This is a genomic window from Arthrobacter sp. NPDC058192, from assembly GCF_042883665.1.
Lineage (GTDB): Bacteria > Actinomycetota > Actinomycetes > Actinomycetales > Micrococcaceae > Arthrobacter.
In genome coordinates this window covers 1-114561 of sequence record NZ_JBHVVJ010000009.1, presented here as the reverse complement: position 1 = coordinate 114561, position 114561 = coordinate 1, and the positions used below count along the sequence as shown (strand labels likewise).

General features: G+C 67.3%; 99 protein-coding genes, 1 tRNA gene and 2 riboswitches (1 of these 102 only partly in view). Of the genes, 71 read left to right on the top strand and 29 right to left on the bottom strand.

Annotated features, from left to right (window positions below):
• Nucleotides 1-695, bottom strand: partial view of a helicase-associated domain-containing protein gene (locus ACFVVK_RS10970; protein ID WP_390266448.1) — the start only. It extends 1804 nt beyond the left edge of the window; only the first 695 of its 2499 coding nucleotides appear in the window; it begins with the start codon at nucleotides 693-695; its stop codon lies off the left edge, out of view.
• Nucleotides 696-705: 10 nt separating this feature from the next.
• Nucleotides 706-939, bottom strand: a complete 234-nt coding sequence (locus tag ACFVVK_RS10965; protein WP_390266447.1) for a hypothetical protein — start codon at nucleotides 937-939, stop codon at nucleotides 706-708.
• A gap of 179 nt (nucleotides 940-1118) precedes the next feature.
• Between ACFVVK_RS10965 and ACFVVK_RS10960 the strand changes: the two genes are divergently transcribed.
• From ACFVVK_RS10960 to ACFVVK_RS10950, 3 genes are read left to right on the top strand one after another with little or no spacing between them, the layout of a single operon-like run.
• A complete protein-coding gene (locus tag ACFVVK_RS10960; protein WP_390266446.1) occupies nucleotides 1119-1502 on the top strand; it encodes a cold-shock protein in 384 nt (127 codons plus the stop codon).
• A gap of 8 nt (nucleotides 1503-1510) precedes the next feature.
• Nucleotides 1511-2131 carry a DUF3027 domain-containing protein gene (locus ACFVVK_RS10955; protein ID WP_390266445.1) on the top strand — a complete coding sequence of 207 codons (621 nt, stop codon included), beginning with the start codon at nucleotides 1511-1513 and terminating at the stop codon, nucleotides 2129-2131.
• Nucleotides 2132-2175: 44 nt separating this feature from the next.
• On the top strand, nucleotides 2176-3513 hold the full coding sequence (locus ACFVVK_RS10950; RefSeq protein WP_390266444.1) for an MFS transporter: 1338 nt from the start codon (nucleotides 2176-2178) through the stop codon (nucleotides 3511-3513).
• A 2-nt stretch (nucleotides 3514-3515) separates the two neighbouring features.
• Here the strand turns inward: ACFVVK_RS10950 and serC are convergent, their stop codons facing one another.
• Nucleotides 3516-4643, bottom strand: a complete 1128-nt coding sequence (gene serC / locus ACFVVK_RS10945; protein WP_390266443.1) for a phosphoserine transaminase — start codon at nucleotides 4641-4643, stop codon at nucleotides 3516-3518.
• Nucleotides 4644-4973: 330 nt separating this feature from the next.
• On the opposite strand from serC, the gene ACFVVK_RS10940 reads away from it, so the two are divergent.
• From ACFVVK_RS10940 to ACFVVK_RS10905, 8 genes are all read left to right on the top strand, one after another.
• On the top strand, nucleotides 4974-5669 hold the full coding sequence (locus ACFVVK_RS10940) for a metal-dependent transcriptional regulator (protein WP_390266442.1): 696 nt from the start codon (nucleotides 4974-4976) through the stop codon (nucleotides 5667-5669).
• 121 nt (nucleotides 5670-5790) lie between these two features.
• A riboswitch (cyclic di-AMP (ydaO/yuaA leader) is annotated at nucleotides 5791-6036 on the top strand.
• A gap of 4 nt (nucleotides 6037-6040) precedes the next feature.
• Nucleotides 6041-6859: a M23 family metallopeptidase gene (locus tag ACFVVK_RS10935; protein WP_390266441.1), complete on the top strand. Its 819-nt coding sequence runs from the start codon at nucleotides 6041-6043 to the stop codon at nucleotides 6857-6859.
• A 120-nt stretch (nucleotides 6860-6979) separates the two neighbouring features.
• A riboswitch (cyclic di-AMP (ydaO/yuaA leader) is annotated at nucleotides 6980-7163 on the top strand.
• A 294-nt stretch (nucleotides 7164-7457) separates the two neighbouring features.
• The gene (locus ACFVVK_RS10930; protein WP_390266440.1) at nucleotides 7458-8231 is read left to right on the top strand and encodes an NlpC/P60 family protein; all 774 of its coding nucleotides are present in this window, start codon (nucleotides 7458-7460) and stop codon (nucleotides 8229-8231) included.
• A gap of 221 nt (nucleotides 8232-8452) precedes the next feature.
• Nucleotides 8453-8953 carry an HNH endonuclease gene (locus ACFVVK_RS10925; protein ID WP_390266439.1) on the top strand — a complete coding sequence of 167 codons (501 nt, stop codon included), beginning with the start codon at nucleotides 8453-8455 and terminating at the stop codon, nucleotides 8951-8953.
• Between the two features lie 26 nt (nucleotides 8954-8979).
• Nucleotides 8980-9984, top strand: coding sequence for an NTP transferase domain-containing protein (locus ACFVVK_RS10920; protein ID WP_390266438.1), 1005 nt, complete (start codon nucleotides 8980-8982; stop codon nucleotides 9982-9984).
• A complete protein-coding gene (locus ACFVVK_RS10915; protein WP_390266437.1) occupies nucleotides 9981-11459 on the top strand; it encodes a molybdopterin molybdotransferase MoeA in 1479 nt (492 codons plus the stop codon). Before ACFVVK_RS10920 ends, ACFVVK_RS10915 begins: the two co-directional genes overlap by 4 nt.
• Before the next feature lie 31 nt (nucleotides 11460-11490).
• Nucleotides 11491-12369, top strand: a complete 879-nt coding sequence (gene fdhD, locus ACFVVK_RS10910; RefSeq protein ID WP_390266436.1) for a formate dehydrogenase accessory sulfurtransferase FdhD — start codon at nucleotides 11491-11493, stop codon at nucleotides 12367-12369.
• Nucleotides 12370-12476: 107 nt separating this feature from the next.
• A complete protein-coding gene (locus tag ACFVVK_RS10905) occupies nucleotides 12477-15536 on the top strand; it encodes an alpha-mannosidase (RefSeq protein ID WP_390266435.1) in 3060 nt (1019 codons plus the stop codon).
• A 251-nt stretch (nucleotides 15537-15787) separates the two neighbouring features.
• Here the strand turns inward: ACFVVK_RS10905 and ACFVVK_RS10900 are convergent, their stop codons facing one another.
• The 3 genes from ACFVVK_RS10900 to ACFVVK_RS10890 are packed head-to-tail and all read right to left on the bottom strand — an operon-like array spanning nucleotide 15788 to nucleotide 18016.
• Complete coding sequence (locus ACFVVK_RS10900) at nucleotides 15788-16498, bottom strand: hypothetical protein (protein WP_390266434.1); 711 nt, start codon at nucleotides 16496-16498, stop codon at nucleotides 15788-15790.
• A 37-nt stretch (nucleotides 16499-16535) separates the two neighbouring features.
• Entirely contained in the window at nucleotides 16536-17273 is a 738-nt protein-coding gene (locus tag ACFVVK_RS10895) for a hypothetical protein (RefSeq protein ID WP_390266433.1), read from the bottom strand.
• Nucleotides 17270-18016, bottom strand: coding sequence for a hypothetical protein (locus ACFVVK_RS10890; RefSeq protein WP_390266432.1), 747 nt, complete (start codon nucleotides 18014-18016; stop codon nucleotides 17270-17272). The genes ACFVVK_RS10895 and ACFVVK_RS10890 overlap by 4 nt, the downstream gene beginning before the upstream one ends.
• Nucleotides 18017-18284: 268 nt before the next feature.
• Between ACFVVK_RS10890 and ACFVVK_RS10885 the strand changes: the two genes are divergently transcribed.
• The gene (locus ACFVVK_RS10885; RefSeq protein WP_390266431.1) at nucleotides 18285-19952 is read left to right on the top strand and encodes an ABC-F family ATP-binding cassette domain-containing protein; all 1668 of its coding nucleotides are present in this window, start codon (nucleotides 18285-18287) and stop codon (nucleotides 19950-19952) included.
• A complete protein-coding gene (locus tag ACFVVK_RS10880) occupies nucleotides 19949-21862 on the top strand; it encodes an ABC transporter ATP-binding protein (RefSeq protein WP_390266430.1) in 1914 nt (637 codons plus the stop codon). Before ACFVVK_RS10885 ends, ACFVVK_RS10880 begins: the two co-directional genes overlap by 4 nt.
• A gap of 38 nt (nucleotides 21863-21900) precedes the next feature.
• On the opposite strand, the gene ACFVVK_RS10875 is transcribed toward ACFVVK_RS10880, so the two are convergent.
• From ACFVVK_RS10875 to ACFVVK_RS10865, 3 genes are all read right to left on the bottom strand, one after another.
• On the bottom strand, nucleotides 21901-22317 hold the full coding sequence (locus ACFVVK_RS10875) for an NUDIX domain-containing protein (RefSeq protein ID WP_390266429.1): 417 nt from the start codon (nucleotides 22315-22317) through the stop codon (nucleotides 21901-21903).
• Nucleotides 22314-22868: a DUF6314 family protein gene (locus ACFVVK_RS10870; RefSeq protein WP_390266428.1), complete on the bottom strand. Its 555-nt coding sequence runs from the start codon at nucleotides 22866-22868 to the stop codon at nucleotides 22314-22316. Before ACFVVK_RS10870 ends, ACFVVK_RS10875 begins: the two co-directional genes overlap by 4 nt.
• 1 nt (nucleotide 22869) lies before the next feature.
• Nucleotides 22870-22942 (bottom strand) — tRNA-Arg (locus tag ACFVVK_RS10865).
• Nucleotides 22943-23025: 83 nt separating this feature from the next.
• Between ACFVVK_RS10865 and ACFVVK_RS10860 the strand changes: the two genes are divergently transcribed.
• Nucleotides 23026-23826: a hypothetical protein gene (locus ACFVVK_RS10860; RefSeq protein WP_390266427.1), complete on the top strand. Its 801-nt coding sequence runs from the start codon at nucleotides 23026-23028 to the stop codon at nucleotides 23824-23826.
• On the opposite strand, the gene ACFVVK_RS10855 is transcribed toward ACFVVK_RS10860, so the two are convergent.
• A complete protein-coding gene (locus tag ACFVVK_RS10855) occupies nucleotides 23823-25412 on the bottom strand; it encodes a chitinase (protein ID WP_390266426.1) in 1590 nt (529 codons plus the stop codon). The genes ACFVVK_RS10860 and ACFVVK_RS10855 overlap by 4 nt on opposite strands.
• Nucleotides 25413-25931: 519 nt before the next feature.
• Between ACFVVK_RS10855 and ACFVVK_RS10850 the strand changes: the two genes are divergently transcribed.
• From ACFVVK_RS10850 to ACFVVK_RS10840, 3 genes are read left to right on the top strand one after another with little or no spacing between them, the layout of a single operon-like run.
• Nucleotides 25932-27965 carry a glycosyltransferase family 2 protein gene (locus ACFVVK_RS10850; RefSeq protein WP_390266521.1) on the top strand — a complete coding sequence of 678 codons (2034 nt, stop codon included), beginning with the start codon at nucleotides 25932-25934 and terminating at the stop codon, nucleotides 27963-27965.
• Nucleotides 27962-28447, top strand: a complete 486-nt coding sequence (locus tag ACFVVK_RS10845; RefSeq protein WP_390266425.1) for a hypothetical protein — start codon at nucleotides 27962-27964, stop codon at nucleotides 28445-28447. The genes ACFVVK_RS10850 and ACFVVK_RS10845 overlap by 4 nt, the downstream gene beginning before the upstream one ends.
• Nucleotides 28437-29972 carry a putative bifunctional diguanylate cyclase/phosphodiesterase gene (locus ACFVVK_RS10840; protein ID WP_390266424.1) on the top strand — a complete coding sequence of 512 codons (1536 nt, stop codon included), beginning with the start codon at nucleotides 28437-28439 and terminating at the stop codon, nucleotides 29970-29972. The genes ACFVVK_RS10845 and ACFVVK_RS10840 overlap by 11 nt, the downstream gene beginning before the upstream one ends.
• 99 nt (nucleotides 29973-30071) lie before the next feature.
• Here ACFVVK_RS10840 and ACFVVK_RS10835 read toward each other — a convergent pair whose 3' ends face one another.
• Nucleotides 30072-30224 (bottom strand): hypothetical protein, encoded by a 153-nt coding sequence (locus ACFVVK_RS10835; protein WP_390266423.1) that lies wholly within the window; start codon nucleotides 30222-30224, stop codon nucleotides 30072-30074.
• Between the two features lie 212 nt (nucleotides 30225-30436).
• Between ACFVVK_RS10835 and ACFVVK_RS10830 the strand changes: the two genes are divergently transcribed.
• The gene (locus ACFVVK_RS10830) at nucleotides 30437-31483 is read left to right on the top strand and encodes a hypothetical protein (protein ID WP_390266422.1); all 1047 of its coding nucleotides are present in this window, start codon (nucleotides 30437-30439) and stop codon (nucleotides 31481-31483) included.
• Between the two features lie 340 nt (nucleotides 31484-31823).
• Here ACFVVK_RS10830 and ACFVVK_RS10825 read toward each other — a convergent pair whose 3' ends face one another.
• Nucleotides 31824-32474 (bottom strand): hypothetical protein, encoded by a 651-nt coding sequence (locus ACFVVK_RS10825; protein WP_390266421.1) that lies wholly within the window; start codon nucleotides 32472-32474, stop codon nucleotides 31824-31826.
• A gap of 77 nt (nucleotides 32475-32551) precedes the next feature.
• On the opposite strand from ACFVVK_RS10825, the gene ACFVVK_RS10820 reads away from it, so the two are divergent.
• The 4 genes from ACFVVK_RS10820 to sucD all read left to right on the top strand — a co-directional run bounded on the left by ACFVVK_RS10820 (nucleotide 32552) and on the right by sucD (nucleotide 38795).
• The gene (locus ACFVVK_RS10820) at nucleotides 32552-33409 is read left to right on the top strand and encodes an inositol monophosphatase family protein (protein WP_390266420.1); all 858 of its coding nucleotides are present in this window, start codon (nucleotides 32552-32554) and stop codon (nucleotides 33407-33409) included.
• A gap of 352 nt (nucleotides 33410-33761) precedes the next feature.
• Complete coding sequence (gene pcrA, locus ACFVVK_RS10815; protein ID WP_390266520.1) at nucleotides 33762-36365, top strand: DNA helicase PcrA; 2604 nt, start codon at nucleotides 33762-33764, stop codon at nucleotides 36363-36365.
• 345 nt (nucleotides 36366-36710) lie between these two features.
• Nucleotides 36711-37880: an ADP-forming succinate--CoA ligase subunit beta gene (gene sucC, locus ACFVVK_RS10810; protein ID WP_390266419.1), complete on the top strand. Its 1170-nt coding sequence runs from the start codon at nucleotides 36711-36713 to the stop codon at nucleotides 37878-37880.
• Nucleotides 37881-37892: 12 nt separating this feature from the next.
• Entirely contained in the window at nucleotides 37893-38795 is a 903-nt protein-coding gene (gene sucD, locus ACFVVK_RS10805; protein WP_390266418.1) for a succinate--CoA ligase subunit alpha, read from the top strand.
• Nucleotides 38796-38946: 151 nt separating this feature from the next.
• Here the strand turns inward: sucD and ACFVVK_RS10800 are convergent, their stop codons facing one another.
• Both ACFVVK_RS10800 and ACFVVK_RS10795 read right to left on the bottom strand, forming a co-directional pair.
• Complete coding sequence (locus ACFVVK_RS10800; RefSeq protein ID WP_390266417.1) at nucleotides 38947-39429, bottom strand: SRPBCC family protein; 483 nt, start codon at nucleotides 39427-39429, stop codon at nucleotides 38947-38949.
• On the bottom strand, nucleotides 39426-39788 hold the full coding sequence (locus tag ACFVVK_RS10795) for an ArsR/SmtB family transcription factor (protein ID WP_390266519.1): 363 nt from the start codon (nucleotides 39786-39788) through the stop codon (nucleotides 39426-39428). The genes ACFVVK_RS10800 and ACFVVK_RS10795 overlap by 4 nt, the downstream gene beginning before the upstream one ends.
• A 533-nt stretch (nucleotides 39789-40321) precedes the next feature.
• Here ACFVVK_RS10795 and iolC point away from each other — a divergent pair.
• The 7 genes from iolC to ACFVVK_RS10760 all read left to right on the top strand — a co-directional run bounded on the left by iolC (nucleotide 40322) and on the right by ACFVVK_RS10760 (nucleotide 48731).
• Nucleotides 40322-41323, top strand: a complete 1002-nt coding sequence (gene iolC / locus ACFVVK_RS10790; protein WP_390266416.1) for a 5-dehydro-2-deoxygluconokinase — start codon at nucleotides 40322-40324, stop codon at nucleotides 41321-41323.
• Nucleotides 41320-42279, top strand: coding sequence for a deoxyribose-phosphate aldolase (locus ACFVVK_RS10785; RefSeq protein WP_390266415.1), 960 nt, complete (start codon nucleotides 41320-41322; stop codon nucleotides 42277-42279). Before iolC ends, ACFVVK_RS10785 begins: the two co-directional genes overlap by 4 nt.
• Before the next feature lie 39 nt (nucleotides 42280-42318).
• Nucleotides 42319-44247, top strand: coding sequence for a 3D-(3,5/4)-trihydroxycyclohexane-1,2-dione acylhydrolase (decyclizing) (gene iolD / locus ACFVVK_RS10780; protein ID WP_390266414.1), 1929 nt, complete (start codon nucleotides 42319-42321; stop codon nucleotides 44245-44247).
• 36 nt (nucleotides 44248-44283) lie between these two features.
• Nucleotides 44284-45795, top strand: coding sequence for a CoA-acylating methylmalonate-semialdehyde dehydrogenase (locus tag ACFVVK_RS10775; RefSeq protein WP_390266413.1), 1512 nt, complete (start codon nucleotides 44284-44286; stop codon nucleotides 45793-45795).
• A 33-nt stretch (nucleotides 45796-45828) separates the two neighbouring features.
• Nucleotides 45829-46740 carry a sugar phosphate isomerase/epimerase family protein gene (locus ACFVVK_RS10770; protein ID WP_390266412.1) on the top strand — a complete coding sequence of 304 codons (912 nt, stop codon included), beginning with the start codon at nucleotides 45829-45831 and terminating at the stop codon, nucleotides 46738-46740.
• An 18-nt stretch (nucleotides 46741-46758) separates the two neighbouring features.
• Nucleotides 46759-47772 carry a Gfo/Idh/MocA family protein gene (locus ACFVVK_RS10765; protein WP_390266411.1) on the top strand — a complete coding sequence of 338 codons (1014 nt, stop codon included), beginning with the start codon at nucleotides 46759-46761 and terminating at the stop codon, nucleotides 47770-47772.
• Between the two features lie 83 nt (nucleotides 47773-47855).
• Nucleotides 47856-48731, top strand: a complete 876-nt coding sequence (locus tag ACFVVK_RS10760) for a sugar phosphate isomerase/epimerase family protein (RefSeq protein WP_390266410.1) — start codon at nucleotides 47856-47858, stop codon at nucleotides 48729-48731.
• A 48-nt stretch (nucleotides 48732-48779) separates the two neighbouring features.
• On the opposite strand, the gene ACFVVK_RS10755 is transcribed toward ACFVVK_RS10760, so the two are convergent.
• Entirely contained in the window at nucleotides 48780-49229 is a 450-nt protein-coding gene (locus ACFVVK_RS10755) for a MarR family winged helix-turn-helix transcriptional regulator (protein WP_390266409.1), read from the bottom strand.
• Between the two features lie 222 nt (nucleotides 49230-49451).
• On the opposite strand from ACFVVK_RS10755, the gene ACFVVK_RS10750 reads away from it, so the two are divergent.
• Nucleotides 49452-50726 carry an MFS transporter gene (locus ACFVVK_RS10750; RefSeq protein WP_390266408.1) on the top strand — a complete coding sequence of 425 codons (1275 nt, stop codon included), beginning with the start codon at nucleotides 49452-49454 and terminating at the stop codon, nucleotides 50724-50726.
• Here ACFVVK_RS10750 and iolB read toward each other — a convergent pair.
• Together iolB and ACFVVK_RS10740 are read right to left on the bottom strand one after the other, a co-directional pair.
• On the bottom strand, nucleotides 50723-51619 hold the full coding sequence (iolB, locus tag ACFVVK_RS10745) for a 5-deoxy-glucuronate isomerase (RefSeq protein WP_390266407.1): 897 nt from the start codon (nucleotides 51617-51619) through the stop codon (nucleotides 50723-50725). The genes ACFVVK_RS10750 and iolB overlap by 4 nt on opposite strands.
• A 116-nt stretch (nucleotides 51620-51735) precedes the next feature.
• A complete protein-coding gene (locus ACFVVK_RS10740) occupies nucleotides 51736-52476 on the bottom strand; it encodes a GntR family transcriptional regulator (RefSeq protein WP_390266406.1) in 741 nt (246 codons plus the stop codon).
• 349 nt (nucleotides 52477-52825) lie between these two features.
• Between ACFVVK_RS10740 and ACFVVK_RS10735 the strand changes: the two genes are divergently transcribed.
• The 6 genes from ACFVVK_RS10735 to ACFVVK_RS10710 are packed head-to-tail and all read left to right on the top strand — an operon-like array spanning nucleotide 52826 to nucleotide 58832.
• A complete protein-coding gene (locus ACFVVK_RS10735; RefSeq protein WP_390266405.1) occupies nucleotides 52826-53821 on the top strand; it encodes a substrate-binding domain-containing protein in 996 nt (331 codons plus the stop codon).
• A 52-nt stretch (nucleotides 53822-53873) separates the two neighbouring features.
• Complete coding sequence (locus tag ACFVVK_RS10730) at nucleotides 53874-54923, top strand: ABC transporter permease (RefSeq protein WP_390266404.1); 1050 nt, start codon at nucleotides 53874-53876, stop codon at nucleotides 54921-54923.
• A gap of 15 nt (nucleotides 54924-54938) precedes the next feature.
• Nucleotides 54939-55856, top strand: coding sequence for an ATP-binding cassette domain-containing protein (locus ACFVVK_RS10725; RefSeq protein ID WP_390266403.1), 918 nt, complete (start codon nucleotides 54939-54941; stop codon nucleotides 55854-55856).
• Between the two features lie 44 nt (nucleotides 55857-55900).
• Complete coding sequence (locus ACFVVK_RS10720) at nucleotides 55901-57001, top strand: Gfo/Idh/MocA family oxidoreductase (protein ID WP_390266402.1); 1101 nt, start codon at nucleotides 55901-55903, stop codon at nucleotides 56999-57001.
• Nucleotides 57001-57801 (top strand): TIM barrel protein, encoded by an 801-nt coding sequence (locus tag ACFVVK_RS10715; RefSeq protein WP_390266401.1) that lies wholly within the window; start codon nucleotides 57001-57003, stop codon nucleotides 57799-57801. The genes ACFVVK_RS10720 and ACFVVK_RS10715 overlap by 1 nt, the downstream gene beginning before the upstream one ends.
• Nucleotides 57798-58832 (top strand): Gfo/Idh/MocA family oxidoreductase, encoded by a 1035-nt coding sequence (locus ACFVVK_RS10710; protein ID WP_390266400.1) that lies wholly within the window; start codon nucleotides 57798-57800, stop codon nucleotides 58830-58832. The genes ACFVVK_RS10715 and ACFVVK_RS10710 overlap by 4 nt, the downstream gene beginning before the upstream one ends.
• Nucleotides 58833-58889: 57 nt before the next feature.
• On the opposite strand, the gene ACFVVK_RS10705 is transcribed toward ACFVVK_RS10710, so the two are convergent.
• A complete protein-coding gene (locus tag ACFVVK_RS10705) occupies nucleotides 58890-59681 on the bottom strand; it encodes a gamma-glutamyl-gamma-aminobutyrate hydrolase family protein (protein ID WP_390266399.1) in 792 nt (263 codons plus the stop codon).
• A gap of 178 nt (nucleotides 59682-59859) precedes the next feature.
• Between ACFVVK_RS10705 and ACFVVK_RS10700 the strand changes: the two genes are divergently transcribed.
• The 3 genes from ACFVVK_RS10700 to ACFVVK_RS10690 all read left to right on the top strand — a co-directional run bounded on the left by ACFVVK_RS10700 (nucleotide 59860) and on the right by ACFVVK_RS10690 (nucleotide 62931).
• The gene (locus ACFVVK_RS10700) at nucleotides 59860-60567 is read left to right on the top strand and encodes a FadR/GntR family transcriptional regulator (protein ID WP_390266398.1); all 708 of its coding nucleotides are present in this window, start codon (nucleotides 59860-59862) and stop codon (nucleotides 60565-60567) included.
• A gap of 187 nt (nucleotides 60568-60754) precedes the next feature.
• Complete coding sequence (locus tag ACFVVK_RS10695; RefSeq protein ID WP_390266397.1) at nucleotides 60755-62140, top strand: MFS transporter; 1386 nt, start codon at nucleotides 60755-60757, stop codon at nucleotides 62138-62140.
• A gap of 14 nt (nucleotides 62141-62154) precedes the next feature.
• Complete coding sequence (locus ACFVVK_RS10690; protein ID WP_390266396.1) at nucleotides 62155-62931, top strand: SDR family NAD(P)-dependent oxidoreductase; 777 nt, start codon at nucleotides 62155-62157, stop codon at nucleotides 62929-62931.
• An 89-nt stretch (nucleotides 62932-63020) separates the two neighbouring features.
• On the opposite strand, the gene ACFVVK_RS10685 is transcribed toward ACFVVK_RS10690, so the two are convergent.
• The gene (locus ACFVVK_RS10685; protein WP_390266395.1) at nucleotides 63021-63971 is read right to left on the bottom strand and encodes a matrixin family metalloprotease; all 951 of its coding nucleotides are present in this window, start codon (nucleotides 63969-63971) and stop codon (nucleotides 63021-63023) included.
• Nucleotides 63971-65116, bottom strand: coding sequence for a VIT1/CCC1 transporter family protein (locus tag ACFVVK_RS10680; protein ID WP_390266394.1), 1146 nt, complete (start codon nucleotides 65114-65116; stop codon nucleotides 63971-63973). Before ACFVVK_RS10680 ends, ACFVVK_RS10685 begins: the two co-directional genes overlap by 1 nt.
• Nucleotides 65117-65376: 260 nt before the next feature.
• Between ACFVVK_RS10680 and ACFVVK_RS10675 the strand changes: the two genes are divergently transcribed.
• Complete coding sequence (locus ACFVVK_RS10675) at nucleotides 65377-65610, top strand: hypothetical protein (protein WP_390266393.1); 234 nt, start codon at nucleotides 65377-65379, stop codon at nucleotides 65608-65610.
• Between the two features lie 130 nt (nucleotides 65611-65740).
• Here the strand turns inward: ACFVVK_RS10675 and ACFVVK_RS10670 are convergent, their stop codons facing one another.
• On the bottom strand, nucleotides 65741-67264 hold the full coding sequence (locus ACFVVK_RS10670) for a sodium:solute symporter (RefSeq protein ID WP_390266392.1): 1524 nt from the start codon (nucleotides 67262-67264) through the stop codon (nucleotides 65741-65743).
• A 282-nt stretch (nucleotides 67265-67546) separates the two neighbouring features.
• Between ACFVVK_RS10670 and ACFVVK_RS10665 the strand changes: the two genes are divergently transcribed.
• Nucleotides 67547-68122 (top strand): helix-turn-helix domain-containing protein, encoded by a 576-nt coding sequence (locus ACFVVK_RS10665; RefSeq protein WP_018775913.1) that lies wholly within the window; start codon nucleotides 67547-67549, stop codon nucleotides 68120-68122.
• A 133-nt stretch (nucleotides 68123-68255) separates the two neighbouring features.
• Here the strand turns inward: ACFVVK_RS10665 and ACFVVK_RS10660 are convergent, their stop codons facing one another.
• A complete protein-coding gene (locus tag ACFVVK_RS10660; RefSeq protein WP_390266391.1) occupies nucleotides 68256-69083 on the bottom strand; it encodes a DUF559 domain-containing protein in 828 nt (275 codons plus the stop codon).
• Nucleotides 69084-69532: 449 nt separating this feature from the next.
• On the opposite strand from ACFVVK_RS10660, the gene ACFVVK_RS10655 reads away from it, so the two are divergent.
• The 6 genes from ACFVVK_RS10655 (at nucleotide 69533) to ACFVVK_RS10630 (ending at nucleotide 77108) form a co-directional block, all read left to right on the top strand.
• Entirely contained in the window at nucleotides 69533-70996 is a 1464-nt protein-coding gene (locus ACFVVK_RS10655) for an ammonium transporter (RefSeq protein WP_390266390.1), read from the top strand.
• Between the two features lie 38 nt (nucleotides 70997-71034).
• On the top strand, nucleotides 71035-71376 hold the full coding sequence (locus tag ACFVVK_RS10650) for a P-II family nitrogen regulator (RefSeq protein WP_390266389.1): 342 nt from the start codon (nucleotides 71035-71037) through the stop codon (nucleotides 71374-71376).
• An 87-nt stretch (nucleotides 71377-71463) separates the two neighbouring features.
• A complete protein-coding gene (speB, locus tag ACFVVK_RS10645; RefSeq protein WP_390266518.1) occupies nucleotides 71464-72543 on the top strand; it encodes an agmatinase in 1080 nt (359 codons plus the stop codon).
• Complete coding sequence (locus tag ACFVVK_RS10640; RefSeq protein ID WP_390266388.1) at nucleotides 72540-74216, top strand: thiamine pyrophosphate-binding protein; 1677 nt, start codon at nucleotides 72540-72542, stop codon at nucleotides 74214-74216. The genes speB and ACFVVK_RS10640 overlap by 4 nt, the downstream gene beginning before the upstream one ends.
• Before the next feature lie 236 nt (nucleotides 74217-74452).
• Nucleotides 74453-74938: a MarR family winged helix-turn-helix transcriptional regulator gene (locus ACFVVK_RS10635; RefSeq protein ID WP_390266387.1), complete on the top strand. Its 486-nt coding sequence runs from the start codon at nucleotides 74453-74455 to the stop codon at nucleotides 74936-74938.
• 4 nt (nucleotides 74939-74942) lie between these two features.
• Nucleotides 74943-77108, top strand: a complete 2166-nt coding sequence (locus ACFVVK_RS10630) for an MDR family MFS transporter (RefSeq protein WP_390266386.1) — start codon at nucleotides 74943-74945, stop codon at nucleotides 77106-77108.
• On the opposite strand, the gene ACFVVK_RS10625 is transcribed toward ACFVVK_RS10630, so the two are convergent.
• Nucleotides 77072-77362 (bottom strand): hypothetical protein, encoded by a 291-nt coding sequence (locus ACFVVK_RS10625; protein WP_390266385.1) that lies wholly within the window; start codon nucleotides 77360-77362, stop codon nucleotides 77072-77074. The genes ACFVVK_RS10630 and ACFVVK_RS10625 overlap by 37 nt on opposite strands.
• Nucleotides 77363-77515: 153 nt before the next feature.
• On the opposite strand from ACFVVK_RS10625, the gene ACFVVK_RS10620 reads away from it, so the two are divergent.
• The 6 genes from ACFVVK_RS10620 to ACFVVK_RS10595 all read left to right on the top strand — a co-directional run bounded on the left by ACFVVK_RS10620 (nucleotide 77516) and on the right by ACFVVK_RS10595 (nucleotide 85839).
• Nucleotides 77516-79249: an ABC transporter ATP-binding protein gene (locus ACFVVK_RS10620; protein ID WP_390266384.1), complete on the top strand. Its 1734-nt coding sequence runs from the start codon at nucleotides 77516-77518 to the stop codon at nucleotides 79247-79249.
• Nucleotides 79246-81333 carry an ABC transporter ATP-binding protein gene (locus ACFVVK_RS10615; protein WP_390266383.1) on the top strand — a complete coding sequence of 696 codons (2088 nt, stop codon included), beginning with the start codon at nucleotides 79246-79248 and terminating at the stop codon, nucleotides 81331-81333. Before ACFVVK_RS10620 ends, ACFVVK_RS10615 begins: the two co-directional genes overlap by 4 nt.
• A gap of 83 nt (nucleotides 81334-81416) precedes the next feature.
• Complete coding sequence (locus tag ACFVVK_RS10610; RefSeq protein ID WP_390266517.1) at nucleotides 81417-81851, top strand: acyl-CoA thioesterase; 435 nt, start codon at nucleotides 81417-81419, stop codon at nucleotides 81849-81851.
• Nucleotides 81852-82033: 182 nt separating this feature from the next.
• Nucleotides 82034-82231 (top strand): hypothetical protein, encoded by a 198-nt coding sequence (locus ACFVVK_RS10605; protein WP_390266382.1) that lies wholly within the window; start codon nucleotides 82034-82036, stop codon nucleotides 82229-82231.
• 97 nt (nucleotides 82232-82328) lie between these two features.
• Nucleotides 82329-84554, top strand: a complete 2226-nt coding sequence (locus ACFVVK_RS10600; protein ID WP_390266381.1) for an McrB family protein — start codon at nucleotides 82329-82331, stop codon at nucleotides 84552-84554.
• A gap of 28 nt (nucleotides 84555-84582) precedes the next feature.
• The gene (locus ACFVVK_RS10595) at nucleotides 84583-85839 is read left to right on the top strand and encodes a restriction endonuclease (RefSeq protein WP_390266516.1); all 1257 of its coding nucleotides are present in this window, start codon (nucleotides 84583-84585) and stop codon (nucleotides 85837-85839) included.
• Between the two features lie 45 nt (nucleotides 85840-85884).
• On the opposite strand, the gene ACFVVK_RS10590 is transcribed toward ACFVVK_RS10595, so the two are convergent.
• From ACFVVK_RS10590 to ACFVVK_RS10580, 3 genes are all read right to left on the bottom strand, one after another.
• Nucleotides 85885-86220: a hypothetical protein gene (locus tag ACFVVK_RS10590; protein ID WP_390266380.1), complete on the bottom strand. Its 336-nt coding sequence runs from the start codon at nucleotides 86218-86220 to the stop codon at nucleotides 85885-85887.
• A 162-nt stretch (nucleotides 86221-86382) separates the two neighbouring features.
• On the bottom strand, nucleotides 86383-86817 hold the full coding sequence (locus ACFVVK_RS10585; RefSeq protein ID WP_390266379.1) for a very short patch repair endonuclease: 435 nt from the start codon (nucleotides 86815-86817) through the stop codon (nucleotides 86383-86385).
• Between the two features lie 108 nt (nucleotides 86818-86925).
• Complete coding sequence (locus ACFVVK_RS10580; RefSeq protein WP_390266378.1) at nucleotides 86926-87360, bottom strand: pyridoxamine 5'-phosphate oxidase family protein; 435 nt, start codon at nucleotides 87358-87360, stop codon at nucleotides 86926-86928.
• 301 nt (nucleotides 87361-87661) lie between these two features.
• On the opposite strand from ACFVVK_RS10580, the gene ACFVVK_RS10575 reads away from it, so the two are divergent.
• The 14 genes from ACFVVK_RS10575 (at nucleotide 87662) to ACFVVK_RS10510 (ending at nucleotide 102081) form a co-directional block, all read left to right on the top strand.
• Nucleotides 87662-88330 carry a DUF6318 family protein gene (locus ACFVVK_RS10575; RefSeq protein WP_390266377.1) on the top strand — a complete coding sequence of 223 codons (669 nt, stop codon included), beginning with the start codon at nucleotides 87662-87664 and terminating at the stop codon, nucleotides 88328-88330.
• A gap of 398 nt (nucleotides 88331-88728) precedes the next feature.
• Nucleotides 88729-89256, top strand: a complete 528-nt coding sequence (locus tag ACFVVK_RS10570; RefSeq protein WP_390266376.1) for a PKD domain-containing protein — start codon at nucleotides 88729-88731, stop codon at nucleotides 89254-89256.
• 241 nt (nucleotides 89257-89497) lie between these two features.
• A complete protein-coding gene (locus tag ACFVVK_RS10565; RefSeq protein ID WP_390266375.1) occupies nucleotides 89498-90568 on the top strand; it encodes an alkene reductase in 1071 nt (356 codons plus the stop codon).
• A gap of 480 nt (nucleotides 90569-91048) precedes the next feature.
• Nucleotides 91049-91759 (top strand): GntR family transcriptional regulator, encoded by a 711-nt coding sequence (locus tag ACFVVK_RS10560; protein WP_390266374.1) that lies wholly within the window; start codon nucleotides 91049-91051, stop codon nucleotides 91757-91759.
• Between the two features lie 153 nt (nucleotides 91760-91912).
• Nucleotides 91913-93259 carry an MFS transporter gene (locus ACFVVK_RS10555; protein ID WP_390266373.1) on the top strand — a complete coding sequence of 449 codons (1347 nt, stop codon included), beginning with the start codon at nucleotides 91913-91915 and terminating at the stop codon, nucleotides 93257-93259.
• Nucleotides 93256-94374, top strand: a complete 1119-nt coding sequence (locus ACFVVK_RS10550) for a 2-hydroxyacid dehydrogenase (RefSeq protein WP_390266372.1) — start codon at nucleotides 93256-93258, stop codon at nucleotides 94372-94374. Before ACFVVK_RS10555 ends, ACFVVK_RS10550 begins: the two co-directional genes overlap by 4 nt.
• 65 nt (nucleotides 94375-94439) lie before the next feature.
• On the top strand, nucleotides 94440-95444 hold the full coding sequence (locus ACFVVK_RS10545) for a sugar phosphate isomerase/epimerase family protein (RefSeq protein WP_390266371.1): 1005 nt from the start codon (nucleotides 94440-94442) through the stop codon (nucleotides 95442-95444).
• 112 nt (nucleotides 95445-95556) lie between these two features.
• Nucleotides 95557-97332, top strand: coding sequence for a dihydroxyacetone kinase subunit DhaL (dhaL, locus tag ACFVVK_RS10540; RefSeq protein ID WP_390266370.1), 1776 nt, complete (start codon nucleotides 95557-95559; stop codon nucleotides 97330-97332).
• Entirely contained in the window at nucleotides 97325-97807 is a 483-nt protein-coding gene (locus ACFVVK_RS10535; protein ID WP_390266369.1) for a ribose-5-phosphate isomerase, read from the top strand. The genes dhaL and ACFVVK_RS10535 overlap by 8 nt, the downstream gene beginning before the upstream one ends.
• Before the next feature lie 2 nt (nucleotides 97808-97809).
• Entirely contained in the window at nucleotides 97810-98796 is a 987-nt protein-coding gene (locus tag ACFVVK_RS10530) for a 3-hydroxyacyl-CoA dehydrogenase family protein (protein ID WP_390266368.1), read from the top strand.
• A gap of 35 nt (nucleotides 98797-98831) precedes the next feature.
• Nucleotides 98832-99599, top strand: a complete 768-nt coding sequence (locus ACFVVK_RS10525; RefSeq protein ID WP_390266367.1) for an SDR family NAD(P)-dependent oxidoreductase — start codon at nucleotides 98832-98834, stop codon at nucleotides 99597-99599.
• Nucleotides 99600-99611: 12 nt separating this feature from the next.
• Entirely contained in the window at nucleotides 99612-99755 is a 144-nt protein-coding gene (locus ACFVVK_RS10520) for a hypothetical protein (RefSeq protein WP_390266366.1), read from the top strand.
• Nucleotides 99756-99892: 137 nt separating this feature from the next.
• The gene (locus ACFVVK_RS10515) at nucleotides 99893-101242 is read left to right on the top strand and encodes an MFS transporter (protein ID WP_390266365.1); all 1350 of its coding nucleotides are present in this window, start codon (nucleotides 99893-99895) and stop codon (nucleotides 101240-101242) included.
• 44 nt (nucleotides 101243-101286) lie between these two features.
• The gene (locus tag ACFVVK_RS10510; protein ID WP_390266364.1) at nucleotides 101287-102081 is read left to right on the top strand and encodes a triose-phosphate isomerase family protein; all 795 of its coding nucleotides are present in this window, start codon (nucleotides 101287-101289) and stop codon (nucleotides 102079-102081) included.
• 294 nt (nucleotides 102082-102375) lie between these two features.
• Here the strand turns inward: ACFVVK_RS10510 and ACFVVK_RS10505 are convergent, their stop codons facing one another.
• Nucleotides 102376-106017, bottom strand: a complete 3642-nt coding sequence (locus tag ACFVVK_RS10505) for a TM0106 family RecB-like putative nuclease (protein WP_390266363.1) — start codon at nucleotides 106015-106017, stop codon at nucleotides 102376-102378.
• A 212-nt stretch (nucleotides 106018-106229) separates the two neighbouring features.
• Here ACFVVK_RS10505 and ACFVVK_RS10500 point away from each other — a divergent pair, with 212 nt between their 5' ends.
• From ACFVVK_RS10500 to ACFVVK_RS10485, 4 genes are all read left to right on the top strand, one after another.
• Nucleotides 106230-108689: a Tex-like N-terminal domain-containing protein gene (locus ACFVVK_RS10500; protein WP_390266362.1), complete on the top strand. Its 2460-nt coding sequence runs from the start codon at nucleotides 106230-106232 to the stop codon at nucleotides 108687-108689.
• Nucleotides 108690-108866: 177 nt separating this feature from the next.
• Complete coding sequence (locus ACFVVK_RS10495; RefSeq protein WP_390266361.1) at nucleotides 108867-110261, top strand: OFA family MFS transporter; 1395 nt, start codon at nucleotides 108867-108869, stop codon at nucleotides 110259-110261.
• Between the two features lies 1 nt (nucleotide 110262).
• Nucleotides 110263-110391, top strand: a complete 129-nt coding sequence (locus tag ACFVVK_RS10490; protein ID WP_390266360.1) for a hypothetical protein — start codon at nucleotides 110263-110265, stop codon at nucleotides 110389-110391.
• 100 nt (nucleotides 110392-110491) lie between these two features.
• A complete protein-coding gene (locus tag ACFVVK_RS10485; RefSeq protein WP_390266359.1) occupies nucleotides 110492-112255 on the top strand; it encodes a gamma-glutamyltransferase family protein in 1764 nt (587 codons plus the stop codon).
• A 387-nt stretch (nucleotides 112256-112642) separates the two neighbouring features.
• Here ACFVVK_RS10485 and ACFVVK_RS10480 read toward each other — a convergent pair whose 3' ends face one another.
• Together ACFVVK_RS10480 and ACFVVK_RS10475 are read right to left on the bottom strand one after the other, a co-directional pair.
• Nucleotides 112643-113041: a VOC family protein gene (locus ACFVVK_RS10480; RefSeq protein WP_390266358.1), complete on the bottom strand. Its 399-nt coding sequence runs from the start codon at nucleotides 113039-113041 to the stop codon at nucleotides 112643-112645.
• Nucleotides 113042-113261: 220 nt separating this feature from the next.
• Nucleotides 113262-114561 (bottom strand): HNH endonuclease signature motif containing protein (locus ACFVVK_RS10475; protein ID WP_390266357.1); only part of this gene is annotated, 1300 nt, incomplete at its 5' end.

Here is a 114561-nt window from a genome sequence, read left to right as displayed (position 1 = left end):
CGCTGTGCCTGGGGAACGGCGCCCATGGCCCAGTTGCCGAACCTTGCCAGCAGTGTGGTGGTCCGTTCCGGCGCGGTGGCCAGGATGTGCTGGAGGGCCTGCGGTGTTGCCGTCCAGTGCTGCAGCGCCAGGGCCGCTTCCATGGGGGTGGTAGCAGCCGGGATGGGCGCCCCGCTCCGGTGCAGTTCGCCCACCAGCTGCACCACCCGCTGCGCGAAGGCAGGCTGGAGCCGCACTAGCTCGGTGTAGCTGCGCCCCAGCCCGGCAGGGTAGATGCCAATCACATCCTTGAGGCTGCCGGCCGGAAGGTAATGCCGCTGCTTGCCGCTGCCGGCAGCAGCGCCGTGCGGCGGGTCGGTGCGGTGGATGAGCGCCAGTTCCTGCAGGGAATGCAGCAGCCGGTCGATGGCGGCAACCGAGGCGCCGTTGATCAGCTTCTTCAGCATCGCCGCCGACGCGCTGTGTCCCGTATCGGTGTTGGTGCACAGGTGCAGTGTCTCGAGCACCTGCATCTGCGGACGGTTGAGCCGCTCGAGCGCCCGCTGCACGCTGACCCGTCCGCTGGCGCGCGCGGCCAGGGCAGCGAAGTCCGGGACCCCCGGAGAAATCAGATCCGGCCGCGCACAGAACAAGGCCCGCAACGAATCGTCGCTTCGTGCCTGAAGTTCCTTGCTGAGCGCGCGGATGAGGGACATTGGGCCGACGTTACCGTTCGCTTGGCCCGCGCATGCGCCGCCGGGCGACGACGGCGTCCAGCACCAGGGCGAGCATGAGCAGGAAGGCTACGGGGAGCCCGTAGAGGGCCGTCGAGGTGATCCATGCGGGCGCCACGACATGGTTGAAGGCCATTGCCATAACGGTGCCGACGGCAACAAGGGACAGTACGGCGATGGCGGCCGCAATGACCAGAAAGGGCCGCCGGTAACGCGTCAGTGTCATGTGGCCAACGCTAACAGTCCCGGCCTCGCCCGCGCCTCAAACCGCTAAAGTGAACAAGGCAGGATAACCTTGAAAGATACAGACCAGCACGGTCCAGGCAGTCATACCCTGAACCCGCGTATCCATGCGGATGCGGTGACCGCCGGCCGTGTCCCCGCAGAACGAAGAAGGTTGATTACGTGCCTACCGGCAAGGTCAAGTGGTATGACAAGGACAAGGGCTTCGGATTCCTCGCGGGCGAGGACGGCCAGGAAGTCTTCCTGCCCAAGTCGGCCCTGCCCGAGGGCGTCTCGGAGCTGAAGGCCGGAACGCGCGTGGAGTTTGGTGTGGCCGATGGCCGCAAAGGTGCCCAGGCGCTCGGCCTCCGAGTGCTGGACAAGACGCCGTCCATCGCCAAGGCCAAGCGGCCCAGCGCCAGGGACCTGGCCCCGCTGGTGCAGGACCTGGTGAGCGTCCTGGACAACTTGTCCGGAACCCTGTCCGCGGGCAAGTACCCGGACGGCAACAAGGGCAAGGCGATCGCGGCCGCCCTTCGCAAGGTTGCCGACGAGCTGGACGTATAAGGCTCTTGATGACTCAGGAACCTGATCAGTTGCCGGCGCCTGCCGGATCCACAATGCCTGCCGGGTCCAAGGGAACCGGTTCAAAGCAGGGACCCCGTCCGCGGGCCGGCGTACCTGTCTGGCGGATCGGCAAGCCCGACGCCTACCTGGCCGCCGCCGTCGACGTCGCCCGTGCCGCGGTGGAAGGCATCGCCCCCGCCGAGCAGATCGGCCCGCACATCGGGGCCCGCAGCGAAGGCGACCGCCTGGTGACGCACCTGTTCGAATCCAGGCTGCCCGGATACCTGGGCTGGCAGTGGTACGCCGTGCTGACCCGCAATTCCCGGTCCAAGGTGGTGACGGTCGACGAACTCGGCCTGCTGCCCTCGGAGGAGTCCATCCTGGCCCCGGCCTGGGTGCCGTGGGCTGAACGCATCCGCCCGGAAGATGAACAGCCTGAGGACGCCGCCGAGGAGGCGCCTGCCGACGAAGCGCCGGCGCCAGGACCCGAAGACGCCCAGCAGGATGCTGGCGACGGCGACGATACCGACGACGGCGACGATACCGACGACGGCGACGACGGTCACAGCACTGACGCCGGCGACAGCACCGGCGACGCGGACGAACGCCCCGTCAACGAGGCCAACTAGCGGGTGGAAGCGTCCGGGAGCGTGCAGAAGGAGGGCTGGACCTGATGTCCACGTTCAAATCCCTGCACATCCTGAACTACCGGATCTGGTTCGTCGGCGCGCTCATCTCCAACATCGGCACCTGGATGCAGCGCACCGCCCAGGACTGGCTGGTCTTTGCCCACCTGACCTCGCAGGACGCCGGGGCGGTGGGGATCACAATGGCCCTGCAGCTGGGCCCGCAGCTCTTCCTCGCGCCGGTGGCGGGACTCCTCGCGGACCGCTTCAACCGCAAGCGGCTCCTGGTGCTGACCCAGTCTTCGATGGCGCTGTTGAGCGCCGGGCTGGGCATCCTGGTGATCACGGGCGTGGCTCAGCTCTGGCAGGTGTACGCCTTCGCCCTGATGCTCGGCGTCGTCTCCGCGCTGGACGCCCCCGTGCGGCAGACGTTCGTCTCCGAACTGGTCCAGGACGACTACCTTCCCAATGCCGTTGCCCTCAACAGTGCCTCCTTCAACGTCGCCCGGATGATCGGCCCGGCGGTGGCCGGCGTGCTGACGGCCGTCGTCGGGCCCGGCTGGGTCTTCCTCCTCAACACGCTCACGTTCGTCGCCTTGTTGCTGAGCCTGGCGAAAATCCCGGCGGCCTCGCTGCGGCGACTCCCGCGGGCGGCGGCCGGCAAGGGCCGGATCCGGGAGGGGCTGCGCTATGTACGGTACCGCCCGGACATCATCGTGGTGCTAGTGGCCATCTTCATCGTCGGAACCCTGGGACTGAATTTCGCCCTCTTCATCGCGGCCATGGTGGGCACGGAATTTGGTCTCGACGCGGGAGCCTTCGGCCTCATGAATTCGATCATGGCCATCGGATCCGTCACCGGGGCACTGCTGTCCGCCGGCCGCGGCAAACCGCGGCTGCGGGTCATTTTCGGAGCGGCCGGGGCCTTCGGGGTGACCTCGGGCATCGCCGCGCTGGCCCCTAGCTACTTCTGGTACGGCGTAGCGCTGGTGCCGGTGGGGCTTTTCGCGATCACCATGATGACGAGCGCCAACGGGTACGTCCAAACCACCACCGACCCCGTGATGCGGGGCCGGGTGATGGCCCTTTACATGGCGATCTTCATGGGCGGAACGCCGATCGGCGCGCCGTTCGTCGGCTGGGTGGCGAACACCGCCGGTCCCCGCTGGTCCATGGGCGTCGCGGCCGTCGCAGGCCTGCTCGCGGCCCTGATCGGGCTGCTGTGGATCATCCGGGCCAAGCATCTGCGGCTCCGCTTCAACCGCAGGGCGCGCGGGCTGCGGTTCTTCCGCGTGGTGGGCACGACCGGCGCAGCCGGCACCCGCCTGGAAAGCACAGACGGCGCCGCACCGGCACCTGGCCGGGACGACGCCGTCGGGCGCTAAGGCTATTTCCTGAGTTCTGCCACGACGAAATCGATGCACTCAAGCAGTGCCGAGACATCATCCGGTTCGATCGCCACGAACGTGGCGATGCGCAGCTGGTTCCGGCCGAGCTTGCGGTACGGTTCGGTGTCGACGACGCCGTTGGCACGGAGCACCCTGGCGATGGCCGCGGCGTCGATGGACTCGTCGAAGTCGATGGTGGCGATCACGTTGGAGCGGTCCTCGGCCTTGGCCACGAACGGCGTCGCGTAGCCGGACGCCTCTGCCCAGCGGTAGATCCGGCCGGCAGAATCGGCGGTCCGGCCGGAGGCGAAGTCCAGGCCGCCGTTGGCGTTGAGCCACTGCACCTGGGCATCCAGGGTGACCAGGGTGGCCAGGGCGGGGGTGTTGTAGGTCTGGTTCAGCCGGGAGTTGTCGATTGCCGTCTGGAGGTCCAGGAAATCGGGGATCCAACGGTTGCTGGCCTTGATCCGGGCCGCCCGCTCCAGCGCCGCCGGAGAGAACAGGCCGAGCCACAGGCCGCCATCGGACGCGAAGTTCTTCTGCGGCGCAAAGTAGTAGACGTCGGACTCGGCCACGTCCACGTCGAGGCCGCCGGCCGCCGAGGTGGCGTCCACCAGCACCAGCGATCCTTCATCCGCGCCCGACACGCGCCGGACGGGGGCCGCGACACCGGTGGACGTCTCGTTCTGCGGCCAGGCGTACACGTCGACGCCGGCTTCCGCCCGGGGGGAAGGCCGCGTGCCGGGCTCGGCCTTGATGATGGACGATTCGGCAAGGAACGGCGCCTTGTTGGTGGCCGAGGCAAACTTGGACCCGAACTCGCCGAAGGAGAGGTGCTGTGCCTTGTTTTCCACGAGTCCGAAGCTGGCAACGTCCCAGAACGCGGTCGAGCCGCCCACCCCGAGGACCACTTCGTAGCCTTCCGGGGCGCGGAAGAACTCGCTGAGGCCGCTGCGGACCGAGCCGACCAGGTTCTTTACGGGTGCCTGCCGGTGGGAGGTTCCCAGCAACTTCGCCGATGCTGCGAGTGCCTCCACCTGCTCCGGGCGGACCTTGGACGGGCCGGCGCCGAACCGTCCGTCCTTGGGCAGGAGGTTGGCGGGGATCGTGATGCTGGTGTCGCTCACAGTGGCTCCAATATTCGGCTGGTTCGTAGAGTGGCTGGGAGGGGGCCGGGCAGGAACAGCTGCAACGGGCACCCATCTTCATTCTGCCTGACGGCCCCCCGCGATATGGAAAAAAGCCTGTCACAGTCCGGTCATTGAGACGGGCCGGGCGGGCCGGCAGGCGGGCAGCGGGAAGAGGCCGGAGCCCGCACCAAAATTATCCGGAGTAATTCAAAATAGGCTAGGCTGTGCTGCGAACGTACGGCGGATCTCGCCAGGGCACGTCCTGCACGCAGCCCGCACGCGGTACGGTGGGAATGACGCAAGACTGCGCTCAAGGAGCTGAGTTGAATGACGGATCTGATCGATACCACGGAGATGTATCTTCGGACCATCCTGGAACTTGAAGAAGAGAACATCGTCGCCCTCCGCGCCCGCATCGCCGAGCGGCTCCGGCACTCCGGCCCCACCGTTTCCCAGACCATCGGACGCATGGAACGGGACGGCCTGGTGGTTGTGTCAGGCGACCGGCACCTTGAGCTGACCGAAACCGGACGGAAACGTGCCATTGGCGTCATGCGCAAGCACCGCCTGGCGGAGCGGCTACTCGCTGACGTCATCGGGCTCGACTGGGCCTATGTGCATGAGGAAGCGTGCCGGTGGGAGCACGTCATGAGCGAACGCGTCGAGCGGAGGATCTTCGAGATGCTCGACCATCCCACCGTTTCTCCCTACGGAAACCCGATTCCCGGGCTTGCGGAACTGGGCGGACTGCCCTCCGGGACATACGCGGACGGGGTTGTGAACCTGCTGGAGGCCATGGCCGGCTACGGTGCGGGTTCGCGGATCACGGTCAACCGGCTGGCGGAACCGATCCAGGTGGAACCCGAACTGCTCGCCCAGCTCGACGAGGGCGGGATCCGGCCCGGGGCGAAGGTCTCGCTGGAGCGGGTGGGGGAGTACATCTCGGTCCGTGTTCCGGATATCGAAGGCGCCCTTGAGTTGCCGCCCGAGGTCGCTGCGCACGTGTTTGTAACCGTCGCCTGACCTGCGGCAACGGGGCCGGACATGGGACAACCCATGAGTTGTGCACCACAGGTATCACGGATTTATTACCGGGCCGCTTAATCGCCTATAGTTAGTGGCCTGTACCGATACCAAAGCGTTATCTGATCCGAAGCCGAGCCCTGCCAGCGGATCAGTAGCAGAACCACCTCCTGGCAGGGGCGGGGGAACCACTTTCGGCTGCTACTCCGGCAGCCTTGGGGTGAAGTCCGTCAGCGGCAAGCATCTTCCATCGAGGGATCCTACGGGGCTACCTCTGTGTCCGGATGCTTGCAAAAGGCGGACCGGGTCTTTGAACTCTCTGACCCGAATCCGACAGCTAACTTCGCAGGCTATCCAGAGAGGAACCGTTCTTGACCACCCAGACCGCCAGGGGCCGTCGCCGCGCGACCGGTCCCGCTCCGGAGCCGCGTCCCGTCGTCGAGCATATGGCCGAGCGCCCGCGCGACGCGCACCGCGACGAACGCCGCCGCCGCCGCGCTCCGTTCCGTCAGGTTACGGATTTCGCCGCAGCCAGCGGCGTGGGGCAGAAGGCCGGCATCGCGCTGGCCGCCACGGGCCTGGTCCTCACGGTGACGGTACCCGTGACCAGCCCCGTGATGGCCACCTCCGCGGGAACCGGCGCGGTTTCTGCTGCCGTTCAGCCGGATGTCACCGCTGCGGCCGCCGCGAAGGTCGACTTCAGCCGCACGGCTGTTGCCACCAAGGGCGACCCCGACGGCAAGCTCAAGCAGCTGCTTAGTGCGCAGTCTGTGGGCAGCATCACGCGTGCCGCCTCCGCCGGAACACTCGGCGCCCCGCTGGACCAGATGGTCACTGCCTCGCCGTTCGGTTACCGTGTGAACCCCATCACCGGCGGTCCGGGGGAGTTCCACCGGGGCCAGGATTACGCCGCGAAGTGCGGCACTGGTGTCCATGCCGCCGCCAGCGGCACCGTGACCTTCAATGGCTGGCATCCTTACGGTGGCGGAAACCGCGTGGTCATTGACCACGGCAACGGCCTGGAGACCACGTATAACCACCTGTCCTCCTCCTCGGTCAAGGTCGGCCAGAAGGTCTCGCGCGGCGACATCATCGCCATGAGCGGGACCACCGGCGCCTCGACGGGCTGCCACCTCCACTTTGAAGTCATGGTCAATGGCGACGTCGTTGACCCCCTCGGCTGGCTCTAAAGATGATGGGCCACTCTCGCATCCTTGTGACACGCCGTGATCTGAATGTGACTTTGAGGTCCGACTGCTGTAGGGTTTGAAGCACGCCAACTTTTCCGAAGTTGGCGCTCTTGAGTGGATTGCCTAGCTCTGCCACCGCTCAAGGTCCGTTCGCATTACATCGTCTGGCAGGGGCGGGGGAACCAATTTTGGCCTTCGAAAGAAGGCCTAGGGGTTAAGTCGCAAAGCTTCCCAGGAAGCGGCGCGGCCGGGTGACTCCCATCCGAATCCGACAGCTCACCTCGTAGGCATTGGGAGAGGCTACCTTCGTGTCTTCACGCCACAACGCCGCGCGCATGCGCACGGGCGGGGCTCCTATGAGCCCGCTCAAATCCACATCACGTGCCGCCCTTGCCGGCGCCCGGATTGGATCACTTTCCGCTGGCTCATTCTCTATCGAGTCCGGACAGCATGCAGTCGCCGCTTTTGGCGCGTCTTCGCAGTACACCCTTCGCTAAGTAACCCATTTCGGGGCGATCCGGCGTACCCCCAAGATGCCGGAGCGTCCTAAGCCCGCGCCCGAAAGCGCGCGGCCCAGGAACACGAAAGAGAGAACTTAATGACTACTCGTGCAACCGTTGCACGGCACCGCGCCGAGGTCACCAAGACCAACTCGCTGGCTGTTATTGCCAAGGCAGTCGGCGACAACGCCGGCGGCATGGGCCGTCAGGCCGCGGTCATCGCCGCAGCTTCCGGCTTGGTTCTGACCAGCGGAATCGCAGCCAACGCTGCTGAGACCAACGTTCAGCGCGAATCCACCTCCGCTTCCGCCCTGGAAGTCCAGTCGGCTGCTCCGGCAACGATCTCGGCTGCCTCCACCATCGCGATCTCCTACGAGAAGCCCGCCGTCACCACGTCGCCGGCTCCCGTCGTCGAGGCTGCCAAGCCCGTCGTCAAGGTCCAGGAATCGACGGCCACCCAGGCCGGCGGCGCCCAGGCCGCCGGCACCAAGCTTGGCGTCAGCGGCGCAGCTGCCCAGGCCCCCGCCGCTGCAGTCGCAAGCGGCGCCGGCGCAACCATCGCCGCCGCTGCCTACGCGCAGATCGGCGTGGCGCAGGACTGCACCGCCCTCGCCACCAACGCGCTGGCCGCAGCCGGCATCCACTACCACGGCTGGCCGGCAGGCTACCTGTCCCTCGGCCGCACCGTGAGCGCCGCCGAAGCCCGTCCGGGCGACCTGGCCTACTACCAGAACGGCGGCGTCGGCATGGCTCACATCGCTGTTTACGTCGGTAACGGCATGGCAGTCCACGGCGGCTGGAACGGCGGAACCACCGCACTGTACAGCGTGAACGTCGGCTCCGGCCCCGTCTTCATCCGCGTTGGCGGCTAGGCAAAAGCCTCCGCACCTCTAAAGACCCCCGCCTGTTGAGGCGGGGGTCTTTTGCGTTACCGGGCCATGAACGTCCCGCGCCGCCCACCGCCACGCGGAAGAAATATTCGGTGATCCGGCAGTTGAGTGTTTACTCTTGTCTTGTCGATCCATAGCCCGACCATGCAGAGGGCAGCCGGCCCTCGTGCCCCTGGCGGGTGCGGCCGTGAAGAGGTATGCGCATGCGCACTCTCGTTCTGAATGCTGGATATGAACCGCTGGCGGTGGTCACCTTCCGCCGGGCGCTCGTGCTTGTCCTGACCGGAAAGGCCAGCGTGGTGGCCGAAGGGGACGAACCCGTTGTCGGTCCCCAGGACATACTGGGCCGCCCGTCCGTGATCCTCCTGAACCGCTACGTCCGGCCGCGGTACAACACCATCACAACGGTCAGCCGCCGCGGCGTGCTCCGCCGCGACGCCCACCGCTGCGCCTACTGCGGGAAGGCCGCCCACACGATCGACCACGTCCAGCCCAAGTCCCGGGGCGGCGCGGACTCCTGGGAAAACCTCGTCGCGGCCTGCTTGCGCTGCAACAACGCCAAGGGCGACCACACGCCGGGGGAGATGGGCTGGAAACTCGGCTTTGCCCCCGGACCTCCAAAGGGCACCATGTGGCAGATCAAGGAACTCGAAAAGCCGACTCCCGCCTGGGATCCCTTCCTGCTGCCAGAATCGGCCGCCTGAACCAGACACCGCGCTAGGCTGGGCGGGTGGAGTTCGATGCCATTATTCTCGCCGGGGGCAGGTCTTCGCGCCTTGGCGGTGTCCCGAAGGCCAAGCTGACGTACGACGGCGCCACGCTGCTGGAGCGGTCGCTGGGTGCCGCGGACGCGGCCGGCCGCATCGTCGTCGTCGGTCCCGACCCGGGTGACCTTCCCGACGGGATCCTGAACTGCCGGGAAGAGCCGCCCTTCGCCGGGCCGTCCGCCGCCATCGCCGCCGGACTGAGCGCGCTGGCTGCGGACCACGCCGGAAAACCCGGCGCCGGGCGGGCTTCCGCGGCCTTGGGGTCCGCCGGTGTTCCGGCGCCCTTCACCCTGGTCCTTGCCTGTGACATGCCGCGGTCCGCGGCAGCGGTCAGCGCCCTTGCCGCGGCGCTGGCCGCCCGGCCAGACGGAGAGGAGGGCGACGGCGTCATGGCAGTCTCCGCCGACGGCCGGAAGCAGCCGCTGGCCGGTTTTTATGGCACGGCCGCGCTACAACGATCTGCGGCCGACGCCGTACGAGGGGGAGGCCTCGAAAACGCGTCGGTCTTCGCCCTTCTTGCTAGGCTGGAGGTGCGGGAAGTTCGTGTTCCCCCCGGGTCCACGGATGACGTCGACACCTGGGACGACGCGACCGCACTAGGTGTATCCGGCGCGATCTCGGACTTCGGTCCCGGCTCCGTGCCGGGCCCCGCAGCTGACCGGCGACCATGGAGGCAAACGGTGAAAAGCCAGGACGAAACGCTCGAAGACTGGTGCCGTGCACTGCTCCAGGCCCTGGAACTGGAGGACGTCGAGATAGACGTGTCCGAGGTCCTCGCACTGGCAGGCGTGGCCGCCCACGCCGTGGTGCGCCCGGCAGCGCCGCTGACCACATTCATCGCCGGCTTTGCGGCCGGCCTGGCCTCCGGCTCGGGGCAAACTACGGACGAGGTGTCCATGCAGGCCGCCATGGCTGTAGCGCGCCAGCTCGCCAAGGATCACGCAGCCGCCGAAGCTTCCGGGGCATGACACCTGCGCCTCCAGGGGGCAGCGGACCTTTCGCCCCAGGCAACGAATCAGACAACGAAACAGGCGACGAAACAGCCGGCGGCAGCGCCGACGGCAGCCCCGAGATCGGACTGACCGGCCCGGAGGCTCCAGCGGAACAGGAACCGGAGGGCGGCCCCCACCGGCACCTGGCCCACACCTGGGATGAGGCCCGGCAGCTCGCCTTTGACTGTGCCACCCCCATCCCGGCCGCCCCCGTCCCGCTCCGGCAGGCATTGGGCCGCACGCTGGCAGCCGACGTGGTGGCTGAGGGCGACATGCCCCACTACGCCTCCTCTGCCATGGACGGCTGGGCCGTCAACGGCAGCGGCCCCTGGATCCTGGCTGAACCGGGCCAGCGGCTCGCCCCGCATCAGGCGAGTCCGATCGCCACCGGCGGCCTCGTCCCGGCCGGGGCCAAGGCGGTGCTGCGCAGCGAAAGCGGTGTCATCGGCACGGACGAGGACGGGCTGCCCGTCCTCAAGCTGGGCGGCAGCGCCAAGCCCGGGGACCCGAGGAACGGCGACCATATCCGGAAAGCCGGGGAAGAAGCTGCCGACGGGGACATCCTGATCAAACGCGGCACGGTCCTGAATCCTGCCCACCTGGCTCTCGCCGCCCTGGCCGGAAACGACACCCTTCCCGTGCTCGGCAAGGCCTTGGTCCGCCTCGTGTTCACCGGCTCCGAAGTGGTGACATCCGGGACGCCGGCGCCCGGCCAGGTCCGCGACACTTTCGGGCCCCAGCTGGCAGCCGTGGTGGAGATGCTCGGCGGAATCTGCGCCGAGGAAGTGAAAATCGGAGACACCTACGCCGAATGGCTCACTGCCCTCGAAGACAGCGAGCCCGTCCCCGCCAGCACCATCCTGCCTGCCGACGTCGTCATCACCACCGGCGGCACCGGACGCTCCGGGACGGACCACCTCCGGCGTTCGGTTGCCGAGCTGGGCGGTCGGCTGCTGATTGACGGGATCGCGATGCGGCCGGGCCACCCGGCTGTACTGGCCGAACTGCCGGACGGCAGGTACATCCTCGGCCTGCCGGGAAACCCGCTCGCGGCCATGATGGCGCTGTCCACCATCGGGACACCGCTCCTTGCGGCACTGGGCCACGCACCCAACCCCCCGCTCGGCGAGGTGCCGTGCGGCTCGACCATTGACGCCGATCCCGGGCGGACCCGGCTCATGCCCTTCCGGCTGCTCTACGGCATGGCATCCCCGGCGCAGCACACCGGCCCGGGGATGATGCGCGGGCTGGCCGCCGCCGACGGCGTGCTGGTGGTCCCGCCCCACGGTGTCCAGCTGGGGGAACCGGTCCCGGCGTTCGCGCTGCCCTGGAGTGCGCCGCTCCCGGACCTGGCGGCAGCGCCCGCGGCGCCCAAGCCCGCTGCAAAGCGCGCCGCCCGGAAAACCGGGGCCAGCGACGGCCCGGTGGACTGGAGCGCCCTCCTACAATGATGGAAAGAGTCAAAACGCATAGGAGTACCGCATGGGCCGCGTGACGCAGCGCCGCAAAGTGCACAAGATTGTCCTCGACGGTTCCCCGCAGGCCCTCGAATTCCCGGTCCGTCACCGGGAAGACGTCCTCGCCGTGGAGGAACCGTTGGAAATCCGGATCGGAACCATGTCGTTTTCCGTCACCATGCGGACGCCGGGCCACGACTTCGACCTCGTCGCAGGGTTCCTGGTTTCCGAGGGCGTGATCTGGGCTCCCGAGCAGCTCGTGTCGCTCAGGTTCTGCGCCGGCGAGAACGCCGACGGTGTCCAGACGTTCAACGTCGTGGAAGCCCAGCTCAGGCCCGACGTCGTCCTGCCGGAGACCGGGCGTAACGTCTACACCTCCAGTTCCTGCGGCATCTGCGGGACGGACTCGATCGAGGCCGTGCACAAATCCTCGCACTACAGCCCGGCCGAGGACCCGCTGACTGTTCCGGTGGAAACGCTGGCGGCCCTGCCGGAGGCCCTCCGGGCCGCCCAAGACGTCTTTGACGTTACCGGCGGGGTGCACGCCGCCGGGCTCTTTGGGATTTCTGACGACGGCTCGGCAGAGCTTCTGTGCCTGCGCGAAGACGTTGGACGGCACAATGCCGTGGACAAGGTGGTGGGCTGGGCCCTGCGCGAAGGCCTTTTGCCGCTCCGGGGGACCGTGCTGCAGGTGTCCGGCAGGGCCTCGTTCGAGCTTGTGCAGAAGGCCTCCCTCGCCGGAATCCCGGTCCTCGCCGCCGTCAGCGCTCCGTCGAGCCTGGCCGTTGAGCTGGCTGAGGCGAGCGGGCTGACCCTGGCCGGGTTCAGCCGCCGGACCAGCCTCAATGTGTACTCCGGCCTCCACCGTGTCGCTGTGCCCGCCCCGGCGGCCGGCTCGCGCTAGAACTTGGTTAACTCGCGCTAGAACTTGGCTAATAGGTTGCCGGCGGCGTAAGTTTTTTCCATCGATTGGAGAACCAGTCGGGTCCGTCAGCGCTGAAGAGGATCACCTTGCACGACGACCGCCGTCTCACGGAAGTCCGGCTGGACCGCTTTCTGCGGGACCGCATCGCGCCCGCCGTCTACCCGCGCAGCCTGCCGCTGACGCTGAGCAGCTGGGATACGCCGGACGAACCCGTGCCGGCCTTGGAGGCCCTGAGGCACGAGTTCACGCCCCAGGAGCACGGCGCTGCCTGGGGCCGGCCGTGGAGCACCAAGTGGCTGCGGCTGCAGGGCGAAGTGCCGCAATCCTGGGGAACGGCGCCCGGCACTTCGGTGGAAATCCTGGTGGACCTCGGCTTCAGCGGGGAGCTCCCGGGCTTCCAGTGCGAAGGCATCGCCTGGCGGTCCGACGGGACCATCATCAAGGCGATCTCGCCACGAAACCAGCACGTCCCGCTCAAGCTTCTGGGCGGCGGCATGGCCGTTGACTTCTACGTCGAAGCCGCGGCCAACCCCGACCTGTCCCAGCACTGGACGTTCGCCGCCACGCCCTACGGCGACAAAGCGACGTCCGGCAACGAACCGATCTACCGCCTCGGCCGGATCGCCATTGCCGAGCTCAACCAGACCGTCTGGGAACTGCAGCAGGACGTCCTCGCACTCGGCGGGCTCATGCACGAGCTCCCCATGGACCAGCCCCGCCGCCATGAGATCCTGCGGGCGCTGGAGCGCATGCTGGACGTCATGGACCCCGACGACGTTGCCGGTACCGCCGGAGCCGGACGTGCCGCGCTCGCCGGCGTGCTGTCCCGGCCGGCTTACGCTTCGGCCCATCAGCTCGTTGCCACTGGGCATGCCCACATCGACTCGGCCTGGTTATGGCCGGTCCGGGAAACCATCCGCAAATGCGCCCGGACGTTTTCCAACGTCATCGCCCTGATGGACGAAGACCCCGGCTTCGTCTTCTCCTGCTCCTCGGCCCAGCAGTTCGCGTGGATGAAGGAGTACTATCCTGAGCTCTTCGGGCGCATCCTGGACAAGGTCCGCGCCGGGCAGTTCGTTCCTGTGGGCGGGATGTGGGTCGAATCAGACTCCAACATGCCGGGCGGGGAGGCCATGGCGCGGCAATTTCTCGAGGGCAAGAGCTTTTTCCTGGCCGAGCTCGGGGTGGACTGCCAGGAGGCCTGGCTGCCGGATACCTTCGGGTACTCCGCGGCGTTGCCGCAGATCATCAAGGCCGCAGGCATCCGCTGGTTCCTGACGCAGAAAATCTCCTGGAACCAGGTCAACCGGATGCCGCACCACACATTCAACTGGGAGGGGATCGACGGCACGCGGGTGTTCACGCATTTCCCGCCGGTGGACAAATACAACTCCGACCTCAGTGCCAGGGACCTGGCCCACGCGGAACGCAACTACCGTGACCATGGACGCGGAACCACCTCCTTGGTGCCGTTCGGCTACGGCGACGGCGGCGGCGGACCAACCCGCGAGATGCTGGCCGCGGCGCAGCGCACCGCGGACCTGGAAGGATCTCCGAACGTGCGGATCGGCTCGGCCGCCAGCTTTTTCCGGCAGGCCGAAGCCGAGTACGAGACCCTGCCCGTCTGGGTGGGGGAGATGTACCTGGAACTGCACCGCGGCACCTACACCAGCCAGGCCAGGACCAAGCTGGGGAACCGGCGCAGCGAGCATCTTCTCCGGGAAGCCGAGCTCTGGAGCGCCACCGCGGCCGTGCGCGCCGGACACCCCTACCCCGCCGCCGAGCTCAAGGGCCTGTGGCGGCTGGTCCTGCTGCAGCAGTTCCACGACATCCTGCCCGGGAGTTCCATCGCGTGGGTCCACCAGGATGCCGAACGGAACTACGCCGCCGTCGAACGGGGCCTGGAGGCGATCATCACGGCGGCCGCCGCCGCGGCCATGGGAGCGGGCGACAGGGAATTCCTGCTCAACGCCGCCCCGCATGAGCGCCAGGGCGTGCCTGCCCTGGCCGCAGCCGAGCCGGTCAGCTCGGCGCAGCCGGTAACCGTCTCCGCGGCCGACGGCGGCTACGTCCTGGACAACGGCGTCATCCGCGCGGTGGTGGATGCCAACGGTCTGCTCGCCTCGCTGATGGACCACGCCACCGGGCGCGAGGCGATCGCTCCCGGGCAGTCTGGCAACGTCCTGGAACTGCACCGGGACACGCCGAACGAATGGGATGCGTGGGACATCGACGCCTTTTACCGCCGGAACGTCGTCCGGCTCCTCGAGGCGCATTCCGTGACGCTCGAGCGCGGCGCGGCCGAAAGCCCCGGCGGGGAAGGAGCAGCCGCCGTCGTGGTGGTGCAGCGGACGGCCGGTTCCTCAGCCGTAACCCAGCGGATTGCGCTGGCGGCCGGGGCCGACTCCCTCGCCATCTCCACACTGGTGGACTGGCAGGAAAGCGAAAAACTTCTCAAGCTCGGCTTCGCCCTGGACGTCAAGGCGGACCGCTCGGCGGCGGAGACGCAGTTCGGCCACGTCTTCCGCCCGACCCACCTCAACACGTCCTGGGAGAGCGCGAAGTTCGAGATCTGCGCCCACCGGTGGATCCACGTGGCCGAACCCGGCTACGGCGTGGCCATCTCGAATGCGTCCAGCTACGGCCACGACGTCACCCGCGACGTGAGGGAGGACGACGGCGGGACCACCACCACCGTTCGGGTCTCGATCCTGCGGGCGCCGAAGTTTCCGGACCCCGCCGCGGACCAGGGCACGCACGAACTGCGCGTCACGATCCGCCCGGGCGCTTCCATCGCGGACGCCGTCGAGGAGGGCTACCGCACCAACCTGGCGCCGCGGCTTGGGAAGGGGGCCCACGCGGTCGAGCCGCTGTTCACCGTCTTGGGCCGGGCCCTGGTCATTGAGGCAGTCAAGCTTGCGGAAGACGGTTCCGGCGACGTGATTGTCCGCTTGTACGAGTCACTGGGCGAGCGGTCCACGGGAAGCGTGACGGCGAATTTTCCGGTCAGCGCAGTGCGCGCCGTGGACCTCCTGGAACGGCGCGTTGAGGCGCCGGGAGGGGCCCCGGGGGTGGCGGCGGGACGGAATTCGGCCGAACTGGGGCTGCGGCCATTCCAGCTGGTCACACTGAGGTTTGTTCGCTGACGGAGGGCGGAGATACGCTCGCAGCCCGGCCTGCGGGGAGGCGGAAGGACGCGTTAAACGGCTGAGTGGTAGCGGTCCACATGGACCGCTACCACTCATCCCCCCAATGGCGTTTGGGCGGCTGCTTCTGCTTCGCACGGCTGACTTCCGTACACAAAGCGATTGCCGCTTTCACACATTCATGATTCTCTCACGCTCTAATGATTTTGTGAATGGCCGGCCCGGTGTTCTTACGGAATGTTGCGTGAGTGTTACCGGCCGCTTTTGTTCGCCAGCCCGGACAACCAGAACAGGCACAGACCCAGGACGTAGCCCACCACCGCCAAATAGTTGACCGATTGCTGCGCGAGGAGCCAGTCGGGCGGGGCAAAGGAAGCCGGGACGCTGATGGCGGTGGCGACAGCCCCCAGGGATGTCAGGAGGGCCGCGGCCCGGATCAGCCGCGGCAAACGGCTGGTGGCGGTGCCCACCAGTGCCGGCAGGAGGACCACTGAAACAAAGCCGGGATAGCTGCGGCCGGCTGCGGCATAGAACGGCGCCACCACGGCATTGTGCCCGCCGTCGTTAGCTATTTCCAACAGGCCGGCCGACGATCCGCGGGTGTCCATGAGGGAGAACGTGGCCACTACCGCGACAGCACTCGCCGCCAGTGCCCAGCGTCCTGGCGGCCCGGCGATGAGGCGGTGGCCGCGTGCGTCCGCTAGCCCGTTGGCCACCCGCAGGCCCACCAGCAGGACCGCCGCAAAGACCAGGAACCGCAGGATCAGGTGGGTGACGTTCCAGCCCCCCAGCGCCACGTCGATCGCCTCGTAGGGCCCGGGCACTGAGAGCAGGCTGCACAGCGTCGCGATGAACAGTATGCCGAAAACCATCCTGTTCCGCCCCCGGACGGCATCCGGTACGCGCAGGAGGAGCACCACTGAACAAATGATCAGCGTGCCCCACTGGAGGATTGCCATCATTCCTGCTTCTTCCGCACCGCTCGGTAACTCAGTGCCCCTACCATCGGGTGGGGACAGCTTGCTTCTTCTGGGTCCGCTGCGCAAGCACCTTTGCCAGCCAGATCAGCGCCAGCCCGAGGACCAGGCACAGCACGGCCGTGTAGTTGATGACGTACCGCAAAATTCCCAGCGGCGGCGGGATGACCGGGGACAGCAGGCTCAAGGAAGTGGCCACCGTGCCCAGCGCCATCAATGCCGCGCTGGACCGTACGAGGCGCGGGAGCTTGCTGCGCAGCGCCCGCAGCATGGCCGGGAGCAGGGCCACGGTGACGTACGCCGGGTAGAGGCGTCCGGCGGCACCGTAGTACTCCACCAAGGCGGCATTGCGGGGGCCCTTGGCGAACACTGCGTTCATCCCCGCGGAGGAGCCCGCGGTGTCCATCATCAGGAAAACCACCACCACGGCGGCAGAGGCCGCCGCCGCCACCCCGATGCCAACGGGGCCGGTGATGAGCCCCAGGGCGTCGTTCGCGCTGAAGCCCCGGGCCATTCGGAGTCCAAGGAAGAAGATGGCCGCGAAAATGACAAAGCGGAGCACCAGGTTGGCGATATTCAGGCCTCCCAGGGCACGGTCCACCGCCAGGTAGGGGCCATCGATGCTGAGCAGGGTCGCCAGGGTTGCCAGCGCAAAGAGGGAGAACAAGGAGCGGTTCTCGCCCCGGAGGGCGCTCGGAAGACGGGCCAGCGTGACGACGGTACATACCGCCAGGGTGGTCCACTGCAGGATCCCGATCATCCGAGGTGCTCCCAAATCTTCTCTGTCTGTGCTTGTTCCTGCTCCTGGCGCCGCAGCGATTTTCCGAGCGCCTGGAGCCGTTCCCCGGCAAGCGCGGTGAGTTCCCCGTTGGAGAGTGCGTCCAACGCTGACTGCTTCGCCCCTGATGGCCAGCCGGCCTCATCCTCAGTGATCAAGCCGGTGGCGACGAGTCCTCCCGTGAGTCCGACGCCCGCGGCGCGGGCCGTTGCGAACGCCAGTACGGGGGGCAGCCTGTTCGCTGTGAGCTGGGCCGAATAATTCTGGGGTGCGACGCCGGTGGCGGACGAAACCCGGTGGCGCAACTCGCCGTCGTCAACTGCGTCCACCCAGTTCCGGACCGAGGTGGCGTGCGGGGCGGGACTCAGCCCGGGCACCAAAGAGCTCCCTTCCGCACCGTCGCCGCCTTGGGCAGGCGAGGACCGGGCAATGACCGTGCGCAACAAGTCCATCGTGGCAACCTGGCTGACGAGCTCGGCGGCGGTCGGCGGTTGCTGCGGGGCGGCCAGCTCCGCGTAGTGCTCGAACGTGGCCAGAGCCGCGATCGGACTCAAACCCAGTGCGCGGCTGATGCTGACAACCGTGGTTTCGGTCACTTTTCCGCGGACCAATTGCTGGGCCAGGGTGGTGCGTTTGATGCCGGAGATCCTGCAGATATCGGCTGTACTCGCTGACGGCGCCACCTGATGAAGCCAGACTTGGAACGCCTTTGCGGATATGGGCATCTAGTGCTTTCTGCGGAGTCGATTGGCAGTGTGGTCTTCGGTCTGCGGCGGGGCTGCGGTGCCGCAGGTCCGTGTCACGGCTCTGGGGTCTGGGATTTTGCGTAGGGTCCTGATTGAACTATGCTAAATGGTCGAACCCGCTGGTCCGTACACCCCCCAAGTCCGGACCAGCGGGTTCTTCTATGCCCGGCCGGATTCTGCCGGGTTTCGTCCCCTGGGAACACCCCTCGTTGAAGCCTGTTCCCGGCCCGGGTGAGAGAATGAACTAATGACTGCAACCCTTGTTGCCAAGGACCTTTCCGGTGGTCACGACCACCGCACGCTCTTCACCAAGCTCTCCCTGACCGTAGCCCCCGGCGACGTCGTCGGCGTCGTGGGCGCCAACGGTGCCGGCAAATCCACCCTCCTGCGGCTCCTGGCCGGCGTCGATGAACCGCAGGAAGGCACGGTGAGCCTTGCTCCCTCCGACGCCTTTGTCGGCTGGCTGCCGCAGGAACACGAACGGGTCGCCGGCGAAACCGTGGCCGGATACATCGCCCGTCGCACGGGCTGCGCCCAGGCGACGGCAGCCATGGAGTCCACCGCCGAAGCCCTGGGCTCGGGCGCGCCGGGCGCCGATGACGCGTACTCCCTGGCCTTCGACCGCTGGATGGCCTCCGGCGCCGCTGACCTGGAGGACCGGATCCCGGCCGTCCTGGCAGACCTGGGCCTTGAGGTGGGACCGGACGCCGGGATGACCGGGCTGTCCGGCGGCCAGGCGGCGCGCGTTGCCCTGGCGGCCCTGCTGCTCAGCCGGTTCGACATTGTGCTGCTCGACGAGCCCACCAACGACCTCGACCTCGGCGGACTGGCCAAACTCGAGGCCTTCGTGCAGGGCCTGCGCGGCGGCGTCGTCCTGGTCTCCCATGACCGCGAGTTCCTCGCGCGCTGCGTGTCCACGGTGGTGGAGCTGGACCTGGCGCAGAACTCGGTTGCCGTGTACGACGGCGGCTACGAGTCCTACCTGGAGGAACGGGCCGTCGCCCGCCGCCATGCCCGCGAACGGTACGAGGAATTTGCCGCCACCAAGGCCGACCTCGTGTCCCGGGCGCGCACGCAGCGCGAGTGGAGCTCCCAGGGCGTCCGCAACGCCATGAAGAAGAACCCGGACAATGACAAGATCCGCCGGGCGGCCAGCACCGAGTCCTCGGAAAAGCAGGGGCAAAAGGTCCGGCAGATGGAATCGCGGATCGCGCGGCTCGAGGAAGTCGAGGAACCCCGCAAGGAATGGCAGCTGCAGTTCAGCATCGGAGCGGCCCCCCGCTCCAGCGCCGTAGTAGCCACCCTGCGCGACGCCGTCGCGCGGCAGGGCGACTTCACCCTGGGCCCGGTGAACCTGCAACTGAACGCGGGGGAGCGGATCGGGATCACGGGCCCGAACGGCGCCGGGAAATCCACCCTGCTCCGGCTCCTGCTGGGCGTTCAGCAGCCCGACGCCGGGAACGCCGCCATGGGCGCGTCGGTGGCGGTCGGCGAGATCGACCAGGCCCGCGGCCTGCTGGCCGGCGAGCTGTTGCTGGCGGACGCCGTCGAGGCCGTCCTGACGGACCAGGCCCCGGCCGAAGTTCGCACCCTGCTGGCAAAGTTCGGCCTCAAGGCCGATCACACCAACCGTCCGGTCGACTCCCTTTCGCCGGGGGAACGGACCCGGGCCGCGCTGGCGCTCCTGCAGGCCCGCGGCGTGAACCTGCTGGTCCTGGACGAACCCACCAACCACCTCGACCTGCCCGCGATTGAACAGCTCGAGGAAGCACTCGACAGCTACGACGGCGCACTGCTGCTCGTCACCCACGACCGGCGGCTGCTGGAAAACGTCCGTCTTGACGCGCGCTGGAACGTCGAGAACGGCGTCGTCACCGAACTGCACGCCGATGCCCCGAAAGGCAGCACCACATGAGCATGGACCGGGTCGCCTGGAGCTCCCTCTACAACATCACCCGCGCCTCCAGCGGGTCCAAGCCGTTCTCGAAGGCGCTCCTGAAGCGGGTCTTCGGCTTTGCCCGCCCGCACCGCGGCAAGCTGGTCGCCTTCGTGCTGCTGTCCATCGTGATGGCCGTCCTGGCTGTGGCCACCCCGGTCCTCGCCGGGCAGGTGGTGGACGAGATCATCGCCCACGCGGATGCCGGAACGGTGATCGGGCTCGCCGTCCTGATCGCCCTTGTGGCGGTGGCGGAGGCCGGGCTGGGGCTGCTGACCCGCTGGCTGTCCTCCACGATCGGCGAAGGCGTGATCCTGGATCTGCGGACCAAAGTCTTCGACCACGTCCAGAAGATGCCGATTGCCTTCTTCACCAGGACCCGCACCGGAGCCCTCGTGAGCCGGCTGAACAATGACGTCATCGGGGCGCAGTCGGCCTTCGCCGGCACGCTCTCCGGCGTGGTCAGCAATGTCGTGGCCCTCGCGCTGACCCTGGTGGTCATGCTCAACAAGTCGTGGCTTGTGACAGTGCTCGCCATGATCCTGCTGCCGATCTTCCTGATCCCGGCCCGCCGGATGGGTTCCAGGCTCGCTGACCTGCGGCGCGAGGCGGCCGAACACAACGCGGCCATGGGCACCCAGATGACCGAGCGCTTCTCCGCGCCCGGCGCCACCCTGGTCAAGCTCTTCGGTCGCCCCGACGAGGAGTCCCACGAGTTCGCGCTCCGTGCCGGCCGGGTCCGGGACATCGGCGTGCGCACCGCCATGCTGCAGTTCACCTTCGTCACGGCGCTGACCCTGGTCTCGGCCCTGGCCCTCGCCCTGGTCTATGGCCTGGGCGGCTGGCTCGCGCTCGCCGGGCAGCTGGCCGCGGGCGACGTCGTGGTGCTCGCGCTGCTGCTCACCCGCCTGTATGCGCCGCTCACGGCGCTCTCAAACGCCCGCGTGGAAATCATGAGCGCCCTGGTCAGCTTCGAGCGCGTCTTTGAAATCCTGGACCTCAAACCGCTGATCCAGCAGAAGCCCGACGCCGTCGCCTCCCCGCCCGGACCGCTCTCGGTGGAGTTCGACGACGTCCGCTTCGCCTACCCCTCGGCGGACAAGGTCTCACTGGCCTCCCTGGAGGACGTGCGGACCCTGGACACCCGCGGCGGTGAAGAAGTGCTGCACGGCATCAGCTTCCGGGTGGAACCGGGGCAGACAGTGGCCCTGGTCGGCTCCTCCGGAGCCGGGAAGTCCACCATCGCGCAGCTGCTTTCGCGCCTGTACGACGTCGACTCGGGTGCCGTCCGCTTCGGCGGCACGACGCCGGGCACGGGCGTGGACGTCCGCGACCTCACCTTCGATTCGATGCGCCAGACCCTGGGCATGGTGACCCAGGACGGCCACCTGTTCCACGAGAGCATCGCCTCCAACCTGCGCCTGGCCCGCCCGGAGGCCAGCGACGAGCAGCTCTGGGACGTGCTGCGCCGCGCCCGGCTCGAGGACATGATCAGGGCCCTGCCCGATGGCCTGGACACCGTGGTGGGGGAGCGCGGCTACCGGCTCTCCGGCGGCGAACGGCAACGACTGACGATTGCCCGCCTGCTCATTGCACAGCCGCGCGTGGTCATCCTCGACGAAGCCACCGCCGCGCTGGACTCAACCAATGAGGCCGCAGTGCAGGGGGCGTTGGGCGCCGCCCTGGAAGGCCGGACCGCCGTGGTGATCGCCCACCGGCTCTCCACGGTCCGCGCGGCGGACGCGATCCTGGTGGTCGAGGGCGGCTCGATCGTGGAACGCGGCACCCACAATGAACTGCTCGCCGCCGAGGGCCGCTACGCGGAGCTGTACCGGACCCAGTTCGCCGAGGCCAGCGCGGTGGCCCGGGAGGCTGTGCCGGAGTACTAAAACCGGAGTACTAAAGCCGGCCTACTAAATCCGGGGTACTACGGCCGGCGTGCTGCCGGGCCGGCCGAGAGCGCCGGCAGCACATGGTCGGTCAGCAGCGGCGCAAGGTCCCCGGGAGGCTCCGCGGCGAGGTCCAGCCAGCGGATCTCGGCGATTTCCCCGGACGGCCGGGCACTCCATACGCCGGGAGCCGTGAAGACGGTGGCCTCGATCATGGTGGCAGCCTCGTTGGCCGCATCCGCCAGCCAGCAGCCCAGCAGGTCGAGGCGGTCGGGGGCCAGCACAATGCCCACCTCTTCCTGGAGCTCGCGCGCCGCGGCCTCCGCCGCGGTTTCGCCGGCCTCGGGTTTGCCGCCGGGGTGCATGAACTTGTCCGTGCCCCTTTTCCGGACGGTCAGGAGGCGCCCGGCGTCATCGAAGACGCAGACGGCGGAGACGACAATCCGGGGATTCACCCTGCCAGCCTAGCGTCCGTCACCGCGGCCCCGGCGGCGTTGACGGGGGCGGCCGCCGGGTCCACGCCCGCGTCCAGCCGGCGCAGGACCGACTCGAGCAGCTGGTCCTTGGCGGGACCGGTGACGTCCCATCGGTAGACGGCCTCGTGCGGTCCGAGCATGGTGTAGGTCACGCGGTAGGTGTCCGGGTCGCACCAGTGCACGTCCTGGTTGCTGTGCCCGGCGAAGCCCATGCGGTGGAACGGACGGCCGTCCGGAAAGGCCATGTCCATAACCTCACCCGTCTCTGCGGGCCGCAACAGGTATTCCCGGCTCGCGGGCCCCGTGAACGGCACGCCATCAAAGGATGTCCAGCTCACGGTGCCCTCTTCGCGCCAGCGCAGGCCGCCGTCGCCGTCATCCGTAAACCGGACGACGCCGGTAAAGGTGCCGCGGGTTCCGGTGCGGCGGTCCAGCAGGGTGCGGTCCACGGACCAGGAGCCGCGCAGGTAGGCGCGGAGGTCAAAGCCCGGACCCGGGTCCGGGAATGCGTCCGGGGCAGGAAGGTTCAAGTGCCCTCGATTGGAATCGAACCAACGACACCGGCTTTAGGAGAGCCGTGCTCTATCCACTGAGCTACGAGGGCGGGCGTCCGGGACCGGCCAAGAGCCGGTCCTGTCGGACACGGATATAAGCATACAAGGTGAGCGGGGGTACTACGCTCTAGGCATGACCGCAGGAACCACCGGGCTGTCCGCTGACGCCATCTATTACCCGGACGTGGCCGCCACACGTTTTTACGTCGGGGCACTGGCGAAGCTGAGTGTGCTGCAGTATTTCGTGGCCGAGGCGGCTGTGATCGGCGTCTGGGCAGGTGCGGAACCATACAGCCGCCGCACCGGCTACATCAGCGACCTGGGCGCCGTGGCTTGCGGGGACTTCGATGGCCGGGAGGTCTGCTCGCCGGCCCACCTGCTGATGAATGCGTCCTTTGTGGTCCAGGGTATTGGCATGGTCATCGGTGCCCTGCTGCTTGGCTCGGTGCTGCTGTACTGTGCCGCGCGGCCCGGTGCACCGGCCGGCGGTCGGGCGGGCTCGCAGCCCGTTTCACCGGCCCGGGGCCGGGCGGGCTGGAGCACGGGGGTGATCACGGCGGCCGCGGCCCGGATGCTGACCGGCATCGCCGGGGCGGGGACGGTGATCGTGGGGCTGGTCCCCGAAGACACGGGATCCGGCTGGCATCTGGCCGGCGCCTTGATGTACTTCGCCGCCGGGTCGCTGGCACTTTTGGTGATCGGCGTGCTGTGGGTCAGACGGACCTCCCTGGGCTGGATCATCCTGGCCTGCGGCGTGGTGTCCCTGACGGCGCTCATCGCAGGCGGCGTCACCGGCATGCACGTGCCGGAACCGGGCACGCTGGAAAGGCTCATGGGGTATCCCATTACGGTCGGCATCGCCGTCGCGGGCCTGGTCATCGCCCAGCGGGTCCGGCACGAGCGCTCGCTGCGCAGGGCCGCCCGGGTGCCTTAGCGCGCCGGAGCCGACGCAGCGGCGGTGGGCGCCGCCGTCGGCGTGGCCATGAGCTTGAGCAGTTCCTCATCGCGCAGCTTGGACCACGGCGACTCCATTGATCCCTGCAGCGCAGCTTCGGGGCTGTCCGTCTGGGTCCACCACTTGGCCTCGAAGACCCGGCCCTCGAAGAGCACCCGGTCGCCCTTGCGGTAGACCTTGGCCGGCTGCCACGCCGGGGCCGTGCCGGCCGGTGCGGTGAGGCGGGGTGTCGGCTTGTCCCCGACCAGTACCGGGCCGATGATGCGCCAGGGGGTCGCGGTGCCCTGGAGTACGGGATCATCCGGGGTGTCGGCGCGGGTCCACCATTTGGCCTCGTACACGTTGGAATGCCACACGATCCGGTCGCCGGAGGTGTAGGCGGTGTTCTCCGACCACACCGGATACGGGCTGGTGGAGGGGTCGTCCCTGACGGCCGGGACCGGCGTCGGCTGGGCCGCAGTTTCCGCCGCGGCGGCGGGGCTCGCCGTCACGCCGGCGCCGAGGATCGTGGCGAAGGTGGAACTTCCCTGATCCACGCCGCTGCAGCCGTCGGAAACCTTCGTGACGTCCGGGAAATTCTGGCTGCAGGTGCGGTCGCGGTTCAGGGACCACATGGAAAGGCGGCCGAGGCCCTGTTTGCTGGCGTAGGCGCTGAGCTCCTCCGCGTCCTTGAGCGAGAAGATTTCGCCGGGGATGTCGTTCTGGCCAATCATCGGGGTCAGTCCGACCTTCCGCCACACCGTTTCGCTGCCGAGTTCGGTGCCGGCGGTCCGGTACAGCTCGGTGAGCTGGCGGTGGGTGGCTTCCGCGGCGGACACGGCGTTCTCGTACATCGACCGGCCGGCCAGTTTGCTCCCGCCGTAATCCATGGTCATCGCGTTCACCCCGGCGAGGTCGACGCCTCCGGCCACCATCCGCCGGACGGCATCGCTGCCTGCCGCCGTGAGGCCGTTGGGATCAGCGGGGAGCGTCAGCCAGACGCTGAGCCCCTTGCCGTCGCGCTGGCGGTCCTTCTGGAGAGCAGAGATGGCCGCTGAACGCCGTTCGAGGGCTGCGGCATCGGAGAGGGCTTCGCCTTCCACGTCCAGATCGACGCTGGTGACGTTGTAGCGGTCGACGACGGTCCGGTAGGCCGACTTGAGCTTGGCGGGATCGGTGCAGGAGACGGCGAGCTCGCGGTTGGCCAGTCCGCCGAAGGAGATGGCCACGGTGCCGCCAAGTTGCTGCAGCCGTGCCACCCGACGGTCCAGGTCCAGCGAGTTCGCTGCGTCGGCCAGGGAGTAGGCGGCGCCCCAGGACGGCGTGCACGGATCCTTGGGATCAGCGACGACGAAGGAAAGCACGACTTTTTGGGCTTCCTTGGACACCGGATCCTCGAAGGCGTACCGCGGCGTGGCGGTGACGTCGACATATCCGGAGAACACGGACGGAATGGCTTCGGCGGCCCGAACGTCTTGGAAATTGCCCCACGCGACGACTCCGCCGGCAGCGGCAGCAATTACGGCGCCGATGAGTATTCCGAGCCGGACCACCGATAGCTTGCGGCCTGGAAATCTTTCGGACACAGGGCCCCCCTTGTGCGTCTTTTTGTTGGGCAGCCGGGCGTGCGCCTGGCCGCCAGTATCAGCTCGTGTAATTCCGGGGTGTTCGATGTCCGGTAAGCCTTTGACCTTGCATTATCATAAGGGCACTCACCGGAACATCCGGTGCGGCGTGCGGGTCTCGTCGTAGGCGCGCGCCAATATGCCGACTTTGCAGTCATATGGGGACTAATGCCAGATCAGCTTGTCTTGCCGCGTGCGGATGCGGAAAGCGCGAATTCCGAAGAAAAAGGTGTGATCCGGCGTCGGCAATGGGGGGCGGAGCGGCGTTCCGAGCCGCTGTCGATTGTTCATCCGAGACCGTCCCGGCGCAAAATCATCCTCGGCCGGCTGGGAATTCTCACCACGCTGGCTGCATGGGTCGCCTACGTCATTTCCACCATCTTGCGGGAACTCGCGAACAACCCGAATGCAGGTTTCAGGTTTCAGCTTGAGACGGTTTCCTATCTTGTGGTCGTAACATTTCTGACATTTTCGGCGCTTATGTATCTGATGGCCCGGCAGGGGGCCCTGTACCGTTTCCGGGACCACGCCAGGGTGCCGCGGGGCGAGCTGGACCGGCACTTCGCCGGGTACACCGAGGGCATCACGGTCCTCGTTCCCTCCTATGCCGAAGAACCCCAGGTGGTGCGCTCCACGCTGTGGTCCGCCGCCTTGCAGGAGTTCCCGGACCTCAAGGTGGTGCTGCTCCTCGACGACCCGCCGTACCCCAAGGACCTGGGCGATCGTGCCCGGCTGGACAAAACCCGTGCGCTGACCGCCGAAATCGCCGCCGAGCTCAGTGTGCCGGCCGCCCGCTTCAACGCGGCCCTGGCCGGATTCCGACGCCGGGACAAGGCGCACGACGGCGGCAGTAACGCGGCCGAGCTTGCAATCCTGATCTCCGAATACGAGGCCGCCGCCGAATGGCTGGAGGCCATGGCCGCCGCCGAAACGGTCGAAGACCACGTTGACGAGTTCTTCGTTGACCTCGTCCTGATGGGCCTGGCCCGGGAGCTGAGGCTGGTGCTCGTGGGACTGAACGCCGCCCTGGCGCAGCTGGCATCGCCGCCGCGTTCCCGGCTCGAGGAGCTGTACCTCCGGCTGACCTGGATCTTCAACGTCTCCACGGAGACGTTCGAACGCAAGAAATACGCGAGCCTCTCACACGAGGCGAACAAGGCCATGAACCTGAACGCCTACATTTCGCTGATGGGCCACACCTGGCACAAGGAAACCACCGCGGACGGCCTGGTGCTGCGCAAGGCGGCCGACGCCGGTTCCGACGTCCCCGGCGAGGTCATGGAGGTCCGGAACACGACCTACCTGTTGACGCTCGACGCCGACTCCCTGCTCCTGCGCGACTACTGCCTCCGGCTGGTCTACTTCCTGGAATCGGCAGGCAATGAGCGCGTCGCGGTGACCCAGACTCCGTACTCCTCCTTCCGCGGAGCCCCCACCCGCATCGAGCGGGTCGCCGGAGCCACCACCGACCTCCAGCACATCCTCCACCAGGGCATGAGCTACTACGGCGCGACCTTCTGGGTGGGCGCCAACGCCGTCATCCGCAAACGCGCCCTGGAGGACATCGTGGAGGTGGAGAGCACCGGCGGCTTCGAGATCCGGACCTACATCCAGGACCGCACCGTCATCGAAGACACCGAATCAAGCATCGACCTAGGCCAGCATGGCTGGACCCTGGTGAACTATCCGGAACGGCTCAGCTACAGCGCGACTCCGCCGGATTTCGGTTCCCTCGTGGTCCAGCGCCGGCGCTGGGCGAATGGCGGCTTGCTGATCCTGCCCAAGCTGTGGGTCCAGCTCCGCCAGCACCGGTCCGAGCGCCGCGCGATCCTGTTCCGGGAGGTGCTGCTGCGGGTCAACTACATGGCCTCCATCGCCTGGGCGAGCTTCGGCCTCGTCTTCCTCCTGGCCTACCCGTACGACAGCCGGCTGCTGAGCCCGGTGGTGTTCCTCGCGGCCCTGCCGTACTTCCTGGCCATGGGCAGCGACCTGCGTGACTGCGGGCACCGCTTCAGCGACATCTTCCGGATCTACGGCTTCAACCTTGTGCTGCTGCCCGTCAACCTGGCCGGCGTGCTGAAATCGCTGCAGCAGGCCCTCACGGGCGACAAGATTCCCTTCGCCCGCACACCCAAGGTCAAGGACCGCACCGCGGCCCCGGCCCTCTACGTCCTGACGCCGTACGCGATCGTGGCCTTTTCGCTCCTGACCGTGTGGCGGGACGCCCAGGCGGGGAACTGGGGCAATGTGGCCTTCGCCTCCCTGAACGCCGCCCTGGCCGCCTTCGCGATCCACGCCTACATCGGTGTCTTCAACTCCGCCGTGGATGTATTCCTCGGGGTGGTTAACTGGCTGTACGTCAGTCCGCGGACCAAGACAGTGAAGGAGAGCCCTGTGATTGCCAAGACAGCCGAGGAAGTCGACTGGGAAACGATCCTCTATCACGGCGACCGCCGGCTCAACCGTGACCTCCGGGGCTCCACGGACCGCCGCCGTCGAATTGCAGCCCGATGACCATCGAGGCCCTGGCCGGGCAGGACGAGCGGCTGCCGGACGAGGCAGCCGGCGGCATCCCGGGCCTCGACCCCGGCGCCATCCAGGGTGACGTGCACGGTGTTGCAGCCACTGACGCGGGCGCGGCCATCGGCGTGCGGATGATCGACGGCGGCATCATCGAAGTCCTGCTGCCCCCCAACCAGGAAATCCAGGGTCCGGAGGCGCGCATCGCCGGTGAGGCTGTCCGTTCCCTCGCCGCCGGACGGCGCGTGCCGGTGATCCTGGTGATCACCGGCGTCGTCGGTGTCAGCGTTGAGGCGAGGCGGGCCTACACAGGATCCATCGCCGCCACAGCGTTCGCCTTGGTGGGCGAGACCCCGGTGGACCGCGTCATTGCCCATTACCTTCTGCGGTCCAGGGGCGAGTCGATCCCGGCGCAGTTCTTCACGTCGGAGTCTGCGGCCATCGAATGGTTGAGGCAGTATGCCCGTGAAGAATGACGCACAGGACCCCAGACTGCACGCCCTCGTGGAAGGGATTGTGCGGATTGCCGGAGGCGATTTGAGCACCAGGATCCCGCACTCCGGGGCCCGGGACGACGTCGCCGCCGTCATTGCCGGCATCAACCTGATGGCCGATGACCTGCAGACCATCTACCAGGAGCTTGAGGAACGGGTCGAAAGCCGCACGGCCATGCTGCGTGAGGCGCAGGTGGAGCTTGAACGCATGGCGCTTACCGACCCCTTGACGCAACTCGCCAACAGGACGGCCCTCAACTCAGTCCTGAGCCATGCGCTGGCCGAGACCTCGCGGGGCGAGATGCCGCCGGCGCTCCTGATTCTCGACCTCGATTCCTTCAAGGGAATCAACGACACCCTGGGGCACAGCGCCGGCGACGACGTGCTGCGGGCAATCGCGCGCCGCCTGCAGGACGCCGTCCGCGAGACGGACACGGTGGCGCGCCTTGGCGGCGACGAATTCGCCGTCATGCTGCCGAAATCCAACCTGGTCCGCGCGCGCCGGGTGGCGAACAGGATCCTTGCCGCACTCAGCGAGAGCCTCGACGTCGGGGACCTGAGAATCACCTGCGGAACCAGCATTGGCCTGCGGATCGCGGACCCCGGCCAGTCCGTGGATGACCTGGTCATGGAGGCCGACACGGCCATGTACGCCGCCAAGGCCCAGCCGCACAGCAGCATCAAAGTGTTCGAGCCGGCCCTGCTGTATGCGCGCCGGCTGCAGAGCGTCATGGTCACGGAAATGCGCGAAGCCATCGAACAGGACCAGCTGACCCTGCACTACCAGCCCGTGGTGGACCTCGCCACAGGCAGGATGGAAGGCGTGGAGGCACTGGTCCGGTGGAACCACCCGGAACGCGGTCTCCTCATGCCGGACCAGTTCATTCCCGTGGCCGAGGAGAGCGGGATCATCGTGGACCTGGGCCACTGGGTGCTGCGCAACGCCGTGCAGCAGCTGCGGCAATGGCAGCAGGACCTGCAGGTGGACAGCACCTTCAACGTGCGCGTCAACATCTCCACCACCGAACTGCAAAACCTCGAACTGATCGAACACGTGCGGGACATCCTCAGGGAGACCGGGGTGGATGCCTCCAACCTGATCATTGAGCTGACGGAATCCATGGCGGTCAACGGCGGCGATATCGACCAGTATTCGCTCAACGGCCTGCGGCGACTTGGTGTGCAGCTTGAAATCGATGACTTTGGCACCGGCTATTCCTCCATCAGCTACCTGCGAAAGCTGCCCGTGAACGTGGTCAAGATCGACCGGAGCCTGATCAGCGGCCTTGGCGCCGACGAACAGCAACGGGATTTCGTGTCCGCGGTGCTGCATCTTATTCACGCCTGCGGCCTGAAAGCGCTGGCCGAGGGCATCGAGACCGCGGAACAGGCGGAAGTCCTGCGGGAGATGGGCTGCAGCAGCGGCCAGGGCTACTATTTTGGTCGACCCGCGCCGGCTTCGGCATTTGCATCCGTCCTCGGCGGCTCGGGGGCCCGCCAGGAATAGCATTTATGGCGCCTTCATGTGCGCCGGGATCGTTGCATTGAAACCAAAGAGGCGGGCGTCGGATGTGATCCGATGCCCGCCTCGGTGCTCTTGCTTTAGTTAGTTCTTCGGGGTGGAGTTCGGCCACCAGTTAACGGCCTCCACGGATCCCTGGCCGGCGTTATCGCCGGAAGCCGAGATCGCGGAGGTCGCGGAAAGGCCTGCGACTGCCAGCGCACCGGCAATGAGGAGTGTTGCAAGGGACTTCTTCATGAATGGCTCCAGATACGGTAGGGGCTGATGGGACTCATGTGATGCGAGTTCAGTATAGGGCCAGAAGACACGCCGTGTTGCAAGGAATCTCGCCGGTGCCCCAAAATCTGTGTTATTTGCGCGCCCGCGGACCAAATCCTGCGCGAAAACTGCGTGCAGCTTGCTTGTGCCTGCTGTGCAAATGCGGTCCTGTGGCAACGGATAATGTAGTCATGACCTTGCACTCCGCTTCGCCTTCGTACGCCGCCGCTGAATTGCGGGCGTACGAGCACCGGACCAACCATGCCTTCATCCAGGCAGCCGGCAGCGCCGACGATGCCGCGCAGATAGCTCGTAATGAGGGTGATATGGATGCCTGGTGGAACATGACGTTTCTCAAGGCCGAGAATCTTCTGGACGCCGAGGAGTTCGAGACCTGCGCCGCGCTTGCGTCGGAACTGGCTGATGGCCCTTATGCGACCACCGATCGCCACGCCAAAGCGGGAGCGTACATCCTGGTGGCAAAGGCCAGGCAAGGTGCTGGATTGCTGGAACAGGCCGTTGACGCGGCCAGGGCTGCCGTGCAACTCGTGTCAGATGACGATGCCGGGGTGGATGTCGAAATCGACGTCGAAATCGATGTCAAGGCTCGCCAGGCACTCATCGCCTCATTGGCGGACAGCGGGAGGCTGGAAGAGGCCTGGACTGAATGCCTTGCCCTGGCCGAGGCAGTTTCCGCCGAAGTCGACGACCAACTAATCGGCAAGGTCTACTGGGTGATCGGGAACGTTGCCTTCCTCTGCAGCAGGGTGCCGGAAGGTCTTCGGTACCACGAGCTCGCGGCCGCGACGTTCTCACCGGCAAGGAACCTCGACGTCTGGGCAAAGTTCAATAAGGCTTCGGCGGCCATGCGGCTCGCGGCCGACATCGCCGACGCCGACACTTTGCGCTGTATCGAAAGGGCGGAACTGGCCACGGACGTCATCGGCGGGAGCGCGAACGACTACCTGCTCATGAGGCTGAACCGCGCGCACTGGAATTTTCTGGCTGGTGAATCCAACGCCGCCATCGAACTGCTCGAACAGATCCGTGCCGATCTGGAAACGCCTTCGCCTCAGATCCTGGGCGAGGCGTGCTTGCTGCTGGGTCGGTCCCACGCCGCCTTAGGGAACGCGGACGAAGCCCGAAAGTACCTTCAGGAAGCTGCAGAGCACTTTGACAAGGCCGGAGCCCCGCAGCGTGCAGAGCAGGCCGTTGAGTTCCTGAGCGACGCGCCCTGATATTCCGTTGAGCCTGGCTTAGCCCGGATTGGCGTGCCCGGGCCTTGCGGAGGCTGGACATGTCCCTTTGATGCGTGCCCTGGACCACAATGGAGTGCACATGTCCCTTGGTTTCGGCGAGGGCTGGACATAAGGGCGTGATGTCCAGCGGCTGCCCCCAGCGATGGACATGTCCCTCGGCTGGAGCTGTTTGCCAGCAACTTGTCCAGCGACCGCGCCCACGGATGGACATGTCCCGTGGCCCGTGTCGCGTACGACGGACATGCATTGCGCTCGTGCTCAAGGGTGGACATGTCCCTTGGCCGGAGTTGGCTTCGGGGGACTTGTCCAGCGGCAGGGATCAGGGCTGGACATGTCCCGCGGGAGGGGAAGCGGCGGCGCCCTTTCGCCCGAGGAACAGGGCTAGCCCGCCGGCCAGGATGCTCAGCGCCAGGAGTACCCAGCCGGCCACCGTGAGTCCGGAGGCGAGGGCGACCTGACCGGCGTCGGCGGTTCCGGCGGAAAGCATCGCGTCAATGGCCGTGTTGCCCCACAGCCGGACCGCCGCAAAGAGCAGCGGGAGCGCCCACAGCGCCCAGCGCAGGGATTTTCGGGCCACGTTCGTTCCGATCAGCAGCAGCCACGTGAAGCCGAAGATCAGCGGGAAGAGGGTCCCGGCGGTTTTGTGGACGTAGCTGAGCTGGCCCCGGGCGGCGTCGTCCATGGCCGCCTGCAGCTGCTCCACGAACCCCTGATCGAAGCCGCCGAGCATGGAGTCCGGCATGGCCAGGCCGTTGGAGAGCTGCGTGAGCTGGTTGAGGGTGAGGAGGTGGAGGTACCAGAAGAGGAACAGGCTGGCCACGACGCCGGCAATCACAATCAGGTTGCTGTTGCCCTGTGCCTTCTGCGGTGTCCGGTCGGCGGTCGGATTGATCACCGGGGGAAGTTGGTGCTGGGGGACCGCCGCGTTGGCGCCGTGCTTCTTAATCCGCTGCGCGGGTGTCTTGGCCATGGCTCCATTATCGCCCGTCCGGCACGGCCGGCCGCGCCGGCTGTTCTCTGCCGGCAGGCGCCGATAGTCTGGACGGCGTGACGGAACTAGGAAAACACCGGCTGGGCCGGCACAGCACCGCAGATCTTGACCCGTCGCTGGATGACTACCAGCTGGCCGAGTCCCTGGTCCGCGAGGCCGGGACGCTGGCGCTGCTGATGCGGCAGGCCGGGCTCGAGGGCAAGCAGAAAACCTCGGTCTCGGACGTGGTCACGGCCGCCGACCATGCCGCCGAGGCCTACGTGCTGGAGCAGCTCCGGCGCTGCCGGCCGGACGACGCCGTCCTGGGTGAAGAGGGCGCCTCCGTGGCGGGCAGCAGCGGCCGGACCTGGGTCATTGATCCCGTCGACGGGACCTACAATTTCCTGCACGGATCCACCTACTGGTGCTCGGCCATCGCCCTGAAGGATTCATCCGGCGCCGGGCTCGGCGCGATTTTCCAGCCGGAAGAGGACAAGCTCTGGCTCGGCGGGACATCCCGGGCCGCAACGCTCAACGGCGAAAAGCTTGTCACCTTCCTCCCCGACGCGTCCGGAGGCAAAGGACGAGCGGACACGCCCGTCGCCGAACTCGGCGCCGCAACGTACATCCACCCGACCTGGCTGGCCGATCCGATGTGCGCCATGCCCTGGCATGCGGCGGCGACATCGGCGGCTGCCCTGCGCATGTTCGGGTCCGGCTCCTGCGACCTCAGCCGCGTGGCCGACGGCGAGCTCGGCTGCTGGTTCCAGCACAGCTGCCCCGAATGGGACTGGCTGCCCGGCAAAGCCATCGTCGAGGCCGCCGGGGGCGCGACCGACGTCGTGCGCGTCAATGGCCTCGACTGGTTCATCGCCGGAGGTACGACGGCGGTGCGGCAGTTGCGTGCCGCGCTCAGTTCGGCAGCGGTGGGCTAGCCTTCCCGCGCAGGTACGTGCCGGAGGACATGCTCATTTTCCGGACCCGTGCACGGGACATGCCCATTTTTCAGTGCGCGGTCCGAGGGACATGCTCATTTTTTGTTGTTAGGACTGGGCATACGGGGACTATGTCCACTGGGTGCGGGCAACGGAGGGCATGCTCCTTTCCGGACCCGCTCCAAGGGACATGCTCATTTTTCAGTGCGGGGTCGGGGGGACATGCCCATCCTTCGTTGCTAAGCCCGGGCATAAGGGGAGTATGTCCACTGGGTGCGGGCAGGGGAGGGCATGTGCAAGGGGGCGGACGCGGGTGTCAGTGCCACCGCCTAGACTTAGATACACCATGGATATGTTGTTTGACCCTTATGCCGACGGACCCTTCCAAGCTGCCTCCAAGTCGGTGGCAGCGACAAAGTCCCGGGCAGAATCCGGTCTGGCCGGGCAAGATCCAGGCGCGGGATTCGGCGGCCGCGGATTCGGTCCTGGCGGTCCCGGCGGCGGATTCGGCCCTGACGGGCACGGCAACGGCGGCGGGTTCGGCCCCGGCGGCCCCGGCCCTGATGGCAACAGCGGCCATGCCACTGACGGCGGCTGGGACCGTCCGCACCTGCCGAACGCCAGCGAACTCCTCGAGGGCCTGAACCCGCAGCAGGAGGAAGCGGTCAAGCACACCGGCAGCGCCCTGCTGATTGTGGCCGGCGCCGGATCGGGGAAGACCCGGGTGCTCAGTAACCGGATCGCCTACCTGATCGCCACGCGGCGGGCCCATCACGGCGAGATCCTGGCCATCACCTTCACCAACAAGGCCGCCGCCGAAATGCGCGAGCGGATCGAGGCGCTGGTCGGCGGCCGGGCCAAGACGATGTGGATCTCCACCTTCCACTCCTCCTGCGTCCGGATCCTGCGCCGCGAAGCGAAGAACGTCGGGCTCAACTCCAACTTCTCGATCTACGATTCCGCGGATTCGCTGCGCCTGATCACGCTCGTGGCCAAGAACCTGGACCTGGATCCCAAGCGCTTCCCGCCCAAGGCCATCCAGCACAAGATTTCCGCGCTCAAGAACGAGCTCATCGACGATGACTCTTACGCCTCCAGCGCCAACTACAACGATCCTTTCGAGCAGGCCGTCGCCGAGGTCTTCAAGGGCTACACCCAGCGCCTGCGCCAGGCCAATGCCATGGACTTCGATGACCTGATCGCCCAGACCGTGTACATGTTCCGGGCGTTCCCTGCGCTCGCCGAGTCCTACCGGCGCCGCTTCCGCCACGTCCTCGTGGACGAATACCAGGACACCAACCACGCCCAGTACGCCCTGGTGCGCGAAATCGTCGGCGAGGGCCCGGATGCTTCCGAACTGACGGTCGTGGGCGACTCGGACCAGTCCATCTACGCCTTCCGCGGCGCGGACATCCGCAACATCGTGGAGTTCGAGAAGGACTACCCGGACGCCCGGACCATCAAGCTCGAGCAGAACTACCGCTCCACCCAGACCATCCTTAGCGCCGCCAATTCCGTGATCTCCCGCAACCCCAACCGGCCGGAGAAGCGGCTCTGGACGGCCGAGGGCGACGGCGAGAAGATCGTCGGCTACGTCGGTGAGAATGAGCACGACGAGGCCCAGTTCATCGCCAAGGAAATCGACCGGCTGCAGGATGAGGGCAACCTGCGCCCCGGCGACGTCGCCATTTTCTACCGCACCAACGCGCAGTCCCGCTCGATCGAAGACGTCCTCGTGCGCGTGGGGCTCCCCTACAAGGTGGTCGGCGGCACCCGTTTCTACGAGCGCAAGGAAATCAAGGACGCCCTGGCGTACCTGCGGGTCCTGGTCAACCCGGACGACGACGTCAACCTCCGCCGGATCCTCAACGAACCCAAGCGCGGCATCGGTGACCGTGCCGAGGGTGCCGTCGCTGCCCTCGCCGAGCGCGAACGCACGTCCTTCATGGCGGCGGCCCGGCGCGCTGATGAGGCCCCCGGTATGGCCACCCGCTCCGTCAACGCGGTCCTGGGCTTCGTCAAACTCCTGGATGACCTCGCCGAGGTCGCCTCGGGCTCCGGCGCGTCCGCCGCACTGGAGGCCGTGCTCGAGCAGACCGGATACCTTGCGGCGCTGCGTTCCAGTACCGATCCCCAGGACGAGTCGCGGGTGGAGAACCTCGCGGAACTTGTCGCCGTCGTGCGCGAATACGAACGCGACAACCCGGAAGGTTCCCTGGGTGCGTTCCTGGAGCAGGTCTCCCTCGTGGCCGACGCCGACCAGATCCCCGATGCTCCCGGCGGCGACGCCGACGACCTCGCCGCCGCAGTCGCGGAGGCCAAGCGCCTGGGCGTCGTCACCCTCATGACCCTGCACACGGCCAAGGGACTCGAATTCCCGGTGGTCTTCCTCACCGGCATGGAGCACGGGCTGTTCCCGCACCAGCGCTCCGCCACCGATCCGAAGGAACTGGCCGAGGAACGCCGGCTGGCCTACGTCGGGCTGACCCGCGCGCGGAAGCGCCTCTACCTGACCCGCTCGGAGGTCCGGAGCATGTGGGGCCAAAGCCAGTACAACCCCGCGAGCCAGTTCATCGAGGAGATCCCGGCCGATCTCGTCGAATGGAAGCGCGAAGGTGCCAGCCGGCAGTCCGGCGGCTGGGGCGGCGGCGCCATCGGTTCCAGCCGCTACGGAGGATCATTCTGGGGCGCCGGAACCGCCCGCGGCACCGGGGCCGGCCCTTCCGCGGGCTTCAACGCCGATGTTCCCGCCGCAGTGGCCAAGAACAGGGTCCAGCCGCAGAAGGAAATCGTCGCCGTGAGCGTGGGGGACAAGGTCAACCACACCAGCTTCGGCAACGGCACCGTCCTGGCGGTGGAGGGCGCCGGGGACAAGACGGTCGCCAAGGTGAAGTTCGACGTCGGCGAGAAACGCCTGCTGCTGCGCTACGCACCGCTGACCAAACTGGACGCCTAGGTCGGACCGTCGCCGGGTCCGGTGCCGGATCGGGCCGCCGGTTCCGCGATCATTACGGCCGCAGTTCCGGCGTCGCCGGGCGGCCCGCGCTGACGCCGTCGAAGGCCCCAAAAACCGCGTAATCTAGCGGTTTTTCTACGCTCCATAGAATAGTGTCCTTACTCACATAACAGGTAGTCTGGGACGGGCTGGTCCGATCGAAGGACTAGAGTTCCCAGAGGAGCATTGCGCCGTGTGGCTCGTTTCCAACTTGTCGCAGGGTGCGTTTATTCCGCAGCCCGGTAACCGCGAGTGCGCGGGGTCCGGCTGTACAGAAACTACTTCGACGTAGAAGGACACTAAACCGTGGACCTGTTTGAATATCAGGCGCGCGATATGTTCGAGGCGCACGGTGTACCCGTGCTTGCCGGCATCGTGGCGCACACCCCTGAAGAAGCAAAGGCAGCTGCCGAGAAGATCGGCGGCGTAACTGTCGTCAAGGCACAGGTTAAGGTCGGTGGCCGCGGTAAGGCCGGCGGCGTTAAGGTCGCAAAGACCGCTGATGAAGCGCTGGAACACTCCACCAACATCCTCGGGATGGACATCAAGGGCCACACCGTCAACAAGGTGATGATTGCCCAGGGTGCGGACATCGCCGAAGAGTACTACTTCTCCGTCCTGCTGGACCGCGCCAACCGCAACTACCTGGCCATGTGCTCGGTCGAGGGCGGCATGGAAATCGAGCAGCTCGCCGTCGAGCGGCCCGATGCCCTGGCGAAGATCGCCATCGATCCGGCTGTCGGCATCGACCAGGCCAAGGCCGACGAAATCGTCGCCGCTGCCGGTTTTGCTGAGGAGCTGCGCGGCAAGGTCGCCGCCGTCATCCTCAAGCTCTGGGACGTCTTCAAGAAGGAAGACGCCACCCTCGTGGAGGTCAACCCGCTGGTCAAGACCGGCGCCGGCGAGATCGTTGCCCTCGACGGCAAGGTTTCCCTGGACGAGAACGCGGACTTCCGCCACCCCAAGCACGTTGCCCTTGAAGACAAGGAAGCTGCTGACCCGCTCGAGGCCAAGGCCAAGGAGCAGGACCTGAACTACGTCAAGCTCGACGGCGAGGTCGGAATCATCGGTAACGGCGCCGGACTGGTCATGTCCACCCTGGACGTCGTTGCCTACGCCGGCGAAAACCACGGCAACGTCAAGCCTGCCAACTTCCTGGACATCGGCGGTGGAGCGTCCGCCGAGGTCATGGCGGCAGGTCTCGACGTCATCCTGGGCGACGAGCAGGTCAAGTCCGTGTTCGTCAACGTCTTCGGCGGCATCACCGCGTGCGACGCCGTGGCCAAGGGCATCGTGGGCGCGCTGGCCGAGCTGGGCCACTCCGCGAACAAGCCGCTGGTCGTCCGCCTCGACGGCAACAACGTTGAGGAAGGCCGCCGCATCCTGGCCGAGGCCAACCACCCGCTGGTTACCCTGGCCGCCACCATGGACGAGGGCGCCGACAAGGCCGCCGAGCTCGCCAACGCAGCTAAGTAAAGGGACCGCACCATGTCTATCTATCTGAACAAGGACTCCAAGGTCATCGTCCAGGGCATCACCGGCGGCGAAGGCACCAAGCACACCGCCCTCATGCTCAAGGCCGGCACCAACATTGTCGGCGGCGTCAACGCCCGCAAGGCCGGCACCACGGTCCTGCACGGCGACAACGAAATCACCGTCTTTGGCACCGTCAAGGAAGCCATGGCCGAGACCGGCGCCGACGTCTCCATCGTCTTCGTCCCGCCGGCCTTCACCAAGGACGCCGTCGTTGAAGCCATCGAGGCCGGCATCGGCCTCGTCGTCGTCATCACCGAAGGCGTGCCGGTTCAGGACTCCGCCGAGTTCTGGGCACTGGCCCAGTCCAAGGTCGACGCCGACGGCAAGCAGGTCACCCGCATCATCGGACCGAACTGCCCCGGCATCATCACCCCGGGTGAGGCCCTGGTCGGCATCACCCCGGCCAACATCACGGGCAAGGGCCCCATCGGCCTGGTCTCCAAGTCCGGCACCCTGACCTACCAGATGATGTACGAACTGCGCGACCTGGGCTTCTCCACCGCGATCGGCATCGGCGGTGACCCGGTCATCGGCACCACTCACATCGACGCGCTCGAGGCGTTCGAAGCCGACCCCGAGACCAAGGCGATCGTCATGATCGGCGAAATCGGCGGCGACGCCGAAGAACGTGCAGCCGACTTCATCAAGGCCAACGTCACCAAGCCGGTCGTCGGCTACGTGGCCGGCTTCACCGCCCCGGAAGGCAAGACCATGGGCCACGCCGGCGCCATCGTCTCCGGTTCCGCGGGCACCGCCCAGGCCAAGAAGGAAGCCCTCGAGGCTGCCGGCGTCAAGGTCGGCAAGACGCCGTCCGAGACCGCCAAGCTCCTGCGCGAGGTTTTCGCAGCCCTCTAGGTCGCAGCCAGCACCAGCAACGCGGGGTCGCTTGCGGACCGTTCCACCCGGTGGAACGGACGCGAGGCGGCCCCGCGTTGCTTTTATTTAAGGACGACGACGGCGGCCCCGCCTTCCGGTGAGGGCGGCGCCGTCGTCGTTCTTTGCGTCTTTAGACCTTTGCGCCGGCGAGGACTTCTTCGAGGCGCTCGTAGGCCTCGGACAGGCCGCCTTCCATGCCCGACTGGGCCATGCCGTCGCGCGCTTCCAGGGTTGGGTAGACCGCGTGTCCGATGAAACGGCAGCGGCCGCCCCCGAGGTCCTTGAAAGTCAAAAACTCGATGCTCACCACGTCCGGGTAGCCGTCGAACTCGAAGGTCTGGATCGCGAAGTCGTTCTCACGGACGGTGTGGAAGACGCCGCTGAACACATAGGCACTGCCGTCCGGAGCAGTGTGGGTGTAGCGGTAGCTGCCGCCGGTCCTGAAGTCGTAGTGGTCAATGGTCATGCCCATCCGCCGCGGCCCGAGCCACTGGGCGACGAGGTCCGGGTCCTTGTGGGCCCGGAAGACCTCCGCGAGAGGAAAATCGAAGTCGCGCTCGAAATCGATGAAAGGCAGGCCTTCGGGAACTGTCAAGGTCAGTGCGTTGCTCATGATGCATCCTTTGCCTGGGCGCCGGACTGGGCGGCGCGGGTTTCAAGCACGGCGTCAAGGCTGCGGAACTGCCCCTCGCGGACCAGGCGATACTGGTCGATCCATGCGGTGAGCTCCTCAAGCCGTGCGGGGTTCAGGTGGACGGGCCTGCGCTGCGCGTCACGGGTACGCGTGACCAGCTGCGCCTGCTCGAGCACCTGGATGTGCTTCGAGACCGCCTGCTTGGTGATCGCGAAGGGTTCCGCCAGTTCGTTCACTGTGGCCGGACCCCGGCTCAGCCGGGCAATGATGCGGCGGCGGACCGGATCGGCGAGGGCCAGGAAGGCCGCGTCCAGCTCGCCGTCGTCGCGCCCGTCCACCCGATGCCTCACCTCCCCGTCTTGGAATGGGCGGTTAATCGCCGCCCATCCGCCTTGTCAAATGATTGGTCAAATGATTGGTTGATCAACCCGGACGTTGTTAACGGTACTCCCGGCCCCCGCCCTCCGCAATGGGTCAGTCACAGCCCAATGCCGGGGGTCTATCGGCGGTCCGGGTTGCTGGATACGGCCGCAAAACCGTGCGGTTTGCGAGCTTGTCGGTATGTCAGGACAAGCCGTAGCAGGGGCGCTGGTACCTCTCGTGCGAATTGACGTCAACCGCGGCCCGGCAGGGGCCGATGCTGCGGGCAAGCTTGGCGCCTTCGGCCCGCCCCGGACCGCGTCCGGCGGCCGTTCCGGGGAGGCGGCCGAGGCGGTCGTGTCATCTTGTAAATATGTCAGTACAAACCTTTGACAGTACATAGATATTGAGGCAAAGTAGTGGATGTGGCCGGGCTCACGCCGGCCCCCAGGCTCCGCAGCTCAGGCTGCGCCAAGGTCCCGAGTTCACACCAGAAAGGTCCACGATCACCGTGACCCACGAACTGCTCACGATCGGGCGCATCAGCGTTGATATCTACCCGAACGACATCGGGGTAGGCCTGGAGGATGTCACGTCCTTCGGCAAGTACCTCGGCGGCTCACCGTCCAACGTTGCTGTCGCCGCGGCCCGCCACGGTCGCCGGACCGGAGTCATTACCCGGACAGGCGATGACGCCTTCGGCAAGTACCTGCACCGCGAACTGGAAAAGTTCGGGGTGGACGACTCCTTCGTCAGCCCGGTCCCGGGGCTGCAGACCCCGGCCACGTTCTGCGCGATCCGGCCGCCGCACGATTTCCCGCTGTACTTCTACGGCCGCTTCCCCACGGCGCCGGACCTGCAGATCAAGGCCGGGGAACTGGACCTGGACGCCATCCGCGACGCCGGGATCTTCTGGTCCACGGTCACCGGCCTCTGCCAGGAGCCCAGCCGTGAGGCGCACATCAAGGCCCACCAGGCGCGGCCCCGCACCGGGCTGAAGCCGGGCCAGTACACGGTCCTGGACCTCGACTACCGGCCGATGTTCTGGGCATCCGAGGAGGAGGCCCGGGAGCAGGTCGCCAAGATCCTCCCGCACGTCACCGTGGCGATCGGCAACGACACGGAATGCGCCGTCGCCGTCGGTGAGGGCACCCCGGACGAGCAGGCGGACCGGCTGCTCGCGGCGGGCGTCGAAATCGCCGTCGTGAAGCTTGGCCCCGAAGGGGTCATGGCCAAGACCCGCACCCAGCGCGTTGTCTCCGCCCCGGTCCCGGTGGAAACCGTCAACGGACTCGGCGCCGGCGACTCCTTCGGCGGGGCGTTCTGCCACGGGCTGCTCGCCGGCTGGCCCCTGGCCCAGGTGCTCGACTTCGCCAACGCCGCCGGCGCCCTCGTTGCCTCCCGCCTGTCCTGCGCCGATGCGATGCCGACGCCGGAGGAAGTCACAGGCCTGCTGGCCGAACGCGGCCGCCTGGTGCCGGGCACCTACGCCACCGAAGGAGCAGCACTGTGAGTGTCAAAACGGCCTCGACCACCCTCGCGGTGGACGACGATCCCCACCGCTACGAGCACCTGAGCGTTATCCGGCTCGAAGACCCGGACGCGATCGCCCGTGCCGCCAAGGCCCGGCGCCGCCATCCCGGCGTCAAGGCCGGCATGCAGAACTTCATCGTGGCCGCCGACCACCCCGCCCGCGGTGCCCTCGCCGTGGGCAGTGACCCCGTGGCCATGGCTGACCGGCGCCAGCTCCTGGACCGGCTGCGGATTGCCCTGTCCAACCCCGACGTGGACGGTGTCCTCGCCTCGCCGGACGTCATGGATGACCTGCTGCTGCTCGGCGCGCTCGAGGGCAAGCTGATGTTCGGTTCGATGAACCGCGGCGGGCTCGCCGGCCTGGTGAACGAATTCGACGACCGCTTTACCGGCCACACCGCCGCCGCGCTTGAGGCCCTCGGCGCAGACGGCGGCAAGATGCTCACCCGCATCTGCCTCGGCGACCCGGACACGGTGGCCACCCTTGAGGCGACCGCGCGGGCCATCAACTCCCTCGCCGAGCGCAAGCTGATCGCCATGGTGGAACCGTTCCTGTCCGTCCGCGAGAACGGAAAGGTCCGCAACGACCTCTCCACCAACGCCGTCATCAAATCGGTCGCCATCGCCGAAGGCCTCGGCTCGAGCAGCGCCTACACGTGGATGAAGCTGCCCGTCGTTGCCGGGATGGAACGCGTCATGGCATCGACCACCATGCCCACCGTGCTCCTCGGCGGCGACCCGGAAGGCAGCCAGGAGGATGTGTTCTCCAGCTGGCAGGCCGCGCTCGCCCTGCCGGGCGTCCAGGGCCTCACCGTCGGCCGGACCCTGCTCTACCCGCACGACGGCGACGTCGCCGGCGCCGTCGCGACCGCTGCCTCGCTGCTGCATCACACTCCCCGCACCGCATCCACCCGCACCGCAGAAGTATCGGAGTAACGTCCCATGGGAACGAGAACTGCCTCAGGAACACGCAGAATGACGGTCGCCCAGGCTGTCGTGGAATACCTGTCCAAGCAGTACACCGTCGATTCGGCCGGCGGCCAGGACTTCCGCGAACGCCTGATTCCGGGCACCTTCGGCATCTTCGGCCACGGCAACGTTGCCGGTGTGGGCCAGGCCCTCAAGCAGTACCAGCAGCTCGATCCGGCGATTATGCCGTACTACCAGGGCCGCAACGAACAAGCCCAGTCCCACCAGGCCGTCGGCTTCGCCCGCCACACCCGCCGCCGCCAGACCTTTGCCATCAGCACCTCGATCGGGCCCGGTTCCTCCAACCTGCTCACCGGCGCGGCGTTGGCCACCACCAACCGCCTGCCGGTGCTGCTGCTGCCCAGCGACACCTTCGCCACCCGCGCCGCGGACCCGGTGCTGCAGCAGCTCGAACAGCCGCATGCCTACGACCTCACCGTCAACGACGCCTTCCGGCCGCTGTCCAAATACTTCGACCGCATCTCCCGGCCAGAGCAGCTGTTCTCCGCGTTCTCCCACGGCCTGCGGGTCCTCACCGATCCGGCCGAGACCGGTGCTGTCACGATCTCGCTGCCGCAGGACGTCCAGGCCGAAGCCATCGACGTGCCCGAGGAGTTCCTGGCCGAGCGCGAGTGGCGGATCCGCCGCCCGGAGGCCGAGGACGAGGACATCCGCCGGGCCGCCGAGGCCATCCGGGCAGCGAAGCGGCCCCTGGTCATCGCCGGCGGCGGCGTCCTCTACGCCTTCGCCAACGAGGAGCTGGCGAGGTTCGTCGAGCTGACCGGCATCCCGGTGGGTAACACCCAGGCGGGCGTCGGCGTGCTGCCGTGGGACCACCGGCTCTCGCTCGGGGCCGTCGGCTCCACCGGCACGACGGCGGCCAACGCCATTGCCGCCGAGGCCGACCTCATCATCGGCATCGGCACCCGCTACGAGGACTTCACCACCGCCTCCCGCACCGCGTTCCAGAACCCGGACGTGAAGTTCATCAACATCAACGTCGCCGCCATCGACGCCTACAAGCACGGCACGCACCTGCCGATCGTCGCGGACGCCCGCAAGGCCCTGGTCAAGCTGAACCAGGCCCTCGGCGGCTACCGGGTGGGCGCGGACCTCGAGCAGCAGATCGCCAACGAGAAGACCCGCTGGAACGCCACCGTGGACGAGGCCTTCGACACCCGCTTCACGCCGCTGCCGGCGCAGAACGAGATCATTGGCGCCACCAACCGCGCCATGGACGCCCAGGACGTCGTCGTCTGCGCCGCCGGTTCCCTGCCGGGGGACCTGCACAAGATGTGGCGCGTCCGGGACCCGCTCGGCTACCACGTCGAATACGCCTACTCCTGCATGGGATACGAAATCCCGGGCGGCCTCGGCGTCAAGCGGGCAGCCCTCGCCGAAGCCGCGAAGGGCGGCACGCAGCGCGACGTCGTTGTAATGGTCGGGGACGGCTCCTACCTGATGATGCACACCGAACTCGTCACCGCCGTCGCCGAGCGGATCAAGCTGATCGTGGTCCTGGTCCAGAACCACGGGTACGCCTCAATCGGCTCGCTCTCGGAGTCCCTGGGCTCGCAGCGCTTCGGCACCCGGTACCGGGCACTGGACGAGGAGCACCACAGCTTCGACGACGGCGAGCGGCTGCCGGTGGACCTGGCCCTCAACGCCGAAAGCCTCGGCGTGAAAGTCATTCGGGTCGAACCGGGTGAGAAGGTCATCGCCGAGCTCGAACAGGCCATCCGCGATGCCAAGGCCGCGCCCGAAAACGGCGGCCCGATTGTCATCCACGTTGAATCCGACCCGCTGCTGGATGCCCCCAGTTCCGAATCGTGGTGGGACGTTCCGGTTTCCCAGGTCTCCGAGCTCGACTCCACCAGGCAGGCCTTCCAGACCTACACCGGCCACAAGTCCCGCCAGCGCAAACTGCTCGGCTGAGTCCCTTCGAACGTCAACCACCCAAGGAAGTCCCACATGTCGACGACGACCACCAGCAGAACCATCAGCCACTTCATCAACGGTGCCGAAACCGCCGGCGAGGGGGAACGCACCCAGCCGGTCTACAACCCCGCCACCGGCGCCGTCTCGGGCGAGCTGCGCCTGGCCAGCCGGGCAGACCTGGACACCACCGTCGCCGCCGCCCGCAAGGCTGCGGATTCCTGGGGCGACATCTCCCTGGCCAAGCGCACCGCCGTGCTGTTCAAGTTCCGTGAGCTCGTCGCTTCCCACGTGGACGAGCTCGCCGAGCTGGTCACCGCCGAGCACGGCAAGGTCCTCTCCGACGCCAAGGGTGAAATCGGCCGCGGCCTGGAGGTCATCGAATTCGCCTGCGGTATCCCGTCCCTGCTCAAGGGCGACTACTCGGACCAGGTCTCCACCGGCATCGACGTCTTCTCCTTCCGCGAACCCCTCGGTGTCGTCGCCGGCATCACGCCGTTCAACTTCCCGGTCATGGTGCCGCTGTGGATGGCCCCGATGGCGATCGCCGCCGGCAATGCCTTCATCCTCAAGCCCTCCGAGCGCGACCCCTCCGCTTCCATGCTGCTCGCCAAGCTCTGGAAGGACGCCGGCCTGCCGGACGGCGTGTTCCAGGTCCTGCACGGCGACAAGGAAACCGTCGACGGCCTGCTGACCCACCCGGACGTGGACGGCATCTCCTTCGTCGGCTCCACCCCGATCGCGAAGTACGTCCACGAGACCGCCACCGCGCACGGCAAGCGCGTCCAGGCCCTGGGCGGGGCGAAGAACCACGCGATCGTCCTGCCCGACGCCGACCTCGACAACGCCGCCGACCACCTCGCCGCCGCCGCGTTCGGCTCCGCCGGCGAACGCTGCATGGCCATCTCCGTCGCCGTCGCCGTCGGCGATGCCGCGGACCTGCTGGTCAAGAAGGTCGAAGAACGCGCCCTCGCCGTCAAGGTCAACAACGGCACCGCACCCGGCGCCGAAATGGGCCCCGTCATCACCCCGGCCTCCAAGGAACGCATCGTCAAGATCGTCACCGAAGCCGAAACCGAGGGAGCTGCCATGGTGGTGGACGGACGCGACCTCGTCGTCCCCGGCCACGAAGACGGGTTCTGGGTCGGGCCCACCGTGCTGGACCACGTCAAAACCGAAATGACCGCCTACACCGAGGAAATCTTCGGCCCCGTCCTCGTCGTCGTCCGCGTGGAGGACCTCGACGCCGGCATCGCCCTGATCAACGCCAACCCCTACGGCAACGGCACCGCCATCTTCACCTCCTCCGGCGCCCACGCCCGCAAGTTCCAGCGCTCCGTCACCGTGGGCATGATCGGCATCAACGTGCCGCTGCCCGTGCCGGTGGCCTACCACTCCTTCGGCGGCTGGAAGGCCTCGCTGTTCGGCGACAAGCACATGTACGGCCCCGAAGGCGTCTCCTTCTACACCCGGGGCAAGGTGGTCACCTCCCGGTGGCCCGAACCGACCCACGCCTCCGGCGCCTCCTACAACTTCCCGTCCAACTGACCCCCACCAACCACCAGACGCAAGGATTGAGCAATGACTGAGAACAAGCTGATCATCGGCACCGCTCCGGACTCCTGGGGCGTCTGGTTTCCGGACGACCCCAAGCAGACCCCGTGGGAACGCTTCCTCGACGAGGTGGCCGAATCCGGCTACAAGTGGATCGAGCTCGGCCCGTACGGCTACCTCCCCGCCGACCCGTCCCGGCTGGCCGAAGCACTGAAGGCCCGCGATCTGCAGATCAGTGCCGGGACCGTCTTCACCGCCTTCCACCGCGGCGTGGACCAGTGGGAGACCGCGTGGGAACCGGCCCGGAAGGTTGCCGAACTTACCGCCGCGATGGGCGGGGAACACATCGTGGTCATCCCGGCGATGTGGCGCGACGACGTCACCGGCGAGGCCGTGGAGAGCGGCACGCTCAGCGAAAAAGCCTGGGACGACCTCTTCACCGGCCACAACCGCCTGGGCAAGACCCTGCTGGAGGACTTCGGCCTGCAGCAGCAGTTCCACTCGCACGCCGACTCCCATGTCGGCGCGCAGGAGGACATCGAAACCCTGCTCGCCGCCACGGACGCGAAGTACCTCAGCCTCTGCCTGGACACCGGACATGCCGAATACTGCGGGGCCTCCAGCCTGGACCTGATCAAGAACTACCCGGACCGGATCGGCTACCTGCACCTCAAGCAGATCAACCCGGACGTCCTCAAAAAGGTCAACGAGGAAAACATGACCTGGGCCGCCGCCAACCTTGCCGGTGTCATGACCGAACCGCCTAACGGGCTGCCTGACCTGCGCGCTGTCATCGAAGCCGTTGAAGCGCTCAACCGGCCGATCTTTGGCATCGTGGAACAGGACATGTACCCGGTGGCGTTCGACGTCCCGATGCCGATCGCCAAGCGCACGCGCACCTACCTGCTCTCCTGCGGCTCCCGCACCGCCGTCAACTAGAACTCGAAGGAATCCACCATGACCAAGATCCTCCGCGTCGCCGTGATCGGCGCCGGCCGCATGGGCGCAGACCACATCCAGCGGCTCAACAGCCGCATCCACGGCGCTGAAGTCGCCGCCGTCGTCGACGTCGACCTCGCCCGGGCGCGGGCCGCCATCGAAGGCATCCCCGGCGCCGTCGCCCTGGCCGACGCCGACGAAGCCCTGGGCAACGGCGACGTCAACGCTGTGCTGATCGCCACGCCCGGCTTCCTGCATGAGGAGATCCTGCTCAAGGCGATTGCCAAGGACATCCCGATCCTTTGCGAGAAGCCGCTCACCCCGGATGCAGAATCCGCCTGGAAAATTGTCGAGGCCGAGGAAAAACTGGGCCACAAGCGCATCCAGGTCGGCTTCATGCGCCGCTTCGACGCCGACTACGCCGCCCTGGGCAAAACCATCCGGAACGCCGAACTCGGCGAGCTGCTCATGCTGCACCACCAGCACCGGAACCCCTCCACCCCGGCGGGCTTCACCAACGAGATGCTGATCAACGACTCCGTGGTCCACGAATTCGACGCCATCCGCTTTTTCACCGGCGAGGAAATCACCTCGGTGCAGGTCCGCCTCGGCAAGGCCACGCGGAACGCCCCGGCCGGGCAGCATGACCCGCAGCATGTGCTGATCGAGACGGAATCGGGCGTCCTGGCCGATGTCGAGATCTACGTCAACGCGAAGTTCGGCTACGAGGTGGCCACCCAGGCCTCCTTCGAAGACGGTATCGTCAGCATCGGCGGGGACAAGGGGCCGTACACGCGCAGCAACGGCCGCTGGGGCGGTGCCGTCACCCCCGGTTTCGAGGAGCGTTTCGGGGCGGCGTACGACGTCGAAATCCAGTCGTGGGTGGACGCCGCCCGCCGGGATGAGATCGGTGGCCCCACCGCCTGGGACGGCTACGCCACCGCCGCCTGCTGCGAGGCCGGTGTCGAGGCGCAGAAAAACGGCGAAAAGGTCGCCGTGAAGCTCAACGCCAAGCCTGCCCTGTACAGCTAGGAAGTTCCGGAAGGGCGGATCCTTCCGCCCCTTCCGCTTGTTCCGGTACCCGAAGCCTCACTGATCCACAATGGAGTGTCTACGTGAAAATCGCCCTTGATCCCACGCCCTTCCACCACTCGCACAGCCTGCTGGAATTCCCCAAGGTGGTGGCCGATCTGGGCTACAAGTACATGCAGATGACCCCGCACGCTGATTTCATCCCCTTCTTCAACCACCCGAAGGCCGACGACGAGCTGGTGCGCGAGCTGGCCAAGGCCTGCAAGGACGCGGGAATCGAAATCGCCTCGGTGCTGCCCGTGCTGCGCTGGTCCGGCCCGGACGAGGACGCCCGGGAGGCCGCCGTGCGCTACTGGAAGCGCGCCATCCAGATCACTGTGGACCTCGGCGTGGGCACCATGAACACCGAATTCTCCGGCCGGCCGGAGAAGGCCGAGGAATCCGAGCGCGCCTTCTACCGCTCCATGGAGGAACTGCTGCCCATCATCGAACGGGAGGGGATTGACCTGCTGATCGATCCGCACCCGGACGACTTTGTCGAGGAGGGCCTGGCGGCGATCCGCGTGATCCGCGGGCTGAACTCGAAGAACGTGGGCCTGGTCTACGTGGCCTCGCACAGCTTCCACATGCAGGACGCGCCGCTGGACATCATGCACGCAGCGGGGGACAAGCTGCGGCTGGTCCACGTCGCCGACACCATGGACCACCACGCCTCCCACGGGCTGCGCTACATCACCAACCCGCCCGGGAACCCGGTGCGCGTGCACCAGCACCTGAAAATCGGCGACGGCGACGTCAACTGGGACGAGTTTTTCGGCGGCCTGCACGGCATCGGCTTCCTGGACCGCGAGGACACGGTCATGGTCTCCAGTGTCTTTGCCGAGAACGAGAACGCTGAAGAGGTGTCCCGCTACCAGCTGGAGACCATGACGCAGCGGATCGAGAAGGCCAGGCTGTGACGGCCGGAAGACCCGTGCGCCGGCGGCCGGTCAACCATTAGAGGGCGCTCAGACGCCGGCGTGCAGCCGGGGGAGGGCGTCGACCAGGGGCGCCAGCTCCGGCACGTCCTGGGCCTCGGCCAGCGCCCGCTCCAGCGTGGCGTCATGCACCGGCCTGCTCTGCTCAAGCAGCGTGATGCCGCTCGGCGTGAGCTCGGTGTAGATTCCGCGGCGGTCATCCGCGCACAGGATCCGGGTCAGCAGTCCGCGGTCCTCGAGTCTGTTGACCAGGCGCGTGGTGGCGCTGGCGCTCAATGCCGTGGCGCGGGATAGTTGCTGCATCCGCATGTGCCACCCGTCCTGCCGGCTCAGCGCGTCCAGCACGGTGTACTCCACGACGGAGAGCTGCGCCTCGGCTTGCAGGGAACGCTCCAGCTCGGCTTCGATCAGCCCATGCAAGGCCGCCAGGGTCCGCCAGCCTTGCGCCCGGACCTCGACGGCGTCGTCCTTGATGCCCATCTGCTGATTCCCTTCAGCTCACGTGCCCGGCGGGGTGGCGCCGGACACCTCAAATAATAGTTGCTTGCGCGCTGTATCTGCCCGTGCAACAATAAGTTGCACCGCAATAAACAGCGCGTATGCAACTACTAGCTTACGCGCGGTACCCCGTCCCGTACAGCTTCCCCTGTAGGGCTTATCCCAAAGACCTTTGTCTCAAACACCTTTGTAAGGAGCGCTTCCATGCCTGTTGGCCTGATCGCCTTAGCCCTCGGCGGGTTCGGCATCGGACTCACCGAGTTCGTCATCATGGGTCTGCTGCCGCAAGTGGCCGCCGACTTCTCCGTCAGCGAGGCCACCGCGGGGTGGCTCATCTCCGGCTACGCGCTCGCCGTCGTGGTCGGGGCGCTCGGCCTCACCGCGGCCGTGACGCGGTTCGAACGCAAGCCCGTGCTGGCCGTGCTGATGGTGCTCTTCATCGCCGGCAACCTCGTCTCCGCGGTCGCGCCCGGCTACGGCCTGATGATGGCCGGCCGGATCATTGCCGCGCTGTCGCACGGCGCGTTCTTTGGCATCGGCGCCGTAGTGGCCGCCAGCATGGTGGCGCCGACCAAGAAGGCCGGCGCGATTGCCATCATGTTCACCGGCCTCACGGCGGCCAACGTTCTGGGCGTCCCGTTCGGCACCATGCTGGGCCAGGCCGCGGGCTGGCGCTCCACCTTTTGGGCGATCACCGCCATTGGCGTCCTTGCTTTGGCCGGCATTCTGGCCCTCGTGCCCAACACCGGCGCCGGCACGGCGGCCGGCTCCGCCGAAACGGCCGCCGGCTCTGCAGCCGGTACTGCCTCTGGCGGACTGCGCGGCGAACTCCGTGCGTTCCGGTCCGGCCAGGTCTGGCTCTCCATCCTCGTCACCATCCTCGGCTACGGCGGCATGTTCGGTGCCTTCACCTACATCGCGTTCACGCTCACCGACGTCACCGGCTTCTCCGCCGCTGTGGTTCCGTGGTTGCTGATCCTCTTCGGCGTCGGGCTGTTCATTGGCAACACCGTTGGCGGCAAGGCGGCTGACAAGAACGTGGACCGCACCCTGCTGGTGGCGCTCGCCGTGCTGGTGGTGGTGCTTGTGGCCTTCGCCCTGACCGCGGAAAACCAGCCGATGACCATCGCCTCCATGGTGCTGCTGGGCGGCTTCGGCTTCGCCACGGTGCCTGGCCTGCAGATGCGCGTGATGAAGTACGCGGCCAGCGCCCCCACCCTGGCCTCCGGCGCGAACATTGGCGCCTTCAACGTCGGCAACGCCCTGGGGGCCTGGCTGGGCGGCGTCACCATCACCGCGGGTCTTGGCTACACCTCGCCGATCTGGGCCGGCGCCGCGATCACCCTGCTGGGCCTGGCAGTGATGGCGTTCGCTGCGGCCGGGGCGAAGGGATCCCGGGCGAAGAAGCACGACGCCGGCCGGCCGGCCGACGTCGACAGCGTCGAAGCGGGTGCCGGGACCGAGCTGCAGCGCGCCTAGCGGCCGAAGGGCAGGCGCGGATCCAGGTCCTGGTTCGCCCAGGTCTGGCGGATCCAGCCGTGGTGCGGGTCGTCGCTGATGAGCCAGTCCCGGACCGGGCCCGGGCCGGCCATGACGTTGAGGTAGTACAGGTCGTAGCCCGGGGCGGCCATGGCGGGCCCGTGCCAGCCGTAGGGCACCAGGACGACGTCACCGGTCCGCACCTCTGCCGACACATCGATGGGACGTTCGTCCGAGGCGTAAACGCGCTGGTAGCCGATGGCGTCGTCGGGCCCCAGGCGCTGCGGCGCTGCGGGCGTCACCCGGGTCTCGAAGTAATAGATCTCCTCGAGGCTGGTCTCGCCGTCCTTTTCCTCATCGTGCTTGTGCGGGGGATAGGAAGACCAGTTGCCGGCCGGGGTGAGGACCTCGCAGACAATGAACCGGTCGGCCTCCAGCGCGGCCGGCGTCCCGAAGTTGTGGACCTGCCGGGAGCAGTTGCCCGCGCCGCGCAGTTCCACCGGCGTCTCGGCGGCCGTGATGAGCCGGGTCGGATAAGCGGACTTGGCCGGCGCGGTTGCCACGGCCACCCGGCCGCCGTCGGCCGAGCTGATGCTGACGGCCTTGCCGGTGCCCGTGTAGAGCACATCGCTGGGGCCGCTGAAGACACTCTCCCGCCCGGCCAGTGGATAGTCCTGCCCGTCCACGGCCACCACGAAAGAGCCACCCAGCGGCACCACGATGCGTTCCTCCGCCGCGGCGTCCAGTTCGACGGCGCCGCCGGACGCCAGAGTGGCGACCTTCAACCCGGTGTGGGCCCAGCCGTCAACCTCCAGTTCTGAGTCAGACGTCCCGATGGAGACATCCCACTTGCCGTGGGTGGCGGTGCCGAGCGGATAGACCCAGTTGGCCATGGAAGCTGCCCTTTCGTTGTCGCGCCGGAGGGACGCGCGGGTGGTTGCAGGGTTGGCGAAGGTGGCGAGCGTTGGCCGCCCGCTCCGAACGTCCCGGGACGCCTCGCCCGGGCCTACTACCTTTGAACCAGTGTCATTTCAAAGCTGTAGGAATCTGCCCGGTAGACGTGGTGGCCGGTTTCCACCATCCGCCCGGTGTCGTCCACGGCGGTGCGCTCCATGGTCACCAGGGCGGAGCCGGCGGTGGTTTCAAGCAGCGGTGCCTGGTAATCGTTGGCGATCATGGCGCCGATCCGCTGCGAGGCCAGCCGGAAGTTCACGCCGCCGTTGCGCAAAATGCCATAGAGGCCCTGTGACGCCAGCGCCGGTTCGTCAATGGCGGTGATGTCGTCGCGCACCCAGTTTTCCATGAGGGCCAGCGGCTTGCCGCCCACTTTCCGGAGCCGGGTGAAGTGGTAGACCTTGGCGCCGGCGGGGAGCTGCAAGGCCTTCCGGATCGAGGCGTCCGCCTCTTCATGGGAAAAGCTGAGCACCTCGGTCGTGGGCTTGCTGCCGTTGTTGCTGAGGTCGTCATAGAGGCTGGAGAGTTCCAGCGGCCGGCGGACCTGGCTGGACACCACCTGGGTGCCCACGCCGCGCTTGCGGACCAGCAGCCCGGAGCGGACCAGCTCATCCATCGCTTTGCGCATCGTGGGCCGTGAAAGGTTGAGCTGGGCGGCCAGGTCGATCTCGTTCTCCAGCCGGCTGCCGGGCTCCAGCAGTCCGGTGTGTATCGCGGCCTCGATGCCCTGCACCACTTGGTGGTACAGCGGCACCGGGGAAGAGCGGTCTATCCGCAGGTTTAGTTGATTCGCCACTGGGCGTGCTCCCTCGTGTCCCGCAGCGACCGGAACCCCGGCCTGCGCGCGTATGTCAGGCTCATGTTCGTTTGATAGGACATACTGCCTTTTTCTGATAGTAGCAGGGCCCTTCCGGGGGAGCCAAGGGGTGCCGCCGGCCGCCTCGGCAGTAGGGGGAAGCCGACCGTTTGGGTGCCGGAAAATGCGCGGAAACCGGGCACCCCGCCCTCCATCGTTTCGTCACAACATCCTAATGTCAGGACAAACTATTGACATCTGTGATGCGAGTCACCATTATCGGTGGTAGATGGCCCACAGGCCGGCGCGATGAGGCGGCCGGCGTGGCCCGGAATCAAAGGAGATTATCGTGACGAAGTTCTCGTGGCGGAAGGCGGCGCTGGTGGCCGCCGTCGTTCCAATGATGGCCCTCAGCGCCTGCTCCAGCACGGGCGGCAAGCCCGCGGAAACGGGCAACGCCGCTGGTGCGGGACAGGCAGCCAGCACCCCGCGCATCAAGGTCGCCCTCATCACCCACGCCGCCGCGGGGGACACCTTCTGGGACATCGTGCGCAAGGGGGCCGAGGAGGCATCGGCGAAGGACAACGTTGAGCTCCTCTACACCTCCGATCCCGAAGCCGGCCGCCAGGCCCAGCTCGTCCAGCAGGCTATTGACCAGAAGGTCGACGGCATTGCTGTCACCCTCGCCAAGCCGGATGCCCTCAAGGACGTCCTGAAGAAGGCCACCGACGCCGGAATCCCGGTTGTGAGCCTCAACGCCGGCGAGGATGTCTCGGCGCAGATGGGGGCGTTTACCCACTTCGGCTCAAACGAGAAGCTCGCCGGCGAGGCCGTCGGCGCCAAGCTTGCCGAGGGCGGGTACAAGCACCCGATCTGCGTGATTCAGGAGCAGGGCCACGTCGGACTTGAAGCACGTTGCGCCGGCGTCAAGGCGAAGGTGCCTGGAACCGAAATCCTCTACGTCGACGGCAAGGACATGACTTCCGTCCAGTCCACCGCGACGGCCAAGCTCCAGGCTTCCAAGGACGCCGACGTCATCGTCGGCCTCGGCGCGCCCTTCACCCTGACTCTCCTGAAGTCAGTCACGGACGCCGGCAGCTCCGCCAAGGTTGCAAGTTTCGACCTGAACGCGGATCTCGCCCAGAAGATCGTGGATGGTGCAGTTCTGTTCACCGTGGACCAGCAGCCGTGGCTGCAGGGCTACGGTGCCGTCGATGCCCTCTGGCAGAACAAGCGCGGCGGCTTCAAGATCGGCGGCGGCCAGTCGGTCCTCACCGGCCCGAGCATCGTCGACAAGTCAAATGCCGCCGATGTCCTGACCTTCGCCCAGCAGGGTATCCGCTAACAGTCCGCTGGCCGGGCCGGCCCGCGCCGGCCCGGCAGCAAGGAGAATCATCATGACCATCACCCAGACAAAGACAACTTCCGCGGCGGCTGATGAGCGTGTGGCCAAACGCAGTCCATTCCAGAAGCTGCTGGGCCGGCCCGAGATTGGTGCCCTGGTGGGCGCGATCGTCCTGTTCGTCTTCTTTGCGTTGGTTTCCCCGACCTTTACCCAGCCGAACGCCTTCGCGACCGTGCTCTACGGTTCCTCCACGATCGGGATCATGGCCGTGGGGGTGTCCCTGCTGATGATCGGCGGGGAGTTCGACCTGTCGGCCGGTGTCGCCGTGATCACGTCGGCCCTGACGGCGTCGCTGTTCAGCTGGTACTTCACCACGAACGTCTGGGTCGGCGTCGGCCTGGCGCTGGTGGTGTCGCTGAGCATCGGCTTCATGAACGGCTGGATCCTGATGAAGACCAAACTGCCGAGCTTCATCGTCACCCTGGCAACGTTCCTGATGCTGACGGGCCTGAACCTGGGCCTGACCCGGCTCATTGGCGGCGGGGTATCGTCGCCGTCGATTTCGAACATGGACGGCTTCAAGTCCGCGCAGGCGGTGTTCGCCTCCTCGGTGAACATCGCCGGCGTCGAGGTCAAGATCACGATCTTCATCTGGTTCGTACTCGTCGCCGTGGCCACCTGGGTACTGATGAGGACCCGGGTGGGGAACTGGATCTTCGCCGTCGGCGGCGACGCCAACGCGGCCCGCGCCGTGGGTGTGCCGGTCAAAGCCACCAAGATCGGCCTGTTCATGGGCGTCGGTTTCTGCGCGTGGATCCTGGGCATGCACAACCTCTTCGCCTTCGACGCCGTGCAGTCCGGTGAGGGCGTGGGCAACGAGTTCCTCTACATCATCGCCGCGGTGATCGGCGGCTGCCTGCTGACCGGCGGGTACGGCTCGGCGATCGGCGGCGCGATCGGCGCGTTCATCTTCGGCATGGCCAACAAGGGCATCGTCTACGCGCAGTGGAACCCGGACTGGTTCAAATTCTTCCTGGGCCTGATGCTGCTGCTGGCCACCATCGTCAACCTCATCGTCAAGCGCCGCGCGGAACTCAAGTAAAGGGCCGAAAGAGTTATGAATGCCAACGAGATCAACCAGCAAACGCTGCTCCAGAACGAACCAGACCCCCTGACCCACACCCCGGTGCACCTGCTCGCCCTGGAGGGCGTGGGCAAGCACTACGGCAACATCATCGCCCTCTCCGATGTCACCATGGCCGTGGACAACGGCCGCGTCACCTGCGTGCTCGGCGACAACGGGGCGGGCAAGTCCACCCTGATCAAGATCATCGCCGGGCTGCACCAGCACGACGCCGGGACACTGAAGGTGATGGGGGAGGAACGGAAATTCAGCTCACCCCGTGACGCCCTGGACGTGGGCATCGCCACCGTCTACCAGGACCTCGCGGTGGTGCCGCTGATGCCGATCTGGCGGAACTTCTTCCTCGGCTCCGAACTGACGTCCGGCTTCGGGCCGTTCAAGAGCCTGGATGTCGAGAAGATGAAGGACATCACGCTCAAGGAGCTCGCCGCGATGGGCATCGACCTGCGCGACGTCGAGCAGCCCATCGGCCAGCTCTCCGGGGGTGAACGCCAGTGCGTCGCCATCGCCAGGGCCGTGTACTTCGGCGCGAAGGTCCTGATCCTGGATGAGCCCACCGCGGCCCTCGGCGTGAAGCAGTCCGGCGTCGTGCTCCGCTACATCCTGCAGGCCCGCGACCGCGGCCTCGGGGTCATCTTCATCACCCACAACCCGCACCACGCCTTCCCGGTCGGGGACCGGTTCCTGCTGCTCAAGCGCGGCAAGTCGATCGGCTACTACGACAAGAAGGACATCACCCTCGATGACCTCACCGCCCAAATGGCCGGCGGCGCGGAACTGGCCGAACTCGCCCACGAACTCGAACAACTCGGCGGCCACAGCGACGTCGTCAAGGCAGTCCAGAGCGAAGTCGCCGACGTGGCCCAGACGACCGGCGCGAGCTACGAATAAGACCGACGGGTAACCACCGCCCCAGTTCTCGAAAGGACAACCCTTTGGCTTACCTCAACCGCAACCCCGCTGACCCCTCCGTGCCGGCGCGCGTGCCGGTCCGGATGGGACTGATCGGCTCGGGCTGGATGGGCGCCTTCCACGCCGAAAGCATCGCCCGCCGGGTCCCCGGCGCCGTCCTGGCCGCCATCGCTGATCCGAACCTGGAATCCGCCGAAGCGCTGGCCGGCACACTCGGCACCGCGAAGGTCACCGCCGACGCTGCCGACATCCTCGCCGACCCGGAGATCGACGCCGTCGTCATCGCCAGTCCCGCGCGCTTCCACTCCGCGCTGATCGGCCAGGCCGCAGCCGCCGGGAAGCACGTCTTCTGCGAAAAGCCCGCCGGACTCGCACTCGAGGAACTCGACGCCGCCCTTGCCACCGTCGACGCCGCCGGAGTCCACTTCCAGATCGGCTTCAACCGCCGGTATGCTGCGGATTTCCAGGCAGCCAAGAAGGACCTCGCCGCCGGAATCGCGGGGGTACCGCAACTCCTGCGTTCACTGACCCGGGACCCGGGCACCGGGAGCATCGGCCACGCCGCGAGGATTCCGGCCTGGACCATTTTCCTCGAGACCCTGATCCACGACTTCGACACCCTCAACTGGTTCAACGAAGGCGCCGAGCCCGTGGAGGTCTACGCCGCTGCCGACGCGCTCGTGGAGCCGGGACTGCGGGACCAAGGCTTCCTGGACACGGCCGTGGTGACCATTCGCTACAGCAACGGCGCGATCGCCGTCGCCGAGGCCAACTTCAGCGCCCTCTACGGCTACGACGTCCGCGGGGAAGTCTTCGGCTCCCGCGGCATGGTCCAGGCCGGCCGTTCCACCGAAACCGCCGCCCGGAGGTTTACCGCCGAAGGGACGTCCGCGGACACTCCACGGCTGAACGTCGAACTCTTCCGCCAGGCCTACACGGATGAGCTTGTGGACTTCGCCGATGAGGTCCGGGCGCGGCGCGAGCCCACCTCGCCGCCGGCGAAGTCCTTCCCCCTGACGCCGGGCGCCGATGACGCCCGCCGTGCGCTGGCCATTGCCCTGGCCTGCATAGAATCCGTCAAGCAGGGCACGCCAGTGGCCGTCACCGCTGTGGCGGTCCGCTGATGCGGCTCGCCGTCTGCGCGGAGATGGTCTTCGCTGACCTGCCTTTTACGGAACGGGTGCGCAGGATCCATGAGGCGGGTTTCGACGTCGAACTCTGGGACTCCCGGACCAAGGACATCGGTGCCCTCAAAGCCACCGGGGCGGTGTTTTCGTCCATGACGGGATACACCTCCGGCAGCCTGGTGGACCCGGACACGGCCGACGACGTCGTACGGAGCGCCGAGTCGCTGATCCCAACCGCCCTGGAACTGGGCGTCAGCCGGATGGTGGTCCACCCGGCTGAGCTCATCGAGGGCCACGCGGCCCGTCCGGTCTACCGGCCCACCGGCCAGATGTGGGCCACCGGTGCCCGGACACTGGAACGGCTTGGCAGGCTCGGCGAGAAATACGGGGTGACATTCTGCCTCGAGAACCTCAACACCATCCTCGACCATCCGGGCATCCCCCTCGCCCGCGCCAAGGACACCCTGGCGCTCGTGCAGGCCGCCGGGCACCCAAACGCCAGGCTCATGCTGGATCTCTACCACGCCCAAATGGGGGAGGGGAACCTGATCGAGCTGGTCCGCAGCGCACTGCCTTACCTCGGCGAGATCCAGGTGGCCGACGTTCCCGGCCGCTGTGAACCCGGAACCGGGGAAATCAACTACGCCGCCGTCGCCAGTGCGCTCGCGGAGGCCGGCTACGAAGGGACCGTGGGCATGGAAGCCTATGCCAGTGGTGGCAGCTCCAGCGCTGACGGCGACGCGGCGCTGGAGGCATTCCGGGCGGCCTTCACCGTCGCAGCCAAGGCCGTCGCATGAAGGACGTCGTCCTCGGGCTGGTCGGCGTTGGCCGGATCGGGGTCATGCACGCCACCAACATCACCGCACTCAACGAGGTCCTGGATCCGCAGGGGATCCGGGTCCGCCTGCGGCTCACGGACGTGGCCGAGGAACATGCCCGGACGGTGGCATCCGGTGTCGGCGCCGAGTTCCTGCCGTCCGTCGAGGCTCTGCTCGCCTCCGGTGTGGACGGCCTGGTGGTCGCCACCGGAACCGGAACGCACCCCGAGCTCATCACGGCCGGGGTGGACGCCGGAATCCCGGTCTTTTGCGAAAAACCCGTGGCCCTGAACGTGGCTGACGCCCTGCCGGTGCTGGACTACATCCGGGACCGGCGCGGCGTGGTGCAGATCGGGCACCAGCGCCGGTTCGACGCCGGCTACCTTGAGGCCCGCCGCGCCTACCAGGCCGGCGAGCTGGGGTGGATCCATTCGCTCCGTGCCGTCACGTGCGACATGACGCCGCCGCCGGTCGAGTTCCTGGCCGGCTCCGGCGGGCTCTTCCGGGACTGCTCGGTCCACGATTTCGATATCCTGCGCTGGCTCACCGGCCGGGAAATCGTCGAGGTCTACGCCAAGGGCTCCAACAACGGGGACCCGGCCATTGGCGAAGCCGGCGATGTGGACACGGCCCTGGCGCTGGTGACGTTCGACGACGGCACCATGGGAACCGTCTCCGCCAGCCGCTACAACGGGGCGGGCCACGACGTGCGGCTGGAGATCCAAGGTTCCCGCGGTTCGCTGCTGGTGGGCCTGGACGACAGGACGGCGCTGGCCTCCGCCGAGGCCGGGGTCACGTTCCCCGCCGGGCAGCCGCACCGGACGTTTGCCGAGCGGTTCGAGACGGCGTACCGCTCCGAGATGGCGGCCTTCGTCGAACTCATCATTGGCGCCCGGGAGAACCCCTGCACCCCTGAAGACGCCGTAGCAGCGTCCCGGGTGGCGGATGCGGCGCAGGAATCACTGGCCACCGGCGCCCCGGTTAGTGTGACGGTAAGCGTGGCCAGCTGAGGGCAAGTATCGGGCGCGCGCCGCCCGTGCCCGGCATGCAGGTGTCCGGTTCCGGCCTTAGGGCCGGTTCCGGCACACCTCGACGAAGGCCCGGAAGGGTGCGAGCCGCTCGCTGGCCGGAAGTTCCACGGCTTCGGGATGCCACTGCACTGACGCCACCCAGCGTTCCGGATCCTCCAGGGCCTCGACCGTCCCGTCCTCGGCCACGGCGCTCACCTGCAGGCCCCCGGCGACCCGGGCCACGGCCTGGTGGTGGCCGGAGGCAATCTTCACGGTCACTGCGCCGGCTTCGCTGCCGTAAAGGGCTGCCACCTTGGAGCCGGCCTGTACCGCCACCTCGTGCCAGGCCCACGAACCCGTGCCGTCCGAAAGTGCCGGCCTGCGGTGCGCCACTGTCCCCGGTGCCATGTCCTGGACGAGGGTGCCACCGTAGAGCACGTTGAGCAGCTGGTGCCCGCGGCAGATCCCGAGTACGGGCAGCCCGGCGTCGATCGCGAACGTCGCCACCGCCGTATCCAACTCGTCCTGGGCATCGTTGACGTCGTAGCAGACGACGCTTGGCTGCTCGCCGTAGCGGACGGGGTCGACGTCGCCGCCCCCGGGAAGCACGACGCCGTCGAGAGACTCCAGCGCCGCCGTCAGGCCGGCGTCGTGCGGCCCCGCAGCCGTGAGCGGCACCGGTTCGCCGCCGCCCTCACGCAACAACTCCACTATGTGCTCGAACAACCCGTTGGCTTTTGCGACGCGCGGGTCGGGATTAGAAGAGCTGGTGAGCCGGACCGGAACGCCGATGCGCGGCGGCCGGTCGCCGACGGAACTGCGGGAAGTCTGGCTGCGGGATGTCTGCATGCCCCATTCTGCAACACAATCGGTCCTCCCGTTGCCCAAACACTCTTGGCGTTTAAACCCCCGGAATGACCACCAAAAGTGACAGCGCAACGGGGGACCCCGGTGGAAACATGGCTGCGGCGGGGGACTTGGGTAATGTGGATGCCAGCACGAGCCGCGACTGAAGGTAGGAACTGGGATGGGCCGCAGGTCACTGGTCGACGATCTGGTTGACGGCCTGCTGACGGAGATCCTCGACGGAAAGCTGCAGCCCCACAGCGCGCTTCCGCCGGAAGCGGAGATCGCCGCGGCGTACGGCGTCAGCCGGCTGACCGTGCGTGAAGCCCTCAAGGCGCTCCGGGCGCAGAACATTCTCTACGTGAAGGCCGGCAGGGGAACCTTCGTCAATCCCACGGACAACTGGACCGGCCTGGACGCGATCTTCAAGGCGGCCTCGCACGGCAACGGCGCCGAGCAGGTTTCGGTGGGACTGATCGAGATCCGCCGCATGGTGGAGACCGGGGCGGCCGCGCTGGCCGCCACACGCTATACCCCGGAGCACGCCGAGCGGATGCACCAGTGCATCGCTGACATGAAGCGTTTCCACGAGTCCGGCGACCTGGACCGGTTCGTGGAAGCGGACATTGGATTCCACGACGCCGTTTTGAAGGCCTCAGGCAACCCCTTTGTCCGGGCCCTGTTCGCCCAGCTCGGCCAGCTGCTGTACATGACCCGCCGCGAGACGTCCGCCGTGAACGTCATCCAGGAACACGCCATCGACTACCACCAGCGGGTTCTCGACGGCATCCTCAGCGGCGATGCCGAGCGCTCGCGGCGGGCGATGGATGCGCACATGGACCAGACCAACGCGGATTACGAGCGCTACGTCCGGGGCGCCAAGACCTGACCCGGCCCGAGCCGCCTTGACGTAATGCGGATCACGTTCTAGGCTCGTGGCTAGTTCTTGAGTCAGATGTCTGACATCTGACTCAACAGGTCGACCTGTTCCGTGCTCACCGCGGGCAGGGCGCCCCCACACCCGCTGAATTCCATCCCGGCACGGCTGCCGGACGGAACAACACCCAAGAAGGTCGATGATGACTCTGATAACCCCCAAGCCCGCAGGGCTCGGCGAACTGGGCGAGCGCACGCTGCGCAAGGTCCGCCGCCGCATCATGCCGCTGATTGTCCTGCTCTACTTCGTCGCCTACCTGGACCGCAACAACGTCGGCTTCGCCAAGCTCGGCATGCAGGGCGACATCGGCCTGACCGAGGCGGCCTACGGCCTCGGCGCCGGCATCTTCTTCCTCGGCTACGCCCTGTTGGAGATTCCGAGCAACGGAGGCATGTACAAGTTCGGCGCCCGCAAATGGATCGCCCGGATCCTCATCACCTGGGGCATCTTCGCCACGGCGATGTTCCTCGTGAACGGCGAGACCACCTTCTACATCATCCGGTTCCTGCTCGGCGCCGCAGAAGCCGGCTTCTTCCCGGCCGTCCTGTTCTACCTCACCCTCTGGTTCCCCGCCGCGCAGCGCGTCACCGTGCTTGGCATCTTCATCCTGGCGCAGCCGATCTCCAACGCCCTCGGCGCTCCCGTGTCGGGCCTGCTGCTCAACCTCGAAGGCGTCGCCGGCCTCCACGGCTGGCAGTGGCTCTACATCCTCGAGGGCATCCCGGCCATCATCCTGGGCCTCATCACTCCGTTCGTCATGACCGACCGTCCGGCCCAGGCCAAGTGGCTGGCCCCGGACGAGCGCGAATGGCTCAGCACCACCATGGACAAGGAACTCGCGGACAAGCAGAAGGCCGGCAACCACAACTTCCTGGCCGGCCTCAAGGACCCCCGCACCATCGCCTACTCGGCCCTGTATTTCGGCCTGGTCTGCGGCATCTACGGCCTGGGCCTGTGGCTGCCGACCATCGTCAAGGCGCTCGGCAAGTTCAACACCACCGAAGTCGGCTTCATCGTCTTCATCCCGTACGCCATCGCCGCCGTCTTCGTCTACTTCTGGAGCAAGCGCTCCGACCGAACGGGCAACCGCGTCTGGCACGCCAGCGCCAGCATGATCCTCGCCGCCGTCGGGCTCCTGGGCGCCGGGTTCCTGCTTCCGGTCAACGCCGTCCTTGCCATGGTCTTCCTGACCCTCGCGGCCATGGGCATCTACTCGGCCATCGCACCCTTCCTGGCCATGCCGTCTGCCGCCCTGACCGGCGCGGCGGCCGCAGCAGGCCTGGCGATGGTCAACTCGCTCGGTAACCTCGGCGGCTTCGTGGCCCCGTACATCGTCGGCCTCCTGAAGGACACCACGGGCAACAGCCAGAGCGGCCTCGTCTTCCTCGCCGCCTGCCTGGCGATCACCGGCGTAGCCACCTACCTCTATGCCCGCAAGCGTCCGGAAGGCGTCTCTGCCCCGGCAACCGCCGTTTCGGCAACTGAGTCCCGCGCCACCGAATCCCGCGCAACTGAATCCCTCTAGCAGAAAGCACCCCCATGACTGAAGTAACCCCCTTCCCCACCGAACGCACCGTGGTGCTGACCGGCGCCGCATCGGCCCGCGGCATTGGCCGCGCCGCTGCCGACCGCCTTGCCAGCGAAGGCTGGTCCATCGCCATCCTGGATATCAACGCCGAGGACGCCAAGGCCGCTGCCGCCGAGATCGGCTCCAACCGTGCGGTCAAGGCCCTGGGTGTGGGCGCCGATGTGTCTGACGCGGCGTCCGTTGACCGGGCCATCACCGAAATCGAGGACGCCCTGCCCCCGATCGTCGCACTGGCCAACCTGGCCGGCATCAGTTCCCCGACGACGTTCATGGAAACAACCGTGGAGGAATGGGACAAGGTGTTCGCGATCAACATGCGCGGAACATTCATCGTCTCCCAGCGGGTCCTCAAAGGCATGATCGAACGCAAGCTGGGCCGGATCGTGAGCATCTCGTCCATCTCGGCCCAGCGCGGCGGCGGCACCTACTCGAAGGTCGCCTACAGCGCCTCCAAGGCCGGAATCATCGGCTTCACCCGTGCACTGGCCCGCGAGGTGGGCGAATTCGGGGTCACCGTCAACGCCATTGCCCCCGGCCCGATCGACACCGACATCATGGGCGGCACGCTGAGTGAGGAACGCAAGGCGCAGATGTCCGAAGGCATCATGATGGGACGCGTCGGCACCCGCGAGGAAGTGGCAGCCCTGATCGCCTTCCTGCTCGGCCAGGACTCGGGCTACATCACCGCGGCCACGTACGACATCAACGGCGGCCTCCAGGTCTCCTGACCCGCCCGCACCTCCTCCGTTGCGCTATCACTGTTGGGCCATAAAAGCCCGGCAGCCAAAAAGTGAGAGCGCAACGGGGGAGAGGAGCGTCAGAGGTCCTTGCGGCACTGGGCGCGGCCGAGCTCATAGAGTCCGTTCAGGTCGCCGTCGTTAAACCCCTCGGGCGTTTCAATCTCCGGATACATCAGCTGGGTGGGGTCATCGACGTGCTCCAGGCCCATTACATGGCCCAGCTCGTGCAGGATCACGGCCGTGGCGTAGCCCGCGCCCTCGGGACGGCCCAGGTCCTCAGCGATTTGCGGGGCGTCCAGTTCCAGGCTGCCGGTGACGAAGCTCTTGGGACCGTCACCAAAACTGAAGTGGGTGCTGCCGCCGGTGCCAATCACCGGGCCCTTGAGCTGCGGGGCCTGTTCGGGCGTGGTCCAGGCGATCAGCAATGGTGCCCACCGGTCCCCGTAGGCGTCCTTCTGGTACGGGGCGCGGGTGGGTGAGGGGGTCTCGCTGGTGGGGCCGTCATAGATGAAAGTGATCCCGGTGTCCTCCGAGGTGGTCCGGATGGAGTCTTCCACGAGCCGTTCGGCGCCCTCCGGAGCAAGGGCCGCGTTGACGACGTAGTGCAGCGGCCGGCAGGGCGAGTAACCCACCGGACTGCCGTCGGGGTTGGTTGCCAGGAACTTGTAGGAAGAACTGGCTACCTCCGGCTTCCGCGGGTGGCCGAGGGGATGGTCCTGTTCCTCGTGCCCGGGCGGGGGAGTGTCCCGGGCATCCGCCGCCACAGCGGGCTGACCCGACTCCCGGCCGGTCCGCGGTTCCGCCTGCGGACCGGCGGGCCGGCTCTGGGCTGTCTGGCCGGCGGTGTCGCCCGCTCCGTGGCCGGCTTGGAAGAAGCCCGTAAATCGCGGATCGCCATACAGGAGCCCGGCCGCCAGGAAGGCCACCACAGCAATCACGGCAGCTGCGCCAAGGTTCCGGGCGACCCGCAGGGCCGTAGCGGGCCGGCTATACCGCCGCCCGCGGTCCCGGAACGGGGGACCTTCCACTAGCCGACCACGGCCCCAAAGACCATGCCCAGCAGGTACGTGACGGCTGCCGCCCCCATGCCGATGGCCAGCTGGCGCAGGCCCCGGGTGGCGGGGGAGGTGCCGGAGAGCAGACCCACAACACTCCCGGTAAGCAGCAGCGCCAATCCGACCAGCGCGCCGGACACCACCAGCGCCGCAAGCCCCGTCATGCCCAGCAGGAACGGGATGATCGGCACGATCGCGCCCGACGCGAAGAAGCAGAAGCTCGACGCCGCCGCGCCCCACGCCGTGCCGACGGCCTCATGCTGGTCAGCGGATTCCGGCAGTTCCGGCTGCAGGGACAGGCTCGGGTCGCAGTCGCAGTCCAGCAGGCCCATCCGCTCGGCCACGCGGTGCTCGGCCGCCTCACGGGACATGCCGCGGGCCAGATACACCAGCAGCAGTTCGTTGTGTTCAATGTCCAGCAAGGGCGCCGCCGCCAATGTGATCTGGGTGGGCCGGGTCGCGGCGAGGAGCTCGCGCTGGGAACGGACGGAAATGAACTCGCCGGCTCCCATGGACAGCGCACCGGCCAGCAGACCGGCGACACCGCTCAGGAGCACCACCTGGCTTCCAACGCCGGAGGCAGCCATGCCCATGACGAGGGAAAGGTTGCTCACCAGCCCGTCGTTTGCGCCAAAGACGGCGGCCCGGAACGTTCCCGCCAGCCGGTTGCGGCCCCGGGTGGCCAGCCCGCGGACCACTTCTTCATGGATCTGCTCGTCGGCGACCATGGCGGGCGTGGCGGACGGTTCGGTGGCGTACGGGGAGCGGCTCTCCGCCCGCTGCGCCAGGGCCAGGACGAAGACCGAGCCGAAGTGGCGGGCCAGGAACCCTAGGAACCGGCTCCGGAAGGACGCATGCCGGTCCTTGCCCGCGTGCTCGCCCAGCAGTTTGAGCCAGTGCGCCTCATGGCGGCCCTCCGCCTCGGCCAGGGCGAGCAGGATGGCGCGTTCTTCGCCGCTGCGGTTTTGCGCCAGGTCGCGGTAGACGGCCGCCTCGGCCCGTTCATCTGCCAGATACTGGCGCCAGCGCTTGATGTCCGTGGCGCTGGGTACTGCTAAGGCTGGTGCCGGAGAGTGCTGCTGAGAGCCGTTGTGATTGGATTCGGTGTGCTGAGACACGAAAAAACTCCTGGGTTTGGTCGGGCGTGGTCCGGCCCCATTGCCACTCCAGACTACCCCGTAATTCCGCGGATTTTCGGCCGGTCTTCCTCAGCCGGGAGTTTAGGGAGCCCGTAACCGGCAGGCCGCAGCGCACCGTCCGCGGCGGCGGTCGGCGCCGGTGGGGAACCCTTGACCGGCCGGGCTCACGGTGTTCGAATGAAACCCAGGGCGGGCTCCCGGAGCCCTTGCCGCCACCGCTGCCAGACGGAGGTTGCATCATGAACAGCACTGGATCAGGTCCCCAGCCGTCGCGGGATTCGCTCGAGTCCGATCCCGCGTACGACTACGCAGAGGACGCGCCCGTGAGTGATGTCCCCGAAACCGAGGAGGACGAGATTCTGGAGGAGGCCGATCGGCTGGTTCCCCTGGACCGGACGGACTTCCTGGACGACGAGAAGCCGGTTGTGCCTGTGGAAGGGGAAGAGTTCCTCGAGCCCGAGGAAAACGAGTGACGTCGAACAGGAGTCAGTCGAACCGGTGTTAAAGGTCGACGGCGGCACCCCGGAAGGGGAGCGCCGCCGTCGAGCTTTAACTTTTGTTGACTTTCGTTCAGGCCCGCGGTGTCCCTGGCGGGCCCGGCCCCTAGTGAGTCAGCGCGGTGGCCTGCTCGCCCTCTGTGGCACCGCCGGCAACACGGCGCTGCCAGTTCTGCATGACCGCGGGATCTGTCGGGGGAGTCAGCAGCGACACTGCGGCGTAGACGACCGCCGAGGCGATGAGGCCGTAGTAGATCGGCTCGTTGGCGTAAATGCCGTCCAGCGGCACTTCGGCGTTGACTTCCAGGATGATCATGGTGCCGAGGGTGACGACGGAGCCGACTGCCATGGACGCTGCGGCCGCGACGCCGGTGCCGCGCTTCCACACCAGGCCGCCGAGGATGGCCACAAGCAGGCCGCCGACGAGGATGTCGTAGGCAATCGTCAGGGCGGCGACGACGTCCTTGGTGATGATGGCGATCAGGATCGCCACGACGCCGAGGCCGAGGACCCACATCCGGTTCGCCTTGACGTCGTGTTCGGGGTTGTCGGTGTCGCCGGTGTTGACGGTCTTGCCGAACCAGCCGGCGACGAACGGGAGCACGTCGGCGCGGGCCACCGTGGCGGCTGCGATGAGGGCGCCGGAGGCGGTGGACATCATGGCCGCGACGGCCGCGGCGAGCACGAGGCCGCCGATGCCGATGGGCAGCAGATGGGTGGCGACCTCAGCATAGACGACGTCCTTGCCGAGGGCCTTGACATCGATCTGCGGCAGGGCGACGCGGGCGCCGAGGCCGATCAGGGCACCGGCGGCACCGTAGAGGATGCAGTAGATGCCGGCCGTGGAGCCGCCCCAGCGCGCCACCTCGGGGGTCTTGGCGGTGAACACGCGCTGCCAGATGTCCTGGCCGATCAGCAGGCCGAGCGTGTAGACCACAAAGTAGGTGATGATCGTCTGGGCGCCGATGCCGTCGATCTGGAAGAAGCTGGCGTCCACCCGGCTGCGGATCCCGTCCAGGCCGCCGGCGGCGTTGAGCGTGAACGGCAGCATCAGCACGAAGATGCCGACCGTCTTGATCACAAACTGGACCTGGTCGGCCAGCGTGATGGACCACATGCCGCCGATTGTTGAGTAGATGAGCACGATTGCCCCGCCGATGGCGATGGCGAGGGCGCGGTCCCAGCCGAAGAGCACCACGAAGATGGTGGCGTAGGCGCCTGTGGAGGTGGCGCAGAGCATCAGCGTGTAGGCCAGCATGACGATGCCGGAGGTCTGCGTGGCCTTGCTGCCGTAGCGCAGGGTCAGCATCTGGGAGACGGTGTAGATCTTCAGTTTTTGGATGGTGCCGGCGAAGAGCAGGCTCAGCAGCAGCACGCCGGCGCCGATGGCCACCACGAGCCACATGCCGGAGATGCCGAACTTGTAGCCCAGGCCCACGCCGCCGACGGTGGAGGCGCCGCCAAGCACGACGGCGGCCATGGTGCCGGTGTAGAGGAACGGTCCGAGCCGGCGGCCGGCGACGAGGAAGTCGCTGTTGTTCTTGGTGCGGGATTTGCCCCACCAGCCGAAGGCCAGCATGGCGACCAGATACACCACCACGATGGCGATGTTGATGAAGCTTGCGTCCATTGAGGGCTCCTTGGAGCTGTTTGGCAGCGGGTATGGGCATTGCCGGGCGACGACGGTGTGACCGGCAAGCAGGCAGCTGCGGAACGTGGTTGGCGGCTGGTGCCTGTAGGAACCGGCCGGGTATTGCCTCATAGGCAACGTATGTTGCCAAACAGTATGCTGTGATGTCGGTAACAGTCAAGGCGCAGGGTGCGCCGCCGCCGCATCCGCGTCACGAAGGGCCGCTCCCGCTAGGATTGCTCCAATGATGGGGCCAAGCGGCCGGCCGTGAAAGGTTCCTATATGAAGGCTCTACCGGTAGAACCGAGCAACGTTCCTGTGGCCATCGGTTCTAGGATCCGCGCCGCCCGGCAGTCGCAGCGGCTCACCATTGAACAGGTTGCCGACGCCACCGGGCTCACCAAGGGATTCCTCAGCCGGGTCGAGCGGGACCTGACCTCGCCGTCGGTCGCATCCCTGGTGACGTTGTGCCAGGTCCTGTCCATCTCGATCGGCGACCTCTTCGCCGCACCGGAAACCCACCTAACCAAACAGAACGAGGGTCCGCGGATCTCCCTTGGCGGCGAAGGGATCGTCGAGCGGCTCCTGACTGCACGCTCCGAGCGCCGCGTCCAGATCATTCAGGCTGTCATCGAGCCGCGCGGGCGCGGGGAGTCCGAACTCTACGCCGTGGACTGCGACGTCGACGTCCTGCACGTGGTCAAAGGCAGCATCCGGCTGATCCTTACCAACGAAGAATTCGAACTCAGTACCGGAGACACGGTCACGTTCCCGGGGCGGGAACCGCACACCTGGGTCAACCCCACGGACGACGCCGTCGAGGTGCTGTGGGTGCTGGTGCCGGCGGCCAGCCGCTAGGGGCCGGCGGGGTGCCTGCCTGCCGTTGCGCTCCTTCCCGCTTGCTGAGCCGGCGAAGGTAGCGGGCGGCCGCGAAGTCCCGGCATGTAGCGGGCGGTCCGGGGTGGTGCCCGGAGGCAACCGGGCAGGAACGTCACGGAACGCTGCGCGGGGTCCGGCCCAGCACCGCCCGAATTTCGGCGATGACACGCTCCGGCTCAAACCAGATGTGTTCCGGCATGTACCTCAGCACGGCAAACCCGTTGACCGTGGAGGCGTTGTTGCGTCCCAGGTCCCGGCGCATAGCGTCGCGGTTGGAGTGGTATGCGTACCCGTCCACTTCCACGATGAGGAATCCCTCAACAAGGAAGTCGACCCGGCCGATTCCCGGGAGCTTGACTTGGGCGTCGAAGCCGATTCCGTTTGCCTTGAAGAGATGCTGGGCATCCACCTCCACAATTGACTCGGCGCGTAAATCCAGCTGCCGCAGGGCCTGGAGTACCGGCCCCGACCGGTCGCCGATGAGCTGGGCCTTCAGCAATTCGAGGGGAATGCCGTGCAAGCGCATGGCTGATGTCGCCAGGGCTGTTGATGCGGGCGGCCCCAAACACGACAGCGCATGCAGCGCCACGTCCTCGACCGCGGCCACTGGCAGCTGGGGAGGGCCATCGAATCTGATGGTCCGATGCCTGATGAAGCCGGTTCCGTGTCCGTGGTTGCAGGCCAAATGGTGCTGGGCCGGGACCTCCCTAAGCCAGAGGCCGTAGTGCGCGGCGGCACTGGCGCAGGTGACGCGGGCATTGTGCCGAATGGCCGCAGCGAGCTCCGGCTGGCACCCGGGGAGCATGAACACTCCTCGCCTGGGTTGGCGCGCCCCCGCCCTCGTCAGCCCGGCGATGTCCGTCCGGGAGTAGCCCGCGACCAAAAACTGGCCGGTCCGGGCGACTCCGCCGAGTTGGGCAAGGTAGCTGATGGCGTCCATGCCGCCAGTCCATAGGGTCGGCCTCTGGCGCGGAAGGCGGCAATGGGGCTATGTGGACACTGAATTCTGCTGGCAATTCAGCTGTTTGGACGCCGATCGGCGGGCGCCGGCTGCGTTCCTTCCCGGTTGCACGACGCGGGGGCGGCTCCGCGGCCGGCAAAGACGCTGAATCCCGGGGCGGGCCTGGAGTGGGCGTGGAAGTAACCGGGAAGGAACGTCGGCCGGCCGCGACGGGCCTTGGTGAGATGTATGTCACATCCCGGAAACGTGCCGGAAATGGCAATTTAATCCCCGGGGCCGTCCCGTAACGTGCCCGCAAGATAAGGAGCGCCTTCCCGAAACACTCCGTGGGTAGCGTTCCGTGCGGGGGGACTTGCAGCAGTCCCACATCACATGGTCTCGCCGATCCGGCACCCTCGCAGCGCCGGCCCTCGAGGAAGGCTCCCGCAATGAAGTTCTCTGTGCTTGCAGTAGGAATGGCCGTCGATCCCCAGGCTCTTGACCCCGGATCGACGGCATGGATGCTCACGGCGTCCGCCCTGGTCCTCCTGATGACCCCCGGCCTGGCGTTCTTCTACGGCGGCCTGGTCAGAATGAAATCGGTCCTCAACATCATGATGATGAGTTTCGGCGCCATGGGCGTGGTGGCCGTCGTCTGGGCCCTCTGGGGCTACGGCCTGGCCTTCGGACCGGATACGTGGGGCGGCTTCGTCGGGGATCCCTTCACCAACTTCGGCCTCAGCGGGCTGACCAGCAGCATCGGCTCCAAAGCCGCCGGCCTGCCGGACATGATCTTCATCGGCTTCCAGGCCACCTTCGCCATCATCACCGTCGCCCTCATAAGCGGGGCGGTCGCCGAACGGGTCAGGTTCGGACCCTGGCTCCTCTTCGCCGCCCTCTGGGTCACGCTTGTCTATGCTCCGATTGCGCACTGGGTCTGGGGTGGCGGCATCTTCGGGCCCACCGGGATCATCGGCAGCAAGATCGCCGCCCTCGACTTCGCCGGCGGCACGGTGGTCCACATGAACGCCGGCATTGCCGGGCTGATGCTGGCGGTGGTGCTCGGCAAACGGCTCGGCTTCATGAAGGACCCGAACATCCGGCCGCACAACCTGCCGTTCGTCATGCTCGGCGCGGGGCTCCTCTGGTTCGGCTGGTTCGGTTTCAACGCCGGCTCGGAACTCGCCGCCGATGCCACGGCCGCCCTGGCGTGGACCAACACGCTGCTGGCCACCAGCGCCGCCCTGCTGGGCTGGCTGTTCGTGGAACGGCTGCGCGACGGGCATGCCACCTCGCTTGGCGCCGCCTCCGGCGCCGTCGCCGGACTGGTGGCCGTCACCCCGGCCTGCGGGTTCATCGACCCCGTCGGGGCAATCCTGATCGGCACGGTCGCGGGTGCCGTCTGCGCCCTCGCCGTCGGGCTGAAGTTCAAGATCGGGCTGGATGACTCGCTCGACGTCGTAGCGGTGCACTTCGTGGGCGGCCTATGGGGGACGCTGTCCCTGGGGTTCTTCGCCCTTCCTTCCGCGAAAACAGGCGGCGGACTGTTCTACGGCGGCGGTCTGGCGCAGTTCTGGCCGCAGATCCTCACCGCGCTGATCGTCACGGCCTGGAGCGCGGTGATGACCACCCTGATCGGCTTCGCGATCCACAAGACCATCGGCATGCGTGTGTCCGAGGCCGACGAACTCTCCGGCATCGACGTCACCGAGCATGCCGAAACGGCGTACGAACTCCTCATGGTCGGCGGCAGCTTCCACCCCGGCGATCCGCATGCCGCGTCCCCTGCCGCGCATTCGCAGACCGAGGCCAGCGCCGAAGCTCACCATGAGACTCCGGCCGAAGCCGAGGCCCGCGCCGAGGCCCGCGCCGAGGGCGACAACGCTGCCGTCCGCGGCACGATGTTGAGATGACGGCGTTGAGATAACGGCGTCGAAATGAAGGTGTCGAGATGAAGCTCGTGACGGCGATCGTGCGGCCGGAGCGGGTCGGCGCGGTCAGCGCCGCCCTGGAACGTGCCGGCATCAACGGCCTGACCGTGAGCCAGGCCAGCGGCTTCGGCCGGCAGCGGGGCCACACCGAGGTGTACCGGGGCGCCGAATACAGCTCCGACCTGCTGCCCAAGGCGCGGGTGGAAGTGCTGGTCAACGACGACGGCCTGGCCGGCGTTCTGGCCGCCGTGGAAGCGGGCGGCCGCACCGGCCAGTTCGGGGACGGCAAGATCTGGATCATTGAGGTCACGGACGCCGTCCGCGTCCGGACGGGGGAGCGGGGCGCGGAAGCCATTGCATGATTGGTAAACAATTGATGCGCGGTACGAAACTTCGAGTGTATGATGACTGTCACAACCGTCGGTCAATCCTCGAAGGAGAGGCTTCTTTTGGAAGAGCTGCGCATCGAGGCCAATGGCAACCTTGGCCCCATCGATTCATCCCGCATCCCGCGCTACGCCGGGGCTGCCACCTACGCCCGCCTGCCTCGGCTGGACCAGGTGGCCAAGGCCGACGTCACGGTGGTCGGCGTGCCTTTCGACTCGGGCGTCTCCTACCGTCCCGGCGCCCGTTTCGGGGCCAACCACGTCCGCGAGGCGAGCCGGCTCCTGCGGCCGTACAACCCGGCCTGGGACGTCAGCCCCTTCGAGAACATCCAGGTAGCCGACGCCGGGGACATGGCCGTCAACCCGTTCAACATCAACGAGGCCATTGAAACCATCCAGCAGAACGCCCTGGACCTCACGGCCTCCGGCAGCAAGCTGCTGACTCTCGGCGGGGACCACACCATCGCCCTGCCACTGCTGCGCGCCGCGGCCGAGCGGGCCGGGGAACCCGTTGCGATGCTGCACTTCGACGCGCACCTGGACACCTGGGACACCTATTTCGGTGCCGAATACACGCACGGAACGCCGTTCCGCCGCGCCGTCGAGGAAGGCATCCTGGACACCGAGGCCATCAGCCACATTGGCACCCGCGGCCCGCTCTACGGCAAAAAGGACCTCGACGACGACCACCGCTTCGGCTTCGGCATCGTCACCTCCGCGGACGTGTATTACCAGGGCGTCCTGGAGACGGTGGCCAAGGTCCGGGACCGGATCGGCAACCGCCCGCTCTACATTTCAGTCGACATCGACGTCCTCGACCCGGCCCACGCCCCCGGCACCGGCACACCGGAAGCCGGCGGCATCACAAGCCGCGAGCTGCTGGAAATCATCCGCGGCTTCCGCGGCATGAACCTGGTGGGGGCCGACGTCGTCGAGGTCGCCCCCGCGTATGACCACGCCGAGATCACCGGGGTGGCGGCAAGCCATGTCGCCTACGAACTCGTGACCCTCATGGCGGACCGCGCCGTGGAAGGCGACCGCTTTGGCGCCGCCAACGGCTACGCCGCCCAGGCCCTCGGCCAGGAACCCCGCCGCCCGGCCGGTTTCGGCTCCACTGTGGCTACCCCGGCCGTTTCGCTGTGAGCGGGGTACGCAACGGCGGGGACCTCGTCGTCGAGACACTCGAGGCGCTGGGCGCGAAGACTGTCTTCGGCATCCCGGGCCAGCACGCCCTGGGCTTGTTTGACGCGATGGGCCGCGGGAATCTGCATTTTGTCTCGTCCCGGGTGGAGAACAACTCGGCCTTCGCGGCGGACGGGTACTCCCGCGCCACGGGCGAGGTGGGGGTGCTGTTCCTCTCGACCGGTCCGGGCGCGCTGACGTCGCTGGCCGGTCTGCAGGAGGCCTACGCCACCGGCGTGCCCATGGTGGTGGTGGCGAGCCAGATCCCGCTGGAGGGACTGGGCGCCCGGCGCAAGGGCATGCTGCACCAGCTCGATGACCAGAAGGCCTCGGCCGCGAACGTCACGAAGTCCCAGCGGCTGATCCAGCACGCCTCCGGTATCCCGTCGGCGATCCAGGATGCCTGGACCGAGGCGATTTCCTCGCCGCAGGGTCCGGTGTGGCTGGAGATCCCGCAGAACGTGCTGCTTGACCCGATCGTGGTGCCTCCGGTGGAGGATGCCCTGGCCGAAGCCGCGGACAACCCGCCCCGCGTGGAGCTGGTCCGCGAGGCCGTGAAGTGGCTCTCGGCGTCGGAGCGTCCCGCGATCATCGCCGGCGGCGGCACGCGCCGCGGCGGGGCCGAGAAATCGCTGCTCTCGCTTGCGGAGAAGCTGCGCGCCCCGGTGATCTGCACCCCCGGGGGCAACGGCGCATTTCCCTGGAACCATGAGCTCTCGCTCCAGGCCTGGATCGAGGACCGGTACATGACCGAGCTCCTCGAGGACGCCGACGTCCTGATCGTGGTCGGCTCCTCGCTGGGCGAGGTGACCTCGAACTACTTCACCTTCGAACCGCGCGGCCGGATCATCCAGATCGATGCCGAGCCCCGGGTCCTGGAGTCCAACCGTCCCGGCCTGGGCATCCGTGCGGACGCGGGCCAGGCTCTTGCGGCCCTGGACGAGGCGCTGACCGAACCGCACGGCGAACGCGCCGACTGGCGCGGAACCCCTCCCGAAACCCTGGTCAAGGACACGCTGGCCAAGGTCCGGACCCGCCTCGAAGTCCAGGACCTCGGCAAGGAACTGAAGTTCATGGCCGACATCCGCGAAGCCGTTCCCGCGGGCATGCAGACATTCTGGGACATGACCATCTCCGCCTACTGGGCTTGGAGCTGCTGGGACGCCCGCGACGGCCAGTTCCACTCCGCCCAGGGCGCCGGCGGCCTGGGCTTCGGCTTCCCCGCCGCGATCGGCGGCGCCGTCGGGCTCGAAACCACCGGCGGCTCCGGCGGCGCATCTGCCGGAAACGCCAGGGTGCTGGCCGTCTCCGGCGACGGCTCGGCCATGTACTCCATTTCCGAACTGGCCACCGCCCGGCAGCACAACATCCCGGTCACCTGGCTGATCGTGGACGACGGCGGCTACGGCATCCTGCGCGAATACATGGTCGGCGCCTTCGGCAAGGCCACTGCCACCGAGCTCGCCCGGCCCGACTTCGTCAAGCTGGCGGAGGCCTTCGGGGTCCCCGCTGTCCGGGTCGCCCCCGGGGACGTCAGGGACGCGCTGAAGGCGGGCTTCGCCGCGGACGGTCCCAACGTCGTCGTCGTCGAAACCCTGCTCAAGATGTTCGCCCCCACCCACCTGGCCACCTAGGCCGGGGCGCCACGCTCCGAACAAGAAAACTGAAGTAGCACCACTGCGGTAGCGGCACCAATACAGCGCGGACCGGCCGGGTCCGCCCTCACCATGAGGGCAGACCTGGCCGGTCCGCTTTTGCCGTTTAAGCCCTTCCCTCGGCCGCGGTAAGCCGCCTCACAGAGAGTTAGTTTCCCAAAGTAACCAATTTGGGTATATAGTTGCCTTGGGCAAACAAAAGAGGGGTGTCCTGAATGTCAGTTGAAACCACCGCGGCAGCCAAGCTCGTCTACCAGATCTTCGACCTCCAGCGTGCCGTGCGCTGCGTTGCCACCGCCAACGTGCGCGGGCAGGAGACCGGCGTCGCGCTGCAGGGCGTTCTCCGCTTCGTCGGGGAGGGCGAATCGCGGGCCACGCATCTGGCGGAGCGCCTCGGCGTCAGCGCTCCGGTCCTCAGCCGGCACATCGCCGAACTCGAGGAACACGGCTACGTGGTCCGCCGGCCGGACCCCGAGGACGGCCGGGCGCAACTGATCGCGCTGTCCGCCTCCGGCGCCCAAAAGCTGCGCGTCATCGAAGACCAGCGCACGGCCACCATCCAGGGCCTGCTGCAGGACTGGAGCGAGGACGACGTTGAACTGACGGCGCGAACCTTGAAAAAACTTGCTGAGTCCCTTCGGGCCTCAGCCCGGGCAACGACGGCCGGACCCACGAATACGACCGAAATTGTTGAGGAGTAGATCTATGGCTAGCCACGCTGCCGCCACGGGGCCGTCCCCGGCCCCGTCGGACCTGCCGGAGGCGCCCCGCGCATCCCGGCCCGCCGCAGAGCCTGCGGCAATGACCCACCGCCAGATCATGGAAGCGCTCACCGGGCTGCTGGCGGCGTTCTTTACCGCCATCCTGAGCAGCACGATTGTTGCCAACGCCCTGCCCACCATCATGTCCGAGCTCAAGGGCACCCAGACGGACTTTGCCTGGGTGATCACTGCGGCGCTTCTGGCCAACGCTGCCACCACTCCGATCTGGGGCAAGCTGGCGGACCTCTTCGACAAGAAGATCCTCGTCCAGCTCAGCATCGTGATCTTCGTGGCGGGCTCCGTCATGGCGGGCCTGTCCGCGACCATCCCGCTGCTGCTGACAGCCCGTGTCATCCAGGGCATCGCCATGGGCGGGCTCACCGCCCTGGCCCAGGCCATCATCGGCTCGATGATCCCGCCGCGTGACCGCGGAAAGTACTCCGGCTACATGGGCGGCGTCATGGCTGTCGGCACGGCCGGCGGCCCGCTGCTGGGCGGCTTCATCGTCGACAGCCCGCTGGGCTGGCGCTGGACCTTCTTCGTCTGCGTCCCTCTCGCCGTCGTCGCCCTCATCCTGCTGCAGATCACCCTGAAGATTCCGCACGTCAAGCGCCCCGCCAAGATCGACTGGCTCGGCTCCATCCTGTTGACCTCAGGGGTCAGCCTGCTGCTCATCTGGGTGTCCTTCGCCGGCAACCCTGACTACTACGACTGGTGGTCGTGGCAGTCGGTGGTCATGGTGGGCGGCGGCGTCGTGCTCCTGGGCCTGCTGGTGCTCGTCGAATCCAAGGTGGCCCAGCCCATCATCCCGCTCAAGATCATCTCGGAGCGGACCACTGCCCTGGCGATCCTGGCCTCGGTGGCCGTCGGCGTGGGCATGTTCGGTTCATCGACGTTCCTTGGCCAGTACTTCCAGGTAGCACGCGGCGCCACGCCCACCGAGGCCGGCCTGCTGACGCTGCCCATGATCGCGGGCAACCTGATCGGTTCGGTCGTCTCGGGCATGCTCATCAGCCGCACCGGCAAGTGGAAGCGGTACTTGATTGCCGGTGCCGTCCTGCTGATCGGCGGCCTCGGCCTGGCCGGCAGCATGGACCACACCACCGACCTGTGGCTGACCGGCATCTACACGGCCATCCTCGGCATCGGGCTTGGCTTGCTGATGCAGAACCTCGTCCTCGCCGTGCAGAATACGGTCCAGGCCAAGGACATCGGCACGGCCAGCGCCTCGGTCGCCTTCTTCCGGTCCGTCGGCGGAGCCATCGGCGTCTCGGTTCTTGGCGCTGTACTGAGTAACCGGGTCAAGGAACTCGTCGTCGAGGGGCTCGCTGCCGCCGGAATCCACGTCCCGGCAGGATCATCAGGGGCCAGCATGGACCTCAAAGACATGCCGGCACCGATCCGCGACATCATGCGGGCCGCGTACGGTGACGCAATTGCGGAGGTCTTCCTGATCTCGGCGATCATCGGCCTCGTGGCACTAGTGGCCATCCTGTTCATCAAGGAGCGCCCGCTGCGCCGCACTGTGGACATCCGGCCGGAGGCCGCGGGCGGCGCCGCCGCCGATGCCGCCGTGGCAGCAGCCGGAGGTGCCGCCCCGACGGCGCTGGGCAATGCCGGGAACGACGCCGCCAGCGCAGCCCCGTCCGGAGACGGGACTGGTACCGACGACGTGGACCTGGACCGGGAGTTCATCGAGGTGCTCAGCCGGGAACGTGCCCAGTCCCGCTTCCCCGACGCCGCCCGCCAGGAAGCCGACCGGACTTCTGATCGGGCGTCCCGTCCGGGGGCGTCCGGCGCGGACCGCACCGAGAGGGAAGGCGCCCGTCAGCGGGTACGGACGTTGGTGGCCGATGATCGCCCCGAGCCCGCCGACCTCGTGCCCGTGCTGCTGCAGACCCAGCAGTTGCTGGCCGAGCAGCAACTCCAGCTCGCGGAGGCGCTGCGCGCCGTAACCGAACAGGCCGCAGAGCAGCGTGCAATCGCCGCAGAGCAGGCCCGTGTTGCCGAGGAGCTCACGGTTCTGCGCCGGCAGCTGGCCAAGCAGCGCAAGATGCAGCGGGCGGCTGCCGACTACATCGCCACGCACGGCCGGCACAGGGGCGAGTAGGGCGCCGGGCCGGGGTCCGGGCAACCGGCCCCGGCTTGTTCGCTCCGGTCCCGGTCCCTGAAAGGTCCCGCTGCCACCCGCGAGGGCGGCAGCGGGACCTTCTTCATGTCGCTGGCCCCAACTGGCCCCGCTGCCACCCGCGAGGGCGGCAGCGGGACCTTCTTCATGTCGCTGGCCCCGCTGGCCCCGCTGGCCCCGCTGGGGGAGCGGACGGAGCGGGCGGGCGCCATGTACACCGTTTGGATGATATTCATCGTCCCGTGTTCCACCCGGGCGGGCGATTTCGTACAGTTGGATGGCTAAAGCTGTCGGCCCCACGGGCTAGTCTTCAATCAGCTCTTCCAAGCACTGTTTTCCAATGCACTCTGTCCGGTCTTCCTGTCCGGCCTTCCAAAGGACTCGTGGGCATGCTCGTCACCCTCATGCGGCGCTATTCCAAGCCGTATCTGCCATACATCGCGGCTGTGGTCGTCTTCCAGCTGGCATCCACCATCGCCGCTCTCTACCTCCCCAGCCTCAATGCCCAGATCATCGACGAGGGCGTCTCCCGCGGCGATACGGACTACATCTGGCGCACGGGCGGCATCATGCTCGGCGTCGCCCTGGTCCAGGTGGCCACCGCGATCGCCGGCGTCTACTTCGGCTCGAAGGCGTCGATGGCGTTCGGCCGCGACCTCCGCCGCGGCGTCTTCCGCAAGGTCAGCAGCTTCTCCGCGCGGGACGTCAACCTCTTCGGCGCCCCCACCCTGATCACCCGCGGCACCAACGACGTGCAGCAGGTCCAGATGCTCATGCTTATGACGCTGAACTTCATGGTGGCTACGCCCATCATGTGCATCGGCGGAATCTTCATGGCCCTGCGCGAGGACCTCAACCTGTCCTGGCTCGTCTGGGTCTCGGTGCCGCTGTTGGTGGTCGTGGTGGGGTATCTGGTGGTCCGCCTCATGCCGCTCTTCCGTTCCATGCAGGAGAAAATCGACCGGCTCAACGGCGTCCTCCGCGAACAGATCATCGGCATCCGCGTGGTCCGGGCCTTTGTGCGCGAACCGCACGAGGCCGAGCGCTTCGGCGCAGCCAACAAGGACCTCACCGACGTCTCGCTGAAGATCGGCTCCTTGTTCGTGCTGATGTTCCCCGCCATCGGGATGATCCTGCACATCTCCACTGCCGCCGTGCTCTGGTTCGGCGGCCAGCGCGTCGACGCCGGCGAAATGCAGGTGGGTTCCCTGACGGCCTTCCTGCAGTATCTGCTGCAGATCCTCATGGCCGTCATGATGGGCACCTTCATGGCCATGATGATTCCCCGTGCCTCGGTCTGCGCCGACCGCATCGGTGAAGTGCTCGACGTCGAACCCTCCCTCCACGAACCGCTCACCCCCGTGACGCCGGCCGCGAAGGCCGGCCGCGTTGAATTCCGGAACGTGACCTTCGCCTACCCCGGCGCCGAGGCTCCCGTGCTGAGCAATATCAGCTTCACCGCCGAGCCCGGCCAGACCGTCGCGATCATCGGCTCCACGGGCGCCGGCAAGTCGAGCCTGCTGGCCCTGCTGCCGCGGCTCTACGACGCCGAAGCGGGCGAGGTCCTGCTCGACGGCGTCCCCGTCACGGCGCTGGACCGGGCCGAGATCACCGAGCGGGTGGCCATGGTGCCGCAACGGCCCTACCTGTTCTCCGGAACCATCGAGCACAACCTGCGCTTCGGCAAGCCCGAGGCCACGGACGAGGACCTGTGGGAGGCCCTGACCGTCGCCCAGGCAGCCGACTTCGTGCGCGAGAAAAAGGGCGGCCTCGCTTCGCGGATCGCCCAGGGCGGCACCAACGTTTCCGGCGGGCAGCGGCAGCGGCTGTGCATTGCCCGGGCCCTCGTCACCAAGCCCAAGGTCTTCCTGTTCGACGACTCGTTCTCCGCCCTGGACGTCGCCACGGACGCCAGGCTCCGCCGGGCGCTCAAGGCCAAGACGGCCGACGCCACGGTGATCATCGTCGGACAGCGCGTGTCCACCATCGCCGACGCCGACCAGATCCTCGTGCTGGACAACGGCAGGATCGTGGACCGCGGCACCCATGAGGAACTGCTGGAAAGCTCCAGCACGTACCAGGAAATCGTCGAATCCCAGCTGAGCGCGGAGGCAGTGGCATGAGCACCAACGAGAAAGTCTCCACTGCACCCGAGAAGGCAACCGGGCCGGAACCGCACAGCGCCGCAGCCGGAACTGCCGCGGCCGTCGTGACCGACGAGGACTTCGTCGAGGAGGAGTACACGCCCGGCGAAGCCGACGGCGGCATGTTCGGCGCGGTGCCGGCCAAGAAGGCACAGCACTTCTGGCCCTCGGCCAAACGGCTCATGGGCCTGCTGAAACCCGAACGCGCCGGCATCGTCGCGGTCCTCGCGATGGTGACCGTTGCGGTGGTCCTCAACGTCATCGCGCCGCGCATCCTCGGCCAGGCGATGGACGTGATTTTCGCCGGAGTGGTCGGCAAGCAGCTTCCGGCCGGTGCCACGAAGGAACAGTTCATCGAGGGCCTGCGTTCGCAGGGCCAGGACAACTTCGCGGACATGCTGGCGAAGATGGACGTGGTGCCCGGCGCCGGCATCGACTTCCAGAAACTCGCATTCCTGATCAGCGTGGTGCTGGTCATGTACTTCGTCGCCAACATCTTCCTGTGGCTCCAGGGCTATGTCCTGAATGTGCTGGTCATGCGCGTGGTCCGGAACCTGCGCGATGACACCGAGAAGAAACTCAACAAGCTCCCGCTGAACTACTTCGACACCCGCCAGCGCGGCGACATCCTCTCCCGCGTCACCAACGACGTCGACAACATCCAGCAGGCGCTCCAGCAGGCCTTCGCACAGCTCGTGAACTCGGCCCTGACAGTGCTCGGCATCGTGATCATGATGTTCATCGTGTCCTGGCAGCTGGCCCTGATCGCGCTCATCGCGCTGCCGCTCTCCGGCGTGGCCGCCGGCATCATCGGTGCCCGCAGCCAAAGGCTCTTCGCCGCCCAGTGGAAGAACACCGGTGAGCTCAACGGCCAGATCGAGGAATCCTTCTCCGGCCACGACCTCGTCCGCGTCTTCGGCCGCGACGCCGACATGCTGGCCCGCTTCGACGAGCGCAACGAGGAACTCTACAGGGCCAGCTTCGGCGCCCAGTTCGTCTCGGGCATGATCATGCCGGTCATGCAGTTCGTCTCCTACCTCAGCTACGTGGGCATCGCCGTCGTCGGTGGACTCCGGGTGGCGTCGGGCGCGATGAGCCTGGGCGACGCAACAGCGTTCATCCAGTACTCGCGGGAGTTCACCCAGCCGCTTGGGCAGATGGCCGGCATGGCCAACATGCTGCAGTCCGGGGTCGCCTCCGCCGAGCGGGTCTTTGAATTCCTCGACGCCGACGAACAGGACCCCGAGACCGCCACCGAGCACCTCCCGGCAAAGACGGACGGCCACGTCGAGTTCAAGCACGTCACGTTCAGCTACTCGCCGGACAAACCGCTGATCGAGGACCTGTCCTTCACCGCCGAGCCGGGGCACACCGTGGCGATCGTGGGACCGACCGGAGCGGGCAAGACCACCCTGGTCAACCTGGTGATGCGCTTCTACGAGCTCAATGCCGGCAGCATCACCCTGGACGGCGTGGACATCACCCGGCTGAGCCGGTCCGAGCTGCGCGCCAAGGTCGGCATGGTGCTGCAGGACGCGTGGCTGTTCGGCGGCACCATCTACGAGAACATCCGCTACGGCAAGCTGGACGCCACGGAGGACCAGATCATGGCTGCGGCCAAGGCCACGTTCGTGGACCGCTTCGTCCGCGCCCTGCCGGACGGCTACAACACGGTCATCGACGAGGAAGGCAACAACGTCAGTGCCGGCGAAAAGCAGCTGATCACCATCGCCCGGGCCTTCGTGGCGGACCCGTCGCTGCTGATCCTGGACGAGGCCACAAGCTCCGTGGACACCCGCACCGAGGCGCTGGTCCAGAAGGCCATGGCCGCGCTGCGCACTGAGCGCACCAGCTTCGTGATCGCCCACCGGCTTTCCACCATCCGGGACGCGGACACCATCCTTGTCATGGAGGCCGGCCGGATCGTGGAGCAGGGGCGGCACGCCCAGCTGCTGGCCCTGCAGGGCGCCTACTACCGGCTGTACATGTCCCAGTTCGCCGGGGAGGACGCGGACGCGGCCTCGGCGGATGCGGCGGAGGACGCGACGGCGGTGCACAGCTGAGCGCCGGCGGCCCGGCCGGGGAGGCGACAGGCGCGGACACCCCACGCCATGACATGCCCGAGTTGCTCGAGGTGGAAGTGCCGATGCGCTGGGGCGACATGGACGCGTACGGGCACATCAACAACGTCCAGATTGTCCGCATCCTTGAGGAGGCGCGCATCGCGGCGTTCGGACCGCCCCGCGGCGCCGGACTGCCCGGGACCGAGCCCCCGGTGGCGCTGTTCAACGCGGTTCCGGAGGGGACGCTGGCACTCGTGGTGGAGCACAAGATCAGGTACGTCCGGACGCTTGAGTACCGGAACGTACCCGCCGTCGTCCAGCTCTGGATCGGCGCCGTCAAGGGGGCCAGCTTCGACATCCACTACACGGTGCTGGACCCCGTCACCCGGGAGGACTGCGTCCGCGCCACGAGCCATCTGGCATTCGTGGACGAGGCGACCGGACGGGTGCTGCGCCTGACGCCCGAGCAGAAAGAGCGGCTGGCCCCATACACCCGACGTGCCCACCCGGTTCCATAGCCTCTACCTCCGTTCCGGCGTCGCTCCTACAATGAACAATCCGAACCTTGTAGGAGCACGCTAAAGGAGCAGTGGTACCTGTGAACGTAGGGAAAGATATGCACCAGAGCAAGGGCCCACATACGCGTAGGGAAGTGCACGGGCGGCACCCCCGGAAGAAGTCGTGGAAAGAACTGTCACCGATGGCACGGTTTGGAACGGTCACGGCGGGGACGGTACAACTGGCGCTGCTCACCGCTGCCCAGCTTGATATCTCGCGCCGGCCGGCTCAGGAAATCCGCGGCAGCAAGGGGCTGTGGCGGCTCGCCACCCTGGTGAACTTCATCGGGCCGGCCAGCTACTTCACGTTCGGCGTGAAGCGCAGTCTCGCCACGAGATAGGCCCCGCCCGCCCGGCCGCCGGCCCGGAATCTACCGAACGGTAGCTTCGTGGCGGCGTTAAATGCGTACGTTCAGTTTTAGCCTGTAAATTGAACGTATGACCCCAGCCAAAAAGCCTGCCCTGCACCGTGCCCTCGGTATCTCCAAGGAGATTGAAGACGCGGCGTGGTTCGTGCTGGGCCCGGGGTTGCTCGGCAAGGCATCCGCCCTGGACGGCCGGACCAAGACATGGTCCGTGCAGGCTTCCGCGGAGTTGCTGGAACGTCTTGAGCGGGGCGTCGGCGACCCTAAAGCGCCGATGATGACCAACCTGCGCCAGAACCTGGAAGGTGCCACGCGCGGGGCCAAGCAGTTGGCGGTGGAACTGCTCTTCCTGCAATCACTGCCGCTGGCCCACGAGGTCAAGTCGCTCAAGGTCAAGCGGGCACGTGTCGCCGAGGCGGCGTCCTGGCTGGAGCCGCCGCTGGAGCTCCCCGACGAGCTCTATGCGGGCATGACCGATCACGGCGTGATCCGGGACCGCACCGCAGAATTCAACTGGACCATCTGGGACCACCTGAAATGGCTCTGCCGCTTGGTGAAGCACGTCGCGCAGCGCCCCGCCGGCGTCGTCCAGGCAGCAGTCAAAGACCCGCTGGCCTTCCACCGGCTCGTCGCCGGGACCCCGGATGACCAGCCGGCCATCCGCCGGAGCATCGAGTTCCTGGTCTGGCCGAGCTACTTCGAACCCGTCGTGGCCGACGTCGAACGGCAGGAGATCCGCGACGCCTTCGCCTCCCTGGTCGGCGGCGCGAAGGGCGACAGCGACGAGGAAATTTCCGCGGACATCCACCGGATCCGCCTGCACCTGGACCAGCAGGCCGGGCAGCGGATCGACTGGTACTCCCGCCAGCTGGTGAGCCAGTGGCGCAAGGTCGGCGACCCGGGCCGCCGCGCCTGGCTGTTGCGCACCCACGACAACGCCGAGCTGCTGGCGGAGTGGCGGGACGAGGAAGCTGTGACGCTCGACGTCGAGCACCTCCGCCTGCTGGACCCCGGGGTCACCGCCGGGCTCGTCCAGCATGCGGTTGACGAGGACTACAAGCACCTCGGCTACGTGGAGCGCGAGGACACCAAGACCGCCGTGTTCGCCTTCCTGACAGTGATGAAGCCGGGCGACCTGGCGCTTTACCAGAGCTCGGGCAAGGTCCGGATCGGTGTGGTCCTGGGCGAACCCGAGCATGGCATGGACAACCGTCGGCTCCGCCGCAAGGTGCGCTGGTTCGATGAGGAACACGACGCCACCGGGCTGCCCCGGCACGTGCAGCGGCAGCTGACCGCCTCGGGCAACATCGTGGACATCACCCGCGTGATCCAGGCGCTTGAGGCGCTCCTGCCCGCCGAAGCGGAAGAAGCGGAAGAAGGCGCCGAGCCGGACGCCGCCGTCGAGCCCGTCGAAGAGGGGTTCCGCCCGCTGACGCCGGAGTTCGCCGCATCGCTGCACATGGACCTGGAACCGCTGCAGGAAATCGCCGAGCTCCTCGAGGAGAACCGGCAGCTGGTGCTCTACGGCCCGCCGGGGACCGGCAAGACGTATCTGGCCAAGCACCTTGCCGCCGAACTCGCCGGGGACACCACGGACGAGCGGGTCAAGCTCGTCCAGTTCCATCCGTCCTACGCCTACGAGGACTTTTTCGAAGGCTTCCGCCCCGACAAGACGGACGAGGGCCAGGTGTCGTTCAAACTCGTCGCCGGTCCCCTGCGCCGGCTGGCCGAGGAGGCCGCGAAGCCGGGCAACGAGAGCAAGCCGTACTTCCTGATCATCGACGAGATGAACCGGGCGAACCTTGCCAAGGTGTTTGGCGAGCTGTACTTCCTGCTCGAATACCGCGATGACCGGATCTACCTCCAGTACAGCCCGAACGAACCCTTCACGCTGCCGGACAACCTCTACATCATTGGCACCATGAACACCGCGGACCGCTCGATCGCGATGATGGACGCGGCCATCCGGCGGCGCTTCTCTTTCATCGAGCTCCATCCGAAGACGGAACCAGTGAAGGGTTCGCTGCTGCGGTTCCTGCAGGCCCGCGACCTGGACACAACGCCGGCGCTGCTGCTGGACGCGCTGAACGACGCGATCGACGAATGGGACCGGGACCTCATGATCGGGCCCTCCTATTTCATGAAGAGATCCGCCCAGACGCCCAAGGGACTCCGCCGGATCTGGAAGTACGAACTCATGCCGCTGCTGGAGGAGCACTATCACGGCCAGCTCAACCGCGCCCAGCTCGAGGAGCGGTTCGGACTGGAACAACTCCTCGGCCGTCTTGCGCACGCCTAGCCTGCTGCCGGCCGGGAACGCCGCAGCCCTGGACAGGGGCCGCGGCGGATCCGCGGCGGCAGCCTGCCGGCACATCGTGCTCGACGAGCTCTCCGGCGGCCTCGTGGAGCGGCTGGATCCGGCCACTGCTGCGTACGTCAACGCCAGCGGCCTGGCGAAGGCCTCGCCGATGGGCATGGGCCTGTACCGGATCGAACCGGTGGGGACCGTGGGGTCCGTGCGCACCCCCACGGTGCAGCTGGAGGTGCGGCCCAAGGGCAGGCTCGGGCTGAGCCGGCTCCTGTTTCTGCTCAGCTATGCGGGCGACCCTGGGTTCCGGGACGATGCGGTGGCCGCGGTGGAGCACACCGACCTGTGGAGCGCCCTGGCCGAATCCCTGGCGCAGCTGGCAGACCGGGCGCTGAGCCGCGGCGTGCTGCAGGGCTACCTGATGGTGGAGGAATCACTCCGGACCGTCAAAGGCCGCATCCGGATCTCGGACCAGATCTCCCGCCGGCCCGGAATGCTGGTTCCGCTGGAGGTCTCCTATGACGAATTCACCGAGGACATCGCGGAGAACCGGATTTTGCGCGCCGCGCTGGAACGGATGGCCCAGGTGCCGCGCGTGCGGCCGGACGTGCTCAGCCGGCTTCGGCAGCTGAAGGGAAAGCTCGACGCCGTGACGCGCCTTCAGTCCGGCGCTCCACTGCCGCAGTGGCGGCCCAGCCGGATGAACGCCCGTTATCAGTCCGTTCTCCGGCTCGCCGAACTGATCCTGCGCAACGCCTCGGCGGAGGCCGGCGACGGCAAGCAGCAGTCGGCGTCGTTCGTGGTGGATATGGCCAAGGTGTTTGAGGACTTCGTCGGGACGGCACTGCGCGAGGCTATGTCCGTCTTCCCCGGGGAGATGCGGCTGCGCTACAACGCGCTGCTCAACGAGGCCGTCCGCGACTCGGACCGGATCGTGGTCCAGCCCGGTGCCGTCCATTTGCTCGGCGGCCGGCCCGTGATGGTGTACGACGCCAAGTACAAGGCCGCGGCCGACGCCGGGGCGTCACTGTCCGCCGACCACTACCGGATGCTGGCCTACTGCACATCCTTGCGCGTGCCGACGGCCTGGATCGTCTACCCGGGCGCAGGGGAAATCAAACTGCGCCGGATCCTCAATACCGACATCGACATTGTCGAGTTCCCGCTGGACCTGTCCTCGCCGCCGTCGGAAATTCTGGCCTCCGTGGCAGACCTCGCCCAGCAGTCCTGGGGCGAAGTGCTCCGGCAGGCCAGCATCGACAGGTCAGCCGGTTAGATTGCTCAGCGGTTAGATTGCTCAGCGGTTAGATTGCTCAGCCGGTTAGGCCGATTCGTCCTGCCGGACGCCCACTGTCATCAAGTGCTCCAGGAGGGCCTTTTCCGGTTGGCCCGGGTTGTTGGCGACGTGCCACTGAAGCTTTTCCCGCACCTCGGCCTCGTCCGGGTCGGTGCCGGCGAGAACCTCGTCAATGATTGAGGTCGACTGCCGGCGCAGCGGCTCCAGACCCGGGTCCTGACCGGCGCCGCGGACATGGCGGGGCCGGACGGCACGGTGGGCCGTGTGGCTGAGGCGACGAAACTGCAGAACTGTCGGACTGGACTCGCCGGGGGCGGCAGCCGTCTCAGGCTCGTCGTTGGACATCAGCAAGTGCGGCATCGCGCGTTTCTCCCCTTATTTGCAGTACGCATGGTACCGGTCGAATTGTGTGTGGGTCCCCGGAGTCGAATACTAGCTGAGACAGGTCAGCCGGACTGAAAGCAGGGCAGCGCGACACGCAGGGTTTTTTGCTGCATGTCGGACGTCCTCGGGGGCGTGCGTTCACGCCGAAGGTGGTCCTTGAAGGAATGTCTCGAGTCGGAGCTCCAGTCCGGACGGGTCCTTTAGCTCGCACTCCCACACAGTGAGTACGTCCCAGCCAGCGCCTTCGAGCTGGAGCCGCTGGGCGGCGTCACGGGTCCGGGTTCGAGTGCGCTTGGTTTCCCAGAACTCCGCATTGGCCTGCGGTGCGTGTTGCCCTACCCGGCAGTCGTGGAAATGCCAGAAGCAGCCGTTGACGAAGATGACCTTGTGGCGGCCGGCGAAGACGAGGTCGGGATTGCCCGGGAGCTTGCCCCCACCCGCGCTGCCGTGCAGCCGATACCGGTATCCCTTCGCGTGCAACAAACGGCGGACCAGTAGCTCGGGTTTGGTGTTCTTGCCCCGGATGCGGGACATGTTCCAGCTGCGCCTCTCCGGGGTCAGCTTGTCCGCCATTGCTTAAGTTTAGGCGGCTGAGCCGCTGCGGGTGCCGGGTTGGATGGTTGCTGTGCGGGTGACCGCAGCAGCCGGGGCAATCGAAGGACCGCGATTCGCCGTCGAGCGCTATATGTCCCGTTCCGGGTGTTCGCCGAACTGGAAGTGGCGACCGCTGACCGACGTCGGCGTAATTTCTACGTAAAAGTCTTTCAATGTTGGAACCCACGGTTTCAGGCCGAGGGCCTCGGCCGCGGCTATGTCGGCAGATTGGTCAAGAACGCGCGCAGTGCCGCGCAGGACCACTGACCATGCTTCGTCGGACAGGATGCCATCGGTTTCGAAGAGCACCTTGGAGTTGATGGTGAGTTCGGCCAATTTGTTTCCCGGGGCGGTGCGGAGGAACAATTTCCGGCCATCGACCGCGTAGTTCACAGGGAAAATATCGGGTTCTCCGGCCACGGTCACCACGAGCCGGCCGTGTTTTGTGCCCTCAATAAGTTTCCACGATTGCTCGTCGTCCAGCTTGAGAATGGGATCGCCGTCTTCGTGTTCGAACATCATGGGTTCATTGTTCAGAACCCGGCCGGCGCTTGCTAGGGGCTAAAGGACCGAAGCCGTGCGGACTGCCGCTCCGTCAAACCGGGAGCGCGGGCAACGCTACCAGGGCGGGCGGGGCGTCCTGGCTAGAGGGCAACGTCGTCCGGTGCCTGCGAGGCAGGTGACTTCAGATGCTGCTGCGGGAGCGGCCAACGATGCGTCTAGATGCCTGTGGATAACTCCTTCGCTGAAAATGTGACGTCGGTTACTCTTAACCATCGCTTGGACTCGCGCGTCTTGATTTCTATCGGGGGAGTAGCTGACCATGACATTTCGCACTTCGCTTGAAGGATCTTTGCGGGCCCGCGCCTCTGCCGTCGTTGTCATTTCCCTGATGTCGGTCACAGCTTGTAGCGGGGGTGGAACACCGCCGGCCGGTTCTCCACCTTCCGATGCGCAAAGTCCTTCCGCGCCGTCCACTCCCACTTCGACGGCGACCCCCGCGGCCAGCGCCATCTACAAACCCGCCGATGCGTCCGGCAAGGCCCAAAACGTCCCGGTTCCGGTCCTACCGGAGGCAGCCAAGGCCGAGTCGAAGGAAGGGCTCGAGGCGTTTGCCCGGTACTGGTACTTGACGCTCTCGTACGCATACGAGACCGGAGATATCGAACCGCTCGAATCGGTGTCGAGTCCGACATGCGCCTCCTGTGAACGAGTGAAGGAAGTTGTCCAAGGCTGGCATTCCGAGGGCAGGTGGCTGGCTGGCGGAAAGATGGTTGTGGAAGGTGTGCAGACCAATTTCAAGGAGACGGGACCGGCTGAGTATCAAGTTCTGATTCAGGTGTATCAAGACTCTCTGTCCTATTATCGGGGGGACAAGACGCTGGATGAAAAGACAGAACGCGGTCCGGCAGCTGGCGATATCATGATCGCGTCGTATGGAGACGGTGCTTGGAGAGCCGTTACTGTTGAGCACTTGGCCAAGAGCGGGTGATTTCCATCGCCAGCAGAGTTGTTCCACTCCTTGCGACACTCATTCTTCTTTCCGGGCCATCGGTCTCTGAAGCGAGAGCCGATTCTTCGGGCTCTCCCGTGAAAGGTGGCTGGGACCAGACCGGTGTCGCAGTGTCTTCATGGCACCTAGACCCTGCTTCTGGTGTGTGGGTGGATGCGCCGAGGGCCGTGGCCGAAAATCCCAACATCTACAGGTTCGAATATCTCTGTTTAGATTCGGCGGGTAGCAACTTCAATGTCCCTTGCCTGACTGGAGCGGTGCGGTGTGATCAGGGGCGGGACGGGCGCCCCGTGCGTTGGTACACGTCAATCCGCGTATTTGACCCACCCGTATGGTCAGTTGTTCCTCCGGATCGCTGTGTTTATCTCGAGAAGCCAGTGGACGTGCTGGGTCAGATTGCTGCCCAGATCCAGACCAAGTTCCGGCAGTTGCCGGTGACTCCTGGGAAGACGGTCATGCAACCGAGTCCGCATACGCTCAGAGGTGCAGAGACCAATTTCTATGCGGAAGCGTCGGAACAAACGTTCAATGTGGACATGCTGGGTCAAGATGTCTTCATCACCGCCAAACCGGTGCAGTACACGTGGAGCTACGGTGACGGTACGTCCCTCGGCCCTCAAACCGTGGCGGGCGGCTCGCTTCCGCAGGATCGCTGGGGGGAGAAGACCTTGACGAGCCACGTCTATGCTCAGACGGGTGACTTCTCGGTGATCCTGACAACGCATTTTCAAGGCACGTACTCAGTGAATGGCGGACCGCAGTTGCCCATTCCCGGCCAGGGCCAATTCAGCTCCCCGCAGCAGAGCGTCAGCGTCTGGCGGTCGATCACAAGGAACTACGCCGACACGTGTTTGGAGAACCCCCAAGGCCAAGGCTGCCCGGGCGTGGCCCCCGCGTCACCGTGACCACAGTCCTGACCGGTGCCCCGCCAGCATGCGACCGCCGGCGGCTGCCCGCCCGCTGACGCGACCGCGGGCGGCGGTCCACCCGCTGGCGCGACCACCGGCGGCTGCCCACCAGCTGACGCGACCGGCGTCGTCATTAGTACGCGGCGGTGACTGTGCGTGATTCGAGTCTCAGTGGGAATGGTTGCAGACGCTATGCAGTTGTCACCACTGAACCCATTCACCGTGAAAGGAACCGCGCATGCTGTTTTCCCCGCTGACCCTTGGCGAGCTGGAACTGCCCAACCGACTCGTGATGGCGCCGCTGACCCGCCTCCGCTCCGGCCAATCGGGAGTCCCGGGGCCGTTGGTTGTCGAGCACTACCGCCAGCGCGCGTCGCTCGGCCTCATTGTCAGTGAAGGCACCTACCCGAGCCACGCCGGACAGGGCTTCCCGGGACAGCCCGGCCTGGTGACGCCCGAGCAGCTCAAGGGCTGGGCGGACGTCACGGCCGCTGTCCACGCTGAAGGCGGCCGCATCTTCGCCCAGGTAATGCACGCCGGCCGCGTCACGCACGAGGACACCACGGGCGGTCATGAAGTTGTCGCACCTAGCGCCATCGCGATCGACGGCGAAACCCGAACCTACGCGGGCAAGAAGCCGTTCCCTGTCCCGCGCGCCCTCACCACTGAGGAACTGCCGGGCATTGTCGAGGAATTTGTCACCGCCTCGCGCAAGGCCATCGAGGCCGGATTCGACGGCGTGGAGTTGCACTCCGCCAACGGCTACCTCCTCCACGAATTCCTGACCCCCGCGGCCAACCAGCGCGACGATATTTACGGCGGGTCGCCCGAGAACCGTGCCCGCTTTGTCATCGAAGTAGCGGAGGCCGTGGTCGCAGCCGTCGGCTCGGACCGCGTTGGCATCCGCATTTCACCCGAGCACAACGTCCAGGGCGCTCTCGAACTGGATGCGGCCGATGTCCGGGAGACCTACGGCCGGCTGGTTGACGGCCTGGCACCCCTGAACCTGGCGTACCTCAGCATCCTGCACAAGGAGCCCACGGGTGCGCTGGTGCAGGATCTTCGTGCACGTTTCGGCGGGACCTTCCTGGTCAACACCGGATTCGGCGAGGTCACGACCCGCGACGAGGCCGTGGCCCTCGTGGCGGACGGCCACGCTGACGCCGTCGTCGTCGGACGTCCGGCCATCGCGAACCCGGACCTCGCCCGCCGTTGGCGCGAGAGCCTGCCCGTCAACGAGCCCGATCCCTCCACGTTCTACGCCGACGGCGCGACCGGCTACACGGACTACCCGGCGTACCAGAACTAGAACTGGTCGCGGGGGACTGGTCGCAGCAATGGCACCCCGCGGCTGGGACATGCGCCGCGGCGGGGACATGTGCCGCGGTTGCCACGAACAGTGGGCAGAATACTCTTCTGCCCACTGTTCGTTTTTAAGAATGAGCATGTCCATCCGCCATTGAACACCCGGAGCGACATGTCCCGCCTTGGACCTGACCAGTGGACATACTCCCTTCTGCATGGTTGGGCCACGGAGCATGTCCCTCGCCTAGGGCGGCGACTGGACATGTCCGTTCATGGGGCATGCCAGACCACGGTACCGAGGGGCATGTCCCGCTGGCAGGGCCGCGACTGGACATGTCCGTTCATGGGACATGCCGGACCACGGTACCGAGGGGCATGTCCCTTCCTGCATTACCGCACCGATGGACATGTCCCGCGGGCAGGGTTGGGACGGGACACGTCCCGGAAGAGAGCCTCGCCGCAGCAAGTCCTATAGGATTTGAACATGCAACTAGCTTCAGCCGGCGGCAGTCCCGCGGGGAGCCCCTCAGGCCGTCCTGTCAGCCGGCAGGTCCTCGCCGACCACGTCTACGAAGAACTCCTGGCGTCGTTGATGGATGGCCGGCTGGAACCCGGTGCCGCGGTGAGTATCGATGGGACCGCGCGGGAGCTCGATGTTTCCCCCACGCCGGTGCGGGAAGCACTTGCGCGGCTGGAGCACACCGGAATGGTGCGCCGGGTAGCGCTCAAGGGCTACCGCGTCGCGCCCGTATTCACCCAGGAAGACTTTGCCGAGCTCATGGAAGCCCGGCTCGCGATTGAACCTGTCAATGCCCGCTTGGCCTGTGCCCGGCTGACGCCCGTCCGCCTGGCCGAACTGACGCAGGCGGTCACCGACCTCAAGGATGCTCCGCGGGGGCCGTCCTTCGCCGAATTCCGTGACTACCTGGAGGCCGACGAGCGGTTCCACCGGCTGATCGCGGAGCAGACGGGCAACCAATTCATGGTGGCAGCCTATGCCGCCCTGGGCGGGCAGATCCAGCGCTTCCGGCTGTTCGGCGGCGTGGGCATCACCGACGCCGACCACGCCATAGCCGAGCATCAGCGCGTGCTCGATGCCTTGTCGTCGGGGGACCCGGAGAAGGCTGCAGCCGCCATGGCCGAGCACGTGCGGATGGTGCGTGGCCGCGCTATCGCTGACGCCCCGGCCGACTAGAGCGGCGCTGCATCACGCCCGGCTAGCCGGCGTCGCCGCAGGTCAGCGGCGAGAAAACTCACCTTGTGACCCTCTTCACAGCGAATAAAAGACCCTATAGGATCGCTGATTGTGACGGCAGGGGCCGTCGCGGCAATCACAAGGGAGTGAAGAGTGCACACAGAGACTTTGGCCGCAGGGCGCAAGGAGTCAGCAACGCGCCGGACCATCAAGAATCTGCGCTGGTGGATCCTCGGCTGGGCGCTGGCCGCCGGCATCATCAACTACATGGACCGCAGCGCGATCTCCGTCGCCGCGCCGCAACTCATCAAAGACTTCGGGCTGACCCGGACGGACATCGGGCTCCTCGGCACAGTGTTCTCCTGGACCTATGCATTTGCCCAGCTTCCCGTCGGCTGGCTCGTCGACAAGCTCGGCGCCCGCCGGATGTACTTCCTCGCGATCGCCGGCTGGAGCATCGCCACCGCGCTGATGGCGATCGGCGGCAAGATGTGGCAGTTCATCACCTTCCGCTTCCTGCTCGGCATCACCGAAGCCCCCAACGCACCGGCCTCGGCCAAGCTGACCGCCGACTGGTTCCCCCGCGCCGAGCGCGGCCAGGCCACCGCCATCTGGGACAGCGGCTCCAAATGGGGGCCCGCCATCGCCCCGCCCGTCCTGACCGCCATCATGCTGGCCTTCGGCTGGCAGGCCATTTTCGTCTTCCTCGGCGTCGCCGGCCTGGTGCTGGCGCTGGCGTTCTACCTGTACTACCGCGCTCCCGAGGAGCACAAGCGCATCAGCACGCAGGAACTGGACTACATCGAAAGCCAGCGCGCCACCCAGCTGCTGACCGCCAAGAAAGTCTCGTGGGTCGGACTCTTCAAGCACCGCCAAATCTGGGGCATGATGGCGGGCTTCTTCTGCGTCATCTGGATCTGGAACATCTTCATCGTCTTCCTGCCGCTCTACCTGCAGGAAGAGCGCGGTGCCAGCATCGCAAGCTCGGGCTGGCTGGCGGCAGTGCCGTACCTGGGCGCAGCGGTTCTCGGGATCACCGGCGGCTGGGTCATGACGCGCTACTCGAAGAAGGCAGGCCGCGATCCGCTGCTGGCCAAGCGGCATGTCATGTCCATCGCCGCGATTGTGGCCGGCATCCTGATCTGCCTCATCCCGTTCGTGGATTCCCTCCCGATCGCCATCGCCGTCATGACCGTGGCCCTCGGCTTCGTCGCCACCATGCAGGCGGCGGCCTGGGCCATGCCCGGTGACATTGTGGACCACTCCCAGGTGGCATCCGTCGGCGCCATCCAGAACTTCGGCGGCTACTTCGGCGGCGCCTTTGCCCCGCTGCTGACCGGCGTGATCGCCGACGCCACCGGGTCCTACGCGCCGTCGTTCGTCATCGGCGGCATCATCGCGGCGCTCGCCGCAGTGGCGTACACCGTGCTGGTCCGCGGACCCATCAGCGGCAAGACTGACGAAACAGAAGCAGAAACGGAAATTGGCATCGACGCATGAGCACGGCAATAAATGAAACGACGACGGCGGCCGCCACCCAGGCGGCCGCCGGAGCAGACGAAACGACGACGGCGGGGACCTCACGGTCTGCCTTCACCGTCGCCGTCACGGCGGACGCCGCCCGGCCCGACGGAACCTCAATCCACGGAGACCTCGGGCTGCGGCGACTCAGCGAGAACGGCATCAGCTGGCGGGTTCTGCCCAGCTACACGGATCCGGTCCCGCTGGCGGACCTCGCCGGGGTCCAGGCCGTCCTGTCCCTGGGGCACATCGCCTTCGATGCCCGCACCGTGGACCACGCGCCGGACCTGAGGCTGATCGCCCGGTTCGGCGCAGGCTACGAAACCATCGACCTGGATGCCTGCACCCGCGCAGGAGTCGTCGTCACCAATACGCCGGACGCCATTCGGCGGCCGCTGGCGGTGGCGGGGCTGACCCTGCTCCTGGCGCTCTCGCACAAGCTCCTCGCCAAGGACCGGTTGACGCGGACCTCGGACTGGGCGCAGCGGGAGCACTTTCGAGGTGCGCCGCTCGTGGGGCAGACGGTCGGCATCGTGGGCTTCGGCAGCGTGGGCGCCGAGCTCGCGAGGCTGCTGGCCCCGGTCGGTCTGAAGGTGGTGGGCAACAACCGCAGCGGCCGCCACCCCGAGGCCGCCGCACTCGGCGTCGAACTGCTGGGCCTGAACGAACTCCTGGAACGCTCGGACTATGTGGTGCTCTGCGCGGCGCTCACGCCGGCGACCGAAAAACTGATCGACGCCGCCGCTCTGGCCCGCATGAAGCCGAGCGCCTACCTGATCAACATCGGGCGCGGAAAACTCGTGGACACCGATGCCCTCCGGGACGCCCTGCGGGACGGCCGGATCGCCGGGGCCGGTCTGGACGTCTTTGAACCGGAACCCCTGCTGCCCGACGACGACCTGCTCACCTTCGACAACGTGGTGCTGTCACCGCACTCGCTGTGCTGGACCGAGGACTTCACCCGGGACGTGTCGGCCGCCGCCCTCGGGTCGATCCTGGCCATGGCGGCGGGGGAGCGCCCCGCCAACGTCCTGAATCCGGAGGTCTTCGCCACGGGGGCCTTCGCCGCGAAGCAGGCTTCTGCGTACCTGTGACCTTGACAACACCTAGCCGGATAGTAAATCCTATAGGAAACAGGATTCCACGAAGGAGTGACCCCATGGCTTACACCGCCGAAAACTGGCCCATCAGCGCGGCCCTGCTGCAGTTCCCGGGCACCGACGCCCAGGGCACCCAGATCAACGACGCGCCTGCCTCGGCCTGGGCCGAAGTGCTTCAGGAAGTGAAGGACGCCGGTTTCGCCAACGCTGACCTCACCGACAGCTGGGTCCGCCCGGGCGACCTGACCCCGGCCCGTCTCGCCGAGTTCAAGCAGACCGCGGACACCGTCGGGATCGGAGTCCCGGTCATTTCGGCCATCCGCCGCAGCGTCATCGAGGAGGGCAACTGGGAGGCCAACCTGGCCTACAGCCACCGCACCATCGACGCCGCGGCCGCCCTGGGCTGCGAAGTCGTATCGTTTGGGCTGCACCAGGCCATCACCGCCGAGCAGCAGAAGCAGCTCTGGTTCTGGACCGTCGAGGGCTACAAGGACCCGGTGGGGGACAAGGAAACCTGGAACAAGGCAGTGACCCGCCTGCGGGAGCTCGGCCAGCACGCGGCCGAGGTCGGCGTCCTGCTGTCGCTCGAAATGTACGAGGACACCTACCTCGGCACCGCGGATTCTTCCGTCCAGCTGGTCCAGGACATCGGCCTGGCCAACGTCGGGCTCAACCCGGACCTTGGCAACCTCATCCGGCTTCACCGCCCGATCGAGGACTGGCGCGAGATGGTCGCCAAGACCCTCCCGTACTCCAACTACTGGCACATGAAGAACTACATCCGCGACGAGGACGTGGCCCGCGACACCTACGTCGCGATGCCCGCCCCGATGGAAAGCGGCCTCATCAACTACCGTGAGGCGTTCAAGGTGGCGCTCTCCGTCGGCTTCCAGGGCATTCTGTGCACTGAGCACTACGGCGGCGACGGCCTCAGCGTCACGGCCAGCAACCAGGACTACCTCCGCCGGCACGTGCTGCCGAAGACGGACGGCTACGCCCTCGGGCAGAGCCAGGTGGCCCAGGGCCGGCAGCAGCCCGCCCCCGCGGAGCTCGCCGGCGTCTGACCCTGCCGGCGTCTGACCCGGTCCGGTGCGGCCGCCAAGCCATTTGGGGGGGCGGCCGCACCACCCCAGATCTTCAGCAGTACATCTCTATGACGGATTCAATGAGGAAACCATGACCCAGATCTTCGACAACCCCGCCGACTTCGCGGATGAGGCACTGGACGGCTTCGTCGCGGCCAACCGCGGCTACGTGGCCCGTGTCGACGGCGGCGTCGTCCGCTCCACCGAGGTCCCGGCCGGGCAGGTGGCCCTGGTGATCGGCGGCGGCTCCGGGCACTACCCTGCTTTCGCCGGACTCGTCGGGGCGGGCCTGGCCACCGCCTCGGCGTGCGGCAACATGTTCGCCTCGCCCGCGGCCGGCCAGGTCTACCGGGTGGCCAAGGCGGCCAACGCCGGCGGCGGCGTGCTGCTGAGCTACGGCAACTACGCCGGCGACGTCCTGCACTTTGGCCAGGCCCAACTGCGCCTGAACGCCGAAGGCATCGAGACCCGCACCGTCCTGGTCACGGACGACATCGCCAGTGCCCCGCTGGAGGAGATCGAGAAGCGCCGCGGCATCGCCGGGGACCTCACGGTCTTCAAAATCGCCGGCGCGGCCGCCGAGGCCGGACTGAGCCTGGACAACGTCGAACGCCTGGCCATCCGGACGAACCACCGCACCCGGTCCCTCGGCGTCGCCTTCGACGGCTGCACCCTGCCCGGCGCGGACGCGCCCCTGTTCTCCGTCCCCGCGGGGCACATGTCCCTCGGCCTGGGCATCCACGGCGAACCCGGCATCTCCGACCACCCCATGCCCACGGCCTCCGAACTGGCCGAGCTCCTCGTGTCCCGGCTGCTGGCCGACAAACCGGAGGACGCCGGCACCCGCGTGGTGGCGATCGTCAACGGCCTCGGCACCGTCAAATACGACGAACTGTTCCTGCTCTTCGGCAAGGTCGAAAAGCTGCTCACCGCCGCCGGGCTCACCGTGGTGGAACCGGAATGCGGCGAGCTCGTCACAAGCCTGGACATGTCCGGACTCTCGCTGACGCTGCTGTGGCTGGACGATGAACTCGAGCAGTACTGGGCAGCCCCTGCAGACACCCCCGCGTTCCGGAAGGGCAATCTGGCGCCCCGCGCCCGCCGCGAACTCGCGGGCCCGGAAGACACCGCAGCCGAGGAGACCGAGAAGGCCACCGCGGCGTCCGCGGATCTGGGCCGGCTGGCAGCAGCCGTGCTCGCCCAGGTGCGCGACGTCGTCGTCGAACATGTTGAGGAACTGGGCAACCTGGACGCCATCGCCGGCGACGGCGACCACGGCATCGGCATGCGCCGCGGCGTTGAAGCCGCGGCAGCCGCGGGCGAGCAGAACGCGGCGGCCGGAGCCCCGGTTGAACGCGTCCTCACCGAGGCCGGGGAAGCGTGGAGCGAGCGCGCCGGCGGAACCTCCGGAGCGCTGTGGGGATCCGCCGTGATCGCCGCCGGCCTGGCCCTGGGCAACCGCGAGTCGTACCTGGCCGCGGATGCGGCCGCCGCCGTCACGGCGTTCACGGACGCCATCACCGAACTCGGCAAGGCAGAACCGGGCGACAAGACCATGGTGGACGCCCTCCTGCCGTTCCGGGACGCCTTCTTGAAAGCGTCCGACGGCGGCGCCTCCCTCAGCGGTGCCCTCGCCGAGGCCGCAGCCGCGGCAACCGAGGCGGCCCGGCAGACGGCGGACCTGCGACCGCTCAAGGGCCGGGCCCGCCCCCTGGCCGAAAAGAGCCTGGGCCACCCCGATCCCGGTGCGGTCTCCTTCGGACTCATCACCGAGCGGATCGCCGCCTACATCGAATCCGGCGCCGCTTCGGAAACCGACAATTCTAAGCTGGCCGCAGCGGCCGGAAATGGAGCAACAAATGACTGACACTAAGGGCTGGCGCATCGTCGTCGGCAACGACGAGGCCGGCGTCGAATACAAAAACGCGCTCAAGGCGCTGCTTGAAGCCGATCCCCGCGTCGCCTCCGTCCAGGACATCGGCGTCGGACCCGACGACTCCACCGCCTACCCCCACGTGGCCGTCGACGCGGCCCGCAAAGTCGCCGAGGGCGACGCCGACCGGGCGCTGCTGATCTGCGGCACCGGCCTGGGTGTGGCGATCGCGGCCAACAAGGTCCCCGGCATCCGGGCCGTCACCGCCCACGACAGCTACTCCGTGGAGCGCTCGGTCCTGAGCAACAACGCCCAAGTCCTCACCATGGGCCAGCGCGTCATCGGGCTGGAACTCGCCAAGAAGCTCGTCGGCGAATGGCTGGGCCACCGCTTCGACGAAAACTCCTCCTCCGCCGCGAAGGTGGACGCCATTTGCTCGTACGAACCCGTTTACACGAAGGCAGACTGAACATGACTGAAGCAGCAAACACCGCAGCCGCCATCAACGCCGCCCGCAAGATCGCCGTCGTCGGCTCCGGCTACATGGGCGGCGGCATCGCCCAGGTCCTGGCGCTCGGCGGGGCCCGAGTGGCGCTGGCCGACGTGTCCGCCGAAGTTGCCCAGAAGAACTACGAGCGGCTCCTGACGGAATCCGATCAGTTCGTCGCCGACGGCCTCTTCCCGGAAGGCGCCACCGCCATCCTCAAGCAGAACCTCTGGGCCGCCAAGGACATCGAGGAAGCCGTGGCGGACGCCGACTTCATCGAGGAAGCCGTCCCCGAGGTCATCGCGATCAAGCACGAGACGCTGGCCCGCATCAGCGCCGCCGCCCGGCCGGACGCCATCATCGGTTCCAACACCTCCACGATTTCGATCGCGGACCTGTCCGAGCCGGTCACCAACCCCGAACGCTTCCTGGGCGTGCACTTCTCCAACCCGTCGCCGTTCATCCCCGGCGTGGAAATCATCCCTCACGCCGGCACCTCGGTAGCCACGGTCGGCGCCGTCCGCGAATTGGTCCACGCCGCCGGCAAGCAGACCGCCGTCGTCAAGGACGTCACCGGATTCGTGCTCAACCGGCTCCAGTACGCGCTGTTCCACGAGGCCGCGCAGCTGGTGGAGCAGGAAATCGCGACGGCGGAGGACGTCGACACCCTGGTCCGCACCACCTTTGGTTTCCGGCTGCCGTTCTTCGGGCCCTTCGCCATCGCCGACATGGCTGGCCTGGACGTCTACAACTTCTGCTACAAGTCGCTCCAGACCGATTTCCCGGAGCGCTTTGCCACGCCGAAGATCCTCTCCGACCTGGTGGAGGCCGGAAAGCTGGGCACTAAGACCGGCGCGGGCTTCCTCAACGTCCCGGCCGAGCGCACCCCGGAGCTGATCGCGTACCGGAACAAGGCGTACGTGGCGATGCAGAAGCTCATCGACGAGCTCGGCCCCGCCCCCATCAACTGATTCCCTTCACTCTTCACACCTTCAGGAGCATTTCCATGAGCGCTTTCCCCGCAGCACGCACCGCGATCGTCACCGGTGCCGTCTCCGAGCGAGGCATCGGCCGCGCCACCGCCAGCTACCTGGCGTCACAGGGCTGGAACATCGGCATCATCGACCTCGATGACGCCCGCTGCAAGGCCGCGGCCAAGGAACTGGCCGCCGAGCACGGCGTCCAGGCCTTCGGCGCCGGCGCCAACGTTTCGGACGAGGCCTCGGTCCGTGCGGCGATCGACGCCATCGAGGCGGAGCTGCCGCAGATCGTGGCCCTCGCCAACGTGGCCGGCGTCAGCTCACCGGTTCCGTACCTGGAGCTCGACGCCGCCGAGTGGGACCGGGTGCTCAACATCAACCTCAACGGAGTCCACTACGCCACCCGCCGGGTCGCGGAATCCATGGTGAAGAACCGGATCGGGCGCATCGTGAACATCTCCTCCGTCTCCGCGCAGCGCGGCGGCGGGACGTTCTCCAAGACGCCGTACTCGGTGGCGAAGGCAGGGGTGATCGGCCTGACCCGGTCCACCGCCCGGGAACTGGGCGAATACGACATCACGGTCAACGCCATCTCGCCTGGCCCGATCGACACCGACATCATGGGCGGCACCCTCAGCGAGGAACGCAAGAACGAACTCACTCAGGACCTCGTGGTCAACCGCGTTGGCTCCACCCGGGACATCGCAGCAGCCATCGCCTTCCTCATCAGCGAGGACGCCGGGTACATCTCCGGCCAGACGCTGAATGTGGATGGCGGGCTCTACATGCACTAAGGAAGAAACATCGTGGCACAACACAGCCAAAACCGAACCACTTCCGGATCCGTTTCCTCGGGATTCGCATCCTGGAGCAAGGGGCGCAAGATCTACCTCGCCGTCGGGATCCTGGCCTGCCTGGCCGGGGTGCTGATGATCGCTTTCTCGCGCTAGAACAGCTTTTCCTGGCCGGATCCGGCCAGGCCCGCTTTGCCCTCGGCAGAGCGGGCTGGTCCGGATCCGGCCGCTCTCCACGCACCTGATTCACCCACTGAGTTGCACCTACTGATTGCTCGATGAGGAGTTATTTGATGTCCGATACAACAACGTCCACCCGGGACTTACTGGAGACGCCGGTCCTTAAATCGGCCATTTCCAAGGCGTCCCGCCGGCTTATGCCCATGCTGGTGATCCTGTACGTCGTCGCCTTCCTGGACCGCACCAACGTGGGGTTCTCCGAGGCGGCCCTGGGGGTGGACAAGGGCATCAGTGCGGGCGCTTTCGCCCTGGGCGCCGGGATCTTCTTCATCGGCTACGCTCTGTTCGAAATCCCCAGCAACCTGCTGCTGACCAAATTCGGCGCCAAGGTGTGGCTGGCCCGCATCGCCATCACCTGGGGCATTGTGTCCGCGTGCTTCGCGTTCGTCCAGGGTGAGACGTCGTTCATCATCCTGCGCTTCCTCCTTGGCGTCACCGAGGCCGGCCTGTTCCCGGGCGTCATCATGTTCCTGGCGGCGTGGTTCCCCAACAAGGTCCGGGTCAAGATGTTCGCCATCTTCTACCTGGCCCAGCCGTTCTCCCAGATGATGGGCGCACCGCTCTCCGGCTGGCTCATCAACATCGGCGACCAGGTTCCCGGCGTCGAAGGCTGGCAGGTCATGTTCTTCGTTGAAGGCATGCTGGCTGTCGTCGCCGGCGTCGCCGCGTATTTCTTCCTGATCAACAGCCCGCAGGACGCGAAGTTCCTGGACACGGACGAGAAGAAGGCGCTCCTGGACGTCATGGCACTGGAGGACAACGTCAAGGAAGAGACCGGACCGCGCGGCGTGCTCCCCGCCATGCGCAACGGCAAGGTCTGGTACTTCACCATCATCTACTTCTGCCTGCAGATCGCCGTCTACGGCGTCACTTTCTACCTGCCGCAGCAGGTGGCGCAGCTGACCGGCCAGAAAGTCGGGCTCGCCGTCGGACTCATGGCAGCAATCCCGTGGTTCTTCGGCATCTTCGCCTGCTACTTCATCGGCAAGGCCGCCAACACGGTGATCCGACGCCGCGTCTGGGGCACCTGGCTCTTCGTTTCCACGGGCCTGTGCATCTTCGGCTCCGCCTGGGCCGGCACCAACCACCTCCCGGCACTCGGCATCGTCTTCATCACCCTTGCCGTCTGCAGCTTCCTCTCCATCGGACCCATCGCGTGGTCCTACCCGACCGCGTTCCTGACCGGAACGGCTGCTGCGGCGGGCATCGGCCTGATCAACTCGCTCGGCAACCTTGGCGGTTTCGTCGCACCGATCCTGCGCACCAGCGTCAACCAGATCGCCAATGACGCCACCGGCTCCGCAGGCGTCTTCGCCCTGGGCGTGCTGCCGTTTCTGGCCGCGGTCATGATGTACGTGACGAAGAGGTTCCACAACAAGGCCGACGAGCTGCTGGAAAAGTAAGGTCTCCAGCACCCTTCAACAGGAACAGCAGAAAGCACCAAATAATGCAGCAGCAGCCCAACAGCCCATCGTCCGTCCCCGTCACCCTGGTCGGTGTCAGCACCAAGATGTACCTGGGCTACCGGGACAGCCTGGACTGGCTGGCGCAGTTGCGGCACGAAGTGGACGCCCGTCCGGCCCTCGCGGCCGGGCGGGTTGTCCCGTTTGTCATCCCCTCCTTCCCCGTCCTGCCGGCGGCAGCCGAGCTCCTGGCCGGGTCGCCGCTGCTGCTCGGTGCCCAGAACTGCGGCTGGGCCGACGGCCCGTGGACCGGCGAGGTGGCCCCGTCCATGCTCGCGGAACTCGGCGTCCGGTTCGTCGAGATCGGGCATGCCGAACGGCGCCGCCACTTCGGTGAGGACGACGCCATGGTGGCCCTCAAGACCCGGGCGGCGGGCGACGCCGGGCTGACGCCCCTGCTGTGCGTGGGGGAGACCGGCCGCGGGCTGGCCGCTGCCGCGGCGGACCACGTGTACGGCCAGATCGAATCGGCCGTCGACGGCGACTGGAACCTTGCACGCCGGCTGGTGGTGGCCTACGAACCGGTCTGGGCCATCGGCGCGGCCGAGCCCGCCGGCGCGGACTACGTGTCCGATGTCGTCCGCCGGCTCCGGGACCGGCTTGCCGTGGCCGGGGTGCCGGAGCTGCCGGTCATCTACGGCGGCTCAGCCAAGCCGGGCCTGCTGCCCGCACTGGACGCCGTCTCCGGCCTATTTCTGGGCCGCTTCGCGCACGATCCCGCGAACTTCGGGCGCGTGCTCGATGAGGCCTTGCTGCTCGCGGACCGGCTTCCGGGGTAAGCTGCCGAACGCCCTGCGGGCAGCGCGCCACTGGACATGTCCTGTCCCGGCCTCGAGCAGTGGACATAATGCTGTTGTGCTCAGTGACCGCGCCTAGCAATGGACATGTGCCCCGGCGCAGGAGCCGAAGAATGGACATGTCCCTTTGTGGTGGCCAAGACCGGGCATGTCCTTCGGTGCGGGTGCCGACGGATGGCATGTGCCTCTGCGGGGCCGGGGGAAGGACATGTCCCTTGGTGCGGGGGTCCAAGGATGGACATGTCCCGCTGTGGAGAGCGGGCATGTCCCCGTGAACTAGGCGCGGACTGACCTTTGGCACAGGCCGATGAAGCCGCCCAGTTGCTCCATGCCCTCGGGATGGGTGGGGAGGTAGTGGGTCAGCTCCGTCGCCCGGACAATCACTGCACGCCACTGCCCGCGGGATACGGCCACGTTGATCCGGTTGCGAGAGAGCAGGAACTCCATCCCGCGCGGAGCCTCGGCAGCGGCCGAACAAGCCATCGACACAATAACCACCGCGGCTTCCTGGCCCTGGAACTTGTCCACCGTCCCCACCCGCACACCGGGCAGGCCGGCGCCGTCCAACGCGTCGCGGATCGTGTTGACCTGGGCGTTGTAGGCCGCCACCACCAGGATGTCCGTTTCAGCCAGGGGCCGCATGCCGTCTTCGGCGTGCCAGGAAAGTCCGAGGTGCCGCCGCACTTGCCGGACGACCTCCGCAGCTTCCTCGGGGGAGGACGTCGTATTGCCACTGTGCTCCACCATGACCGTCTCGATTCCCGCGGGGACGCCCGCCAGCAGCCGCAGGTCCGCCGCCGGCGCCGACTGCAAACGGCCCTCGTAGGACAATTCCGACACGGCCCGGCACAGCTCGGAATTCATCCGCCACGAGTCGGCCAGGAAGTAGCCGAGTTCGGGCGGAAGCGTGGCGTGGCCAGCGGAAATCCAGCCCAGCGCGGACTCGTCGACGGGTTCGGGGTGCCGGCCCTGGCTGACCTGCGGCAACTGCTGAGGGTCGCCGAGCAGGAGCAGCCGGCTGCTGGCCTGGGCCACGGCCAGGGTGTTGGCCAGGGAGAACTGTCCGGCCTCGTCGATCACCAAAAGATCCAGCGACCCGGGCGGGACCGTGGCGCCTGTCATTGTCCAAGCGGTGCCGCCGATCAGGGCCCCGCCAGCAGACCCGAGGACAGCCGAGACGTCCTTGGCGGTGCGGCGCGGCCACGGGATCGGGGCGTTGTGCTTCACTTCTTTCGCGACGCGGGCGGGGTCTACTCCGGCCTTGGTCACCGCGGTGGTCAGCAGGTTCTCGACGACGGCGTGGGACTGCCCCACGACGCCGACCTTCCAGCCCCGCTCCACCAGGCGGGCGATGACGTGCGAACCCACATGCGTTTTTCCCGTGCCGGGGGGACCCTGCACGGCGAGGTAGGAGTGGTCCAGACCCTGAACGGCCTCCGTGATCGCATCGATGAACCGGTCCGGCCCGACACCTGGCCGCGGCAGCGGACTGCCGGCAACCAGCCGCGGCGGCAGGCGGCGGACGAGGTCCAACGCGGGATGTTTGGGAAGGGACGAGGATTCCAGGCCACTTGCCACTCGGCTGGCGAGGGCTTGCAAGGCTTCCTCAATGCTCTTGGTGGCGAGGGGCTGGTCCTCCGTGAGCGCCACCGGAAGGTCATTGTGCGGCGGAATTTTTCGGTGAAGCCGGTCCCGGATGATGACGGTGTCTTTCCCGTCGTCGTGGCCTAGCTCTAGAATCTCCGTTCCGAACCAGCCGTTGCGCCCGGCCCCGTCCTTCCCGGTGCCGTCGAGCCCGGCGGGAAGCGGGACGGCGTACATCCGGAACCATTTGCTGCCTTCGCGCAGATCTGAGCCCGGACTGACGGTGCCGGTCAGCTTGACCCGCCGTTCGGGAAGCTTGGTGCCCGTCTGCTGCCACTCGTCGAGAATCTCGGCGGCTTCGACCAGGAACACGTTCCTGTCCCGGTCATGCGTCTCGGGGCCGTACTCGCAGCGGTCGAAGTGCGCCCACCAGAATGACTTGCGCTCGCGGCGGTGGTAGCTGACCGCGGCCGCCAACATCGCGACGGCCTTCCGGTCATCATCCGGCAATGCCGTCCCGGGCGCCGCAAACGTCATCAGCGCGATCTCGGCAGGGGTCAGGGCGGGATCGTTCGCTGCAGCGTCGACGGACCGAGAGTCGGAGCCCGCCGCTGGCTTGCCCACCGCCGCCCCGGTTCCCGGCAAACCGCCGCCGCCGCTGACCGCAACGCCCCGCGGCGCGATTCCGCGTTCCTGGGCCAGGCCCAGGAGCCAGTCACGGAGTTCCAGCGTGGAGAGGCAGTCGTATTCGTTGTAGTCCGAGATGCTGGCCAGGATTTTGTCCGCGTCCTCGGTCCGCTTCTCCTCGCGCGCCTGGCAGTAGTGGGAGTAGGCCACCACGGAAGCGCCGGCATCCTTCACGTCCCCGGAGCGGAGCCTCGTTCCCATGTAGAGGGGTTCGAGCTTCTTGATGCTGTAGGAGTTCTCGGAAATCCTGAGGCTGTTCCGCACCGTCTGGTATAGGTCAACGAGCAGGCCTTCCCGCAGCCAGCTATCAACCGTGTCCTCGCCCGCAACGTGCATCACGGAGAGTTTGCGGAGGGCGGTCTTCTCATACGCGGCGTAGTGGTAGACATGCATGTCCGGGTAGGCCTGCCGGCGCTTTTCGACGTAATCGAGGAAATCCAGGAAAGCCTGTTTCTCGGCCTCCCGGTTGTGCGCCCAGAACGGCTTGAAGATGCCGGGGGCGCCCGGCGCGGCCGACGCCTCAATGACCCCAAACAGGTACTCCAGTCCCCAGGCCCCCGTGGTGCTGTCCTGCCAAAGCGGGTCGCCCTCGAAGTCGAAGAAGATGTCGCCCGGGCTCGGTGGCGGCAGTTCGGCCAGAATGTTCTCCGGGATCACCCGGTAGCTGATGGTGTGTTCCGTCCCGTCCTTGGCGTACCGGACGCTGCCGTCCGGAGTGCCTGTCCCGCTTTGCATCCGGGCCTGCTCCTGCAGCCGCTGCAGTGCGCCGTTCGCGCCGGCAAGGTCTGCTTCGGCGAGTTCCTTGACGGTGAAGATCTGCCGGGCGTGCAGCGCCTTGCGTTGTCTGGAGTTCATCCGCGCCACCAAGAGGAGATCGTCCGTGGCCTTGACCATCTCCTGGCAGTAGTCGCAGCGCCCGCAGGCGGTGAGGCCGGCCCTGCCCCAGTGGACGGGGCCGGGCTGTGCGATGTGCTCCGAAGTCAGGGCGAGGAAGCGCTCGCGGCGTTCCCGGAAAACCGGCAGGAGGTCCGGCAGCCTGTGGTGGCCGCGAAGGTAGTCGAAGCCGCCGTCCGGCAGCGGAACGGTGGCACCCAGGACCAGGGTGACCGCCGGATCCGGTGTAATGCCGGCCTTCAGGAGTTGGTCCCCGTAGGCCGCAAGCTGGAGCAGCGCCGTCACCTTGGCATGGCGGGCGAGCTTGGTGTCGAACACGGAGTAGCTTCCGTCCGGCCGCCGCACCAGGAAGTCGGAGCGGCCATGGAACTGGCCGTCGAAAAAGGCCGCCTGGAAGACGACGTCGGCGCCGGCCCGCAGCGCATCGATGGATTCTGCGTGCTTGGCGGACAGGGTGGCGCGGTCCATGCTGTCGGCGGGGACGACGTCGTACACGCCGCGTCCGGCAGAAGGATCCCAGGGTCCGAACTGCTCCACGAACCCGGCCAGGACATTTTGCTCGTGGACGTCGCCGAGTCTGGCGGCGTACTTGAGCATCTCATCCTCGCCGAACTCCGCCTTCGGGGTGCGGCCCAGTTTCTCGTCCAGTTTCCGGAGCAGCTGGTACTCGCAGGTCGCGGCCACCACAAGATCGCTCGCGGAGTAGACCAGGTCCGGCGCTGAGCCCGGCACCTCAGGTTCAAGGAAAAACACTGTGCCCCCGTCGTTGTGGCCCTGTCGAGCTCGGTGGACGGCGTGACTGCCGCCGTCGATCTCTTACTGCCAAGCTATCAAAGGCCACCGACAATCTGGCCCGGCCGGCAGGGCCACGAACCCGACCGGACCAGCGGTCCAGCCGGCCCGGCAGTACGGCCGCCGTAGGCCAGCTGCCGCCCCGGTCAGCGCCGTAGGGCAAAATGGGAAGGGTGACTCAACTCCCGCAGCGCCCCGCCTCACCCGCTTCCAGCCCGTCGGTCAAGACCGGCACCCCGCAGACCCAGGAGTCCGGCATCGCCGCGCAGATCGCCGGGGAGCTCGGTGTGCAGGCGTGGCAGGTGAAGGCCGCCGTGGAGCTGCTCGACGCGGGATCCACCGTGCCCTTCATCGCCCGGTACCGCAAGGAGGCCACCGGAACCCTGGATGACACCCAGCTCCGCGATCTGGAGGAGCGGCTGCGGTACCTCCGCGAGCTCGAGGACCGCCGTCGGACCATCCTGGAGGCGATCGCCGGGCAGGGCGCGTTGACGCCGGAACTGCAGGCCGCCGTCGTCGGCGCTGACACGAAGTCGCGGCTCGAGGACATTTACCTGCCGTTCAAGACCAAGCGGCGCACCAAGGCGCAGATCGCCCGCGAAGCAGGGCTGGAGCCGCTCGCCGACGCCCTGCTGAAGCGCCCGGAGCTGGACCCGGAACGCGAAGCCGCCAAATACTTCAACGCCGAACATTCCATCGGGGACACCGCTGCCGCGCTCGCCGGGGCCCGTTCGATCCTGGTCGAGCGCGTCGCCCAGGACGCCGACCTGGCCGAGACGTTGCGGGAGCGGCTCTGGACGCAGGGCCGCATGGTCTCCCGGGTCAAGAAGGGCAAGGAGGCCGAGGGCCAGAAGTTCAAGGACTACTTCGAGTTTTCCCAGCAGCCGTCCGGGATGCCCTCGCACCGCGTTCTGGCGCTGCTGCGCGGGGAGAAGGACGGCGTGCTGGAGCTGGACCTCGCCGAGGCGGCCCCGGACGACGACGCCGCCCTCACCGCCGCGCGCGGCCGCTATGAGGCCGCTGTGGCCAGGTTCCTCGGGGTCGCCGACCGCGGCCGGCCCGCCGACGCCTGGCTGCTGCAGACCGCCCAGCTGGCTTGGCGCTCACGGGTCCTGGCCCGGCTGACGGGAGATCTGCGCGGCCGGATGTTTGCCGCCGCCGAGGACGAGGCTGTCCGCGTCTTCGCCGCCAACCTGCGCGACGTGCTGCTCGCCGCGCCCGCCGGGAACCGCGCCACCCTCGGCCTGGACCCGGGACTCCGCACCGGGGTTAAGGTCGCCGTGGTTGACGGCACCGGCAAGGTGGTGGCGACGGACACGATCTACCCGCACGCCCCGGCCCGGAAATGGGACGAGGCGCTGCGGACCCTCGTGAACCTGGCCAAGAAGCACGGCGTCGAACTCGTGGCGATCGGCAACGGCACGGCGTCCAGGGAAACGGACAAGCTCGCCGGGGAACTGATCAAGCAGCTGTCCTCCGGATCGGAAAGCAAGCCGCAGAAAATCGTGGTGTCCGAGGCCGGCGCGTCCGTGTACTCGGCCTCGGCGCTGGCCGCCGCCGAGCTCCCCGGCATGGACGTGTCCCTGCGGGGCGCCGTCTCGATCGCCCGCAGGCTGCAGGACCCGCTCGCCGAACTCGTGAAGATCGAGCCGAAGTCGATCGGCGTCGGGCAGTACCAGCACGACGTCACCGCCTCGAAGCTGGACCGCAGCCTCGACGCCGTCGTCGAGGACTGCGTGAACGCCGTGGGCGTCGACGTCAACACCGCCTCGCCAGCCCTGCTGAGCCGGGTGGCCGGCGTCGGGCCGTTGCTGAGCGAAAACATCGTGGCCTACCGGAACGAGCACGGCCCGTTCGCCAAGCGAAGCGAGCTGAAGAAGGTTCCGCGGCTTGGCGCCAAGGCGTTCGAACAGTGCGCCGGCTTCCTGCGGATCACCGGCGGCGCGGAACCGCTGGATGCCTCCAGCGTGCACCCGGAGGCCTACCCGGTGGCGCGGAAGATCAAGGCCGCCGCAGGGAAGGGACTGGCTTCTGCCCTGAACCCGCAGGACTTCGTGGACGGCTCCTTCGGCCTGCCCACCGTGCAGGACATCATCGCCGAGCTCGAGAAACCGGGCCGCGACCCCCGTCCGGCGTTCTCCGCGGCGGCGTTCTCCGAAGGGATCGAGAAGATTTCCGACCTGCGGCCCGGCATGGTTCTGGAGGGCACTGTCACCAACGTGGCGGCTTTCGGCGCGTTCGTCGACGTCGGGGTGCACCAGGACGGGCTGGTGCACGTCTCCGCGCTCGCCAACCGGTTCGTGTCCGATCCCCGCGAAGTGGTGAAATCGGGGCAGGTGGTCCGGGTCAAGGTGCTGGAAGCGGATCCGGAGCGGAAGCGCATCTCGCTCACGCTAAGGCTCGACGACGAACCGGCAGCTTCCGGCGGCAGCGCACCTTCGTCCCGGGGCAGCGGTAGACCCCAAGGTGACCGGCAGCAGGCCGGGCAGCGACAGCCCGGGCAGTCCCAAGCGCCGAAGACAGCCGGCCGACAGCCCCAGCCGCAACGGTCAGGCTCCCAACCGAGGCCCACGCCGTCGCCCGCAAACACCGCGATGGCCGAGGCGCTCCGGAAAGCCGGTCTGGGGAAGTAGCACCCCCGCACCCACGGGGCCGCGTTTACCGTTCATCGCGACACAGCTACCGCTCGGCGCATAAATACGATGTTTGCTTATCATCTGCACCATGATTGCCGGAGGCAATGGTCTCCGCCGCGGGACGTCGCCTGGATGTGCTGGACACCGATGTCGTTGACGAGCAGGGGAGCATTTATGGGCTGGCTAGACCGCGAACGAACTATTGCCCCGCCGGGGTTCAACCGGTGGCTCGTGCCGCCCGCCGCGCTCGCCGTGCACCTGTGCATCGGCCAGGCCTACGCGACGAGCGTCTACAAGACCGCGCTGGTGAAGCACTTCGGCGCCAGCCTGACCGAGATCGGCGTGATCTTCTCGATCGCGATCGTCATGCTGGGCCTCTCCGCCGCCGTCATGGGCACCTGGGTAGACCGGAACGGGCCGCGCAAGGCGATGTTCACCTCGGCCGTGTTCTGGGCCAGCGGCTTCCTGATCGGGTCCCTGGGCATTTTCACGCACCAGCTCTGGCTCGTGTATCTCGGCTACGGCGTGGTGGGCGGCATCGGCCTGGGGATCGGCTACATTTCGCCGGTCTCCACTCTGATCAAGTGGTTCCCCGACCGGCCCGGGCTGGCCACCGGCATGGCCATCATGGGATTCGGCGGCGGCGCGCTGATCGCCAGCCCCGTCTCGACGGCGCTGCTGAAGATGTACGATCCCAACTCCGGCGCCACGGGCTGGGTGGCCAGCGGCGATGCCGTCGGCAAGCTTTTCCTGACCCTCGCCGCCGTCTATCTCGCCTACATGATGTTCGGTGCGTTCACCATCAAGGTGCCGGCCGAGGGGTGGAAGCCGGCAGGCTTTGACCCCTCCAAGGTCGAGGCGTCCAAGTTGGTCACCACGGACAACGTCTCGGCGAGGAACGCCGTCAGGACCCGGCAGTTCTGGCTGGTCTGGGTCGCCCTGTTCTGCAACGTCACGGCCGGCATCGGCATCCTGGAACAGGCCGCGCCGATGATCCAGGACTTCTTCCGCAAGTCCGACGGCGCGTCCCTGGTCAGTGCCGGCGTCGCCGCCGGCTTCGTGGGGCTGCTCTCCATCGGCAACATGGCCGGGCGCTTCGCCTGGTCCGCGACCTCCGACGTCACCGGCCGCAAGCGCATCTACATGCTGTTCCTCGGCGGCGGCGCCGTGCTCTACACCGTGCTCGCGCTGGCCGGGTCCTCCACCACCCTCCTCTACGTGGTGCTGGCGTTCCTGATCATCTCCTTCTACGGCGGCGGCTTCGCAACCGCGCCCGCCTACCTGCGGGACCTGTTCGGCACTTTCCAGGTCGGTGCCATTCATGGCCGGCTGCTGACCGCATGGTCCGCTGCCGGCGTCGCGGGACCGCTGATCGTCAACGCCTTCCTGGACGCCCAGGGCAAGCCCGGCCAGCTCAACGCCGCGTCCTACCAGCCGGCCCTGCTGACCATGGTGGCGCTGCTGGTGGTCGGCTTCGTGGCCAACCTGCTGGTCAAACCGGTCGACGCCCGATTCCACGAACCACGCCCGGACCGCGAGCGGTCGGCCGAATCTGCCCTGGAGGCCTGAGATGAACACTGCACAGACACCAGTGACACCGTCGACAGGGAAACTCGTGCTCGCATGGGGCCTCGTGGGGGTGCCACTCGCGTACGGCGTGTACGAGACACTCACCCGAGTGACGGCGCTGTTTGGCTGACGGCGTAGTTGCGGACGGGTCCCGATCGTTGGGCGGCCGTGTGCCGTTCACCCGCCCAGAGGAATTCACCACACGCCCCACGTTGCAAGGCACCTTTGGGATGAGTGCGTCCACGCACTGGCTCCCGACGGCGGCGGCGCAGGCAGTGTTGGAACGCGGCGGAAACGCCTTCGACGCAGCAGTCGCGGGGGCGTTCGTGCTCCATGTGGTGGAGCCGCACCTCAACGGCCCCGGCGGCGACATGACTGGTGTCTTTGTCACGGCGGACGAACCGGGCAAGCCAGTAGTCCTGATGGGCCAGGGGCCGGCGCCGGAGGCCGCCACGGCGGAGCACTACCGGGCCGAGGGCCTGGATTTGGTTCCGGGCTCCGGTGCCTTGGCCGCCGCGGTTCCTGCCGCCGTCGACGCCTGGCTCCTGCTCCTGCGCGACCACGGAACCTGGGAGCTGGACGCGGTCCTGGACTTCGCGATCGGTTACGCCCGCGACGGGCACCCGATGTTGGGCCGGGTCGGCGCCACTATCGCCGCGGTGGCCGAGTTGTTCCAGGAGCACTGGCCCACGTCCGCCGAGCTGTGGATGCCCGGTGGCAGAATCCCGGCTGACGGTGAACTCGTCCGGAATCCGGCCTACGCGCGGACGCTCGAGCGCCTCATCGAGGCCGCTGCCGGCGCACCATCCCGCGAGGCCCGGATCGACGCGGCCCGGCGCGAATGGCGCGAGGGGTTCGTGGCACGGGCCATGGCGGAATCCGTGCAGGTCCCGCACCGGCACTCCTCCGGCACGGACCACCGCGGGGTGCTGGCCCTGGCGGACCTGGCCGGATTCGAAGCCGGGTACGAGGCCGCCGCCACCGTCGAGTTCCGCGGGCACACGATCGCCAAGACCGGGCCGTGGGGCCAGGGGCCCGCGCTCTTGCAGACCCTGGCGATCCTCGACGGGTTCGAGGACCGGTTCCTGGACCCGTCCACCGAGCTTGGGGCGCACACCATTTTGGAGGCCCAGAAGCTCGCGCTGGCCGACCGGGAAGCCTATTACGGCGACACCGGCGTTCCGCTGGACTACCTGCTCTCCGAGGAATATGCCGCGGGCCGCCGTGCCATGATCACGAACCGGGCCTCGCATGAGTTCCGGCCAGGGCAGGTGCCGGGGCACGAGCCCTACCTCCCACCGCTGCGGACGGAGTACGCGCCGCCCGCCCTGGCCCGCAGCGCGGCAGGCGTCGGCGCTGCCGGACTGGGGGCCGGGGAGCCCAGCGTGGCGCCGACCGGGGAAACCCGCGGGGATACTTGCCATATCGACGTCGTGGACCGCTGGGGCAACATGGTCTCTGCGACGCCGTCGGGCGGCTGGCTGCAGTCCTCTCCCGCGATCCCGGAGCTGGGTTTCTGCCTGGGCACGCGGCTGCAGATGACGTGGCTGGAACCCGGCACGCCGTCCACGCTGACGCCCGGCAAACGCCCGCGAACCACGTTGACGCCGACTCTCGTGCTGCGCGGCGGCCGGGCGGTGACCGCACTGGGGTCGCCCGGCGGCGACCAGCAGGACCAGTGGCAGCTGCCATATCTGCTCCGGACCATCGTCGGCGGCTACTCACCGCAGCAGGCCATCGACGCGCCCACGTTCCATACGACGTCGATGCCCGGTTCCTTCTGGCCGCGCACCTGGGAGCCCGGTGGCGCCGTCGTCGAGGACCGGTTGGGGGAGGACGTCATCGGGGGCCTTGAACGCCGGGGCCACGTGGTCACCCGCGCCGGTGACTGGGCGCTGGGACGGCTGTCCGCCGTCGTACGGGATCCCGCAACTGGGATCCTGCAGGCTGCCGCGAATCCGAGGGGCACGCAAGGCTACGCCGCCGGCCGGTAGCGGCCCTAAGGCGCTCAGCCGACGAATTCGTTGAGTGCCAGAACGTTGCCTTCCGGGTCCCTTAGGAAGGCGGATTTGACCGGGCCGAAGTCCATGATCTCGCCTAGCACTTGCCCCTCGACGCCCCGAAGCTCAACGGGACGGGCAGCAGGCCCGGCAGTCACAACCTGCGAAGTCGGCCGACCACCAGTCCCAGCCGCAGCGGTCGGGCTCCCAGCCGAGGCCCACGTCGTCGCCAGTCAATACGGCGATGGCCGGCGCTCCGGCAAGCAGGCCTAGCCAAATAGCCTGCCGTGGTCGAAGCCTGCGCCCTCGAGGAAGGGCGTCGTCGGCCTTTGAGCGCCGGGTCAGGGTGTCAGTTACGCCCGTGACCGCCGCTTCGGGAGTTCAGCCCATGAATTCGTTGAGTGCCAGAACGTTGCCTTCAGGGTCCCTTAGGAAGGCCGACTTCACCTGGCCGAAATCAATGATGTCGCCCTCAACCTTTCCCTCGGCACCGCCGAAGCTGGCCGGGGACGGTGGCTGGAAGTTGGCACCGCGGGCCTTGAGCGTAGCGACCAGCTCCTCTAGGCCGGTGACCATGAAACTGATGATGGGGTAGGACGGGGGAACCCGGTCCGGGATCTCGCTGAGGGCAATGGTGGATCCGCCGGCGGCCCCGAAAACCATCGGGTCGTCGCTAGGGCCGGAGAGAAGATCGAGGCCGAGGACGTCCCGGTAGAAAGCCCGTGCCCGGTCACCGTTTTGTGCCGGCAGGATCGGATTGACGTAGAAGCGGTGGAGCATGCCGGGCCTCCTCGTTCACAGAGCGCCTTCTGACACTTCCATGGTGGCAGAATCCGCACGGCTTCGGAGGCGTTCTTCGGGTAGCGTCCGTAGGCGCCATCCCGTCATGACGGCCGTGATGAGGTGCTCTAGGCCCTGCCGTGCCGGAGCCGGTGCCGCTGTGACGGGACGCTGTTGTCTGTGCCGGGGCCGGTGCCGGTGGGGTCATCCGGGCCGCCGGTCATGCGGCGGTGGGGAGTTGGGCGGGGTGGAAGTAGTGGTTGCGTCGTGGTCTCTGGCGGGGGTCGATGTGGGGTGGCGGGATGAACCAGGGCACGCCGCTGCGGGACTGGATGGTCCAGTGTTCCTTGTGGATCAGGTGGTGGTGGTGGGAGCAGAGCAGGGCGCCGTTGTCGGTGCTGGTGCCTCCGCCGCGGGACCAGTAGGTGATGTGGTGGGCCTCGCACCACGGGGCCGGGATGGTGCAGCCCGGGAAGGAACAGCCCCGGTCGAGGGCGGTGAGGGCCTTGCGCTGGTGGGGCGGGAAGATCCGGGAGGCCCTGCCGATGTCCAGGATCCGTCCCTCGCTCCCGAGCAGGACGGGGATGATGTCGGCGTCGCAGGCGATCTTGCGGACGGTTCCGGCGGTGACGGGTCCGGTGAACAGCAGCGACCCGGTGTGCTCGAGGGCCCGGCCGGCCGGTCCCGGGACGCCGGGGACCGGTGCGGGGGCGGCCGCAGTGCCGGGGACCGGCGCCGAGGCGGCCGCGCCGCCGGTGGCGGTGCCGAGGCGGGTGAGCAGGTCGCGGTAGTCGATGGTGACCATGACCTGGGGGCGGAGCCCGCCGGCGGCCGGGACTCCGCCGGCGGCGAGGGCGGCCTTGCAGCCACCGACCAGGCCGTCGAGCCTTTTCTGCGGCAGGGTGCGCAGGTCCAGGCCCGCCGCGCCGGGGTCCTCCTCCGGCACCGGCCGGCCCTCCTCAGCCCGCACGGTTCCGGCGACGGGCCGGTCGTCCTCACCCCGGACGGTTCCCGTGGCGGGCTGATCCGCCTCAGCGGCGGCGGTTCCCGTGGCGGGCTGATCCGCCGCAGCGGTGGCGGTTCCCGTGGCGGGCTGATCCGCCGGGGACGGCTCGTGGTCGTTCGTGGCGGCGGGGGCGGTGTCCGTTGCGGCCGACACGCCGCCAGCAGGGGAACCGCAGGCGGTCACGCCGCCCCCACCGCTCACCCAGCCTTCGCTGGCGGGACTTGTCTTCCAGCCGTGGCCGGCGGGGCACGTATCAACCTTCCAGCCCCCGCCGGCGGAACCGTCAGCAGCGGCAAAGCTGGTTGCAACCCATTCGCCGGAGCCGGCCGAGCGGGCGGCGTCTTGACCGGCGGGCGCTGCCGCACCGCTGCTCTCGGGGGTGTCGGGGGTGTTCGGGGCGGTGGTTCGGGGGTTCGTGCCGGTGTTCATCACGGTGAGGAGGTGTTCGAACTGTTCGGTGGTCGCGAAGATCTCGAGGCGGTGCAGGCCGTGGCGCTGGCCGCGGATGAAGGCG

Excerpts from the sequence above, each read along its gene's own strand:
- ACFVVK_RS10965 (WP_390266447.1), bottom strand. The coding sequence starts at position 939 with ATGACACTGACGCGTTACCGGCGGCCCTTTCTGGTCATTGCGGCCGCC.
- ACFVVK_RS10955 (WP_390266445.1), top strand. The coding sequence starts at position 1,511 with ATGACTCAGGAACCTGATCAGTTGCCGGCGCCTGCCGGATCCACAATG.
- ACFVVK_RS10950 (WP_390266444.1), top strand. The coding sequence starts at position 2,176 with ATGTCCACGTTCAAATCCCTGCACATCCTGAACTACCGGATCTGGTTC.
- ACFVVK_RS10940 (WP_390266442.1), top strand. The coding sequence starts at position 4,974 with ATGACGGATCTGATCGATACCACGGAGATGTATCTTCGGACCATCCTG.
- ACFVVK_RS10930 (WP_390266440.1), top strand. The coding sequence starts at position 7,458 with ATGACTACTCGTGCAACCGTTGCACGGCACCGCGCCGAGGTCACCAAG.
- ACFVVK_RS10925 (WP_390266439.1), top strand. The coding sequence starts at position 8,453 with ATGCGCACTCTCGTTCTGAATGCTGGATATGAACCGCTGGCGGTGGTC.
- ACFVVK_RS10915 (WP_390266437.1), top strand. The coding sequence starts at position 9,981 with ATGACACCTGCGCCTCCAGGGGGCAGCGGACCTTTCGCCCCAGGCAAC.
- fdhD (WP_390266436.1), top strand. The coding sequence starts at position 11,491 with ATGGGCCGCGTGACGCAGCGCCGCAAAGTGCACAAGATTGTCCTCGAC.
- ACFVVK_RS10900 (WP_390266434.1), bottom strand. The coding sequence starts at position 16,498 with ATGATGGCAATCCTCCAGTGGGGCACGCTGATCATTTGTTCAGTGGTG.
- ACFVVK_RS10895 (WP_390266433.1), bottom strand. The coding sequence starts at position 17,273 with ATGATCGGGATCCTGCAGTGGACCACCCTGGCGGTATGTACCGTCGTC.
- ACFVVK_RS10890 (WP_390266432.1), bottom strand. The coding sequence starts at position 18,016 with ATGCCCATATCCGCAAAGGCGTTCCAAGTCTGGCTTCATCAGGTGGCG.
- ACFVVK_RS10885 (WP_390266431.1), top strand. The coding sequence starts at position 18,285 with ATGACTGCAACCCTTGTTGCCAAGGACCTTTCCGGTGGTCACGACCAC.
- ACFVVK_RS10880 (WP_390266430.1), top strand. The coding sequence starts at position 19,949 with ATGAGCATGGACCGGGTCGCCTGGAGCTCCCTCTACAACATCACCCGC.
- ACFVVK_RS10860 (WP_390266427.1), top strand. The coding sequence starts at position 23,026 with ATGACCGCAGGAACCACCGGGCTGTCCGCTGACGCCATCTATTACCCG.
- ACFVVK_RS10850 (WP_390266521.1), top strand. The coding sequence starts at position 25,932 with ATGTATCTGATGGCCCGGCAGGGGGCCCTGTACCGTTTCCGGGACCAC.
- ACFVVK_RS10845 (WP_390266425.1), top strand. The coding sequence starts at position 27,962 with ATGACCATCGAGGCCCTGGCCGGGCAGGACGAGCGGCTGCCGGACGAG.
- ACFVVK_RS10835 (WP_390266423.1), bottom strand. The coding sequence starts at position 30,224 with ATGAAGAAGTCCCTTGCAACACTCCTCATTGCCGGTGCGCTGGCAGTC.
- ACFVVK_RS10830 (WP_390266422.1), top strand. The coding sequence starts at position 30,437 with ATGACCTTGCACTCCGCTTCGCCTTCGTACGCCGCCGCTGAATTGCGG.
- ACFVVK_RS10825 (WP_390266421.1), bottom strand. The coding sequence starts at position 32,474 with ATGGCCAAGACACCCGCGCAGCGGATTAAGAAGCACGGCGCCAACGCG.
- pcrA (WP_390266520.1), top strand. The coding sequence starts at position 33,762 with ATGTTGTTTGACCCTTATGCCGACGGACCCTTCCAAGCTGCCTCCAAG.
- sucD (WP_390266418.1), top strand. The coding sequence starts at position 37,893 with ATGTCTATCTATCTGAACAAGGACTCCAAGGTCATCGTCCAGGGCATC.
- ACFVVK_RS10800 (WP_390266417.1), bottom strand. The coding sequence starts at position 39,429 with ATGAGCAACGCACTGACCTTGACAGTTCCCGAAGGCCTGCCTTTCATC.
- iolD (WP_390266414.1), top strand. The coding sequence starts at position 42,319 with ATGACGGTCGCCCAGGCTGTCGTGGAATACCTGTCCAAGCAGTACACC.
- ACFVVK_RS10775 (WP_390266413.1), top strand. The coding sequence starts at position 44,284 with ATGTCGACGACGACCACCAGCAGAACCATCAGCCACTTCATCAACGGT.
- ACFVVK_RS10770 (WP_390266412.1), top strand. The coding sequence starts at position 45,829 with ATGACTGAGAACAAGCTGATCATCGGCACCGCTCCGGACTCCTGGGGC.
- ACFVVK_RS10765 (WP_390266411.1), top strand. The coding sequence starts at position 46,759 with ATGACCAAGATCCTCCGCGTCGCCGTGATCGGCGCCGGCCGCATGGGC.
- ACFVVK_RS10755 (WP_390266409.1), bottom strand. The coding sequence starts at position 49,229 with ATGGGCATCAAGGACGACGCCGTCGAGGTCCGGGCGCAAGGCTGGCGG.
- ACFVVK_RS10750 (WP_390266408.1), top strand. The coding sequence starts at position 49,452 with ATGCCTGTTGGCCTGATCGCCTTAGCCCTCGGCGGGTTCGGCATCGGA.
- iolB (WP_390266407.1), bottom strand. The coding sequence starts at position 51,619 with ATGGCCAACTGGGTCTATCCGCTCGGCACCGCCACCCACGGCAAGTGG.
- ACFVVK_RS10730 (WP_390266404.1), top strand. The coding sequence starts at position 53,874 with ATGACCATCACCCAGACAAAGACAACTTCCGCGGCGGCTGATGAGCGT.
- ACFVVK_RS10725 (WP_390266403.1), top strand. The coding sequence starts at position 54,939 with ATGAATGCCAACGAGATCAACCAGCAAACGCTGCTCCAGAACGAACCA.
- ACFVVK_RS10715 (WP_390266401.1), top strand. The coding sequence starts at position 57,001 with ATGCGGCTCGCCGTCTGCGCGGAGATGGTCTTCGCTGACCTGCCTTTT.
- ACFVVK_RS10710 (WP_390266400.1), top strand. The coding sequence starts at position 57,798 with ATGAAGGACGTCGTCCTCGGGCTGGTCGGCGTTGGCCGGATCGGGGTC.
- ACFVVK_RS10705 (WP_390266399.1), bottom strand. The coding sequence starts at position 59,681 with ATGCAGACATCCCGCAGCCAGACTTCCCGCAGTTCCGTCGGCGACCGG.
- ACFVVK_RS10700 (WP_390266398.1), top strand. The coding sequence starts at position 59,860 with ATGGGCCGCAGGTCACTGGTCGACGATCTGGTTGACGGCCTGCTGACG.
- ACFVVK_RS10695 (WP_390266397.1), top strand. The coding sequence starts at position 60,755 with ATGATGACTCTGATAACCCCCAAGCCCGCAGGGCTCGGCGAACTGGGC.
- ACFVVK_RS10690 (WP_390266396.1), top strand. The coding sequence starts at position 62,155 with ATGACTGAAGTAACCCCCTTCCCCACCGAACGCACCGTGGTGCTGACC.
- ACFVVK_RS10675 (WP_390266393.1), top strand. The coding sequence starts at position 65,377 with ATGAACAGCACTGGATCAGGTCCCCAGCCGTCGCGGGATTCGCTCGAG.
- ACFVVK_RS10670 (WP_390266392.1), bottom strand. The coding sequence starts at position 67,264 with ATGGACGCAAGCTTCATCAACATCGCCATCGTGGTGGTGTATCTGGTC.
- ACFVVK_RS10665 (WP_018775913.1), top strand. The coding sequence starts at position 67,547 with ATGAAGGCTCTACCGGTAGAACCGAGCAACGTTCCTGTGGCCATCGGT.
- ACFVVK_RS10660 (WP_390266391.1), bottom strand. The coding sequence starts at position 69,083 with ATGGACGCCATCAGCTACCTTGCCCAACTCGGCGGAGTCGCCCGGACC.
- ACFVVK_RS10655 (WP_390266390.1), top strand. The coding sequence starts at position 69,533 with ATGAAGTTCTCTGTGCTTGCAGTAGGAATGGCCGTCGATCCCCAGGCT.
- ACFVVK_RS10650 (WP_390266389.1), top strand. The coding sequence starts at position 71,035 with ATGAAGCTCGTGACGGCGATCGTGCGGCCGGAGCGGGTCGGCGCGGTC.
- ACFVVK_RS10635 (WP_390266387.1), top strand. The coding sequence starts at position 74,453 with ATGTCAGTTGAAACCACCGCGGCAGCCAAGCTCGTCTACCAGATCTTC.
- ACFVVK_RS10630 (WP_390266386.1), top strand. The coding sequence starts at position 74,943 with ATGGCTAGCCACGCTGCCGCCACGGGGCCGTCCCCGGCCCCGTCGGAC.
- ACFVVK_RS10625 (WP_390266385.1), bottom strand. The coding sequence starts at position 77,362 with ATGAATATCATCCAAACGGTGTACATGGCGCCCGCCCGCTCCGTCCGC.
- ACFVVK_RS10620 (WP_390266384.1), top strand. The coding sequence starts at position 77,516 with ATGCTCGTCACCCTCATGCGGCGCTATTCCAAGCCGTATCTGCCATAC.
- ACFVVK_RS10615 (WP_390266383.1), top strand. The coding sequence starts at position 79,246 with ATGAGCACCAACGAGAAAGTCTCCACTGCACCCGAGAAGGCAACCGGG.
- ACFVVK_RS10610 (WP_390266517.1), top strand. The coding sequence starts at position 81,417 with ATGCGCTGGGGCGACATGGACGCGTACGGGCACATCAACAACGTCCAG.
- ACFVVK_RS10605 (WP_390266382.1), top strand. The coding sequence starts at position 82,034 with ATGGCACGGTTTGGAACGGTCACGGCGGGGACGGTACAACTGGCGCTG.
- ACFVVK_RS10600 (WP_390266381.1), top strand. The coding sequence starts at position 82,329 with ATGACCCCAGCCAAAAAGCCTGCCCTGCACCGTGCCCTCGGTATCTCC.
- ACFVVK_RS10590 (WP_390266380.1), bottom strand. The coding sequence starts at position 86,220 with ATGCCGCACTTGCTGATGTCCAACGACGAGCCTGAGACGGCTGCCGCC.
- ACFVVK_RS10585 (WP_390266379.1), bottom strand. The coding sequence starts at position 86,817 with ATGGCGGACAAGCTGACCCCGGAGAGGCGCAGCTGGAACATGTCCCGC.
- ACFVVK_RS10580 (WP_390266378.1), bottom strand. The coding sequence starts at position 87,360 with ATGATGTTCGAACACGAAGACGGCGATCCCATTCTCAAGCTGGACGAC.
- ACFVVK_RS10575 (WP_390266377.1), top strand. The coding sequence starts at position 87,662 with ATGACATTTCGCACTTCGCTTGAAGGATCTTTGCGGGCCCGCGCCTCT.
- ACFVVK_RS10565 (WP_390266375.1), top strand. The coding sequence starts at position 89,498 with ATGCTGTTTTCCCCGCTGACCCTTGGCGAGCTGGAACTGCCCAACCGA.
- ACFVVK_RS10560 (WP_390266374.1), top strand. The coding sequence starts at position 91,049 with ATGCAACTAGCTTCAGCCGGCGGCAGTCCCGCGGGGAGCCCCTCAGGC.
- ACFVVK_RS10550 (WP_390266372.1), top strand. The coding sequence starts at position 93,256 with ATGAGCACGGCAATAAATGAAACGACGACGGCGGCCGCCACCCAGGCG.
- ACFVVK_RS10545 (WP_390266371.1), top strand. The coding sequence starts at position 94,440 with ATGGCTTACACCGCCGAAAACTGGCCCATCAGCGCGGCCCTGCTGCAG.
- dhaL (WP_390266370.1), top strand. The coding sequence starts at position 95,557 with ATGACCCAGATCTTCGACAACCCCGCCGACTTCGCGGATGAGGCACTG.
- ACFVVK_RS10535 (WP_390266369.1), top strand. The coding sequence starts at position 97,325 with ATGACTGACACTAAGGGCTGGCGCATCGTCGTCGGCAACGACGAGGCC.
- ACFVVK_RS10530 (WP_390266368.1), top strand. The coding sequence starts at position 97,810 with ATGACTGAAGCAGCAAACACCGCAGCCGCCATCAACGCCGCCCGCAAG.
- ACFVVK_RS10525 (WP_390266367.1), top strand. The coding sequence starts at position 98,832 with ATGAGCGCTTTCCCCGCAGCACGCACCGCGATCGTCACCGGTGCCGTC.
- ACFVVK_RS10515 (WP_390266365.1), top strand. The coding sequence starts at position 99,893 with ATGTCCGATACAACAACGTCCACCCGGGACTTACTGGAGACGCCGGTC.
- ACFVVK_RS10510 (WP_390266364.1), top strand. The coding sequence starts at position 101,287 with ATGCAGCAGCAGCCCAACAGCCCATCGTCCGTCCCCGTCACCCTGGTC.
- ACFVVK_RS10495 (WP_390266361.1), top strand. The coding sequence starts at position 108,867 with ATGGGCTGGCTAGACCGCGAACGAACTATTGCCCCGCCGGGGTTCAAC.
- ACFVVK_RS10490 (WP_390266360.1), top strand. The coding sequence starts at position 110,263 with ATGAACACTGCACAGACACCAGTGACACCGTCGACAGGGAAACTCGTG.
- ACFVVK_RS10485 (WP_390266359.1), top strand. The coding sequence starts at position 110,492 with ATGAGTGCGTCCACGCACTGGCTCCCGACGGCGGCGGCGCAGGCAGTG.
- ACFVVK_RS10480 (WP_390266358.1), bottom strand. The coding sequence starts at position 113,041 with ATGCTCCACCGCTTCTACGTCAATCCGATCCTGCCGGCACAAAACGGT.